The 91,528-nt window shown below is 44.7% G+C and carries 92 protein-coding genes, 1 tRNA gene and 15 pseudogenes (1 of these 108 running past the window's edge); 59 read left to right on the top strand and 49 right to left on the bottom strand.

All coding sequences use genetic code 11. From position 1 onward, the window contains the following. The 4 genes and pseudogenes from AC0IYG_RS29420 to AC0IYG_RS29405 all read left to right on the top strand — a co-directional run. On the top strand, positions 1–436 hold a 436-nt coding region (locus AC0IYG_RS29420), incomplete at its 5' end, for a type II toxin-antitoxin system VapC family toxin (protein WP_471714602.1). Further along, positions 436–918 carry an alpha/beta fold hydrolase gene (locus AC0IYG_RS29415; RefSeq protein WP_471714601.1) on the top strand — a complete coding sequence of 161 codons (483 nt, stop codon included), beginning with the start codon at positions 436–438 and terminating at the stop codon, positions 916–918. The genes AC0IYG_RS29420 and AC0IYG_RS29415, both read left to right, overlap by 1 nt. A gap of 11 nt (positions 919–929) precedes the next feature. Next, entirely contained in the window at positions 930–1,223 is a 294-nt protein-coding gene (locus AC0IYG_RS29410; protein WP_471714600.1) for a hypothetical protein, read from the top strand. 107 nt (positions 1,224–1,330) lie between these two features. Further along, positions 1,331–1,522: pseudogene (locus AC0IYG_RS29405) on the top strand (hypothetical protein); the annotation flags it as partial. Here AC0IYG_RS29405 and AC0IYG_RS29400 read toward each other — a convergent pair. After that, positions 1,465–1,611: a hypothetical protein gene (locus AC0IYG_RS29400; protein ID WP_471714614.1), complete on the bottom strand. Its 147-nt coding sequence runs from the start codon at positions 1,609–1,611 to the stop codon at positions 1,465–1,467. The pseudogene AC0IYG_RS29405 and the gene AC0IYG_RS29400 overlap by 58 nt on opposite strands. Positions 1,612–1,622: 11 nt before the next feature. Here AC0IYG_RS29400 and AC0IYG_RS29395 point away from each other — a divergent pair, with 11 nt between their 5' ends. From AC0IYG_RS29395 to AC0IYG_RS29385, 3 genes are all read left to right on the top strand, one after another. Then, entirely contained in the window at positions 1,623–1,793 is a 171-nt protein-coding gene (locus AC0IYG_RS29395) for a hypothetical protein (RefSeq protein WP_471714599.1), read from the top strand. Between the two features lie 255 nt (positions 1,794–2,048). Then, the gene (locus AC0IYG_RS29390) at positions 2,049–2,543 is read left to right on the top strand and encodes an MFS transporter (protein WP_471714598.1); all 495 of its coding nucleotides are present in this window, start codon (positions 2,049–2,051) and stop codon (positions 2,541–2,543) included. Positions 2,544–2,674: 131 nt separating this feature from the next. Next, entirely contained in the window at positions 2,675–3,052 is a 378-nt protein-coding gene (locus AC0IYG_RS29385; RefSeq protein WP_471714597.1) for a DoxX family protein, read from the top strand. Between the two features lie 108 nt (positions 3,053–3,160). On the opposite strand, the gene AC0IYG_RS29380 is transcribed toward AC0IYG_RS29385, so the two are convergent. The 7 genes and pseudogenes from AC0IYG_RS29380 to AC0IYG_RS29350 all read right to left on the bottom strand — a co-directional run bounded on the left by AC0IYG_RS29380 (position 3,161) and on the right by AC0IYG_RS29350 (position 7,847). Further along, the gene (locus tag AC0IYG_RS29380; RefSeq protein ID WP_471714596.1) at positions 3,161–3,535 is read right to left on the bottom strand and encodes a helix-turn-helix domain-containing protein; all 375 of its coding nucleotides are present in this window, start codon (positions 3,533–3,535) and stop codon (positions 3,161–3,163) included. Further along, positions 3,519–3,935, bottom strand: a complete 417-nt coding sequence (locus AC0IYG_RS29375) for an AraC family ligand binding domain-containing protein (protein ID WP_471714595.1) — start codon at positions 3,933–3,935, stop codon at positions 3,519–3,521. The genes AC0IYG_RS29380 and AC0IYG_RS29375 overlap by 17 nt, the downstream gene beginning before the upstream one ends. Positions 3,936–4,088: 153 nt before the next feature. Beyond that, entirely contained in the window at positions 4,089–4,418 is a 330-nt protein-coding gene (locus AC0IYG_RS29370) for a sigma-70 family RNA polymerase sigma factor (RefSeq protein WP_471714594.1), read from the bottom strand. Positions 4,419–4,448: 30 nt separating this feature from the next. After that, positions 4,449–5,144 carry a dihydrodipicolinate synthase family protein gene (locus tag AC0IYG_RS29365; RefSeq protein WP_471714611.1) on the bottom strand — a complete coding sequence of 232 codons (696 nt, stop codon included), beginning with the start codon at positions 5,142–5,144 and terminating at the stop codon, positions 4,449–4,451. Further along, positions 5,044–5,424 carry a dihydrodipicolinate synthase family protein gene (locus AC0IYG_RS29360; protein ID WP_471714593.1) on the bottom strand — a complete coding sequence of 127 codons (381 nt, stop codon included), beginning with the start codon at positions 5,422–5,424 and terminating at the stop codon, positions 5,044–5,046. Before AC0IYG_RS29360 ends, AC0IYG_RS29365 begins: the two co-directional genes overlap by 101 nt. A gap of 26 nt (positions 5,425–5,450) precedes the next feature. Then, positions 5,451–7,035: pseudogene (locus tag AC0IYG_RS29355) on the bottom strand (sodium:solute symporter family protein). Positions 7,036–7,163: 128 nt separating this feature from the next. Further along, on the bottom strand, positions 7,164–7,847 hold the full coding sequence (locus AC0IYG_RS29350) for a VTT domain-containing protein (RefSeq protein ID WP_471714592.1): 684 nt from the start codon (positions 7,845–7,847) through the stop codon (positions 7,164–7,166). Between the two features lie 166 nt (positions 7,848–8,013). On the opposite strand from AC0IYG_RS29350, the gene AC0IYG_RS29345 reads away from it, so the two are divergent. After that, positions 8,014–9,153 carry a cystathionine gamma-synthase gene (locus AC0IYG_RS29345; RefSeq protein ID WP_471714591.1) on the top strand — a complete coding sequence of 380 codons (1,140 nt, stop codon included), beginning with the start codon at positions 8,014–8,016 and terminating at the stop codon, positions 9,151–9,153. Between the two features lie 81 nt (positions 9,154–9,234). Beyond that, positions 9,235–9,588: a DUF3127 domain-containing protein gene (locus AC0IYG_RS29340; protein ID WP_471714590.1), complete on the top strand. Its 354-nt coding sequence runs from the start codon at positions 9,235–9,237 to the stop codon at positions 9,586–9,588. 78 nt (positions 9,589–9,666) lie between these two features. Here the strand turns inward: AC0IYG_RS29340 and AC0IYG_RS29335 are convergent, their stop codons facing one another. From AC0IYG_RS29335 to AC0IYG_RS29320, 4 genes are all read right to left on the bottom strand, one after another. Beyond that, positions 9,667–10,320: an AlbA family DNA-binding domain-containing protein gene (locus AC0IYG_RS29335; RefSeq protein WP_471714589.1), complete on the bottom strand. Its 654-nt coding sequence runs from the start codon at positions 10,318–10,320 to the stop codon at positions 9,667–9,669. A 178-nt stretch (positions 10,321–10,498) separates the two neighbouring features. Beyond that, positions 10,499–10,720 carry a DUF2795 domain-containing protein gene (locus tag AC0IYG_RS29330; RefSeq protein ID WP_013927448.1) on the bottom strand — a complete coding sequence of 74 codons (222 nt, stop codon included), beginning with the start codon at positions 10,718–10,720 and terminating at the stop codon, positions 10,499–10,501. Positions 10,721–10,879: 159 nt separating this feature from the next. Beyond that, positions 10,880–11,041 carry a helix-turn-helix domain-containing protein gene (locus AC0IYG_RS29325; protein WP_471714610.1) on the bottom strand — a complete coding sequence of 54 codons (162 nt, stop codon included), beginning with the start codon at positions 11,039–11,041 and terminating at the stop codon, positions 10,880–10,882. Positions 11,042–11,261: 220 nt separating this feature from the next. Next, entirely contained in the window at positions 11,262–11,558 is a 297-nt protein-coding gene (locus tag AC0IYG_RS29320; protein WP_471714609.1) for a type II toxin-antitoxin system HigB family toxin, read from the bottom strand. 136 nt (positions 11,559–11,694) lie between these two features. Between AC0IYG_RS29320 and AC0IYG_RS29315 the strand changes: the two genes are divergently transcribed. The 8 genes from AC0IYG_RS29315 to AC0IYG_RS29280 all read left to right on the top strand — a co-directional run bounded on the left by AC0IYG_RS29315 (position 11,695) and on the right by AC0IYG_RS29280 (position 17,807). Further along, positions 11,695–12,423, top strand: a complete 729-nt coding sequence (locus AC0IYG_RS29315) for a copper homeostasis protein CutC (protein ID WP_471714588.1) — start codon at positions 11,695–11,697, stop codon at positions 12,421–12,423. Between the two features lie 42 nt (positions 12,424–12,465). Next, positions 12,466–14,913 carry a penicillin acylase family protein gene (locus AC0IYG_RS29310; RefSeq protein WP_471714587.1) on the top strand — a complete coding sequence of 816 codons (2,448 nt, stop codon included), beginning with the start codon at positions 12,466–12,468 and terminating at the stop codon, positions 14,911–14,913. A gap of 12 nt (positions 14,914–14,925) precedes the next feature. Beyond that, positions 14,926–15,282 carry a hypothetical protein gene (locus tag AC0IYG_RS29305; protein ID WP_471714586.1) on the top strand — a complete coding sequence of 119 codons (357 nt, stop codon included), beginning with the start codon at positions 14,926–14,928 and terminating at the stop codon, positions 15,280–15,282. Positions 15,283–15,374: 92 nt separating this feature from the next. Further along, positions 15,375–15,932 carry an OmpH/Skp family outer membrane protein gene (locus AC0IYG_RS29300; protein WP_471714585.1) on the top strand — a complete coding sequence of 186 codons (558 nt, stop codon included), beginning with the start codon at positions 15,375–15,377 and terminating at the stop codon, positions 15,930–15,932. A 220-nt stretch (positions 15,933–16,152) separates the two neighbouring features. Beyond that, on the top strand, positions 16,153–16,386 hold the full coding sequence (locus tag AC0IYG_RS29295) for a hypothetical protein (RefSeq protein WP_471714584.1): 234 nt from the start codon (positions 16,153–16,155) through the stop codon (positions 16,384–16,386). Continuing rightward, positions 16,371–16,727 (top strand): hypothetical protein, encoded by a 357-nt coding sequence (locus tag AC0IYG_RS29290; protein WP_471714583.1) that lies wholly within the window; start codon positions 16,371–16,373, stop codon positions 16,725–16,727. The genes AC0IYG_RS29295 and AC0IYG_RS29290 overlap by 16 nt, the downstream gene beginning before the upstream one ends. A 110-nt stretch (positions 16,728–16,837) precedes the next feature. Then, positions 16,838–17,602, top strand: coding sequence for a hypothetical protein (locus AC0IYG_RS29285; protein ID WP_471714582.1), 765 nt, complete (start codon positions 16,838–16,840; stop codon positions 17,600–17,602). Next, positions 17,553–17,807 carry a hypothetical protein gene (locus AC0IYG_RS29280; protein ID WP_471714581.1) on the top strand — a complete coding sequence of 85 codons (255 nt, stop codon included), beginning with the start codon at positions 17,553–17,555 and terminating at the stop codon, positions 17,805–17,807. The genes AC0IYG_RS29285 and AC0IYG_RS29280 overlap by 50 nt, the downstream gene beginning before the upstream one ends. 2 nt (positions 17,808–17,809) lie before the next feature. Here the strand turns inward: AC0IYG_RS29280 and AC0IYG_RS29275 are convergent. The 3 genes and pseudogenes from AC0IYG_RS29275 to AC0IYG_RS29265 all read right to left on the bottom strand — a co-directional run bounded on the left by AC0IYG_RS29275 (position 17,810) and on the right by AC0IYG_RS29265 (position 21,331). Continuing rightward, positions 17,810–18,553 (bottom strand): annotated as a pseudogene (locus AC0IYG_RS29275) (succinate dehydrogenase/fumarate reductase iron-sulfur subunit). 54 nt (positions 18,554–18,607) lie between these two features. Then, positions 18,608–20,597 (bottom strand): annotated as a pseudogene (locus AC0IYG_RS29270) (fumarate reductase/succinate dehydrogenase flavoprotein subunit). Between the two features lie 62 nt (positions 20,598–20,659). Continuing rightward, positions 20,660–21,331, bottom strand: coding sequence for a succinate dehydrogenase cytochrome b subunit (locus tag AC0IYG_RS29265; RefSeq protein WP_471714580.1), 672 nt, complete (start codon positions 21,329–21,331; stop codon positions 20,660–20,662). 288 nt (positions 21,332–21,619) lie between these two features. On the opposite strand from AC0IYG_RS29265, the gene AC0IYG_RS29260 reads away from it, so the two are divergent. The 9 genes from AC0IYG_RS29260 (at position 21,620) to AC0IYG_RS29220 (ending at position 31,304) form a co-directional block, all read left to right on the top strand. Further along, a complete protein-coding gene (locus tag AC0IYG_RS29260; protein WP_471714579.1) occupies positions 21,620–23,356 on the top strand; it encodes a hypothetical protein in 1,737 nt (578 codons plus the stop codon). Positions 23,357–23,477: 121 nt separating this feature from the next. Then, positions 23,478–24,503 carry a T9SS type B sorting domain-containing protein gene (locus AC0IYG_RS29255; protein ID WP_471714608.1) on the top strand — a complete coding sequence of 342 codons (1,026 nt, stop codon included), beginning with the start codon at positions 23,478–23,480 and terminating at the stop codon, positions 24,501–24,503. A gap of 213 nt (positions 24,504–24,716) precedes the next feature. Next, the gene (locus AC0IYG_RS29250) at positions 24,717–25,400 is read left to right on the top strand and encodes a hypothetical protein (protein ID WP_471714578.1); all 684 of its coding nucleotides are present in this window, start codon (positions 24,717–24,719) and stop codon (positions 25,398–25,400) included. Continuing rightward, positions 25,397–26,032, top strand: coding sequence for a hypothetical protein (locus AC0IYG_RS29245; RefSeq protein ID WP_471714577.1), 636 nt, complete (start codon positions 25,397–25,399; stop codon positions 26,030–26,032). The genes AC0IYG_RS29250 and AC0IYG_RS29245 overlap by 4 nt, the downstream gene beginning before the upstream one ends. A gap of 97 nt (positions 26,033–26,129) precedes the next feature. Then, positions 26,130–27,608 carry a T9SS type B sorting domain-containing protein gene (locus tag AC0IYG_RS29240; RefSeq protein WP_471714576.1) on the top strand — a complete coding sequence of 493 codons (1,479 nt, stop codon included), beginning with the start codon at positions 26,130–26,132 and terminating at the stop codon, positions 27,606–27,608. A 90-nt stretch (positions 27,609–27,698) separates the two neighbouring features. After that, positions 27,699–28,577 (top strand): ACP S-malonyltransferase, encoded by an 879-nt coding sequence (gene fabD / locus AC0IYG_RS29235; protein ID WP_471714575.1) that lies wholly within the window; start codon positions 27,699–27,701, stop codon positions 28,575–28,577. Between the two features lie 66 nt (positions 28,578–28,643). Beyond that, positions 28,644–28,714, top strand: a tRNA-Gln gene (locus tag AC0IYG_RS29230). 236 nt (positions 28,715–28,950) lie between these two features. Beyond that, positions 28,951–29,556, top strand: a complete 606-nt coding sequence (locus tag AC0IYG_RS29225) for a TetR/AcrR family transcriptional regulator (protein ID WP_471714574.1) — start codon at positions 28,951–28,953, stop codon at positions 29,554–29,556. 128 nt (positions 29,557–29,684) lie between these two features. Continuing rightward, positions 29,685–31,304, top strand: a complete 1,620-nt coding sequence (locus AC0IYG_RS29220) for a lipopolysaccharide biosynthesis protein (protein WP_471714573.1) — start codon at positions 29,685–29,687, stop codon at positions 31,302–31,304. On the opposite strand, the gene AC0IYG_RS29215 is transcribed toward AC0IYG_RS29220, so the two are convergent. After that, entirely contained in the window at positions 31,193–31,939 is a 747-nt protein-coding gene (locus AC0IYG_RS29215) for an ABC transporter ATP-binding protein (protein ID WP_471714572.1), read from the bottom strand. The two genes, AC0IYG_RS29220 and AC0IYG_RS29215, sit on opposite strands and share 112 nt — an antisense overlap. A gap of 39 nt (positions 31,940–31,978) precedes the next feature. Then, positions 31,979–32,707, bottom strand: coding sequence for an MlaE family ABC transporter permease (locus AC0IYG_RS29210; protein WP_471714571.1), 729 nt, complete (start codon positions 32,705–32,707; stop codon positions 31,979–31,981). 62 nt (positions 32,708–32,769) lie between these two features. Between AC0IYG_RS29210 and AC0IYG_RS29205 the strand changes: the two genes are divergently transcribed. The 3 genes and pseudogenes from AC0IYG_RS29205 to AC0IYG_RS29195 all read left to right on the top strand — a co-directional run bounded on the left by AC0IYG_RS29205 (position 32,770) and on the right by AC0IYG_RS29195 (position 35,235). Next, positions 32,770–33,480, top strand: a complete 711-nt coding sequence (locus AC0IYG_RS29205; RefSeq protein ID WP_471714570.1) for an SDR family oxidoreductase — start codon at positions 32,770–32,772, stop codon at positions 33,478–33,480. A gap of 75 nt (positions 33,481–33,555) precedes the next feature. Then, positions 33,556–34,465 (top strand): annotated as a pseudogene (locus AC0IYG_RS29200) (ROK family protein). 40 nt (positions 34,466–34,505) lie between these two features. Continuing rightward, positions 34,506–35,235: pseudogene (locus AC0IYG_RS29195) on the top strand (glycosyltransferase family 2 protein). On the opposite strand, the gene AC0IYG_RS29190 reads toward AC0IYG_RS29195, so the two are convergent. The 8 genes from AC0IYG_RS29190 to AC0IYG_RS29155 form a co-directional block, all read right to left on the bottom strand. Then, positions 35,222–35,314: a T9SS type A sorting domain-containing protein gene (locus AC0IYG_RS29190; RefSeq protein ID WP_471714613.1), complete on the bottom strand. Its 93-nt coding sequence runs from the start codon at positions 35,312–35,314 to the stop codon at positions 35,222–35,224. The pseudogene AC0IYG_RS29195 and the gene AC0IYG_RS29190 overlap by 14 nt on opposite strands. After that, positions 35,301–35,552 carry a hypothetical protein gene (locus AC0IYG_RS29185; protein WP_471714569.1) on the bottom strand — a complete coding sequence of 84 codons (252 nt, stop codon included), beginning with the start codon at positions 35,550–35,552 and terminating at the stop codon, positions 35,301–35,303. The genes AC0IYG_RS29190 and AC0IYG_RS29185 overlap by 14 nt, the downstream gene beginning before the upstream one ends. Positions 35,553–35,687: 135 nt before the next feature. Further along, on the bottom strand, positions 35,688–35,816 hold the full coding sequence (locus tag AC0IYG_RS29180) for a hypothetical protein (protein WP_471714568.1): 129 nt from the start codon (positions 35,814–35,816) through the stop codon (positions 35,688–35,690). After that, a complete protein-coding gene (locus AC0IYG_RS29175; protein ID WP_471714567.1) occupies positions 35,809–37,266 on the bottom strand; it encodes a sialate O-acetylesterase in 1,458 nt (485 codons plus the stop codon). The genes AC0IYG_RS29180 and AC0IYG_RS29175 overlap by 8 nt, the downstream gene beginning before the upstream one ends. Positions 37,267–37,328: 62 nt before the next feature. Then, positions 37,329–38,279 carry a hypothetical protein gene (locus AC0IYG_RS29170; RefSeq protein ID WP_471714566.1) on the bottom strand — a complete coding sequence of 317 codons (951 nt, stop codon included), beginning with the start codon at positions 38,277–38,279 and terminating at the stop codon, positions 37,329–37,331. Continuing rightward, positions 38,254–38,562 (bottom strand): hypothetical protein, encoded by a 309-nt coding sequence (locus tag AC0IYG_RS29165; RefSeq protein WP_471714565.1) that lies wholly within the window; start codon positions 38,560–38,562, stop codon positions 38,254–38,256. The genes AC0IYG_RS29170 and AC0IYG_RS29165 overlap by 26 nt, the downstream gene beginning before the upstream one ends. Before the next feature lie 14 nt (positions 38,563–38,576). After that, complete coding sequence (locus tag AC0IYG_RS29160) at positions 38,577–39,026, bottom strand: hypothetical protein (RefSeq protein WP_471714564.1); 450 nt, start codon at positions 39,024–39,026, stop codon at positions 38,577–38,579. Between the two features lie 7 nt (positions 39,027–39,033). Then, the gene (locus AC0IYG_RS29155; RefSeq protein WP_471714563.1) at positions 39,034–39,594 is read right to left on the bottom strand and encodes an FAD-binding protein; all 561 of its coding nucleotides are present in this window, start codon (positions 39,592–39,594) and stop codon (positions 39,034–39,036) included. A gap of 55 nt (positions 39,595–39,649) precedes the next feature. Here AC0IYG_RS29155 and AC0IYG_RS29150 point away from each other — a divergent pair, with 55 nt between their 5' ends. Both AC0IYG_RS29150 and gmd read left to right on the top strand, forming a co-directional pair. Further along, positions 39,650–40,276 (top strand): SPOR domain-containing protein, encoded by a 627-nt coding sequence (locus AC0IYG_RS29150; protein WP_471714562.1) that lies wholly within the window; start codon positions 39,650–39,652, stop codon positions 40,274–40,276. 71 nt (positions 40,277–40,347) lie between these two features. Further along, entirely contained in the window at positions 40,348–41,460 is a 1,113-nt protein-coding gene (gmd, locus tag AC0IYG_RS29145; protein WP_471714561.1) for a GDP-mannose 4,6-dehydratase, read from the top strand. A gap of 73 nt (positions 41,461–41,533) precedes the next feature. Here gmd and AC0IYG_RS29140 read toward each other — a convergent pair whose 3' ends face one another. Continuing rightward, on the bottom strand, positions 41,534–42,004 hold the full coding sequence (locus tag AC0IYG_RS29140; protein WP_471714560.1) for a thioredoxin family protein: 471 nt from the start codon (positions 42,002–42,004) through the stop codon (positions 41,534–41,536). A 158-nt stretch (positions 42,005–42,162) separates the two neighbouring features. On the opposite strand from AC0IYG_RS29140, the pseudogene yihA reads away from it, so the two are divergent. The 6 genes and pseudogenes from yihA to AC0IYG_RS29110 all read left to right on the top strand — a co-directional run bounded on the left by yihA (position 42,163) and on the right by AC0IYG_RS29110 (position 46,370). Continuing rightward, positions 42,163–42,770: pseudogene (gene yihA / locus AC0IYG_RS29135) on the top strand (ribosome biogenesis GTP-binding protein YihA/YsxC). Between the two features lie 107 nt (positions 42,771–42,877). After that, on the top strand, positions 42,878–43,432 hold the full coding sequence (locus AC0IYG_RS29130) for a DUF5606 family protein (RefSeq protein ID WP_471714559.1): 555 nt from the start codon (positions 42,878–42,880) through the stop codon (positions 43,430–43,432). A gap of 79 nt (positions 43,433–43,511) precedes the next feature. Next, positions 43,512–44,063, top strand: coding sequence for a deoxyribose-phosphate aldolase (deoC, locus tag AC0IYG_RS29125; protein ID WP_471714558.1), 552 nt, complete (start codon positions 43,512–43,514; stop codon positions 44,061–44,063). Beyond that, entirely contained in the window at positions 44,030–44,170 is a 141-nt protein-coding gene (locus AC0IYG_RS29120) for a hypothetical protein (protein ID WP_471714557.1), read from the top strand. Before deoC ends, AC0IYG_RS29120 begins: the two co-directional genes overlap by 34 nt. Then, positions 44,167–45,279, top strand: a complete 1,113-nt coding sequence (locus AC0IYG_RS29115; protein ID WP_471714556.1) for a glycosyltransferase — start codon at positions 44,167–44,169, stop codon at positions 45,277–45,279. The genes AC0IYG_RS29120 and AC0IYG_RS29115 overlap by 4 nt, the downstream gene beginning before the upstream one ends. Positions 45,280–45,423: 144 nt before the next feature. Continuing rightward, positions 45,424–46,370 (top strand): annotated as a pseudogene (locus AC0IYG_RS29110) (3-oxoacyl-ACP synthase III family protein). A gap of 70 nt (positions 46,371–46,440) precedes the next feature. Here the strand turns inward: AC0IYG_RS29110 and AC0IYG_RS29105 are convergent. Next, positions 46,441–48,411: pseudogene (locus AC0IYG_RS29105) on the bottom strand (M1 family metallopeptidase). 174 nt (positions 48,412–48,585) lie between these two features. Here AC0IYG_RS29105 and meaB point away from each other — a divergent pair. Beyond that, positions 48,586–49,572: a methylmalonyl Co-A mutase-associated GTPase MeaB gene (gene meaB, locus AC0IYG_RS29100; RefSeq protein ID WP_471714555.1), complete on the top strand. Its 987-nt coding sequence runs from the start codon at positions 48,586–48,588 to the stop codon at positions 49,570–49,572. Between the two features lie 138 nt (positions 49,573–49,710). Then, a complete protein-coding gene (locus AC0IYG_RS29095; protein ID WP_471714554.1) occupies positions 49,711–50,190 on the top strand; it encodes a lipocalin-like domain-containing protein in 480 nt (159 codons plus the stop codon). 57 nt (positions 50,191–50,247) lie between these two features. Here the strand turns inward: AC0IYG_RS29095 and AC0IYG_RS29090 are convergent, their stop codons facing one another. Further along, positions 50,248–50,679 (bottom strand): YybH family protein, encoded by a 432-nt coding sequence (locus tag AC0IYG_RS29090; protein ID WP_471714553.1) that lies wholly within the window; start codon positions 50,677–50,679, stop codon positions 50,248–50,250. A 225-nt stretch (positions 50,680–50,904) separates the two neighbouring features. Here AC0IYG_RS29090 and AC0IYG_RS29085 point away from each other — a divergent pair, with 225 nt between their 5' ends. Together AC0IYG_RS29085 and AC0IYG_RS29080 are read left to right on the top strand one after the other, a co-directional pair. Continuing rightward, positions 50,905–51,783: a diacylglycerol/lipid kinase family protein gene (locus AC0IYG_RS29085; RefSeq protein ID WP_471714552.1), complete on the top strand. Its 879-nt coding sequence runs from the start codon at positions 50,905–50,907 to the stop codon at positions 51,781–51,783. Next, positions 51,783–52,118: a translation initiation factor gene (locus tag AC0IYG_RS29080; RefSeq protein ID WP_471714551.1), complete on the top strand. Its 336-nt coding sequence runs from the start codon at positions 51,783–51,785 to the stop codon at positions 52,116–52,118. The genes AC0IYG_RS29085 and AC0IYG_RS29080 overlap by 1 nt, the downstream gene beginning before the upstream one ends. Positions 52,119–52,130: 12 nt before the next feature. On the opposite strand, the gene AC0IYG_RS29075 is transcribed toward AC0IYG_RS29080, so the two are convergent. Both AC0IYG_RS29075 and AC0IYG_RS29070 read right to left on the bottom strand, forming a co-directional pair. Further along, positions 52,131–52,580: a hypothetical protein gene (locus AC0IYG_RS29075; RefSeq protein WP_471714550.1), complete on the bottom strand. Its 450-nt coding sequence runs from the start codon at positions 52,578–52,580 to the stop codon at positions 52,131–52,133. A gap of 66 nt (positions 52,581–52,646) precedes the next feature. Further along, positions 52,647–53,888, bottom strand: coding sequence for an ABC transporter permease (locus AC0IYG_RS29070; protein ID WP_471714549.1), 1,242 nt, complete (start codon positions 53,886–53,888; stop codon positions 52,647–52,649). Between the two features lie 145 nt (positions 53,889–54,033). Between AC0IYG_RS29070 and ggt the strand changes: the two genes are divergently transcribed. Together ggt and AC0IYG_RS29060 are read left to right on the top strand one after the other, a co-directional pair. Next, positions 54,034–55,800 carry a gamma-glutamyltransferase gene (ggt, locus tag AC0IYG_RS29065; protein ID WP_471714548.1) on the top strand — a complete coding sequence of 589 codons (1,767 nt, stop codon included), beginning with the start codon at positions 54,034–54,036 and terminating at the stop codon, positions 55,798–55,800. Positions 55,801–55,914: 114 nt separating this feature from the next. Further along, positions 55,915–57,255, top strand: coding sequence for a hypothetical protein (locus tag AC0IYG_RS29060; RefSeq protein ID WP_471714547.1), 1,341 nt, complete (start codon positions 55,915–55,917; stop codon positions 57,253–57,255). 8 nt (positions 57,256–57,263) lie between these two features. On the opposite strand, the gene AC0IYG_RS29055 is transcribed toward AC0IYG_RS29060, so the two are convergent. Continuing rightward, positions 57,264–57,779, bottom strand: a complete 516-nt coding sequence (locus AC0IYG_RS29055; protein WP_471714546.1) for a cupin domain-containing protein — start codon at positions 57,777–57,779, stop codon at positions 57,264–57,266. 113 nt (positions 57,780–57,892) lie between these two features. On the opposite strand from AC0IYG_RS29055, the gene nudK reads away from it, so the two are divergent. Beyond that, complete coding sequence (nudK, locus tag AC0IYG_RS29050) at positions 57,893–58,489, top strand: GDP-mannose pyrophosphatase NudK (RefSeq protein ID WP_471714545.1); 597 nt, start codon at positions 57,893–57,895, stop codon at positions 58,487–58,489. A gap of 40 nt (positions 58,490–58,529) precedes the next feature. Here the strand turns inward: nudK and AC0IYG_RS29045 are convergent, their stop codons facing one another. The 3 genes from AC0IYG_RS29045 to AC0IYG_RS29035 all read right to left on the bottom strand — a co-directional run bounded on the left by AC0IYG_RS29045 (position 58,530) and on the right by AC0IYG_RS29035 (position 60,334). Next, positions 58,530–58,859, bottom strand: a complete 330-nt coding sequence (locus AC0IYG_RS29045) for a YtxH domain-containing protein (protein WP_471714544.1) — start codon at positions 58,857–58,859, stop codon at positions 58,530–58,532. Positions 58,860–58,977: 118 nt separating this feature from the next. Continuing rightward, the gene (locus AC0IYG_RS29040) at positions 58,978–59,709 is read right to left on the bottom strand and encodes an SIMPL domain-containing protein (RefSeq protein ID WP_471714543.1); all 732 of its coding nucleotides are present in this window, start codon (positions 59,707–59,709) and stop codon (positions 58,978–58,980) included. Between the two features lie 190 nt (positions 59,710–59,899). Next, positions 59,900–60,334 (bottom strand): MarR family winged helix-turn-helix transcriptional regulator, encoded by a 435-nt coding sequence (locus AC0IYG_RS29035; protein WP_471714542.1) that lies wholly within the window; start codon positions 60,332–60,334, stop codon positions 59,900–59,902. 233 nt (positions 60,335–60,567) lie between these two features. Here AC0IYG_RS29035 and AC0IYG_RS29030 point away from each other — a divergent pair, with 233 nt between their 5' ends. Both AC0IYG_RS29030 and AC0IYG_RS29025 read left to right on the top strand, forming a co-directional pair. After that, positions 60,568–62,415 carry a M12 family metallo-peptidase gene (locus AC0IYG_RS29030; protein WP_471714541.1) on the top strand — a complete coding sequence of 616 codons (1,848 nt, stop codon included), beginning with the start codon at positions 60,568–60,570 and terminating at the stop codon, positions 62,413–62,415. Between the two features lie 7 nt (positions 62,416–62,422). Then, a complete protein-coding gene (locus tag AC0IYG_RS29025) occupies positions 62,423–62,782 on the top strand; it encodes a hypothetical protein (protein ID WP_471714540.1) in 360 nt (119 codons plus the stop codon). Positions 62,783–63,101: 319 nt separating this feature from the next. Here the strand turns inward: AC0IYG_RS29025 and AC0IYG_RS29020 are convergent. The 3 genes and pseudogenes from AC0IYG_RS29020 to rpsU all read right to left on the bottom strand — a co-directional run bounded on the left by AC0IYG_RS29020 (position 63,102) and on the right by rpsU (position 66,924). Continuing rightward, positions 63,102–65,686, bottom strand: a pseudogene (locus AC0IYG_RS29020) (phosphoenolpyruvate carboxylase). A 66-nt stretch (positions 65,687–65,752) separates the two neighbouring features. Continuing rightward, a pseudogene (locus AC0IYG_RS29015) lies at positions 65,753–66,627 on the bottom strand (tyrosine-type recombinase/integrase). Positions 66,628–66,729: 102 nt separating this feature from the next. Continuing rightward, the gene (gene rpsU / locus AC0IYG_RS29010) at positions 66,730–66,924 is read right to left on the bottom strand and encodes a 30S ribosomal protein S21 (RefSeq protein WP_026629542.1); all 195 of its coding nucleotides are present in this window, start codon (positions 66,922–66,924) and stop codon (positions 66,730–66,732) included. Between the two features lie 155 nt (positions 66,925–67,079). On the opposite strand from rpsU, the gene AC0IYG_RS29005 reads away from it, so the two are divergent. From AC0IYG_RS29005 to AC0IYG_RS28995, 3 genes are all read left to right on the top strand, one after another. Then, positions 67,080–68,015 carry a Ppx/GppA phosphatase family protein gene (locus AC0IYG_RS29005; RefSeq protein WP_471714539.1) on the top strand — a complete coding sequence of 312 codons (936 nt, stop codon included), beginning with the start codon at positions 67,080–67,082 and terminating at the stop codon, positions 68,013–68,015. A gap of 92 nt (positions 68,016–68,107) precedes the next feature. Then, positions 68,108–70,687 (top strand): zinc-dependent metalloprotease, encoded by a 2,580-nt coding sequence (locus tag AC0IYG_RS29000; RefSeq protein ID WP_471714538.1) that lies wholly within the window; start codon positions 68,108–68,110, stop codon positions 70,685–70,687. Positions 70,688–70,742: 55 nt separating this feature from the next. Further along, positions 70,743–71,423, top strand: a complete 681-nt coding sequence (locus AC0IYG_RS28995) for a peptidoglycan DD-metalloendopeptidase family protein (RefSeq protein ID WP_471714537.1) — start codon at positions 70,743–70,745, stop codon at positions 71,421–71,423. Positions 71,424–71,459: 36 nt separating this feature from the next. On the opposite strand, the gene AC0IYG_RS28990 is transcribed toward AC0IYG_RS28995, so the two are convergent. From AC0IYG_RS28990 to AC0IYG_RS28970, 5 genes are all read right to left on the bottom strand, one after another. Then, positions 71,460–72,689, bottom strand: coding sequence for an MFS transporter (locus tag AC0IYG_RS28990; RefSeq protein WP_471714536.1), 1,230 nt, complete (start codon positions 72,687–72,689; stop codon positions 71,460–71,462). 2 nt (positions 72,690–72,691) lie between these two features. Beyond that, positions 72,692–73,444 carry an SDR family NAD(P)-dependent oxidoreductase gene (locus tag AC0IYG_RS28985; RefSeq protein WP_471714535.1) on the bottom strand — a complete coding sequence of 251 codons (753 nt, stop codon included), beginning with the start codon at positions 73,442–73,444 and terminating at the stop codon, positions 72,692–72,694. A gap of 40 nt (positions 73,445–73,484) precedes the next feature. Then, positions 73,485–75,188, bottom strand: a complete 1,704-nt coding sequence (locus AC0IYG_RS28980) for a S41 family peptidase (protein WP_471714534.1) — start codon at positions 75,186–75,188, stop codon at positions 73,485–73,487. A 139-nt stretch (positions 75,189–75,327) separates the two neighbouring features. Continuing rightward, a complete protein-coding gene (locus tag AC0IYG_RS28975; protein WP_471714533.1) occupies positions 75,328–75,570 on the bottom strand; it encodes a hypothetical protein in 243 nt (80 codons plus the stop codon). Next, positions 75,542–77,275 (bottom strand): acetoacetate--CoA ligase, encoded by a 1,734-nt coding sequence (locus AC0IYG_RS28970; RefSeq protein WP_471714532.1) that lies wholly within the window; start codon positions 77,273–77,275, stop codon positions 75,542–75,544. The genes AC0IYG_RS28975 and AC0IYG_RS28970 overlap by 29 nt, the downstream gene beginning before the upstream one ends. 292 nt (positions 77,276–77,567) lie before the next feature. Here AC0IYG_RS28970 and AC0IYG_RS28965 point away from each other — a divergent pair, with 292 nt between their 5' ends. The 3 genes from AC0IYG_RS28965 to AC0IYG_RS28955 all read left to right on the top strand — a co-directional run bounded on the left by AC0IYG_RS28965 (position 77,568) and on the right by AC0IYG_RS28955 (position 79,245). Next, positions 77,568–78,278 (top strand): hypothetical protein, encoded by a 711-nt coding sequence (locus tag AC0IYG_RS28965; protein WP_471714531.1) that lies wholly within the window; start codon positions 77,568–77,570, stop codon positions 78,276–78,278. A gap of 339 nt (positions 78,279–78,617) precedes the next feature. Next, positions 78,618–78,845, top strand: coding sequence for a hypothetical protein (locus AC0IYG_RS28960; RefSeq protein ID WP_471714530.1), 228 nt, complete (start codon positions 78,618–78,620; stop codon positions 78,843–78,845). Next, complete coding sequence (locus AC0IYG_RS28955; RefSeq protein ID WP_471714529.1) at positions 78,838–79,245, top strand: pseudouridine synthase; 408 nt, start codon at positions 78,838–78,840, stop codon at positions 79,243–79,245. The genes AC0IYG_RS28960 and AC0IYG_RS28955 overlap by 8 nt, the downstream gene beginning before the upstream one ends. Before the next feature lie 79 nt (positions 79,246–79,324). On the opposite strand, the gene AC0IYG_RS28950 is transcribed toward AC0IYG_RS28955, so the two are convergent. The 5 genes and pseudogenes from AC0IYG_RS28950 to AC0IYG_RS28930 all read right to left on the bottom strand — a co-directional run bounded on the left by AC0IYG_RS28950 (position 79,325) and on the right by AC0IYG_RS28930 (position 84,034). Continuing rightward, positions 79,325–80,860 (bottom strand): Do family serine endopeptidase, encoded by a 1,536-nt coding sequence (locus tag AC0IYG_RS28950; protein WP_471714528.1) that lies wholly within the window; start codon positions 80,858–80,860, stop codon positions 79,325–79,327. 214 nt (positions 80,861–81,074) lie between these two features. After that, positions 81,075–81,653 (bottom strand): Hsp20/alpha crystallin family protein, encoded by a 579-nt coding sequence (locus tag AC0IYG_RS28945; protein ID WP_471714527.1) that lies wholly within the window; start codon positions 81,651–81,653, stop codon positions 81,075–81,077. An 84-nt stretch (positions 81,654–81,737) separates the two neighbouring features. After that, positions 81,738–82,484 (bottom strand): ribonuclease III, encoded by a 747-nt coding sequence (rnc, locus tag AC0IYG_RS28940; protein ID WP_235127304.1) that lies wholly within the window; start codon positions 82,482–82,484, stop codon positions 81,738–81,740. 14 nt (positions 82,485–82,498) lie between these two features. Beyond that, positions 82,499–83,753 (bottom strand): annotated as a pseudogene (gene fabF / locus AC0IYG_RS28935) (beta-ketoacyl-ACP synthase II). 43 nt (positions 83,754–83,796) lie between these two features. Continuing rightward, a pseudogene (locus tag AC0IYG_RS28930) lies at positions 83,797–84,034 on the bottom strand (acyl carrier protein). 231 nt (positions 84,035–84,265) lie between these two features. On the opposite strand from AC0IYG_RS28930, the gene kdsA reads away from it, so the two are divergent. From kdsA to AC0IYG_RS28910, 4 genes are all read left to right on the top strand, one after another. Then, positions 84,266–85,078 (top strand): 3-deoxy-8-phosphooctulonate synthase, encoded by an 813-nt coding sequence (kdsA, locus tag AC0IYG_RS28925; protein ID WP_471714526.1) that lies wholly within the window; start codon positions 84,266–84,268, stop codon positions 85,076–85,078. Then, a complete protein-coding gene (locus AC0IYG_RS28920) occupies positions 85,078–85,776 on the top strand; it encodes a phosphatase PAP2 family protein (RefSeq protein WP_471714525.1) in 699 nt (232 codons plus the stop codon). The genes kdsA and AC0IYG_RS28920 overlap by 1 nt, the downstream gene beginning before the upstream one ends. Positions 85,777–85,859: 83 nt before the next feature. Then, on the top strand, positions 85,860–86,321 hold the full coding sequence (locus AC0IYG_RS28915) for a GyrI-like domain-containing protein (RefSeq protein WP_235165606.1): 462 nt from the start codon (positions 85,860–85,862) through the stop codon (positions 86,319–86,321). A gap of 21 nt (positions 86,322–86,342) precedes the next feature. Continuing rightward, complete coding sequence (locus AC0IYG_RS28910) at positions 86,343–86,894, top strand: DNA-3-methyladenine glycosylase I (RefSeq protein ID WP_471714524.1); 552 nt, start codon at positions 86,343–86,345, stop codon at positions 86,892–86,894. Here the strand turns inward: AC0IYG_RS28910 and AC0IYG_RS28905 are convergent, their stop codons facing one another. Next, the gene (locus AC0IYG_RS28905; RefSeq protein ID WP_471714523.1) at positions 86,895–87,698 is read right to left on the bottom strand and encodes a glycerophosphodiester phosphodiesterase family protein; all 804 of its coding nucleotides are present in this window, start codon (positions 87,696–87,698) and stop codon (positions 86,895–86,897) included. A 73-nt stretch (positions 87,699–87,771) separates the two neighbouring features. Beyond that, complete coding sequence (locus tag AC0IYG_RS28900; RefSeq protein WP_471714522.1) at positions 87,772–88,689, bottom strand: PfkB family carbohydrate kinase; 918 nt, start codon at positions 88,687–88,689, stop codon at positions 87,772–87,774. 185 nt (positions 88,690–88,874) lie between these two features. Between AC0IYG_RS28900 and AC0IYG_RS28895 the strand changes: the two are divergent. The 3 genes and pseudogenes from AC0IYG_RS28895 to AC0IYG_RS28885 form a co-directional block, all read left to right on the top strand. Next, positions 88,875–89,260: pseudogene (locus AC0IYG_RS28895) on the top strand (DUF5618 family protein). Positions 89,261–89,292: 32 nt separating this feature from the next. After that, positions 89,293–90,794, top strand: a pseudogene (gene cysS / locus AC0IYG_RS28890) (cysteine--tRNA ligase). A 2-nt stretch (positions 90,795–90,796) separates the two neighbouring features. After that, on the top strand, positions 90,797–91,528 hold the 5' portion of the coding sequence (locus tag AC0IYG_RS28885; protein ID WP_471714521.1) for a M28 family peptidase. It continues 267 nt past the right edge of the window; only the first 732 of its 999 coding nucleotides appear in the window; its start codon is at positions 90,797–90,799; its stop codon lies off the right edge, out of view.

Raw genomic sequence — 91,528 nt, 5'->3', positions numbered from 1 at the left:
CATGGCATCTTCTCCTCCTCCTCCTCCTCCTCCCAAAAAGAATACATGCCTTGAATATAATTTTGACACACACGCACTTATCTGGTTCTTTGAAGGAGACGCTAATTTGTCTGAAAAAGCACTAGAAGCAATTGAAAATGGCGAAAACAAAAAGTTTGTCAGCATCGCTTCTTTGTGGGAAATTGCAATCAAAATCAACTTAGCTAAGTTAACTCTTCAAAAACCTCTGGACATATTTCTTTCAGATCTTATCAAATCTGAAATAGAAATTCTTCAAATCTCTACCGCTCACATATTGTTGGTCAGCCAGTTGGACTTCTTTCACAAAGATCCTTTTGATCGCATCATTATAGCTCAGGCAATAACAGAGCAATTCCGGGTTGTAACGAAAGACCCGAACTTTCCACTTTACCATCCAATTGACCTCCTTTGGTAATGCAGGCTTGTAACAACCTCCATTACCACAAACTCGGCCGCGTCTCCAAAACTTTGCTTGCTTTCCACGGCATTGGACAAGACGGGTTAAGCTGTTTTCAGCCGTTTGAAAAGCATTTGGGCGATGTTTATACCATTTATGCTTTCGACTTGTTTTTTCATGGAAAGAGTGTTTCTGCCAAAAGTGAACTAGTAACCAAGGAAGTTTGGAGAAGCATTATTCAGGAATTTCTTAAAAAAAACGACATTCAAAGATTCGACGTTGCTGGTTTTAGCATGGGCGGGCGGTTTGCTTTGGCTACATTGGAATTGTTTTCTGATCAGATCGAAAACGTATTCCTGATCGCTCCTGACGGGATTTCCGAACATCCGCTTTATGGAGTTGCAACTCGCTTTATGCCGGCCAGGCGGGTTTTTAAATGGTCGATGGAAAATCCTGCTGCGTTTTTTAATGTGATTAATGTTGCAAAAAAAGTGGGGTAATTCATTCCAGTTTGCACAAGTTTGTTCAGCAGGTGCTTAATACGCCCGAAAAAAGGCAAACCATTTACAATGCCTGGGTTAACTTCCGAGATTTGCGCTTCGACGTTCCTTCTCTTTACAACTTGGCGCTCGCTAACAACATTAAAATCTATTTGTTTACAGGTGAATTTGACAATTTGTTGAAACCAGGGCATGTCAGGAAATTGTCTGAATTACTCCCAGCCGATCAATTCATTACATTAAAAACCGGCCATACGAAGCTTGTGGAGCATGCGGCATCGCGGATTTCTGCTTTATTTCAGTAAATTGAGGAAACCAAATCTGTGCTATGCAGCAAAATCTACCAAAAAACGATACAAACTGGCGCCTTAAAGCCATCATGGTGGCTCCGCCGGGAATTTAGTTGAATGGTATGACTGGTATGCTTATTCTGCATTCTCTCTATATTTTGCGAGCACCTTCTTCCCAATATCAACACCTCACCGTTCAGCTTATCAACACCGCCGGAATCTTTGCAGTTGGCTTCCTAATGCGCCCCATAGGTGGTTATATTTTTGGAAAACTGGCTGACACGAAGGGCCGGAAAGAGGCGATGACATTGTCCGTTTTGCTCATGTCTTTCGGATCGTTGCTGATTGCATTTTTGCCCGGATACACCAGCATTGGCATCGCTGCGCCTATTCTGCTCCTCATAGCCCAGACTTTTGCAAGGCCTCAGTGTAGGCGGCGAATATGGAACGTCCGCCACGTATCTCAGCGAAGTGGCCACCAAAGAAAGACGCGAATTTTTATTCGAGTTTTCAATATGTAACATTGATTGGCGGGCAGCTTTTAGCATTGGGTTTGCAACTCATTCTGCAAAATATCTTCCTTAATGACAAGCAAATGCACGACTGGGGCTGGCGGATCCCGTTCGTTGAGGCAGACGTTATCATTGGTTGCACTTTATTTGAGAACGCATTTGAACGAAACCGAGGCTTTTATAGCAAAAGATGCCTGATGCGACGGTTAAAAAAGGAGGCTCAATGACGGCACTTTTAAAGCACCCCAAAGCCATTTTGGTCGTTGTCGGACTAACGCTCGGCGAACATTAGCCTTTTACACTTACACCACTTACATGACAGAAGTTCTTGGTAAACACCGTTGGGCTCACCAAATATCAATCCACAATTCTAACATTCTGCTCCTTACTCATCTTCGCCATCTTGCAGCCCGTATTCGGCGCATTAAGCGATAAAGTTGAGGCGTTGGCCACTGCTCATCTCGTTTGGCGTGCTCGGTACCATTTTCACTTATCCGTTGCTGAGCACATTAAGCCACACAACCAATATGTGGTCCGCATTTGGTTTGTTAATGGCCGCGCTGATCATTGTGAGCGGTTATACTTAATCAATGCAGTTGTAAAGGCGGAGCTTTTCCCGGTCGAGGTGCGGGCGTTGGGCGTGGGCCTTCCCTACTCGCTGACCGTTGCGATATTTGGCGGAACAGCTGAATATTTTGCGCTGTGGGCCAAAAATCTGGGTCACGAAAGTTACTATTACTGGTATGTAACGGGCTGTATTTTTATCTCGCTGATCATCTATTTCAACATGAGGGATACCAAGCATACATCCCTTATCCACTAGCTTGGAAAAGATAAAATTATCTCTTGACATAATCCATTCTATTTTATAACTTTCTGCAAACGTAACATTTCGATAGTTATGAATATGATCAATCGAATCGAGCATTGGGGCGATAGCATCATCCGGCTTGGATGGATACTGGTTCGTATTGCTTTGGGAATCTTCTTGTTGCAAAGGGTATCAGCTTTATCAGCGATACGACGCATCTGTCCAGACTCGTTACCGGTCTGGATTTTCATTTGTACACCGTCACCGCAGTTCATTATGTGGCTTTTGCGCACATTTTCGGCTTGCTCATCGCTATCGGATTGCTGACGCGCATCATGGCGATCGTTCAAATTCCGATTTTGCTTACGGCCGTTTTCATGGTCAACATCAGGCTGGGATTTTCGTATCTCAACTCCGAGCTGTGGCTGTCCATGATTACGCTGATTCTGGTTGTCATGTTTGCTATTGTGGGTTCCGGACGCTATTCCATGGATGAATGGATGAAAAATCACAACCGTTAATGTTCAGATAAGCTCGGGTGCGGTTTTGTATAAATATTTTCTTTTGTATTCCAAAGGCGTCATATCGGTCACTTTTTTGAAATGCCGGTAAAAATTGGAAGATCATCATTAAAATCCGCACTCAAAGCATATCACTTCCGTTGCCAACTTATCCTCAATCAAAAACCGGCAGGCCTGACTGATCCGGATTTCCACTAGAAAATCATTGTACGTTTTCTTGGTCATTAGCTTAAAATAGCGACAAAATGACGTTATGCCGAGATTGGCAATGGACGCAACGTCTTGCAGCGAAATGTCGTTTCGATAGTTAGAAAGCGTGTATGCGTAGATTTTGTTCAGCCGAAGCGTTTCCGAATCATTGGATTTGTAAAAGGCATGCGCAGAAGCAATTGTCTCCAAATCGCTGGCTTCCGCCAGGATCTTCAAAATAGACAGCAATGCAATAAGCCGGTCCAGATTTTGCGCATTAACGGCCGCCTGCATCAGTGGAATGATGCCTTCCCTGGCTTTTCCTTTGATCAAAAAAGTCCCCTTTTGGCCTTTTCGTAAAGTTTTGGGATCTGGTAAGCCTCGGGTAAAGCAGCAACTCGCTTCCAAGGCAATTGGGCAGAAAATGAATGATGATTACTTCAACGGAGGAGTTGCTCGTTCCTTCTTCTACGCGCCAGGTGTGCGGTAGATTTTCACCCAAAAGAATAAGCTCGCCGTCCGAAAAATTACTGATATTGTCGCCGATAAAGCGCACTCCGGTTCCCTTAATCAGGTAATGCAGTTCCAGTTCCGGGTGATAGTGCCAAACTGTGCCGAAGCCGGACCCCTTATCATGACGAATGCTAAAGGAAGTCCGGGACGCAATCGGGACTTTATGGAAATGCGGTTTCATTTTAAATATCTTACCTGGAAGCATCTCTTGCCGCCAACACACTATTTAAAAGAAAATTCCCGCGATTTCTATCTGCTTTTTTACTTAAAACTTTGAAATAGTTATACTGAAATCCGGTAATCTTATTAGTAGCCAGGAGTTACTATATAAATATTAATGCTGGCTTTCCTGGAACGATTGCATTTTGTGCAGATACTGATCCCGAAAAGCCGGGTCCTTACAGTTATTCATTTGCCCGAAAATCTGATTTTTCAAATTGAGAAAAAGATAATTCTGGAAATTTCGGTCTGCTTCAATGTCAACACGTTCGTTCCAGATTTTGGCAAAAACGCGTTCCGTAATGTTCTCTGCTTCTTTTTCGTCTTTCAAAATCACCGTGCAAAACTTTACGGCGGGAAAATCAAAATATGCGCACAGCGCTGAAAAAGCAGCCTCGTTCCCTTCCTTGATTTGATAAAGAGTTTGTTGATCTGGGAAATTCATAGCTTTAAGAATATAGGGTAAAATGGCTTTTTACTTTACCAGGCTCCGCTTAAACACACTCGTGATGCCCAATTCGGACTGGATCTGATCAATTTCTTCCAACAAATTGTCCATTTGCTGTTGCAATTCGGGTGTCAATGCTTCAACCGCTCTTCGCGTATGTAATGAGATTGGAAAACCTCTTTTTTGCAGACTGTATTTGGCAATGGTCGGATATGCTGCGTGAACGATTTCCATAGAATCCTCGAAGAATTGCTGCACTTTCAGAATGCCTGCCTGTTGCTCCGGATCATTATAATGTTCACAAATCCAGACAACCAGCTCAGGAAATATATTGCCCTGAATGCAGGACAACCCAGCTGCCCCAGCGCGCAACGACGAAACAGCATTGACCATATAAGCGTCATAAAGGCCAAACTTGTATCCATCTCCGACTGCAATGCGACGCTTCACTTCGTCCAGGTCCAGACAGGTGTCTTTGTGATAAATGATGCGCCCCGTTTTTACAAGCGTTTCCAGGATTTCACTGTTAATAAGCCGCTTATAAGGAACCGGACATTCATATAATCCCAATGGAATGTTATCCGTGAGTGCTATCAGTTCAAGCATTTTTTCAACAAAAACCTCATCCGATTCCGTTTCTTCGGCCATTAATCCCGTGATGACGATTACAGCCTGCACACCGGTGTGATATATACGTTTTACGAAATCTGCTTGCTGGTGAATTGTGCCTGGGAATGTGCCCGTGGCAACGATCGGCACGCGTCCTGCAAACCTGTTCTACAACTGCCTGCGTCACGTCCAGCCGCTCCTGCTCGCTCAAGTCATACATTTCGCTCGATAAGCAATTGGCAAAAAGACCTGTGGCACCAGCTTCCAGATATAATTCCGTCAGTGCACTCAGGCCGTCATAATCCACAGCGCCCGATTCCAGAAATGGTGTCAGCATAACCGGAATGAACCCTTGTGGCAATGTGTCAGAGGAGGATTTAGGTAAATTCATCATGTGTTTTGTCAGATTGCGTATCGTTATTACTCTTCGTTAATCAGCACTTTATGCTCCGGTTGCGCTTTCCCTTTAAGTTTGGTCAATAGCATTCCGCTCAGAAAAATTGACAAGCGTGCCCACAACCATGATCATATTTTGGTGCAGCGGGTTACGCAGATATGCGTATTCGGCTGGGAGCTGTGCAGAGAAAGTCATCCAGATGATTACTGCGATTCCAATCAGCGTAGCCGTTAATGCTTCCGCATTCTTTGTGGCTCTGGAAATAATCCCTAGCAAGAACAATCCGAGCATGCCGCCTGCAAAAATCCCTGAAAGCATCCACCACACGTCCAGCACACTTTTCACACCAATCATTGCAATGCCGGTAACCATTCCAAGTAAGCCGAAAACGGTTGTAGCAATGTATAAAAGCCGCATTGAGTCCGTCGGAGACAGATCAGGCTTGATGTATTTTTGATAAATATCCACTGAAAAAACCGTCGCAGAAGCATTCATCCCCGAGCTGATCGTGCTCATGGCAGCGGACATAATTGCTGCAATTATGAGCCCCAGCAAACCAACAGGCACTTTTGTAACCATAAAATGCGGCATTACTTTGTCGCCATAATCGGCGGGCGTTAATGTGGAAGCAAGTTGTGTAATTGCTGCTTGCGTGCCGTTCGGCAATCTTTCTGCGGCCACCTGCGTGCGGATAATGTTGAGCAGCTCGGGATCGCTTTGGTAATAAGCGTAAAGGCAAGAACCCAGCAGGAAGAAAATCAGTGAAACCGGCAGATACAAATAAACGCAAAGCCAGACCGAACTCGCAGCTTCCTTAATTGATGACGTCGTGTGATAGCGCTGCACATAATTTTGATCCATCCCGAAGTTGTTCAAATTCATGAAAAATCCGTACAACAACACGACCCAAAACGATGACTGCGTAAAATCAGGCGCAAAAGTGCCGAGGCTAAATTTATTGTCTGCCTCACCAATGTCCATTATTCTGGAAAAACCGCCCTCCATTCCCGAAACGACCAGATACAAAATGACCAGCGCCCCGATAGTTTTAATCACACCTTGCACAACTTCGGTCCATATAACAGCTTCCATGCCGCCCATAACCGTGTAAAGCACAATGCAAATCCCCACCACGATCATGATCGTTGACATAGGATAACCTGTAAGTGCTTGCAAACTCAGCGCGATCCCGAAAAATATAGAACCCATCCGGGCAAGCTGCGTAAGTAAGAAGCAAACGACCGCATAAGTCCGAGCCCAGGGCCCGAATCTTTCTTCTAAATGCGTGTAAGCAGAAACTGCGCCAGTATTTCTGTAAAAAGGAATGAAAAAACGAGTTGCTACCCAGGCGGCAAATGGCATTGATAAACTGAAAACAAACGAATTCCAGTTGCTTCCGTATGCTTTTCCGGGAACGCCGAGAAATGTGTTACTGCTTAAAAACGTGGCATAAATTGAAATTCCGATCGCCCAGCCCGGGATCGTTCCGGATGCTTTTGTAAACTGCTCGGCACTGGTGTTTTTTCTGGAAAAATATATTCCAACCCCAACCATCCCAACCAGATAGGCAATGACAATGACCAGATCGATGAAGGGTAAGGATTTCACTAAACTTTTTGGATAAGTATAACTTTACCACAAAGAAACAGGATCAAACTGCTGCATTTGTATGGTTTAATATCCTTTTATTGTACGATATTAGCAAAGGATACTCACAATGGAAAACCGGCGTGTGATTATTCTACTATCTTTTTGTCTTTGAAGAAATATCCGATCCCAATCGTTGAAACGACGATCAGCGCAATCAGAACAATTTTGGTTGCTAACCCTTCATTTGGGTGCTCGAGAAGATAGCGGATGTCTCTCGCTTCCCGCCCCGCCCAAACCGCCAGCAATGTCCTCGGGATCATGCCTAATGTGCCACCTGCAAGCACTTGCTTGAAGCGTGCGCCCGCCATTGCGAAGAAAAGATTGGTAATTGCGAAAGGCAAAACAGGTGAAAGTTTGGCAAAAAAGATCAGCCGTAATTCATTTTGATAAAAACGGCGGAGAAGACCATTTACCTGCGGGTAAATCTGAACAAGATAACCTCTGATGGAAGAAGCATGCAGAAAATTGGCAGATGCGTAAATGATTGCGATTGCGCCTAAATTAAGCCCAAATAGGAGCGGAACGGCAGTCCAGCCAAGAAAATAGCCGTAAACCAATGCCAGAAAAGTAGGCGGCGTAAGTGCAACAGACGAAGCCAGAGTAAGAATTAACGTCGCGACGATCCACCATTCAAAAGGCCAGCTGCGCAGCTGACTCTCGTGCCCTACTGCCCAGGCCGTTGCAATAGAAGTGGTAACAAGCGGAACAACAGTCAGTAAAATGCTTACGACAACGGGTAATGATAACTTTTTGGGGGAGGAAGTCTCCAATGCTTTTCCGTTTAAATGCTACTTCGTCACGCGTATAACGATAACCACTTGTTTGGTTAAAAGGTTTTTCCTAATCTTGACTTTATCCCTTTTAATTATGGGCAGGAATGCTCTAATGCTTTATTCGTGTGCATCCGTGCATTCGTGGCACCAAAATCCAACACCAATGAAATTCGCAACAATAGCCATACACGCCGGCGTAGAACCGGACCCGACAACCGGTGCCATTATGACGCCCATTTACCAGACTTCCACCTACGTGCAGGAAAGTCCGGGCAAACACAAGGGTTATGAATATTCGCGAACACATAATCCGACAAGAACAGCACTGCAAAATGCATTAGCGGCATTGGAAAACGGGAAACACGGCATTTGCTACGCATCCGGACTGGCTGCCACAGACGCCGTCTTAAAATTGTATCGCCCCGGCGACGAGATCATTGCAACCAACGACATTTACGGTGGCACTTATCGCATTATGAAACGGATTTATGAGCCATTCGGAATGGTTTTCAAGTTTGTCGACATGAGCGAGATCGCCAACATTGAAGCTGCAATGTCAGATAAAACCAAGATGATCTGGATTGAAACGCCTACAAATCCTTTGCTCAAAATCGTTGATATCAGCGCAATCACACGTATTTGCAGGGAAAAAGGAATTCACAGCATTGTAGACAACACATTTGCATCGCCATATCTGCAAAATCCATTGGATATGGAAGCGGATATCGTCATGCATTCGGTAACCAAATATCTTGGCGGACATTCAGACACGGTGATGGGCGCGCTTGTTACCAATGATGACGAACTCGCCAAACAACTGGCATTCATCCAGAATGCGAGCGGCGCAGTTCCAGGCCCCCAGGATTGCTTTTTGGTTTTGAGAGGAATAAAAACCTTGCATATCCGCATGCAAAGACATTGTGAAAACGCATTGAAAGTGGCGCATTGGCTTGAAGCACACCCGAAAGTTGCCAAAGTTTACTATCCCGGATTGCCTTCACATCCGTCCTACGAACTGGCCGGAAGACAAATGCGCGGCTATGGCGGCATGCTGTCATTTGAATTAAGCGGAGATGTTTACGAAGAAGCGGTGCATGTGATGGAAAGCCTGCAGGTTTTTTCTTTGGGCGAATCATTAGGCGGCGTTGAGTCGCTTTGCACACACCCGGCGAGTATGACGCATGCAAGCATCCCCAAAGAAGAAAGGCTCAAAACAGGCTTGAAAGACACATTAATCAGGCTAAGTGTAGGAATTGAAGACGTGGAAGATCTGATCGCTGATCTGGAACAGGCGATTGGATAGGTTTCTGTTTGCTTTGCAATCAAAGTTCAAAAACCTTACTTTTGAAACTACATTTTTCAGGCACTAAAAAATATAATCATAATGGAATTAACAGGAACGGTCATCTCTTTGCTCCCGGAAGTTACAGGACAGGGAAAAAACGGAGCTTGGCGCAAGCAGGAATTTATTCTTGAAATCCCTTCTCAATATCCTAAAAAAGTGTGCATTGCGCTTTGGGGCGATAAAATTGACCAGGCTAATCTGCAAATAAATGATCAGGTTACGGCTTCTATCGACGTGGAAAGCCGTGAATACAACTCGCGCTGGTACACCGAGGTGAAAGCCTGGAAAGTAGACAAAGCCGGAAGCGGCAATTCGGGCTCAAACTCAGGAGGCCAGCCATTGCCACCGGTTACAACATTCAGCGAAGACGAATCTGACGATCTTCCGTTTTAATTAAAAATACAAATTCCCGGCTTAGCACATTGTTCATGTAAACAGGCGCAGAGCCGGGAATTCTTGTTTTTAAAAAATCTAATTGGATTGGTAAGCCATTGACATTGTAAACTTGTCGAGCATTTCGTGCGGATGCACTTCCAAAATTCGCGCGAGCACCATTACAACCAGCGTATTAGAGGCAATTTTCCGGGGAATTCCAGCGAAAGCGGCGAACAGATCAACCGTCACAGATTCTTTCTCATCCAGAAGCTTCATCAGCTTTTCCTCCTTATCGCCATACTGAAACCGGATATCGCGTTCTCCGCGTCCGCGGCGCATAATTTCCTTCATTTCACGGCTAGCCTGTATCGACTTGTCATCCACACGAATGTATGCCTGGCGGCTGCCGGTGTCATCAACCACGTAATGCGGCTTGTCAACACTTCTGTAAATGGTCAGCACCAGCACATCCCGGTCTGAACTCACAGGAATCCGCTCTTTTTTGTAGCTTATTTTGGGATAAATGTATTTGTCGATCGCCTTTGTGAGCGTGTACTCATCCTCCTCAGCGTCTTTGAGGCCCTTGATCGTTTTGTCGTCTCCCACACCGACGAAGAGTTTCCCACCACCGGAGTTGGCAAAAGCGACAACTTCACGGACAATCTTTTCCGGGTGATTGGATTTTAGTTTAAACTCCACATGCTCACCCTCACCTTTCTTAACCAACTCTTTCAACAATCGAAGCTCCATCAGTTCCAATGGATAGATATCTGAATTATGACAAAATCACTTTCGGTAACTTCCTCGTCTTTCTACTTGATAACGCTAACAATTTACATTCCTTTTACCGGATTAAAAAAATATTAAGCCCCGGATTTCACATATTATAACAAAAAAAACGGCACTGGTTAGGTGCCGTCTCCTTTATCTAGTATTCATCTTCGTTGAAAAAGAAATCGTCTTTGGTAGGGTAATCAGGCCAAATCTCTTCAATGCTTTCATAAGGCTGGCCATCATCTTCGAGCTCCTGTAGGTTTTCAACTACTTCTAACGGAGCGCCTGTTCTGATTGCAAAGTCAATGAGCTCGTCTTTGGTAGCTGGCCAGGGAGCATCTTCAAGATATGACGCGAGTTCGAGAGTCCAGTACATAATATTTTCGCCTATTAATAGTTACTTACTTTTTTGCAAAAGTAAAAAATTTGACATCTTTTAAAAGCTTAAAGCGAAAAAAAACAAAAATAATTGCTAACTGAAAATTTTAATTTTGTTAGATTATTTAAGCCGCTAATTATCAGCAATTTATATTATTCAAGAAGCCAATAACGTAGCCGCTGATATCCCCAGACCTTTGTGGATTTTACGCATCATTTCAAGAGTAAGTGGTCTTTTCCGGTTTAGGACTTCGGATACGCGGCTTGGGCTTCCAAAATAATCAACCAAATCTTTTCGTTTGAGACCGTTCTCTTCCATCTTCAATTTGATCGCTTCAACAGGATCTGGCGGCTCAATAGCATAATGCACTGCCTCGTAATTTTCGACCAGGATCGAGATTAATTCCAGCAGCTCCTCCTCAGGACTGTTTTCTTTACAATCAACAAGCGAATCAATGATCTTCCAGATATTTTCTGTAATCGGAATCTGAATGAATCGGTTTTAGCTCGGACTTAATTTCCTGAACTGTTTTCATAAGTTAAATATTTCGGATGTCGTTGATCTGATCATATTCTTTGTGGGTGCCGAGAAACCTAATATACAGCCGCTGCAGGTTGTATCTGAAGACAACTATAAGCCTATATTTGTTACGACAGATGTTAAAAACAATGCGATTATTTCCGACCGTGTCACTCCTCGGATTATCGGCGATCACTTCATTTGGTGAGGCATAAGACGCATTCTTCATTTTATCGTGCCAATATTTAAGCTCTTGCTCAGCATCAGGATATTTCTCCCAAAAATCTTTTAATGTTCCTTTTGTAATAATCCGCACAAGCAAAAAGTAAATATTCCCAAATTGGTAAAAAGTATACAAATATGGTAATGTTTTTTAGTAATACAAATCCTGCAACCCTCTTCAATCCTAAAAACCTTTTTGTAATTTTCCTGATCATTATAAAACGATCGGTATGACCATTGAAGTTTGTGCGTATTCTCTTGAATCTTGTATTAATGCCCAGGCTGGCGGCGCAGGCCGAATTGAATTGTGCGGCGGATTAGGCGAAGGCGGAACTACACCCAGCGCGGGATTGATTGAAGTTGTCAGGCAACATATAAACATTGATATTTTCGTAATGATCCGGCCAAGAGGCGGGGACTTTGTGTATGATATTTTTGAAGAGGAAATCATGCGGAAGGACATTGATCTTGCCAAAAAGCTGGGTGCCAATGGCGTTGTACTCGGAATCCTGCTCGCAGATGGAACCGTGGACGTGGCCCGAACCAAATCACTTGTGGATTACGCCAAGCCAATGAAAGTAACGTTTCACCGCGCATTCGACCTTACTCCCGATCCTTTAAAAGCACTAAAAGCAGTAATCGAAACTGGTGCAGAACGCATTTTAACCTCCGGACAAAAAGCCGCTGCAATCGATGGAATTCACACATTGCAACTGCTTGCAAAAGAGGCCGGAAATTCCATTGAAATCATGGCTGGCGGAGGTGTTAACCACCATAATGCTGCACAATTAATGGCCGCTGGCGTTCATTCACTGCATTTAACCGCAAAAGCTTTCCGCCCGGGCCGACAAAAATATTTCCCCGCCGATGTGTCGATGGCAGGAGAAATTCCGGATGAGCGTTCTGTCATGTATAGCGACCTTGCGCTGGTGGAAGCCATTGTGCAAGTAGTTTCCTGACAAATGCCTGCTTTTAAATAAGCGTCATTCACCCCTTCCTTTATGAAGTATTTTTTCGCTTTTGTTTCACTCGCTGCAACATTAGGATCTGTTTATTTTCTGAGCAGGCCACTCGGTCCAGCACCCGCATTAGGCCCGTTTTTGAGTCCTTTTACGGGTTTTTCCCAAAATGGCGAAGGGCATGTGCCAAAGGGTGACGAGACACTTTTGAAACTGAACGGATTAAAGGATAAGGTGACAATCCGCTATGATGACGCCGGTGTTGCGCACATTTTTGCAAGCAATGATTTCGACCTTTTTTATGCGCAGGGTTTTATGACCGCCAAAGACCGGCTTTGGCAAATGGACGTGCAGATCAGGGCGGCTTCCGGGCGACTTTCCGAAGTGCTTGGCCAGGCCACATTGAAACTGGATCAGCAAAGTCGCAGGCTGGGAATGGGTTACGGCGCCGAAGAGAACCTGAAAATCGCGATGCAGGACCCGCATTCAAAAGAGGCTTTGACGGGTTACACGGCAGGCGTTAATGCATACATTGATCAGCTCACTCCCAAAGATTATCCGATCGAGTTTAAATTACTGGGTTACAGCCCGGAAGCCTGGAAGCCGATCAACACCATGTATATGCTCGAGCAGATGACGCTGACATTGGCCGGCCGTTCTAATGAGCTTAACATGAGCAATGTGTTGAAAAAATATGGAGAGGATGTCGTAAATGAGCTTTTCCCGGATTATCCCCTGTTTCAGGAAAGTCCGATCATTCCGGCGGGGACAAAGTGGGATTTCAAACCATTAAAAACGCCAACTAAAAACACGTCCGTTCTCATTATTGATAGCATTAAACCTACGACGCAAACATTCGCAGCACTTCCCAAAAGATTACCAAAAGAAGAAGGCATCGGCAGCAACAACTGGGCGGTGAGTGCAGAAAAGTCCATAACTGGCTATCCGATCCTGGCCAACGATCCCCATCTCGAACTTACGCTTCCCTCGATCTGGTATCAGGTCCAATTGCATTCGCCTTCGATGAATGTCTACGGGGTTTCGCTGCCGGGCATTCCCAGCGTGATCATTGGTTTCAATCAGCAGGTGGCCTGGGGTGTTACCAATACGGATGCAGATGTTTTTGATTTGTATAAAATAAAATTCAAAGACGATTCGCGAAGCCAATATTGGCACAATAACCAATGGAAACCGACCAGGAAAAGAACGGAAGAGATCATTGTAAAAGGGCAAAAAGAGCCTTTCCGGGAAGAAATCATTTACACGCATCACGGGCCTGTTACTGAAACGGACAGCAGCTCAGGCAAATATCCAGAACTGGCCATTAAATGGATCGGACACGAAGCGGGCAACAGCTTTCTGACATTCTACGAGCTTAACAAGGCCAAGAATTATGAAGATTACCGCAAAGCCCTCACCTATTATGTAGGGCCGGCGCAAAACTTTGTTTTTGCAGATAACAGCAAGAACATTGCCATCACCGTCAACGGGAAACTGCCTTTAAAATATAAGGAACAGGGCAAATTCCTCCTCGACGGCACCAATGCTGCCGATGACTGGCAGGGCTGGATTCCGGCTGAGCAAAATCCTTTTGTAAAAAATCCGAAAAGGGGCTTTGTGAGCAGTGCCAATCAGTCATCCACAGATCCTTCTTATCCATATTATATCAACTGGGTTTTTGCTCCCACAGAACGCGGCGTGCGCATTAATGAGCGCCTGAATGCCATGTCCAATGCCAATGCAGATAGTTTGAGAATGTTGCAGAACGACAATTTCAGTGTTTTGGCAAGAAACATTTTACCAAAACTACTTAGCACACTCAAATCAGCCGCATTGACACCCGCTCAGAAAGCAGCGGCCATCACCCTTGCCAATTGGCGTTATCAAAACACACCGGAATCCATCGCAGCCTCCATTTTCGAAGAGTGGTTCCCGATGCTCATGGATCAGATCTGGAATGATGAATTTGGCCAGGACATGGAATATCCAACGTGTGACAGAACATTATATATGATATTGAAGCAGCCCAATGACAAATGGTTCGATAACATTCATACGCCCGAAAAAGAGACATTGCAAAGTTTAGCCGAGCATAGTTTCAAAACAGCGCTCGACACGCTAACGGCAAGACACGGTAAAATGAGCAAGTCGTGGCAGTGGACAAAGGTAAAAAACACCGAAATAAGACATTTGAGCAGAAGCTTGAAACCATTTAATGCACCGGAAATACATGTGGGCGGAGGCCGGAGCATTGTTAATGCGATCACAAAACGCAATGGTCCGTCCTGGCGAATGGTTGTTGAACTGGGCCCGGTGCCGCGAGCTTACGGCATTTATCCAGGTGGCCAGTCTGGGAATCCGGGAAGTCCTTATTATCTCAATTTGTTAAAGAAATGGGAAAACGGCGAGCTTAATGAGCTGATTTACCTGCTCAACCCGGATCAGAAACACACACGCATGACGTCAACGACAATCCTTCAAAAGCCTTAAACATTGCTTCCAATGAATCTTATCATCATTATCGTTGCGTCAGCCCTTTTGCAGGTGTTCCTTCCCTGGTGGGTTGTTGCGGCTGTTCCTTTTCTCGTTTTTCTGATTCGCCCTGCAACGGCTTCGGGTGCATTTGGAACCGGCTTTTTGTCGATTAGCTTGCTTTGGCTCGCCTATGGATTTTATCTGCACCTCATGTCCGACGGCGCCATGTCTGACCGGATCGCAGGCATATTTTCACTGCCGAACGGACTGCTGTTACTGCTGGTGTCAGCGATTATTGGCGGGCTCACAGGCGGGTTAGCAGGACTTTCGGGCAGCCTTACCCGCAAGGTGTTCGCGGCGGAACCTTCGGCCGGTTTGTCCTAAAAACGTAATGTGGACACAGCCCTTGATATTCATTGTACTTAAACACAAATTATTATCTTTGCGGCTCGTTCAAAAAACAAAACTCAAAAAACGTGAACAACAATACTTCATTAATTTGGAACATCGTCCTTTCACTGGCTGTGGCGGTGTTATTCTTCTTACATTTTTCAAGTAAGCCTTCGGCGGATGCAGGTGTAGCAACAGATGGAGGTGTCGTAGCCGGTCGCCGTACAGTGTATGTTCAGGTTGATTCTCTTTTGAAAAACTACGAATTCTTTAAGGATACAAGAAAAGAGCTGGAAAATAAAAACTTCCAACTTGAAAATGAATTGACTACAAAAGGTCGCTCACTGCAAAATGAAGTTGCGTTTTTTCAACAAAGAGCACAAACAATGACGCCAGAGCAAGCACGCTCGACAGAAGCGCAATTGATGAAAAAACAGCAGGATTTGGTTGCTTACCGCGATCAGTCTGCACAAGCATTAGGACAGGAAGAGGCTAAGAAAAATGAAGAGCTTTACAAAAACATCCGCTCTTACATTGAGAAATACAACAAAGACAACAATTTCGAATACGTTTTGGGTTACTCACTTGGAGGCGGCATTTTGTTTGCTAATCCATCATTGGACGTAACGCAGAGAGATTCTTGACGGCCTTAACAAAGAATATAAAGGCAAAGGAACAGCAAAAGCTGACTCGACTAAGAAAGACTAAGCATACCGATATAAATGACAGCAGGCCGCTATTGATTAGCGGCCTGCTTTTTTATGCCCCGTAGAATAATCTGGGGCCACCCATTAATCAACGGATTTTGCCATGACAGCGCCGCTTTTATAAATAGCATTTCTTCCTCCGCTATTTATAAAAGATATGTCCTCAATTTTCACACATTTCCGCTTCATCTGGCTTTTGATCGCTGGTGGTTGTGCTGCAACATTATCCTTCTTCATTTTCGATGCTGCGCTTGATATTCCATTTATCGATGATTACAATGCGTTGCTCGATTTTATCATCCAATATTTACGATCCGACTCGATCGAGCCAGAAAGTTGCATTTCGTCTTTCGGCAACACAATGAACATCGGATCTTGTTCGCCAGGCTAATTGTTCTGCTGGATTATTATGTCTGGGGATGTATAAACCTTCGACACCTTATTTTCCTGGGAAGCGCGAGTCTGTTTCTCATTGCAGGCCTGTTTTGTTTTGATGCTTACAAGACCAGCAAGAACATCCTGGCCATAGTCCCGGTTATCCTTTTATCCCTTCATTTTCAGCATATCGGGAGTTTACTGTGGGCAACAAGCAATCTGCAAAATCTGGGTGTAATAGCGCTTGCCTGCATGGCTGTTTGGCTGCTCACCAGGTCCCGCATATTTTGGCAATGTCTGGGGGTTATTGCTGCATTTATTACAACATTTTCTAGCGGAACGGGACCTATCATTTGATAATTGTTCTGCTGATTGCCTGTAACAGCTGCAATGTTACAAAGCTGGTTTTAATGTTGTTGGCCGGATCAGCTTCGATTACACTTTATTTTCACTCCTATCATTTCACCATGCCGGAAAGCACTCATGTTGTCGATAAGCTCGTGGCTATGTTCGAAGTGTCATTTGGAATCATCGGCGGCACATTCGACATTCAGGAAAGAGGCACACAAATGACGTGTGTTGTAGCAGGTTTTCTGATCATTGTATTGTTTGCGTTATGCCTTTACAGGAGCGGCTTCACGGCGCTTAGGAAAGATCCTTCCGTTCAGTTTCTGGTTGGCGTGTTTCTCTTTGGACTGCTATCGGCTGTGGCAGTGAGCCTTGGCCGTGGCTCATATGTTGAAAACAGATACAAGATCATTTCCACATTGTGCGTGCTTGCAACATACAATATGCTGCTCCGGCAGTTTGCAGGCACACCATTGAATTTGTCGCTTCACATGATTAATATGGCTTGCATCTACCTTTGGTTGCTCTTTTTCTGGCGATATTATCCTGAAATGCTGGAATATAAGCAGGTGAGAAAAGCTGATTATTTGTCGCTCCTAAATAATCCGCAAAAAGCCAGCTCTCCTTTTCAGCTACGACTTAACGCTTTAACAAATCTGGGTATTAAATCACCAGACGACCCGTTGATGCAGATTGAATTTACCCAGCGCGCACATCAGGAAAGCATTAAGTTGCAATCGTTGAAAATCTTAAAAAAGGCAAATAAATACTCCGCGAAATGGCGCGACAGTGCAGGCTTGTTCACTGAATCTTATCTTGTACTGAGCTCCGCGGGTGGAAAGTTTCGTTTTCCCCGTCTGGAAGAAGAGAAACCCGCTTTCTGAATTTATCAGCTCCGGCGGACAGTTTTACACTGCCGAACGGGAAGCCAGCATTTTACACGACTGGATAAAAAAGGGAGATACAACGTTTCCGTGTATCTCCCTGATCGAACTTTCATTCATTCAAATCCAGGACAACATTATTGTAAACAAAAATGTGAAACCCTGGCTTTCCTCTCGCTGGTTCAACGATGCTTACGCTCCGTGAAATTAAACTGCCGTTGAAGAGAATTTCGCACCGATATATTCACGGTTCAGACGGGCAATGTTCACCATGCTGATCTCTTTCGGACATTCTGCCGAGCAAGCGCCGGTGTTCGTACAAGCTCCGAATCCCTCTGCGTCCATTTGTGCAACCATTTTCTCTGCACGAATGCTGCGCTCGGCCTGTCCTTGTGGCAATAACGCCAGCTGAGAAACTTTTGCGGAAACAAAAAGCATTGCAGAAGCATTTTTACAAGCCGCTACACAAGCTCCGCATCCGATGCAGGCTGCCGCAGAGAATGCATCGTCTGCTGCTTCTTTTGGAATAGGCAAGCTGTTTGCATCCTGGGCATTTCCTGTGTTAACAGAAATAAATCCACCCGCAGAAATTACACGGTCAAAAGCATCGCGGCTTACAACCAAATCTTTGATAACCGGAAATGCTTTTGCTCTCCACGGTTCTACCACAATGGTGTCGCCATCATTGAACGAGCGCATGTGCAACTGGCAAACTGTAACGCCTTTCGAAGGTCCGTGCGGACGGCCGTTGATATACATGGCGCACGAGCCACAAATCCCCAATCGTGGTCAAACGCGAGAGGCTCTGTCCCCTCCTCGATCAACTGCTGATTAAGCACGTCGAACATTTCCAGAAATGACATGTCTGGTGAAACGCCATTCAACTTATAATTCTCAAAATCTCCTGCTATCTTTATTGCTTTGTCTCCACACTTTTAGGGACAAACTCATATTTCCTTCCATAACTATGTCCTTTATATCAAGATTGTTAAATGTGCAAAGAGGTTATTTGTAACTTCTTTGTGCAATTTTTATGTTTTCGTACTCCAACACTTCTTTGTGCAACTCCCACTCCTCAGGCCCTTTGTGTTCCCAGCCGACACGTACATATAGTTTTCGTCGTCACGCATTGCTTCACCTTCTTCTGTTTGGTATTCCTCACGGAAGTGGCCTCCGCATGATTCATTGCGATCCAATGCATCCAGACACATTAGCTCGCCCAATTCGATAAAGTCAGCAACGCGGTTGGCTTTATCAAGTTCAGGGTTAAATTCATTGATCTTACCCATCACTTTCACATCACTCCAGAATTCCTTCCTTAATGCACGAATCTCCAAAATCGCTTCTTTCAATCCCTGCTCATTGCGCGCCATACCGCATTTATCCCACATAATTTTGCCAAGACGGCGGTGGAACACTTCAGGAGATGTTTTTCCCTGAATGGTGATCAGCTTGTCAATGCGTTCTTTTACTTCTTTCTCCGTGTTTACGAAAGCCTCATGATCCGTAGAAATTTTCCCTACCCGGATCTCATTAGCCAGATAAGCACCGATTGTATAAGGAATTACAAAATATCCATCAGCCAATCCCTGCATCAAAGCAGAAGCTCCCAAACGGTTCGCTCCGTGATCGGAGAAATTCGCTTCTCCCAATGCATATAGTCCTGGAACTGTCGTCATCAGGTTATAATCAACCCAAAGTCCGCCCATTGTGTAGTGAACAGCCGGGTAAATGCGCATTGGAACTTCGTAAGGATCTTCACCGGTGATCTGCTTGTACATGTCAAACAGGTTACCATATTTCTCTTTCACAACTGCCTTACCCCAAAGTGTAATGTCGGAATCGGACGGGTTGTGAACATTATTCTTATTTGCTTCTGCGCGGCCATAACGTTCAACGGCTGCGGCAAAATCAAGGAATACAGCTAGTTTGGATGAGCCTACGCCATAACCTGCATCGCATCGCTCCTTAGCAGCACGCGAAGCAATGTCACGCGGAACAAGGTTACCAAATGCAGGGTAACGACGTTCCAGGTAATAATCACGCTCTTCTTCGGGAATTTCGTTTCCGGGACGCGTATCGTTTTTCGCTTTCGGAACCCAGATACGACCATCATTACGAAGCGACTCTGACATCAGCGTCAACTTGGACTGATGCTCGCCCGAAACCGGAATACAGGTCGGGTGAATTTGTGTAAAGCAAGGGTTACCAAAGTATGCACCGCGTCTGTGGGCTTTCCAAGCAGCAGTAACATTGCTTCCCATTGCATTGGTCGACAGATAAAACACGTTTCCGTATCCGCCTGAGCAAAGCAACACAGCGTGTGCAGCATGTCTTTCGAGTTCACCTGTAACCAGATTTCTGGCGATGATCCCGCGACATTTGCCATCAATGTTAACAATGTCAAGCATTTCATGGCGGTTATACATTTTAACCGTTCCCATTCCAACCTGGCGTTGCAAACCCGAGTAAGCACCCAAAAGCAATTGTTGTCCCGTTTGTCCAGCCGCGTAGAATGTCCGCTGAACCTGCGTTCCACCAAAAGATCTGTTTGAAAGCAGACCGCCGTATTCACGTGCAAACGGCACACCGGCAGCCACACATTGATCTATAATGCTTCCGGAAACCTCGGCAAGGCGGTGAACATTCCCTTCTCTTGCGCGATAATCTCCTCCTTTAATTGTATCATAAAAAAGACGGTAAACCGAGTCTCCGTCATTCTGGTAATTTTTAGCAGCATTGATTCCTCCTTGTGCAGCAATGGAGTGCGCGCGACGCGGAGAATCCTGAAAACAAAACGCTTTTACTTTATAACCAAGCTCAGCAAGCGTAGCAGCAGCCGAAGCTCCCGCAAGGCCAGTGCCAATTACAATGATCTTGAAGTATTACGTTTGTTGGCAGGGTTTACAAGTGGAACAGATGAACGGTATTTACTCCATTTAGTTTCCAGTGGTCCTTGTGGTACTTTGGCATCCAGACGAGATGAAGTTGCCATATATTGAATGTTATTTAAATCAAAAAGTTAATTGAAAATAGCACTGCGCTCATTTGCAGCGATTAGTCAACCCATCCCAAATAGATGGAAATAGGCATTAATGCAAAAAGGATCGGCACAACGATAGAAAACGCTGTTCCAACAAAATTGATTGTGCCATTGTACTTCACGTGGTTCCAGCCTAATGTCTGGAAAGCACTTTTAAAACCATGCAGCAAATGCCAGAAAAGCGAAATGCAGCCCAACACATAAATCAGAACAACCCACGGGTTTTGGAAAATATCCAGCATCATTTGATACAGGTTAAGCTCTTCTCCTGTCGCAAACTGGTTAGAACGGTTAGGAATCCAGAAATGGGCAGTGTGAATAACCAAAAAGATCAGTAACAAAGTCCCAAGCAATCCCATGCTTCTTGAATACCAGGTGCTGTTGGCAGAAGGGTTACTCACCGCATAGCCGACCGGCCTCGCTTCGCTGTTGTTTTTCCAAAGAATTAACCCATCCGCAATGTGAAGCAAAAATCCTGCGATCAGTCCGATCTCGAGTGTCCGCACAATGGGATTTGTACCCATAAAATGCCCCCAATGCGTGAATGTTTCGCCACCGTCATTGTAAAAAATCATCGCATTAATGGTGGCATGAATCACCAGGAAGCTTATCAAAAATAATCCGGTAAGAGCCATCAGAAGTTTCTTACCAATGGAGCTCGTTAACGTTTGTGAAAACCACGACATATCAAAAACGAATCGTTATAGTGCAAAAAAATTAGGTATATTTAGAACCTTTCAAAGGTATATCACAAACCCATGCAAGGCAAAAAAACGTTTCCATTTTTGTAGTGGGGCTTATTATTTATAATCATTATGAAGAAATAGTTATTGCCAACTACATCAGGTTTCTACCAAGCCGGAGCACCTCGAAAAAATTCACGCCAAACACGTGGTTCTATGTCAAAATCATACACACTTTTGACAAAATTTTTCGTTGAAGTTTTTACACCGGCGATCCATTAATTTACTCGTATGCGTCCTTCTTTACGACTTCCTCTGATATTCTCGATCTTTCTCGTTCTTTTTTCAACCTTAACGTCGTATGCAACGCACTTTCGGGCAGGGGAAATTACAGCAAGAAGGATTTCTTCGCTTACTTATGAAATCCGTTTGTCGGCTTATTTCGATGTTGGCCCAAATGGAATTGACGCTGCCAATGCTGCAACTTCGATCAACTTCTTTTTTGGAAGCGAAGGACCGCGCAATGTTCCGAGAGTAACTTCCACAGTCCGCAACATTGGTAACAACACGACATTCAACGAGTATGTTACGACTTTCACATTCCCGTCAGCAGGAACCTACGAGATTTCGGCTGAAATGGATAACCGGAATGCGAATACATTGAACCTTAACAAAGGGGTTCAGACCAACCTGATTAACTTCTTCGTTCATACAACCCTTGAAATCAACCCAACGATCGGTTCAAACCAGACGCCGGTCCTGCTGAATGCGCCTATCGACCTTGCTGCCGTTGGCCAGCGTTACATTCACAATCCCAATGCATTTGATGCGGATGGCGACAGCCTTTCGTTCAAACTTTTTACCCCACAAAGAGGAGACGGAAAAGGCAATGGAATCAACATTCCCTATGAAGATCCCAACCTCATCGGCGCTCCGGGAAGAACAGAAGCGGGTGCAACGCCTGCCACATTCAGAATTGATGCCGTGACCGGAGACCTCATCTGGGATGCTCCCGCGGTGAAAGGACAGTATAATGTCGCATTTGTGGTCGAAGAATGGCGTGACGGTGTGCTTATTGGTCAAATTGTGCGTGACATGCAGATCCTCGTGGAAGATGCCCGCAATGCAAGACCAACTATTGACCCTTTGGAGCCGCTTTGCGTCGAGGCCGGAACGCGCATTAGCCAGCAGATCAAAGCCGTTGATAAAGACGGAAATCCATTGATTTTGACGAGCACAGGCGGTGTTTATCAGGGATCACTCATTAAACCGGCATTCGCAGCATTTACTGCTTCTCAAAGTCAGCAAGGACAGGCAACAGGACAATTTGTGTGGCAAACAGGCTGCGATCACATTCGTTTAGAGCCTTATGATGTGCTTTTCAAAGTTGAGGATTCGCCATCGCCCGGCACCAATCCGGCTCTTTTCCGAAAGCTGGTCGATATGACCACGCTTAGCATTAAAGTTTATGGGCCAAAACCGCTTGGGTTAAGGGCTGTGGCCGCAACAGACCCAGCCGGAACCGCTTATCGCCTCAACTGGACTTCGTACAAATGCCAGATTGCGGGTGCTCAAATCGTTATTTACAGACGCGAGGGTTGCGCTGATATTCCTGAGGATGTTTGTATAACAGGCATTCCTGCTGGTTCAGGTTATGAAGAAATTGGCCGCGTTGGTGTAAACCAAACCACTTATCTGGACAATGATAATGGTGCAGGGCTTCGTGCCGGCATTTCTTATAGTTACAGGATCGTTGTTGAATTCCCCCGTCCTGGAACCAATGTAAATGAGCCGGGAAGTTTGATCGGAGGTGGCGAAAGCGTTGCTTCTGATGAGTTTTGCTTGAATCTGCCCATGCTAGCGCCGGTTATTGACCAATGTTACCGTCGATTCAACCAGCGAAACAAGAGGCGTTATTACCGTAAAATGGACCAAACCTGCTGCTTCTTCCGGACTGCCTGCTCAATATCGCCTTTTCCGCGCCGTAGGACAGAATGGAACGGCTTTCACGCAGATTGCAAGCATTAATACAAACCTTAACCCTGACGTAGCAGATAATATTTTTGTAGACCGCGGCCTGAACACATTGGCCAATGCATACAATTACAAACTGGAATATTATGCAACCCAGGGCGGAACATTGGTCAAAATGGAGGACATCAAGACCGCCAGCTCAGTAAGGCTTGAACAAGGCGCTGCTGAACCCAACCGCATCCGTTTGAACTGGTCGGCGCTTGTGCCGTGGGACAATGGCAACCGCACGCACAGGATTTATCGTGAAGACAAAACAAGGCCAGGCACATTTAACCGCATTGCAGATGTAACCGTGCAAGGTCCGCAGACATTCAGTTATGTGGACGATGGCTCGGATAAATATGCAGCTGATGGCACCGTCAACACAACCATTATCAGCGATTCCACTTATTGCTACAAGGTAGAAACCGAAGGTTCTTACAATAACAGTCAGATCAAGCCTTCGCTGCTTTATAATTTCTCTCAGATCCTTTGTGTTTCATCCTCAGATACAACCAAGCCTTGTCCGCCTGTTTTGGCCATTGATGTGCTTAATTGTGATTCGTTGCAGGCGCATCCCGAAGCTTTTTGCAGTCCGAGCGGTCTTACCAATAATTTATCATGGACTTATCCGCAATCCGTGGATGGGAAAGACTGCGACCCGAATGTGTCGGCTTACCGCATTTACTATGCCCGTTATGAAGGTGAGACGCCTACATTGATAGCAACAGTAACCACACCGCCATCTCCGCTGGCCACCACATTTGCCCACGAAGGCCTTACTTCTTTTGCAGGATGTTATTATGTTACAGCTGTGAACCGGTTTGGGGCTGAAAGTGCGCCTAGCAACATTGTTTGCAAAGACAACTGCCCGATGTATGTGCTGCCAAACGTGTTTACGCCAAATGGTGATGCTAAAAACGACGTTTTCGAGCCTTATGAATGCCCAGCATTTGTACAGTCGCTTGAATTCAAAGCATTCAACAGATGGGGCGCGCAGGTTTATAAAACCAACGACGTTAACATCAACTGGAACGGTAAAACCAATGGCGGAAAAGACCTGGCAGCAGGACAATATTATTACGAAGTGACCATTTACTTCGAGTCTTCAAGAGAAAGCACGCCCACCACATTGAAAGGCTGGGTGCAGATCATCAGGTAACAAAAATCAAACTTCCTTGCTGCGTATTGCCATAAGTCTACTTTATGGCAATACTTTCATTAATTATAAACTTGTTTTGTAAGTTTACAAGAACACCTATTATATTCAGTAATAGGGCACACATTTTTGTGCAAATTTTCGTTGATTTATTTGTTTGACAGATTCTGTTTTTCTGCCTGAACCTCTATCTAAAAGCTCGACTCTTATATATTTATGCGATCTGCTTTACGACTATTATTATTTTCATTTTTCCTGACTTTGCTTGGCGCTGGCTTTGAGGCAATGGCAACGCACATTCGTGCGGGTGAGATTACAGCCAAGCGTGTTTCTGCAACATCACTGACCTACGAAATTAAGCTAACTGCCTATTTTGACATGCAAAATGGCGAGGGCGCTGCTAATGCGCAGAATTTCGTACAATTTTATGTGGGCAGCAACGGACCCATTGAAGCGCCCAGGATTTTGCCGATTATCAACATTGGTAACAACACAACGCAGAATATTTACATCGTCCGTTACACATTTCCGTCGGCAGGGAAATTCAGGATTTCTTTTGAGGAAGACAACCGGAACAACGGCATTCTGAACATTGGCCCTCCGCCGACCCAAAATCTGAATTTTTATGTAAGCACTACACTGGAAATCAACGCTAATTTTGGCTTGAACCAAACTCCCGTGCTCCTGAATGCTCCGATTGACCTTGCTGCTGTTGGCCAACGTTACATTCACAATCCCAATGCATTTGATGCCGACGGTGACAGCCTTGCTTATCGCCTGTACACGCCACAAAGAGGAACTTCGAATGGTGCCGGGGTGAACTTGGAATATGTTAACCCAAACCAGATCGGTGCGCCGGGACGGACCGAACGGGTGGTTCGCCTGCCACTTTTGGCATGAACAGGCTCACGGGTGATTTGACCTGGGATGCTCCGGTTACAAAAGGTTATTACAACGTCGCATTTGTGGTCGAAGAATATCGTGATGGCGTGCTTATTGGTGAAATTGTGCGTGATATGCAGATCATTGTGGAAGATGCGCGCAACGACCGGCCGCTCGCACAACCCCTTCCGGATATTTGCGTGGAGGCAGGAACGCTGATTAATCAGCCCGTTACGGCAACGGACAAAAATGGTGATAAGCTTGTATTGACTTCAACGGGAGGCGTTTACGAAAGCACATTGATATCGCCAGCTTTGGCGCGTTTTACGGTTCCTCAGCAGTCTGGCATTGGTACGATCACCGGACAATTTACATGGCAAACATCGTGTAACCATATCCGGTTAGAGCCTTACGACGTGCTGTTTAAAGTGGAAGACGCTCCCGCAGGAAACACCAATCCAAACCTGTTCCGTAAGCTGGTGGACATGACCACGCTTAGCATTAAAGTTTATGGGCCAAAACCGCTTGGATTAGTGGCCGTGGCCGCCACGGACCCGGCCGGAACGGCTTACCGCCTCAACTGGACTGCCTACAAATGTCAGGTTGCGGGGTGCGAGGATTGTCATTTACAGAAGAGAGGGCTGTTCTGATATGTCCTGTCGGTCAGTGCGTTACAGGAATCCCGGCTGGTTCGCGGTTATCAGGAAATCGGAAGTGTGCCTGTGAACCAAACCACTTATCTGGACAATGATAATGGTGCAGGGCTTGCGTGCCGGCATTTCTTATAGTTACAGGATTGTTGTTGAATTCCCCCGCCCCGGAACCAATGTTAACGAGCCGGGAAGTTTGATCGGTGGTGGTGAAAGTGTTGCATCTGATGAATTTTGCCTGAATCTGCCCATGCTCGCACCGGTTATTACCAATGTTACTGTTGATTCAACCAGCGAAACAAGAGGCGTTATCACCGTAAAATGGACAAAGCCTGCTGCTTCCTCCGGCACTGCCTGCTCAATATCGCCTTTTCCGCGCCGTGGGGACAGATATGGAACGGCTTTCACGCAGATTGCCAGCATTAATACTAACCTTACACCTAGTGCCCCGGATACGATCTTTGTAGACCGCGGCCTGAACACATTGGCCAATGCATACAATTACAAACTGGAATATTATGCAACCCAGGGCGGCACATTGGTCAAAATGGAAGACATTAAGACGGCCAGCTCGGTAAGGCTTGAACAAGGCGCTGCTGAACCAAACCGCATCCGCCTGAACTGGTCGGCGCTTGTGCCCTGGGATAATGGCAACCGCACGCACAGGATCTATCGTGAAGACAAAACAAGGCCGGGCACATTCAACCGGATTGCAGATGTAACCGTGCAAGGCCCTCAGACATTCAGTTATGTGGATGATGGCTCTGATAAATATGCAGCTGATGGCACCGTCAACACAACCATTATCAGCGATTCCACTTATTGCTATAAAGTAGAAACCGAAGGTTCTTACAATAACAGTCAGATCAAGCCCTCGCTGCTATATAACTTCTCTCAGATCCTTTGTGTTTCGTCCTCGGATACAACCAAGCCTTGTCCGCCTGTTTTGGCCATTGATGTGCTTAACTGTGATTCGTTGCAAGCGCACCCGGAGGCTTTTTGCAGTCCGAGCGGTCTTACCAATAATTTATCATGGACTTATCCGCAATCCGTGGATGGGAAAGACTGTGATCCTAATGTATCTGCTTACCGCATTTACTATGCCCGTTATGAAGGAGAAACGCCTACTTTGATAGCAACGGTTACCACGCCTCCATCGCCGCTGGCCACCACATTTGCACACGAAGGCCTTACTTCTTTTGCAGGTTGTTATTATGTAACGGCTGTGAACCGGTTTGGGGCCGAAAGTGCGCCTAGCAACATTGTTTGCAAAGACAATTGCCCGATGTATGTGCTGCCTAACGTGTTTACGCCAAATGGTGATGCTAAAAACGATGTTTTCGAACCCTATGAATGCCCAGCATTTGTGCAGTCGCTTGAATTCAAAGCATTCAACAGATGGGGCGCGCAGGTTTATAAAACCAATGACGTTAACATCAACTGGAACGGTAAAACCAATGGCGGAAAAGACCTGGCAGCAGGACAATATTATTACGAAGTGACCATTTACTTCGAGTCTTCAAAAAGAGAAAGCACGCCTACTACATTGAAAGGCTGGGTGCAGATCATCAGGTAACGTCGCCTTTTTTCTTTCACATTGAAGTATTTTCTTTGTAGCCCGATCAGCAGATCGGGCTTTTTTTATTCGCAAACGAAAACGATCATCATGAAAAGTGCATACATTTTTCCAGGACAGGGATCCCAGTTCAAAGGAATGGGACTCGACTTATATCAATCTTCCGACTCGGCTAAGGCACTGTTCGACCAGGCAAACAGTGTGCTTGGCTTTGATATAACCAAAATCATGTTCGAAGGCACGGACGAGGAATTGAAGCAAACGAATGTAACCCAGCCGGCGATTTTCATTCATTCGGTGATTCTGGCGAAGATCAGCACCGATTTCTGTCCTAATATGGTTGCAGGCCACTCACTGGGTGAATTTTCAGCATTGGTTGCAGCTGGCACCTTGTCATTTGAAGATGGCTTGAAACTGGTTGCAAAACGCGCAGATGCCATGCAAAAAGCGTGTGAGATCCGTCCTTCAACCATGGCTGCGATCCTTGGACTTGCGGATAACATCATTGAAGAGATTTGTGCGGGCATAACGGACGAAATCGTTGTTCCGGCGAATTATAACTGTCCCGGACAAGTGGTGATATCGGGCACCATTGAAGGAGTGGAGAAAGCTTGCGAGCTTTTGAAGGCCGCAGGCGCAAAAAGAGCATTGATATTGCCGGTTGGAGGCGCGTTTCACTCGCCTTTGATGGAGCCTGCACGGGAAGAATTGGCAACAGCCATACATGAAGCCCAGTTTGAGCCGCCTATCTGCGCGATTTATCAAAATGTAAATGCAAAACCGGCAACCGAAGTGAATGTCATTAAAGAGAACCTGATTTCACAGCTCACCGCACCCGTAAAATGGACGCAATCCATTGAGCAGATGGTCGCTGACGGTGCAGAAAGCTTCATTGAATGTGGCCCTGGAAAGGTGTTGCAGGGGTTGGTAAAGAAGATCGCAGGTAATGTGGAAATAAAAAGTATCTAATTTTTTTCTCAAAAAATTTGACATCTTGAAATAGCCGCATTACTTTTGCACCACTGTTTACGGTTTTGGCCGATGGTGTAATGGTAACACAGGACATTTTGGTTGTCTTATTCAGGGTTCGAGTCCTTGTCGGCCAACAGTAACTTAAAGAGCTCATCAAAAGTGAGCTTTTTTTTTATGCCTTCCTTTTTAAGAATCGATACAAATTAGTCGATGAATTGGCCGATTTTATCTCTTAATTGGCCATTTTTATCGATAAACACCCCCCAAAGCAACTTATTTTCGGAATTGGTGACATGAGGCATTTGTAGCCTGAAATATTTCCATTTGAAATACTAAATTTACTATGATTTAACCTAAAAATGGCACCCATATGAAAGTTGACAAGATTAAAAAGCGCGACCGAGAGCGGACAAAAAGTAAGATTTTGAAGGCTGTCGGTGAAGTAATCGAACAGCATGGAACAGAGAAAGTTGGAGTAAACCTGATTGCACGCACCGCTGGCGTTAACAAAGTCCTCATTTACCGCTATTTTGAAAGTGTCGACGGACTGATGGAACAATACGTGAGGTCGGGCGAATACACTTCCACAACCGGCAGCGACTACATTGACAACATTCCTGCACTTGCCCCGGACGAAAGAAGCAAAGCGCTTACCAGCCTCATGCACACATTTATGAACGATCTGCGCGAACGAAAAGCAACAAGGGACCTGTTACGGTGGGAAATCGGCACGGGAAAGTCCATGCTTTCTGATGCGCGAAATCAGGTTGCAACGCGCATTCTGGATAAGATCGGCGACCTTCCCAATTACAGTGACACGAGTGCATTGGTTTCGTTTCTCTCCGCAGGCATCTATTTCATGACCATTTCCACTGATTACCGCGAAAAAATGATTGATGTTGACCTTCATTCCGACGAAGGATGGCAACGTATCGAAAGAGTCATTGAACGCATCATTACGGACATCCGCAATTAACCCGCTAAAAAGTCATTGAGCATTTTGCTCTTCCAGGGAGTGTACTTTATATCGTTTGATATAGATTGTACACTCCTTGTTCTATATTTGCGGTCACCTGTAAATACATGCCGCAGGCTAGCTAATCAATGAGCGTTTTAAAAAAACTGGCCAGTGACACCGCAATTTATGGCATCAGCACGATGCTGGGGCGGTTTTTGAATTATCTGCTGGTTGCCCTACACACCAAACTTTTTGAACCTGAACAAATTGCCGCCCAAGGCCAGCTTTATGCTTATGCGGGACTTGCTATGGTGCTTTATACATTCGGGATGGAAACTGCGTTTTTCCGTTTTGCAAGACAAGAAACGGACCGAAAAGCTTATTATGACCTTATTCTGAGTGCGGTGATCCTGATCAGCGTATTTTTTTCAGGGCTGCTTTTCATTTTCGCCGGTCCTGCGGCTGAGTTTATCAAATATCCGGAAAGCGTAGCGCTTGTGCGCATGTTTGCCATTATCATGGCCATCGACGGCATTGTGTCCATTCCTTTTGCAAGACTGCGGCTCGAAGGCAAGGGCAAGAAGTTTGTGATCCTGCGGGTTGCTAACATTGGCATCAACATCTTCCTGAACCTGTTTTTCCTCATCGTATGCCGGGATATTTATGCCGGCAAATACTTGCAATTCCTGCAACCGGCCATCGACGCGATTTATGATCCCGGACGTGCTCCGGATTACATTGTAATGGCTAACCTTATTGCCAACCTGCTGTTTTTCTGGATGTTAAGGAAGGAATTTGCAGATTTCAGGTTCGTATTCAACAAAACACTTTTCCGGCCAGTCTGGATTTACGCTTATCCGATCATGATTATGAATGCGGGCGGCGTGCTTAATATGCTGTTTGACAGAGCATTTATTCAATTCTTATTACCGGAAAACTTTTATCCGGGACGCACTTCCAAGCAGGCGATTGGGATTTATGTGCAATGCTATAAGCTGTCGATTTTCATGAACCTGGCGATCCAGTCGTTCAAATATGCGGCTGAGCCGTTTTTCTTTTCAAGAGGGGAAGACAAGAATGCGCCCCCTGTTTTTGCCAAAGTGACAAAATACTTTATCATCATTTGCGTGCTGATGTGGGTGGGGATTTGCCTTAACCTGGATTTACTGGCGGAGCTGTTTTTGAAACAAAAGATCTATCACGAAGGGCTTCCCGTTGTGCCTTGGCTGCTGGCTGGATATCTGTTTCTGGGGGTTTATTACAACTTGGCAACATGGTTTAAGCTTACAGACAAGACAGAATATGGAACCTGGCTGACATTACTCGGTGCTGCAATCACGATCGGGACCAGCTTTATGCTCGTGCCGGTGATCGGTTATCTTGGCTTTGCGATCGCATTTGCGGCGTCCTCATTCATCATGGTCGCGCTGTGTTATTATTTCGGGCAAAAATATTATCCGGTGCCTTATGATGTGGTTTCTGCAATCGGCTACATTGGCGTGGGCGGACTTCTTGATCACGGCTTCCACATTCGTGAAAATCCCGAATCTTTACATTGCCGTTCCCGTGCACATGCTTGTGCTTGCGCTATTTGCTTTGGCCGTCTTCCTGATCGAACGGAAAAACCTGCCATTTTTCAAGAAGCGATAATAGATTACCGCTCCATTTCGCGGAGCAGCTTATTGGAAAAGAGAAATTCTTTAAGCTCAGGCACATCCGTTTTGATAATATCCGAATTAACCCCTTCCCAAAGTTTATTTCCCTGATAAAGGAACATAATGTTCTGTCCGATCTCCATCACGGAATTCATATCGTGCGTGATGATAATGGTCGTAATCTGATATTCTTCGGTGATCTCTTTGATCAGCTCATCAATTTTCACAGAAGTGAGCGGGTCCAAACCTGAGTTTGGTTCGTCGCAAAAAAGATACATCGGGTTCATAACAATCGCCCTGGCGATTCCAACGCGCTTCTTCATCCCGCCGCTGATTTCAGAAGGCATGCGTTTGGCAGCAGCTTCAAGCCCTACACGCTGCAAACAAAATGCAACACGATCGCGCTTTTCATCATGGCTTTGCTCAGTAAGCATATCCAGCGGAAAGCGAACATTCTCTTCGACTGTTTTAGAATCGAAAAGTGCACCACCCTGGAAAAGAACGCCCATTTCGCGGCGGATGGATTGCTGGGTTTCTTTGTCACAATTGTAAAAATCGCGACCATTATAAAGCACATGGCCCTGATCCGGCCTTACCAAGCCGATCATGCATTTGAGCAAAACGCTTTTTCCCGTCCCGCTGCCGCCGATAATAAGATTGGTTTCTCCTTTTTGAAATGTTGCAGTAATGCCTTTTAAAACCTCCTTACCATTAAATGCTTTGGCTATATTATTTACTTCAATCATTTGCTGATTTCGTTATGCGATCCATGGCTATAAAAGGCTTTACAATAAAAGCTGTGCAAGCAGATAATCTGCCACTAAAATGGAAATGCAGCTATTTGTCACCGCTTCTGTGCTCGACCTACCCACTTCCAACGCACCGCCTTCTGTAAAAAATCCCTTAAATGAAGATATTGTTGCGATCAAAAACCCAAAAACGAATGGTTTGATACACATGAAAAAAATGTTGTAAGGCACAAATGAATCCCGGATCCCGTACAAAAAATCCCGTTCGGTAATTACACCCGTTAACGTTCCGGCCAGATAACCGCCTAAAATCCCGAGAAATGCAGAAAAAATAACGAGCATTGGAAATGTCAGCATGGCAGCGATGACCTTTGGCAAAACCAGATAAGACGATGAATTGATGCCCATCACTTCCAGGGCGTCGATTTGCTCGGTAATGCGCATGGTGCCAAGTTCGCTGGCAATGTTGGAGCCTACTTTTCCGGCGAGAACAATGCACGTGATCGTGGGTGCGAGTTCGAGGATTTCCATATCCCGCACGATCAGTGCAACAGTTGAGATCGGGATGATCGGGCTGACGAGGTTATAGGCCGTTTGAATGCAGGAAACGGCGCCTATGAATGTAGAAACGATGGCAACAATAAATATTGAACTCACCCCGATCCCCACACATTCTTCCATTAAACGCCTCCAATAGACGGACAACTTTTCACCCTTTCCGAATAATGTTCCTAAAAAAATGAAGTATTTCCCGATTACAGACATAATATCTTAATTGTATTCAATATTTTCGGGAAAATTAGGCAAAAAAAGAAGTAATCAGAAAAATGAATCCATTAGTGGTTGTTACCGGCGGGACGAAAGGGATTGGGAAAGCGTGCATTGAGCGGTTCCTCGGTGAAGGTTTTGATGTAATCACTTGTGCCAGAAATACACAGGACCTCGAAGCGCTTGGAAATGAAATGAGTAACCGGTTTACGGAAACAGCATTGCATTACATGGCGGCCGACCTTTCTGAAAAAGAAGAGCTTGCAGCATTCATTGATTTTATTAATTCAAAAAAGCAGGTTGTAGCAGTCCTAATCAACAATACAGGCGTATTCATTCCGGGACAAATCCATAATGAAGCGGAAGGGACTTTGGAAAAAACGATTGAGACAAACCTTTACAGTGCTTATCACCTGACCCGCGCCATTGTGCCAGGCATGATGGAACAGAAAAAAGGCCATATTTTTACAATGTGCTCCACAGCCAGCATTATAGCTTATCCCAACGGCGGTTCTTATTGCATTTCGAAGTTTGCACTTTACGGGATGACGAAGGTTTTGCGGGAGGAATTGAAGCCGCATCAGGTAAAAGTAACCGCGGTGCTTCCCGGAGCAACGTTTACAGATAGCTGGAAGGGGACGGATTTGCCGGAAGACCGGTTCATGGATGCCAAAGACATTGCAGATACGATCTGGGCGGCATACGCGCTTTCACCGCGTGCCGTGATGGAGGAAATACTAATCCGCCCGCAATTGGGAGATTTAGATTGATTAGTGAACAATAGCGCAATTTTACTAAATTGCCGCATTTTTAAAATTATTTATTAAACCCATATTTCATTTTCAATGGAACAATACCTCGGTATAGACGTGGGCGGTACCAACGTAAAAATGGGGATCGTTGACGCTACGGATGGAAGAATTTCAAACTTTTATAGTCACGATACCGCCAGCTGGCGCAGTTCAGGACATTTTATAGACCGCTTGGGCGATGCAATTGCTTTGCAGCTGGTAGAATATCCCGAGGTTAAAAGAGTCGGAATTGGTGTTCCGGGCCTTACCACCCGCGACAGAACAACATTGATCGAGATTACTGCAATCCCTGAAATTGATGGAATAGCGATTGTTCCTGATCTGAAAAAGAGATTTCCCACCCATGATTTCTATCTTGAAAACGATGCGAATGCAGCTGCATTGGGTGAGTATTATTTTGGCGAAGACAAACTTCCGGAAGATTACATATTCGTGACTTTGGGCACCGGCATTGGCGGCGCGGCGATTATTGACAAGAAAGTCTTTAAAGGCGGCGGCGGAAATGCAATGGAGCCAGGCCATGTTCCTTCGAAAAACGGTAAAGTTTTGGAAAGAAATATTGGTAAAAAAGAATTGCTGGACCTTGCCATTTCAATGCGCGCAAATTACACGGGCCAGACTCAGCTTCCATCCGACGGGACAATTTCCACCACCGGACTTGTAGCTGCTGCTGCGGGCGGCGATGAGCTTGCAAAGCAGGTTTTCAATGAAATGGGCTATTTGCTTGGCGAAGGGCTTGTTTCCATGATCCGTATTCTTGACATTACGACTATCTTGATCGGCGGCGGCATTTCAGCTTCATTTGAATACATTTTGCCTGCGATTAACGAGCGCTTCGCGTATTGGTTGACACCATATTATTTAAAAACAATCACAATCAAAAGAGCGACATTAGCGAACGACGCGGGTACTGCTTGGCGCAGCTTCTCTGTGTTTTGATTGATCGTAATCCAATATAAACAGTCACGATTTTACCTTTTTGAATGAAATTATCAGTTATTGTCCCTGCCTACAACGAAGAGAAAACAATCTGGCGAGTACTGGAAAAACTTAAATCCGTCGAGCTGATTGGTAATTTTCAAAAAGAGATTGTGATAGTAAATGATTGCTCTGCTGATAATACAGAGGCAGTTGCAAAACGGTTTATTGAGGAAAATCCGACTATGGAAGTCAGCTATTTTCGCCATGAGTACAATCAGGGCAAAGGCGCTGCGCTTCATACGGGGATCCGGCGTGCAACAGGCGATTACATTATCGTCCAGGATGCCGATCTTGAATATGATCCTCAGGAATTTAATATATTGTTGAAGCCTGTTTTAGACGGGTATGCCGATGTGGTTTACGGTTCCAGATTTATGGGCGGGAAACCACATCGCATTCTTTTTTTCTGGCACAGCGTATCGGCAACAAGCTCCTTACTTTCCTGAGCAACATGTGCACCAATCTGAACCTTACAGATATGGAAACATGCTATAAATTGTTCAGAGCCGATTATCTGAAAGACATGAAGCTCGTTGAGAAACGTTTCGGCTTCGAGCCGAGGTTACTGCAAAAATCTCCAAAATCTCCAAAATACGGATCTACGAGGTAGGCGTTTCCTATTACGGCCGCACCTATGAAGAGGGCAAGAAAATCAACTGGAAAGACGGATTTCGCGCTCTTTATTGCATCGTTCGTTACTCGGACTCGGCAGTTAAATTTATCGCTTCATAAATTTCTGCGTGCTCACATGCCCGTTATGCTGCTCAATGTTGAGCAGATACAACCCCGACGGCCATTTAGAAATATCCATTTCCCAGTCTTTTACCGATTTGATAGGTGCCTGGATGAAATTCCGGCCATGCGCTATTGACCACCTTGACTTTTCCCGACGTCAAATCCTTGAACTCAACTTTCAGAACATTGTCGACAGGATTGGAATAAATGTTCCAAAGCAATTCCCTGTTATGAGGTTCAACAGCCAGAATCGGCGTCAGATCCACGCGGACTGTTGCATATCGCGATTCGGAAACATTGCTGAATGCCTGCATGCGATAAGTGTAAGTTGCATTCAGTTCAAAATCCTGATCTTCAAATATAAGAGCGTTTTAGAGTCAAATCGTTTTAGGATTTCATATGGCGCATTGTCTGCGGTTTTTCTTTCGAGGACATATTCAGTTACGCCTTCAATCGCTTTCCAGGATAAAATTACTGAATCTGAATGTGCGGTTAGCAGCCAGCTCAATGTCTGCAAGCGCATCGCCAATGGCCACATTATCGAATGAAAATGCTGCTAAGCCTCTTTTATTACGCAAAAACGGGCCGGTCAGAGATGCCAATATTGAAAGAATATGGCACAATCAGCGGAAGGTTTTCAGGATAAAATGAGGGCAGATAACGAAGCTTTGTCGCCGTCCCAGCCTCTTTCAAGGTTAATGTAACCCGATTTCCTTCTGCTTTCGCAGCCGAGAATGCAGCTTTACTTTCATCACCATTCAGATAGAAAAAATTCTTTAAACTAAGCACAAGCGGCTTGCCATCCTGCCCGGCCACTGTTGAATCAGCCGGCCATTTCAATGATTGTCCTTCGTCAAAAACCAATGTGATTTCCTTTTTTTCGGGAGAACTGTAAAACGCGCGCTTAATGTCCGGACTGCGCACATTATCCGAATCCTTCGAATTGTAAATCGTTGGTCTGAAAAAGCGGTAAATCCTTCTGCCAAATTCTTCGTAACCAAAGCGCTCATAATGCACGCCATCGTAGCCAGGCGTTCCTATTGCCGAAAAATGGTCTGTTTTTGGGTAAATGTATTTTGTTCTTCTGAGGAAATCCCGTATTCCACCGCTTACCCGATTCGGCTCGTCCCCACGAAGAATGATCACATTCGTCTGAACAACCAGGAATTGATCGACTTCGGGATAATCTTGCTTCCAGAAATTATATAACTGGTCGAATTGTGTCTCATAATTGCTGATATTCTCGAACACTTCCTGCTCGCCATGCATCCAGATAAATGCCCGGATACGCGATGGTCTGGCTGCTCGGACCCGTTTCAGGAGTGAGCCATACAATGTGAAACTGGTAGGATCGCCTGCGTCCCGGACCAGAAATTCGCTTATTTTCTTCCCTGGCAATGACCCGTTTATCACACACGTCGGAATGCTGTCGTTTTCAAGAATAGACTTTTGTAATTCCAGTCCCCACGCGCCCACGTAAGTCCACGACCACGCAGCCGGCGTCCATAATGTATCGCCCGGAAGCAAGGACGGGTCGCCGTCGGGTGTGCGTGCAATGGTGCGGCAATATTTGTTAGACCACGGCCCGAAAATCGTTGCAGCAGCATTGGATTGTCCGCTGATCACGTAAAAATCTCCCGCAACGACTTCATCACGTTTTACGATCAGCGTCGAATCCTTTTCATGGCAGGCATAGACTTCGAAAGAATAATCTGCCATTTCGGCCTTGATTGCAGACTTCATGCTAAAATTGGCTGCCGTTTTCCCTCCGTAATTTAAAGTAGATTTTTGGTAATCAGTCCGCACATTGTTTCGCAGCGTAACGAGTGACATATGGTCCCAACCAGCGAGCTCGATGACGCCGGAAACTGGAACTTCGGCCATATTGCTGTCGTTTCGGGCATACACTTGCATGTCCTTAGGCAACTTGTCAAAAACGACGGAGAAAAAGCGTTGGGCAAAAACACTGCTTACCGAGCAGCACAGCATGAATGTTAGCAGGAAAAATCTTTGGTGTGTAAAATTCATTTCATCTAATAAACAATCGTTTTCAAAATCAAATTTGGCTAAAAACTGAATATGAATATATCCTAATATTTTACATTCAGCGCGGTGGACTTGCTTTCTGAATGTGAAGCAGACAATCCCCAATGCGCATCGTACATCGCCAGGAACCACAAAGCCATGATCATCGGCAGCGAATATTTATCCCACGACAATTGCGCCTTGCCCAGCAGCAGAATGTTGAGCAGCAACACCCAGGCAGAAAGCGTGAAATTTGGCGTTACAAATCTTACCAATGTCACCAGCATGAGCAGTCCGAAAATAATCTGTTTGAGCAATCCGCTAATCCCGACTGTCATCAGCGCCTGATCAAGATAGCCCAAATATGGCCACGTAAAATAGGGGTTATAAGCTTGTTTGGCAGGAAAAACAGCGATAATGCCAACAACGATGACCAAAAATGCGATGAAAAGCTTCGGGTTCTTTTTGGGATAATCAATAAAATGACTGAACCTGCGGGTCACAATCAACTCCGGAAGAATGTAGTAAACAGCAACAACCGCTGAGGCATACATTAAATAGCCAAAATTATACTGAACCAGCTTATCTGAATCATAATGCTGCTGGGCCATAACGGGTGCCGGCGCCGGACCATGCCACAAAAGCACCCACGGAACAATCGACAACACGGCAAGTAAATAGTAAATCCAGGTTTTGTCAGCGAAAATAGATTTGAAAATTGAGCCGGGTTGTTTACTCCATTTTAAATGTTTGAAAACTTCAAATGTAGCAATAGCAGCGGGAAAAGCGAGCATATATTGCCTGCAAGCGACTGCGGCGACCAGTAATATTAAGCCCCAAATGTGCGCATTTCGCAGATAAGCAATGATGCCTGCCAGAACAAAAAACATGGCAAAAATGTCCGTATAGTAATAAACGCTGCACAAATAATAGTTGGGAAATATCAGCAGACCGCCCAGGCAGAGATAAAAACGCTTTGTCTTTTCCGGACTAAACCACACGAAAAGAATAAGCAACGAAAAAGCTCGTAAAGAAAGTCAGTAACCGCAAATGCTGAATGTCTTCTCCGAAAATGCGCAAAACCCAACCGCCCAGAATGAAAGGAATGGGTGTGTTAAGCTCATTATAGCTGGTCAGCAGATCGATTGAAGGGACTGGCTCAGTGCTGAAAAGCACGGCTGTGGGTAAATAATGGTGTTCATCCTGATACAAGCCCATGTGAAACCGGTCTTTGATCAGAAAAATGGCAATGAATAAAAGTGCAAGGAAAAGCGATGTGTATAATTTTCTGCCTGGCATAATAGGGTGTTTACTTATATAAAATTGACTTCTGCATGAAGATGAATTCCAAATTTAGCGGCGACTGAACTTTGTACTTTTTCTGATAAAAGCCTGATGTCCTCTCCCCTTCCACCGCCATAATTAACGAGCACCAAAGCCTGCTTTTCGTGCACACCAATGGCGCCTTCGCGATAACCTTTCCAGCCTGCCTGCTCAATCAGCCAGCCAGCCGGCACTTTCACCGTTTTGTCATTTACGGGATATCCGGGCAGGTTTGGAAAGTCACTTTTAAGCGATGCATATTGTTCAGCCGGAATTTCAGGGTTTTTGAAAAAACTGCCCGCATTACCGATCTGTGCAGGATCCGGCAGCTTGCTTCTTCGAATCTGAATAATCGCATCACTGACATCCTTAATGGTAGGAATTGCAACATTCATTTCAGCCAAAGTCTTCTGCACATCGCCATAACCGACATTCAGCACAGGTTTTTTACTTAATTTGAATGTTACTCCGGTGACAATGTATTTTGCCTTTCAATGCTTTTTTAAAAACACTTTCGCGGTAACCGAACTCACATTCAGCATTAGAAAAGACTTTCAACTCTGCATCCGCCATGCGCACGGCTTCCACAGATTCCACCACATCTTTTATTTCAACGCCATAAGCGCCAATATTCTGCATGGGCGCGGCTCCTATTGTGCCGGGAATGAGCGACAAGTTTTCCACGCCGCCGTATCCATTTGTTACACAATATATTACAAACTGGTGCCAATTTTCACCAGCGCCAACGTTTAACAAAACCTGCTTTTCGTCTTCTTGAATTATACTAATTCCTTTGAGCGCCGGATGAATGACAAGTGCGTCAATGTTCCTGGTAAAAAGCACGTTACTCCCGCCGCCAAGTATAAATTTAGGCGTCTGTTCCCACGTCGGATCGCGTAAAATTTCCGTTAATTCCGCAATGGATGTGACCTTGGCAAAAAATGAAGCGACTGAGTCGAGCCCGAAAGTATTGAGGTGGCGAAGAGAAAAATTGGTTTGGATTTGCATTGTGCCGATAAATAAATCCGGGTAAAGTTAGCTATAACATTCAAAATAGCGCGTTATGGTGATTCATCCATTTTTCATTAAGTTTGCAGGCTCAGGTTTAAAGGTTAAGGATATGATGCTGAAAAAGAATTTTTTATGGGCTTTGCATCTCTTCATAATCATCCTTTCAGGTTGTAGCAAAAAATCCGTTGTCAGCTCGTCAAGTGCTGAGTATAAAGAAGATTTGTCGTCCGTGCGCCCGCGTTTTGAATATGTTGAACCGGCTGCCGAGAAACGGAACGAGCCGACGAGCACCCCGAAAAGCACTCCGGCCCCCAAAACGAATGTAGACAAGCCTTTGTATGTCAATAAAAGACTCGAAACAGTGCTTGACACGCTTGCAAAGCACAATAAATCGATTCGCTACATTAATGGTTTCCGGATCCAAATTTATGTGGGCAATGTAAGACAGGAGGCTGACGATGCAAAAAGCTACATTTACCAGTCTTTCCCCGATCTCAATCCATACGTTTCATACACGCAACCGACTTACCGCGTCAAAGTAGGAGATTTTATGTATCGCAGCGATGCCGAGCAATATCTTGAACTGATCCGCGAACAATATTCATCCGCAGTGATCCTCGCTGACCGGGTTGACATTAAACGAAGTCTGATGGTAAGCCCTACGGCTGAAAGCAACTGACATTGAGCGCTTTATTTGTATTCACTTTTTAAAACGGATAGCATTATCCACGTATACATACTAATAACAGGATGAAAATAGCCTTAATTACCGGCATAACCGGACAGGACGGAGCATATTTGGCCGAACTTCTTCTGAGCAAAGGATACGAGGTTCACGGCATCAAGCGCCGCAGCTCGTTGTTCAACACGCAGCGCATTGACCATATTTATGAAGATCCGCACGAGAAAAATGTCCGGTTCAAGCTTCATTATGGTGACCTGAGCGATTCGACGAACATCATTCGCATCATTCAGGAAGTGCAGCCTGACGAAATATATAACCTGGGTGCCATGTCGCACGTGCAGGTGAGCTTTGAAGAGCCAGAATACACGGCTAATGTCGACGGAATAGGCACATTGCGTATCCTGGAAGCTGTTCGCCTTTTGGGTTTGACCAAAAAAACCAAAATTTATCAGGCTTCTACGTCTGAACTTTACGGCTTGGTTCAGCAGGTTCCGCAATCGGAAACGACTCCTTTTTATCCACGTTCGCCTTATGCGGTTGCCAAACTTTATGGCTACTGGATCACAGTCAATTACCGCGAAGCATATGATATGTTTGCTGTGAACGGGATCCTCTTCAACCACGAATCTCCATTAAGAGGTGAAACTTTCGTAACCCGCAAGATTACCCGTGCAGTTGCAAGGATTGCATTGGGATTGCAGGACAAAGTTTATCTTGGAAACCTAGACGCACAACGCGACTGGGGACATGCCAAGGATTTTGTAGAGGCGATGTGGCTGATCCTTCAGCAGGAAGTTGCAGAAGATTTCGTGATTGCAACCGGCATTACAACACGCATCCGTGATTTCGTGAAAATGGCTTTTGCAGAAGTGGGCATTGAAGTTGAATTCACAGGCGAAGGCGTTGATGAAATTGCCAAAGTTGTAAGATGTGACAATCCAGACTTCCAGGTTGAGATCGGAAGAGAAGTTGTCGCTGTTGATCCAAGATATTTCCGTCCGACGGAAGTGGAGTTGCTGATCGGAGACCCAACGAAATCAATGACAAAATTGGGCTGGAAACCTAAATACGACTTAAAAGCGCTCGTGAATGATATGGTTCAGGCTGACGTGTTGCTGTTCAAGAAAGACAGACTTCTGGAAAGCAGCGGACACCGTGTTCCAAATTACTACGAATAAGATCTGCATTGAGATATAAAGCAAAAGCCCCGAAGGAAATCCTCCGGGGCTTTTGCTTTCATTATAATGTTGCTCAGATCGCGCTTGGCGCTGGCTTTTTAACTGATTTTGCAAGTTCAAGCAGTTTTTCAGGTGTCTGATAACCGATTACTTGCTTTACGACTTTGCCTTTTTGATCAATAAAAAATAATGTTGGATATGCTTCCAATGGATATTTATTGGCCAGCGTCAAACCTTCGCCGCTTTCCATGTCATATTTCACATTGATAAAATTCTTGCTAAAAACTGCCGCCACGTCGTCGCGTGTGAAAACGTTCTTCTGCATCATTTTGCAGGGCCCGCACCAAGTGGTGTAAGCGTCGAAAAATATGATCTTGTTCTCAGCTTTCGCCTTTTTCAGGATTTCAGCCCATTTGGCTTCCGTAAACTGGATGCCTTTTTCTTTCGTTTTCGTTTCTTTTTTATCTCCCTTTTCTGCAAACGCAACCGCGAATGTCAAGGTGAGAATCGCAATAAGGAAAGACAGTTTTTTAAGACTTTTCATCTTTTTGATTTAGTTAAGATTTTAATGTTCCTTAAACGAAAATACCCTATTGTTTTATTTTATCCAATTGCATTGTCTAATGATTCCCGCAGACAGGCTTTTGAGGTTAGATCAAAAAAGAAGAAGTAACTTCGCAGTAATATTAACGTCAAAAACGCATGAAAGTTCAGGAAGCCAAATATGTAATGAGCAATTCGGATTATCAGAAATGTCCGGATCCGATTTTGCCGGAATATGCTTTCATTGGGCGCTCCAACGTGGGAAAGTCTTCGCTGATCAATATGTTGACTGAAAAGAAATCGCTCGCGAAAACTTCACAGCAACCGGGTAAAACACAGCTGATTAACCATTATTTTATTAATGAATCGTGGTATCTGGTCGATTTGCCGGGTTACGGTTATGCAAAGGTGAGCAAGGTGGAGCGGGAAAAATGGGAAAAATGATCGGTGATTATCTGCACAACCGCGAGAACCTCATATGCACATTTGTACTGATTGATGTGCGGCATAGCGCATTGGCCGTCGACCTCGAATTTATGGCCGGACTGGGAGAAGCAGGCATTCCGTTTCAGATTATTTTTACCAAAGCCGATAAACTAAAACCAAGTCAGGTGGCAAACCAGGTGGAGGCTTACAAGCAAAAACTGAGTGAATCGTGGGAAGAAGTGCCGGAAATGTATGTGACCTCCGCTGAAAAAAACGAAGGCCGCGAGGCGATCCTGAAAGCAATAGAAACTTATAATCAGTCGTTTGAAACTACAAAGTAAGCCGGAGGGTTGTTTAACGCTCAATCTTTCCGTTATTTTGCGCAAAATTTCGTTGGTCGTCGCATACAACATAATCATTATTAAGATATAACTAGTAGTAAGAAAGGATGAGTGAAAAAGTAGAGTCAACAGGAATGGATTTGTTGAAAGAAATAGCAAATGTTTCAGGAAAAGGCGGCTTGTTCCGCATTCTTAAGCCTAGCCGTGCAGGTGTCATCGTAGAAAGTCTGGATGAAAAGCGCGAAAAAACGTTGATCGGACCAACTGCACGTGTTTCAGTTTTGAAAGACGTTTCTATTTTTACGGACGGTGAAGAAGAATCAGCTCCTTTGGCGGACGTGTTCCTTAAAATTCGTGAAGAGCATGGCGAAGAAGTTACTTTGCAGCCTAAAAGCGCTTCTGACAAAGAGCTTATCGAGTTCCTGAACAAGATCCTTCCTGATTTTGACAGATCAAAAGTTTACGTTTCCGACATCAAGAAGATCATTACTTGGTATAACCTGTTGTCAAAATATACGCCTGAACTGTTTGAAGCATCAGCAGAAACAGCGGAAGAAACAACCGAAACAGCAGCTGCAACAGAAGCGGAAACAGTAACCGAAGAAACGGCAACTGAGCCTGCGGCAGAAGCGCCTGCAACCGAAGCCAAAAGCAAGAAATAATCAGAAATTATAGATGAATGTACTAAACCCTGTCGCCCAGACGGGGTTTTTACTTTTTTATATCCATTCGTAAAGCACTATGAGTGACATTTCCTCCTACATTGACCACACGCTGCTAACTCCAACAGCAAGTGAAACGGACATTCGAAAAATTTGTGAAGAAGCATGGATACACCAGTTCAAGGCCGTTTGCGTTGCTCCTTCCTATGTTCCCTATGTGGTTGAAATGATGGAGTTTTGTCCGATTAAGATTGAGATTGCAACGGTTATCGGATTTCCGTTTGGCTATTCCACAACTGCCACAAAACTTTTTGAAGCCAAGAATGCATTGCAGGATGGCGCTACGGAACTGGACGTGGTGATGAACATTTCCCGCTTTAAGTCGATGGCTTATCTCAGTGTGCGCGAGGAATTGAAGCAACTTGCCGACCTGGCGCACGAAAGCAGCGCAATCCTGAAAGTGATCATTGAAACGGCGTATATGGACTCATTTGACCTTTATACGGCTTGTGAAATATGTGCAGAATCCGGTGCGGATTTTGTCAGACATCAACAGGTTTTGCGTCAGCCGGTGCAGATCCCGAAATTGTCAGGAAAATGCGGTCTATTTTGCCTGTTAATGTTAAAATAAAGGCTTCTGGCGGGATTAATACGCGCGAACAAGCACTTGAAATGATCGAAGCGGGCGCTGCGCGAATAGGCACATCTTCGGGCGTCAACATTGTCGGCGCGGCATGAGGCGACACGTTTTGCTTGTCAGCACAGTTCATCCGGCAACCGATCCGAGGATCGGTTACAAAATCGCACCGTCGCTTGCCGGAGATTATGAGGTTTTTTGCGCCTTGCCAAATGCTGCTGCAAACGGTCAGGTGAACATGATCGCTCTCCCTGAATTTCAAACCCTGCTTTTCAGATTGCTCATTTCCCATCCCATACTTTTATGGAAATGCCTGCGTCTGAAGCCGGACCTGATCCACATTTTCGTTCCGGAGCTGATTCCGGTTGCATTTGTGTTTAAATGGCTCGGCGCAATCGTGATTTATGAAGTGCAGGAAAATCTTTACAAGAAGTTCAGCATCAAAAATTATAACAATGCGAGAGCCTATCAAGCTCTTTTCCGCTATTTTGATCATTGCGCCAGAATACAGTTCGCCTGTATTTTCACCGAAGATGCCTATTTGACAGCATATCAGCATTTGGCATTTCCCTCAGCCGTCGTGCACAATTATGCATCGCTTTCTTTTATAGACACTTATTATGCAAAAAGTGAAGTTGGCAATGCCAGTCCGGAGTTTATTTACAGCGGCGTCATTTCATTGGAACGATCTTTTGACACGCTTGTCCGTGCTTTGGTTAAACTGAAAAGCATTTATCCTGATTTTAAAATGCACTTGTTCGGTTCTGTCCGGATTGATGAGGATGAGTTGAAACGGTTAGCCAACTATGAAGCAATTGCTGAAAACCTCCATTTTTACGGTTATACAGATCAAAGAAAAATCTTGAAATATGCGTCTCGTTCAGTTGCAGGCATTGCGCTTTTGAAACCCGTCGCCGATTATCCGGATTCATACACGACCAAGCTGTTCGAATACATGGCCCTGCGCTTGCCTGTGATCACTTCTGATTTTCCTTTGTATCAAAAAGTCGTTGAACAATCGCAATGTGGTTTTTGTATATCACCATATGACGCCGATTCACTGTTTGAAAAAATGAAATGGCTGATTGAGAATCCTGCAAGCCGGGTAAAAATGGGTGATAACGGAAGAAATTCGGTTGAAAAAAGCTATAACTGGGCGAAGGAAGAGGTTATACTTTTGACGTTTTACCGAACTTTACAAAACAAATAATGAAATATAAGCAGAGAATGCTTTTTAATATAATTTTATAAACTTATTATTGAATTGTTCAAATATTAAGTACTACGATTTCTACGAAATATTTAACTTTCGGAATTAAAAAGAATCGTAGCTTGCGAAGTCAACTTCTCAATCATGTATATTAATACAGTTAGTCATTATTTACCAAGCGAAGTTATTGGTAATGAATATTTTACAAATATTAACAATCTGTCCCATGAGTGGATTGTAGAACGCACTGGAATTTCAGAAAGACGTAAGGCTTCTCCCGGAGAAAATACTTCAACAATGGCAATGAAAGCAGTTGAGGCCTTACTTGAAAACATCCCATATAGCAAAAATGAAATTGACCTGATTATCGGAGCAACTTATACGCCCTATGATACAATCGTTACATTAGCGCACGCAGTTCAGCACCAACTTCAAATTCCTGACATTCCGGATTGTCAGCATTTCGTCAGCTTGCTCATCATTATTGAATGCAATCGAAATCGTTGAAGGATATTTTGCATTGGGCAAAGCATCGGAAGGCTGTCGTGGTGGTTTCCGATCACAATACGGCCTATTATAATGAAATGGACACGGTTTCAGGACATTTGTGGGGTGATGGCGCTTCGGCATTATTGATTTCGAAAGAGCGCCAGACCGATTCGGACATGGAGATCAAGAAATTGATCACGGGCGGTGCGGCAACAAGCGGAAAAGCAATCGAAGCCGTTGTGTTGCGGCCAAATGACCGGGGCGTTGTTATGCCTTACGGCCGCGATGTATTCCAGAACGCGTGCCAATATATGCCAAAGGTCAGCCAGCAGGTTTTACAGGCTTGCGGATTAACCATCGACGATCTGGATTATTTGATTCCGCATCAAGCCAATCACAGGATTAGTTTGAATGTCATTAATACGCTGGGTATATCAGCCGACAAGCTCATTTCCAACATTCAGTATCTGGGAAATACAGGTTGCGCGGGTTGTGCCATTGCATTATCTGAAAATAAAGACAAGTTTAAGAAAGGCGACAACATTGTGATCACCGTTTTTGGTGGCGGTTACTCGTACGGCGCGATGCTTATCACAGTTTGATCTTCGGTTTTTTATCATAAAAAAGCCCCGCAGTTTACGCTGCGGGGCTTTTGCTTGTTATAATCGTTCCTTAATTAACTTCCGGTTCAGCAAACATTGCTGGTTTCCAAACGTTGTTTTCAGGGTTAATGTCCGGCAAACTGTGCTCAGGATCAATTGTCACCGAGCGGATCGGCTGCTGAGTAGCGGCTTTGAAAGTCCAGCTTCCGCCGCGCTGCCAGATTTCAACCGGCAATTCAACACGCGTTTTTTTGCCACTCACTTCTTCAATGTCAATTTTGGCTGGCATTGCCCACTGATCCAGATTTTCAATGGTGATAAATGAGCCTTTTTGCGGGTTTTGTTCAACGTAAGTTACGTCCTTAACGCCTTGATCCAGCTTGTAATTTTCAAAAAACCATCCTTTCCAGAACCAGCCCAAATCTTCACCCGATGCATCTTCCATCGTCCGGAAGAAATCATAAGGAGTCGGAATGTTTGAATGCCCAGCGCTGCACATATAAATGGAATGCATAATCAAAAAACGCTCTTTGCCCAAAACCTGCTCACGAAGCATTTTCAGACCAAGCGCGGGCTTATAATAAGCTTCCCAGCCCAGATTTACAGCTTGCACCACATCCGGAATCGTCATGATCGGATCTGCTTTTGGACAAGGAAAATAATTGGCGCCAGACGTTGCAAATCATTCATTTGTGCGCTTTTATACTCTCCATTGTTAAAGTTATCCGCAGAAAGGAAGTTGATAAATGTATTAAAACCTTCGTCCATCCAGGCATATTTACGCTCATTGCTTCCCACGATCATCGGGAACCAGTTGCTGACCAAATTCGTGGTCTGTAACGCCCCAAAGGTCATCTTTGCGGCTTTCGCTGCTGCAAAAAACGATGCCAGGATATTCCATTCCACCTACGATTCCGCCCACATTGGTTGCAACTGGGTAAGTGTATTCATGAATATAACCTGAATAAAAACTCGATGCAGCCCTTCACATACTCAGTCGAACGGCCCCAGCCGTCCAATCCGCCGTCTTCAGCCGGGTAAACCGACTGCGCCAATGCAGTTTTTCCTTTTGGCAGATTCATCCGCGCTGCATCCCAGACAAATGCCTTGGAAGGTTGCCCATGCGATATCACGCGCTTGCAAGCAGCGAAAACGCCATGTCAGCGTACCCGATTGTTTTGGTCTTGTGGACGGGTTAGTCACTTCTTCGGCGCTGCGAATCACAACCGTCTGATCACTTTTTGCTGCATCAGCCAGCCTTTTGCGTTGCTCAGCCGTAAGCACTTCATTTGGGTTAAGCAATTCACCAGATCCTACAACAATATGGTCCCACGGCACAGTAACATTGTATTCAAAGATCCTGCCATATTCCAGGTAAAACTCGCCTGCGCCAAGGTAAGGCAATAAATTCCAGCCTTCAATGTCGTCAAACACTGCCACGCGCGGATACCACTGCGCCATTTCGTATACAATGCCGTTTTTGGTTTCCAATGTTCCCATTCGGTCAGAGCCATATTCAGGCATTTTGAAAGAATAAGCGATCTTAATTTTGATCAGGTCGCCGTTTGCCTTCACCGGGTTCGCCAGTCGGATCTGCATGCGCGTATCTGTGATCTTGTAAGTTGATTCTACAAAACCACCTTTACCCTGCTGAACAGTCACTGTGCGGATGGAATCGCCGCCGTTGAAACCTGTATTTCCAAATCGGCCGCCGGTTACAGGCGTTGTTCTTCCTCCGCGGGAATGATCGCTAAAAGCATTCTGGTCAAGTTGAAGCCAGATAAATTCAAGATTTTCGGGGCTGTTGTTCTTGTAAGTGATCTCAACATCTCCGCTCACCGTTCCTTTTTCCTCTTCCAACGCGACATTGATCTTATAATCGGCTTTATTTTGCCAATATTTTCGGCCCGGGAGCACCTCCTCCGGTGCGATACTCGTTTCCAGGCTGGAAATTAAAAAGTGGGTGAAAAAGCACGTGTGAATCATACTTCACTTTGTCCTGCTCCTGTGCATGAACATTAAAAAATCCAATGCTTGCCATGAATAACAAGCTCAGACGAAATACTGAAATTTTCATTCTTATGATAATATATTGAAATTATGTGATTGTAAACGAGCAATATACAGCTTTTCGCCTTTTTTAAGATAAAAAGTTTAATTTTTGCCAACTGAAATCTGCTACAAACTATTACCGGTTTTACTACAAAAACAGACTATGCGTCAACGCCTTTCGATTGCAGATTACACGGCTGGCATCCTCGCCGGAGACCGCGTTATGCTCAGCCGCGCCATCACTGTAACGGAAAGCAAGCTGCCCGGAGACAAGGAAATTGCGGCGGCGATTCTTAAAAACATATTGCCAAAAACAGGAAATTCACTGCGGATCGGCATCACCGGTGTCCCGGGCGTTGGCAAAAGCACTTTTATCGAATCATTCGGAACACATTTGACTTCCATTGGCAAAAGCGTTGCCGTTCTCGCGGTTGATCCGAGCAGCCAGCGTTCCGGCGGAAGCATATTAGGCGATAAAACGCGCATGGAAAAGCTGGCCCACAATCCGCTGGCGTACATTCGGCCTTCTGCGACGGGTTTGTTTCTCGGTGGCATTGCGCGCAGCACGAGAGAAATCATGCTGCTTTGCGAAGCGGCGGGTTTTGAAATTATTTTGATAGAAACAGTCGGCGTAGGACAATCAGAAACGCTTGTCAAAAGCATTACAGACTTTTTCCTGTTGCTCATGCTGGCGGGAGCAGGCGATGAATTGCAGGGCATTAAGAAAGGAATCATGGAAATGGCCGACGCCCTCGCGATCAATAAAGCGGACGGAGACAATGTTGCGGCGGTTAATCACGCAATGTCTGCTTATCAGAATGCATTGCATTTGTTCCCAAAATCAGCGTCGGGCTTTCTTACGAAAGTGCTTCCTTGCTCGGCGTTGACGGATAATGGCATGGATTCAATCTGGGCACTCATTCAAGAATATGAGCAAGTGACGCGTGCCAATGGTTTTTTTGATCAAAACAGACAAAAACAAAACGTCAACTGGATGCACGATCAGATCAGGCAAGCGCTTGAAGATCAGTTTTATGGCGATGCAAAAGTGAAAAGTAAGTTGCAGGAGCTGGAAGATCTGGTTAAGCAAGGAAAAGAGCTTCCCGGGTCAGCAGCGGAGGATTTGCTGCGAGTTTTTTTGACCAAATGAACCGTTAAGGCTTGATTTTCAGCTTCAAGTGGTAATTCGTCACGTTAACACATAAAAATTTCCTGAAAAAACATTTTTCCAGTAAGTTTGGACGTTAGACTTAACGATATACGAAACTAAACAACGATTCGGTCAGCTATGAAAATTTCTGCAGCATTAAGCAAATTTACCCTCTTGACTTTCACGATCATGGCTGTCATCGTAACGGCTTGTAAGGATGATGACGAGAATCCGGCTCCACAAGTGGACGACAACCCGATCGTTGGAACCTGGCAACTGACTTCGGTTTCAGCTGAAACTCCCGGAACACTGCCACAACTAGTCCAATTACCAACATTAGCACCTTGTTATCTTGATCTGAAACTTACTTTCAAATCAGATAATACATTGACCACTGCCGACTGCCCTGTTGCTGTTCTTGCAATTAGTACGATTGCTCCAGTAGGAGATGGTTCAACATGGAAAGTGACAGGAGATGTGTTAAACCTTAAAAGCGGCACAACGGCGAAGGATTTCAAATTCACACAAACACCAACGGAGCTTACTGTGATTGCTAATACCGAATTGGATGCAACAAAACCTGCGGTAAACGCGCTGTTGAAGTTTAAGAGATTGTAAAAACGATTTTCGAAATAGATTTGCAGCCCTGGCTTTGAGCCCGGGCTGTTTTTTTTATCAGCTGGTGTGATCGCAAACAACAACCCATTTGCCATTGATCTTTTTCCAAAGCAATGTGTAATGTCCTTCCAGGTCCCCTTTTTCAGGTCGGGTAAGGTGAAATTCACCAACTAAAAACGCCACATCTTTGCCGGGAAATGTAAGGTTCAGATAAGTGAATTTCAATGTTCCCATTGTTGCCCGATCCGGATAACGTTTGAGATAACCTTCGTGCGTGGCCTTGTAACCATATGTTATGCCCGACTTGCCGACAAACATCAGCGAATCCGACTCCCAGTAACCATTCATGAAGGAATCAATATCGCCCCGGTTCCAGTCAGACATCTGGCGATCCATGGTCGCGATAATCGTTTCTTTATCTTTTGCAGATTGTGCTTTTGTACCAAGCGAAATCATGACCAGTATGATTGCAAAGAGCCGGTTTCTCATATTTTTTGTGGATTTTTGTAAATTGTTTTCCTGCTATTAAATATACTCCAAAGAAATTTGGGAACCTGTTTAAAGCATTATAATCCAAATCAGAAATGTAGAATGAGTAAGTTCGACGATTTGTTTAAGAAGCTGGACCGCCAGAAATATCCTTTTATCGACGGACTTTATTATTTATTCATCATTGTGTTTCTGCTCATTTTGTTCTTATTCTTTGCCTGACCAGTGGACAAGCCGGCTTATCTGTTTATTTTAAATCCAAATTCGGGAACCTCTATCGGAGGTAAGGCGGATGAGATAGTAAGCGCAATTGAATCAGCTGCTAAGAATCACGGCGCCCAGGCCACAATCCTCTTCACCGAACACCGCGGACATGCGACCGTGCTCGTGGAAGAAAACATTAAAAATACAGCCTGGAAAGCGATTGTCGCCGTTGGCGGAGACGGCACGGTGAACGAAATTGCCCGGCCTCTGATCCATACAAACCAAGCGGTGGGCATTATTCCACTCGGCTCCGGCAATGGCTTGGCACGTCACTTGGGTATTCCGCTGACATTGGAAGCATCATTAAACAGACTTTTTGAAGGAAAAACAATCACAATTGACAGCGCAAAAATTAACGAAACGCCTTTTTTCTGCACAGCAGGAATGGGTTTCGACGCATATGTCGGGCATTTGTTCAGCCAGCAGCAACAGCGCGGACTAGCAACCTATGTGAATGTTTCGTTTCAATCTTATTGGAGCTATAAGCCGCAGCGCTTTCGGTTGAATGGCGTGGATACGGAGGCATTTTCCTTATCATTTGCCAACGCCGGACAATTTGGGAATAATGCGTGGGTTGCGCCGCAGGCCAGCTTGCAGGACGGAATGCTGGATGTGTGCACCATTAAGCCTTTTCCAAAATGGTATGGAACAAATCTGGCCTATCAATTATTTACAAAGCAGATGAAGGCGTCGCGCTACATCGATTATCAGCATTTGCAGGAAGCTGTGGTGGAAACGGACGCGCCGCCGATGATCCATTACGATGGAGAACCTTTGCAGCTGGACACAAAAAGGATAGAAATTAAAATTAAACCGCAGAGCCTGCGCGTAATTGTGTAATGTCAAAAAAGAACCGCACGGGAGTTATTTATTCAACAAATCCCGATTTCGAGTATAACGATTCCGGAGCTGACGAGCCGGATACATTGCCGCCGGCGCAACAGGACCTGAGGATCTGGCTGGATCGCAAAGGGGGTGGAAAAGTGATTACGGTTGTCAAAGGTTTTATTGGGACCAATGCGGATATGGAGGCATTGGGCAAACAACTGAAAGCCCTTTGCGGCAGCGGCGGCACAGTGAAAGATCAGGAAGTGCAGATCCAGGGCGATCACCGCGATAAGGTTATCACCTGGCTTACCGGCAAGGGTTATAAAGCAAAAAAAGCGGGAGGTTAGTCCCGCTTTACATTAAAGTGCTTTTGTTGTATCAAGTTCCGTCGGTGCCGGCAAGTTGGATGGCGGCGGCTGAGGCAATTGATTTGACCTGACATTTTCCAGAACCTCCACATTGGTCACAAAATATTTTGTATCTCCATTCCATGGAAGCGTGAAGAATTTCTCCTCATAAGTGAGCGAAACGCGTTGTCCGTTCTTAATCGCCTCTTCCAGCTTCGAAATCGCATCCTTATTTTTTGCACTCACCGAAAACACCCATTCCGAAGAATTCATAGTGCCGTCTCCTTCATACAGGCCACCCATTCTGAGTTCGCCTTCGTAAGTTTTGAACAAATATCCTTTGTTACTCAGCTTGGTGATAAAACCTCCTCGTTTTCCTTCGCTGTAATAGCCAAAAGTCAGGTAATATAAAATTCCAAAAATGATGGCCAGAAAGATGGCAAATATGACCCATTTACGCATAGCAGTATTTTTCTGAGTTTATTGATTGAAGCGAACTTCGCAAAACAGTTTGATTATTCCTAGTTATTATTTCGCTCGGATCGCAATTACAGGGTCCATTTGCGCCGCCAGCATGGCAGGCACAATTCCCGACAGCACGCCGATCACACTCGAAACTCCCAAGCCTAACAGAATATTCCCTGGTGTTAACAGAATTTGAAGTGATCCCAATGGCATGAATGACAGCAGAAAAACAAGGAAAATCCCCACCAAACCACCAACCAAACTCAGCATAACTGCCTCAAACAGAAATTGGAACAAAATAGAATAGTTCTTCGCACCAAGCGATTTTTGGATGCCGATGAGATTCGTCCTTTCTTTAACAGAAACAAACATAATGTTGGCAATCCCAAAGCCTCCCACCAAAATGGAGAAGCTTCCGATCACCCAGCCTGCAATTGTTAAAACAGCAAAAAGACCCGCAATGGCATCCGCTGCGGCCTCGGGACGGTTGAGTGAAAAATTATTGCCTTCCCGCGGCTTAATGCCTCGTTTTGTTCGCATTAAGCCTGTTATTTCTGCTTCCACTTCCTTCATTCCCTCATCTTCCGGGAAACCCTTCACAACAATGTCCGCATTGCGCCTCCCGGATTGAAACAGTTTTGAAAATGATGCAAATGGAATGATGCAATTCTTATCCGGACTTCCCCCAAAATCGACGAGACTCTCTCCTTTTCTCACCTGCACGCCCACAATTGTAAATTTATTTCCTGCCAGTTTGAATGCTTTTCCCACCGGATCCTGTCCTGGGAAAAGCGCGTCGGCAATGTCCGCGCCTACGACGGCCACATTTCTGGCATTGTTGGTTTCCAGCGGGATGAAATAGCGGCCGATCTGGATCGGGATTTCAGAGATTTGATTGTATTCGTAAGAAACGCCCTGAATTTGTGCCACAATGCTGTTGGAACCATTTTTTAGTGTTGTACTGCCCCGAAAATCCATGACGGCGACTGCACTTGCACTTTCCAGGTTGTCGTAAAGAAATTTGTATTCGGCATAAGTGGGCTCCGGCCATTGAAAATATTTCCACCATTGATATTCACCACCAAAACCCCAAGGCCATTTCTGAACATAAATAACCTTATCGCCAATGAAGCTGAGGCTGTCCTTAATGCTGCGTTCCAGCGAATCAACAATGGTGAAAACGGCCACAATGGCGAAAATGCCGACCGTTACGCCAAGCAGCGACAGGATTGTGCGCGTAATGTTGGATTTGAGCGCTTGCCAGGCAAAACGGAAGCTTTCTAAGATCTGTCGTAAAAATTTCATAGCGCCATTTTGGAGATTAATATGCCGGGATCCATTCTATGCAAAAGTTAAGTGTAAAGTCCCAAGCTTCGAAATAAATTGGTATAAAAGGCAAGAAAAAGTGATTGATTTGATAAATTACAAAATGAATTTTAACACTCCTGTTATGACCTTACGCTATAAGATTGCATTAATAATTGGTATTTTACCTGGATTCGTGGCTGCGCAGAAGCCTGTTCAGGAATCTACGGGATTTTATCAATTCCTGTCTGACGACCCTAATCAGAAACCATTCTACAGTGATAGAAAAGGTGTGATCGCACAAAACGGCATGGTTGCGACGGCACATCCGGACGCATCGAAAGTCGGTGTGGAAATTCTGAAAGCGGGTGGAAATGCTGTGGATGCGGCAGTTGCTGTTCAATTTGCACTCGCGGTTGTGCATCCATCCGCAGGAAATATTGGTGGCGGCGGTTTCTTGGTTTTAAGAGATAAATCGGGTAAAAGTTACAGCATTGATTTTCGTGAAAAAGCTCCGGCAAAAGGACACGCGGACATGTATCTGGATAAAGATGGCAATGTCATCCCGGAATCAAGCATATTGGGCAGACTGGCTTCCGGCGTGCCGGGATCTGTGGCGGGAATGGCTGAGGCGCACGCAAAACATGGAAAATTACCGTGGAAACAGCTTTTACAACCTGCTATTGACCTCGCTGAAAAAGGTGTGATCCAGACAGCACGTGAAGCGCGGGGCCTTAATGCAATCAAAAGTGACCTTTTGGAACAAAATCCCGGCACCAAATATTTTATCAATCCCGCTGGAAGAGACTGGGCTGCCGGTGATCTGCTCGTTCAGAAAGATTTGAGCAAAGTGTTGAAGCGGATCCAGAAGAACGGCCACGATGGATTTTACAAGGGAAAAACCGCGCGGCGCCTGGTTAAGGACATTAATAAGCATAACGAAGGGATCATCACCAAAAAGGACCTTGCCGATTACAATGCACAGTGGCGGGAGACGATTTCTGAGCGATATAAAGACTATAATGTCATTACAATGGCGCCTCCTTCGAGCGGTGGCATCGCATTATTACAGCTTATGCGGCTTACAGAGCAGCATCCTTTGCGAAAATGGGGATGGCACAGCGATTCTACAATCCAGGTTATGATCGAGGCTGAACGCCGCGTGTATGCAGACCGGGCTAAGTTTTTGGGTGACCCTGATTTTGTCAAAGTGCCAACCGAGGCTTTGATCAGCAAAGATTATCTCAGCCAGCGCTGGGCGGATTTTGATTGGAATAAAGCAACGGACAGCAAGAACATTTCGGGTGGTGTTTTGCCGGGTTACGAAAGTCTGGAAACAACGCATTTTTCCATTGTTGACAAAGAAGGCAATGCAATTTCACTCACAACTACACTAAACGGCGGTTACGGAAGCCGGGTTGTGATCAAGGGCGGCGGGTTTTTTATGAATAATGAAATGGACGATTTCAGCGTAAAAGCCGGCGCGCCGAACATGTATGGCCTTATCGGAAACAAAGCAAATGCCATTGCACCGGGAAAAAGAATGTTATCGTCCATGACGCCGACCATTATTGAAAAAGATGGAAAGCTCCTTATGGTGGTGGGAACACCGGGCGGCTCGACGATCATAACGTCTGTGTATCAAACGATTCTGAATGTGCTGGAACACGGCATGACGATGCAGGAATCGGTTAATGCACTCAAATTTCACCACCAATGGTTGCCTGACAAAACCACTTTTGAAGCCAATGCATTTTCAGAAGGAACGGTTAAAAAGCTTCAAGAAAAAGGATATATTCTTGAACAACAGCGCAATACGATAGGTCGCATGGATTGTATCCTGGTGCTGCCCGACGGCAGTCTGGAAGGTGGGTCTGATCCGAGAGGTGATGACACGAGTATCGGTTACTAACATTTCGACGTTATATATAAGACGTCCATTTTTACGCCCATAAGTTGTATTTTATTTCTCTTGGGGCTTACTTCGCGACTCGAAGAATGTTATCAACCTGCTAGTTTTCTCGTAATGAAAAAATATATATTCCTTTTTTTACTCGCTTCTGCCGCAATGGCAAGCTGTAAGAAAGATTCAGACGACAAGTCGCCCAGCCCTGAGGTCCAGATTCCTAACGGCTCTATTTTATTGCTAAAAACGGTGAACGTAACCGACTCAAAGGAAGTGACTTATGATTCAACAAAGAAGCATGTCGTTGTCACTTTTCCTGAAAGTTATACTAGCGGCACCGCAGAAGTGAAGCTTGTTTTGCACGAGAATGTTGTGCTGGTGGACAGTTCGGGAAAACCGGCTACGAGCAATGTGCTTAACTACAATTTCCAGGGGCGCGATCCGCTAACGTTTACATTGCGGGACAAAGAAGACAAATATGCAGGTTATTTTACCGTGTTTTTCAACATCGCCGGAAGCCCTAAAATTGAGCTTGTAAATAAAGAAATCACCGTAAATACCAACGGGTTTGCGTTTCCATTCAAATATATTTCAGGCGTCGGAAGTTTTCCATCCCGGCCGGATGAGGCTGTGCCGGTCTTGAAAGCAATCAACCGCAAAACGGGCTTTGAAACCGAAACATCATTGTATTCCAATCAGAAAAACGTTCAGCTGCAAGAAATCGAAAAGCTGGTGAATGAAGATCAGGTTGCCTTGGAGGTGGTTTTTAAAGATCAGCCAGCAGTTGTTTTTGAAGGCGTTAAATTTACGAGAGGCGAGCCGTTTGTGAGCATTGCGCGTGACAATAAGTTTGTCTACACAACTAAGGATTCCCTTTTTGCAACTGGCGGCTTTTTTATTCCGTCAGCAAAATACAGCGTAAGGTTTGCCAGCGATTTCCTGGCTACGCCTATTTCAGTTCCTGCCAAGTTTACAAGCACCAATGAGCTCGTAGTGGATAAGCTCCCTGCCAACATTCCAGAAGGTTCGTATTCGCTGTCTTTTTTGGAAGGCGAGAAGGTTATTGGCAAAAGCGCATTGTATTTTTCTTCCAAGGAAGTTAAAACCATTGAATCAGTTTGGAAAGGCGATGTAATGCTGGCCTTAACCCGTAATGCTGAGCGACTTGCATTCAAGAAAGGCGAAACCATTTATGTAAAGCCTTCTCCGGTTGAATTTGGCACGGCCAGCACAAAATTTGATGTAAACAAACTGCCCATTTTACGCCTGAAAAGCGCCGCATCGACCATTGAGTTGAAACCAGAATTGGCTGTTGTCAATTGGGCGATAGCGGGCGTAAGTTATCCTGTCGGCAAATATTTGCTTCCAAAAAATCTGGCAGCCGGTCAGTATGAAGTGACAGCCGTGTTCCCGGATAAGACTGTTTCCAAGCCTTACTGGTCCAAAATGCAGGTTAACTAACCTGCATTTTACGTTCTCGTCAGCTCGCTTATTATTTGCTTCAATTCGGGATAAGCATTTTGTAGCGCGCCTCTTTCGGCCATTTCAAAATCGGCAAAATCAAAGCCGGGCGCTACGGTGCAGCCAACCAGCGCGTAACCTGAGCCTTTGGCTGGGCGCGATGCAAACCATGCACCTGCCGGAACCACAGCTTGAAAAGTTTCTCCATTTTCAGGATCATACCCTAACCGGATGATTTCTAGCTGGCCTGTTTCCTGAATAACAAAAATCTCCAATGCGTCGCCCGCATAAAAATGCCACATTTCATCCGCCTGAATCCGGTGGAATGCCGAAAAGTTATGCGATTCCAATAAGAAATAAATTCCCGTTGAAAATGACCGGTCACCAGTGAACCGGCTTGGCAGTGCGTTTTGCGCAATGCTTTCGGCAGACCTGTAAGTTTCCGAATAATAACCTCCCTCAGGATGCGGGCTCAGCTTATAATGCTCAATCCAGTAAGCAGCGGACTTCAAATTTTCCATCATGCGTTCAATATAAAAATGACCATTGAATAATCGATCTTCTGGAGGATTTTTTTTACGTGAATGTTTGCATACATTTGATCAGAATAAATCATAAATAATCAATATTGATCACTATGAAGAACGAACGCGTAAAGATTGTCGACGAACAGGTGCTGTCTGACAATTGGTATACATTAAAAAAATACACATTTGACTATCAGCGCGCTGACGGGGAATGGGAGCGTCAATCACGCGAGGCATATGACCGTGGAAATGGGGCGGTAATTTTGCTTTATAACAAAGAAAAGCAGACTGTGCTATTAACCAGACAATTCCGCTTGCCAACTTTCATAAATGGAAATGAATCAGGCATGTTAATCGAGGCTTGTGCAGGATTATTGGACAAAGACAATCCGGAAGATTGCATTAGGAGAGAAACAGAGGAAGAGACCGGATACAAGATTACGGCCGTTGAGAAAATATTCGAAGCCTACATGTCGCCAGGGTCTGTTACGGAAATTCTCTATTTTTTCGTAGCCGAATATGCGGATGATATGAAGGTGAATGAAGGCGGCGGCGCTGATAATGAGCAGGAGAACATTGAGGTTCTGGAAATCGACTTCCAGAAATCCCTGCAAATGATGCAATCTGGCGAGATTCCGGATGCAAAAACGATTATGCTTTTGCAGTATGCGCAAATCAATCAATTGCTAACAAAAAAGGCCGAATAAGACTTTTAAGTCATATCCGGCCTTTTGTATGCTTATTAAATCAGGAAATTGGATCGGGCGTAACGGGTGCCTGCTCAGGTGTTTCGGCAGTGCCCTTGTTGCCCACGAATTTATCGTAAAGCTCTTTAAAAAAGTTCTCGGCATCAGGAAAACTGCCTTTCAGCGAATCTGCCCCTTTTGCTTTTAGCTCTTCAAAATACTCCGGCGCTTTATCGATCGCACCTTCTGCATCAGCCTTTAAATTGTTGGCTTTTGTTTTCAGGTCTTCCAAAAGCTTTTCGCCCTCTTCGCTTTGAAGATATTTGTGCGCTGCGACCCCGGCAGCTGCACCAAGAATAAAGGTGGCAAGGTGTTTTGCGTTACTGCTCATGATTTCCAGTTACTTAGTTTAAGATAAATTTAAAGAAACTAATGTTTGTTACAAAAAGGCACGCTAAATGCGCAAACCGGAACTAAGAAAAAACTATGCCGACCCTGCCACACTAACCTTATTTTATTTCAAAAGCAGCCTGCATGCGGTAACTGATTTTGATTTTTTGATATTGAATGTCGCTTTCCGGCGCAACGTCCGCTGCCTCAGACTGAGCAAGCGTTCTCATGTTGGCCTTGGCGAACATCGGTTGCGGAAAATACAGGTTCTCATCAAGCTCTTTAATCTCAAGCACTTTTCCCAGCTTTTCATCCAGCGAAGCAACCAGATATTCGGCTTTCACTTTCGCAGCTTTCAAAGCATCAATTTTGACCTGCTTTTTAAACTCTTCTCTTTTAGAATGGTCCACACGCGACACATTCGCATACTGAACACCACGGCTTTCCACTTTTGACAAAATGCCGTCCAACTTGTCCGGGCCGCTCACTTTCAATTCATATTGCTTGCTTTCAAGAAAAGTTGCAGGCTTCTTTTTCTTATCAGTATATTCCTGATATCCGCCCAACCCGCTGACAGACAATGCTTCTTTGGGCAATCCTGCATCCGTAACAGCTTTGAGAAACTGCTTTTCAAGTGTGCTGATAGAAACTTTGTTCTTTTGATTTTTCTCGTCTTCAAAATATTCTCTGAGCGAAACATTGAAGTAAATCTCATCCGGAACAACTTCCATTTCTGCAAAACCTGCCACTTCTATTCTGGGAGAAGGGATTTGCTGCTCGTATTTTATTTGAGAAAATGCAGGGATAAAGCTGATAGCGGCAAGCAGGGAACCTAAAATAATTTTTTTCATGGCTTAATAAAAATGAATGTTAATGTAAGTAGAGATGCTGGCGACGGGCATAACGTTGTAAAGCGTCAAAACTAATTGCCAACGAAGTTTAGATGCAGGGATCGCATAAAGGTTTAAAACAAAAAAGGGAGAATAACGCAAGTTGCTGTTAGTCTCCCATTTACGATTGAAATATTTTTTGCTGAGGCGGTCAGGTGAAGTTTTGATAAATAGAGTCCATAATGCGGACAAAATGCTGATAATCGGAATCATTCAAGCTTCCCCAGCCCTTCCTGCGAATGTCCGCCACGATAGGAAATGCCTCGTTATAAGTCGCTTCACCGGACTTGGTGAGGAACAAATTGAACTTGCGGCGGTCACCGGCAGCGGGGCCGCGTTCTACCAATCCTTTTTTTTCGAGCAGGTCAATGATGCGGGTAACGGTTGGCGGATCTTTAAAAGTAAGCTCTGCAAGTTCGTTCTGACTAATTCCCTGTCTCCTGAAAATATGGTCTATCAGCACCCATTGGTCTACTGTAAGGTCAAAACCAGCCTCTGTTAGCTGCTTTTGTAAAGCGTTGCGGATTTTTTTGATAGTCGTGTCTATTTTAAAAAAATAGGCACGCTGATCAGAATGATGAGTCATGTTGAGTTTTAGTTGAAGGTTCGGTAACAGTTGAGTATTGATTACAATTATAAGCCGCTCCAACTATTCGTCTACTAATTATTGCATAGAAAAAGTTAAGGTAAATCGATTCACTCTGTTGACAGGCAACCGGGAAATAACCCGAAGATGCTCCCTGATAATTGGTTGATAGAATTACATCGAAAAAAGATAAGATTCGACGGATCAATTCTTAAACTTATTACTTCAATGATATGCAAAGAACATTTACGCTACTAGCGGCAAACCTCATACTGTCTACGCTGATTGCGATTTCCTTTTTGAATTCTGTTTTTGGTCAGACTGTCAAATTCATAGAGGTTCTTCCTGAGAACGCAATTCCAGACAATCCGGAAATGCACGCATACATTGCCCGGCTAAAAAAGAATCCGGACATTTCGACTTATCATTTCATTCATTTAAATCCAATCGCAACTTCTCAAAAAGAAGGCATTCTCACCTTAGAAATTCCAGGCAAAGACAAGCCTATCATTGCAGAGGCAAGCGAAGTAAAGTATCATTCTGCCTCTGATTACGAATGGATTGGTAAAACAGATGATAACCGCGGAACAGTCATAATTCTCTCAAAAGTAGGCCGTATCACTGCCCATTTATCCACCCCGGACGGTATTTATGAAATCTTTCCCGCACCTAGTGGTGTGTATTGTTTGCGAGTGATTGACATGACAAGGGCTGGTGATGTGGGCTGTGCTGACACAAGTGAGCATCCGGCAGGCGGGCGAATATCGCCGCAGGAAGCTGAGCAAACACCGCGCTTTTATGCAAACGCAAAGATGAACCCCTGCCAACCACTGATAAGCCCTCGAGTGCTTGTATTATACACGCCGAAGGCGCTGGCGCTTGCAGGCGATGTGGCTACGATTGTTGACCAGGCAAATCTATCTGTTGCACAGTATAATAGCACGATTTATAATAGTGGTATTACAAGCAATGCAGTATTAACATTGGCGGGTGTAGCACCCTTAAATTTTCTTGAAGTAAAATCTCAGTTGTCAGGTGATGTTACAAAATTGGCTAATAACGCCACTGCTCAAAGTTTGCGTAACCAATATCAAGCTGATCTTGTTGTCCTGTTTACAGATGGTGATTATGGTGCCAGAGGAGCAACAGCACTGCCGTTTTTCAACAATGCAACTGCATACTCTATTGTTCAAATTCTCAATGCAATTACTAATAAGACCTTCGCGCACGAGGTTGGACACATTTTTGGATGCAGGCATGATGGCGAAGCAGGCAATCCACAATTTGCTCAGGGATACAATATAAAGAATGGCTTGGGAAATGTGACCGACCGAACATTAATGAGCAATAATACCATCGATGGAAGCAATCGCCTTTTAAATTTTTCTAACCCCAACATCAGCGTCGGAGGCAAGTCAACCGGCACACTTTCAGATAATAATAATGCACAAAGGATTATAGATACACATACTTCTGTCGGAGGGTTTAGACCGAACCCACTACCCGAATTTGTAGCCTATGTAGACGGTCCAACATTTGTGACAACGCCCGGCGGGAAGAATTACGAATTGACTTACAGTTGTGGTTCTGCACCGTACTCAATAGTCTGGCATTACAGTTACGACGGCATTAACTATCTTCTTTCATCAACGACTACGGATATTTTCACCTGGTATTTTTATCAGACTCAGAAAATCTGGATCAAGGCCACGGTTACAGGAAATGGAAAATCTGTTTCAGCATTCATTGCAGTAACTTCGCAAGTGCCAAAGCCTTTCAAAATCAGCACCATTCCAGAGGATTCATTAAATATTGAACTGCAAGACTTTCAGGTAAAGCCAAATCCAGCAATCGAGTATGTCGATATAAGCTTCAACTTCGAAACAGGTTCTGACATTTCGTTAGATATTATGGACAATGCTGGTCGACTCGTTGCAGCTTTAACAAGCCAAACTACAACTGTAAAGCCAGGTCGGCAATTCCGAAAATGGAATGTCGAAAGTTTGCCAAGCGGCGCCTATTTCGTCAAGCTGACAAGAAATAAAGTAGTTGAGATTAAGAGGATACTAATCTTAAAATAAACCCGATATGAAGAACAACCAGTTTATCTGTCAACTATTTGCGTCGTTCTTTCTCGTTGGCTGCCAAAGCGATTTTGCGATGCCTGAAAACTCCTGGGGACATTTTACAGCGAAGGTCAACGGTCGGTCATGGGAAAAGACATTTTCCAACGCATTTCAGGCTGTTCGAGGATTTGATGAGCTCGATTCGTCAGAATACAAAAAAGTTTTTGTCTACTCGTTACTTTTTGATTCCGATGGGGTTCTCGAACAGGATCTTTATTTCACAGACATTCCAGCTAAAATAGGCCGTTATAAGGTTCTGCCGCAAAATGAGGAGGGCGTAGACTCTATGTCTGTATTCTTCTACCCTAACTACATTCTATAGATTTCGATATGTTCAGAGATCAGTATGAGGTCCTGCATTCAGAAGACAATTTTTTACAGATTGATGAATGCCAGGAAAATGGGAACAGGGAAATAAAAGGCCGGTTCAATGTAACGTATGTTTTAAGATCGAAAAGATCCTTTAACTCTTATGAGGATACATTAAGATTTACGAATGGACGATTTCACACTAAGATTCAGCAACGCATGAACCATCATCTTTAAAATATCCAGACGATCAGCAATAAAGCCTCTAAAACCAAAAATGCTCCTGAACAACTTCAATGTTCAGGAGCATTTAAAAATTTATAATCTAGCTTCTAAGCTGAGTTCCGCGCGGCATTGATAATACCAAACATGGCCCGCATGATCAGTTGATTGTATGTTTCAACGTCCACAGGGAGATTTTTTGGGTCTTCTGCGAGCATTTGCAATGCGTATTGCTGGATTGTAATCAATGGGAGAACGATCCTTTCGCGGGTTTTGATCGAGACTTTGGTGACATTATTGCTGTCCAGCAACTCCTTTTGTCCCGACACGTCGAGAAGCAGATCGCGCGTCAAAAGGAATTCATTGTACATTTTGTCCCAAAACTCTCTGTAATCATCCTCGTCGCGCAAATATTTTGTGGCTGGGAAAAATGCTTTCGAAAGTGACTGCATTGAGTTTTCGATCAGCGTCCGGAAAAACAGCGACTTTTTGTAAAGCTGCTTGATCTGATCCTTTCTGCCTTCCTTTTCTAGTTGCTGAATCGAAGATCCAAACCCATAAAAACCGGGCACATTCTGCTTCATTTGCGCCCACGATCCTACGAACGGAATCGCGCGCAAATCCTCAAATTTCAAACCTTCATCATCGTTGCCACGCTTTGTCGGTCGACTTCCAATGTTCGTTTGTCCATAAAAACGCAAAGGCGTCTTTTTGTCCAGATATTTCACAAACATTGGGTGGTTTTTTAAGTCAAGATAAGAGTTATAAGCCGATTCCGCCATTTCCTCGATCAAGATCTTATCTTCTCCACTTAGCTCGTCTTCAACGCGATTGTCACGGAAAAGGTGATTTTCCAGACCAGCCGTAAACAATCTTTCCAGATTGTACATTGCCGTCGTAACCGTTCCATAATTAGAACTAATCGTCTGACCCTGAACCGTTAATTGTATTTCTTTATCCTCAATCTCAGTTCCAAGTGACGAGTAAAAATTATGGTTATTGCCACCGCCACGTGCAGGAGGACCTCCACGACCATCGAAGAATGTCACCTTAATTCCAAATTCGCGGGAAACCTTGGTAAGTTTCTTTGGCTCTGTAAATCGACCAGTTTGCTCGTAAATAACCGCCATCTTTTGTCCCGTCGGAGAACCCAACCATGATCGTCTGGTGATTTTCACGGTTTTGCAAATGATTACGATAATATTCGTTTTCGTAAAGCGACCGCATAATTTCCGGCGCATTGGCCAAATCATCAACGGTTTCAAAAAGCGGCACAACGTCCACCGCAAGCTTACCCTGTTCGTCTGCAATCAGATTTTTGGCAAGTGCCACAACCTGCATCACATTCAATGCAGACGTGTTATTACTAATTACATAACGGTGAGCACCTTTTTCACCATTTCTTTCCTGAATCGTTTTGATAGCACGAATTGAGCCGAGAATGTCTTTCGTCAGTTCGTCCTCATAATCTTCATCCCGCAAAGGAATGTTCAGTGAGAGCAAAAGGTCGATTTTCTTGGCCTCGTCCCAGCTTTCGTAATCGCTATATTTTAGTAACGGAATCTTTTTCTCTAAGTCTTTTGAGAATGTCTTCCCAAGCTTTTGCGTGCTTACGGCTATCTTGTCGCACATCGAGACTGGCGAAGAAGAAACCAAAAATGTTCAGTTTGAGAATAAAATTGTCAAGCAACTCCACGAAAAGGCCCTGATGTTTTGTAACAAGAACTTCGCGAGATTTCAACAATTCGTCGATTAATTCCTGCGCATTGGCATAACCCTCTTCAAACGGCCCGAAGATCGTGCTATTCATCTTGCGCTCGGCCAATCCAATCGCCTCATCCACTCCTTTGAATGTCAGCCTGCGTTTCAATTGTCTTAAATCGCGGTAATAACCTCTCAAAAGTGTTTCACGCAATCTTGCCGCGACTTGCAGCGTGATTTCAGGATTCACAAACGGATTTCCATCACGGTCGCCGCCCGGCCAGAAGCCCAGTCGGTAAACATTCGGATAAGGCCAGTCGTGCACACTCATGCCGAGGCCGTTGATGAGCTTTTCCAGAATAGCCGGAATCGCATCATAATATACATTTTCAAGAAACCAGCAAAGGCTCACCGCTTCATCGAAAGGCGTTGGCTTTTCGTGATTGATGAATGCAGTTTTGCCCAATTGCAGCAGCAACTGATTTACTTCGGTAAAATCGTTTTTCTTGATCGCGTCTTCCAGGTCATTGATAATGCCCAGCACTTTCCCAGAATAAAACTGCGTCGGATGTGCAGTAAGGACGATTCTGACACTGAAATCTTCCAATTTCGTCAGCAGTTTTTTCCTGAGCTCATCATTATCCAGACGGTCGGTCAGATAATTAACAGAGCCCTTTCCGGTAAGGTCATGCGTTTGGTCAAAAGCGGCATCTTCAACGGAATCGAAAAGCACGACCTGCCTTTCAATATATTGGATAAATGCAAAAAGAAGATCTGCTCTTTCCTTAGGCGTAGCAGTTTCCAGCAATTCTGAGAAAAAGTGCTCTATGATCTCTCTCGGAGACTTTCCTTCTTGAAATCCGATTTCACTTTGCTGGGTTAGTATGGGTAATAATGAGCCCGTCTGAAAAATCCCGCGGTACGGTAAACTCAGAAAAAGACTATTAAAAATATTGTACTTCGTTACAACCGCGTCCTGGAAACTGTTATTCATACTGGAGTGACAAAATTATATTCTGGAAACTGCAATTGAGGCAAATATACTTCTAAAAAATCGGTTTCAGGCTTTTGGATGGGCTTGTTGATGCGTTTTTTTGAGCTTTTCGATGGAGTTATGCGTGTAGATCTGAGTCGCAGCCAGATTCGCATGGCCCAGAAGTTCCTTAATCGCATTCAGATCCGCACCGCGATTGAGCAAATGGGTCGCATACGTGTGACGCAGAACGTGCGGGCTTTTTTGGGAAAGTGTAGTCACAGCAGAAAGATATTTCGTGACTGTCCTTTGCACAAAAACAGGGTAAACGGCCTTTCCTGAGTCGGTGATTATAAGTGCTTTTGTGTCTTCCTCGGGTGCGCGAAGTGTCAGTATATTTGGTGAGCAGTTCCGCAAGTCCGGTGGATATGGGCACAATCCGTTCTTTCGATCTTTTACCAAAAACCCGGATTGTTCGTGCGGGCAAATTCAAATCGTCGATGCCTAAACTAACCAGTTCCGCAAGCCGGATTCCGCTTCCATAAAGCAACTCCATGATCGTGCGATCACGAACGCCTTCAAAATCTTCGATAAAAGTGTCTTCCTGGAACAGGGTTTCCATGGCTTTTTTCTTCCACAAAAGCCGGAAGCTTCTTTCTTGTTTTTAATGCTGAAAGGATTTTGGTTGGATCCTGGGAAATGATCTTTTTTCGTTTTAAAAAACCATAAAACGTGCGAAGTGAAGCAATTTTGCGGTTAATGGATGTCGGATTCAACCCCTCTTCCATCAGACTGACAACCCACGATCGAAGCATCGGGCCTTTCGCTTCTTCCGGTTTTTCCAGTTCGTATTGAAACAAAAGATATTTTTGAAACTGGTCCAGATCAGTCTGGTAAGATTTTACCGTATGGACACTTGCTCTTTTTTCGAATTTCAAGAAATCCAGGAATGACGTTATCATGGTTCTAACGTACAAAAAAGAGCTGCCTTAAACAAGACAGCTCTTTTTTATGATATGGATATAATAATCCTATCGGGCCTTTCAGAACACCATTCCTGAGAACTAGTCTTCTAGGTGACCGTAAGTTTTTTCTTTGTAAACTGCACGCAAAACTTCGAAACGACGTCTTACAGATGGTTTTTCGAAAGCAGTACGGGCACGAAGCTGGCGCATTGTTCCAGTTCTTTCAAATTTCTTCTTGTAACGCTTAAGAGCGCGGTCAATCGATTCGTTGTCTTTAATGTTTATAATAAGCATGCTTATAGAATATAATGTTCTTGAATTGGTTTCTGAAATCGGACTGCAAAGAAAAGATATATCAAACAGAAAATCAAGAAATAAGTAATTATTATTAGGTTAATTTTGTGATCATTACATTGAAGAAAAAGCTTTTAACAGATTAAATGCCCGATATGAGCTCGCGACTGGGAATAATTGATTTAGGAACCAACACTTTTCACCTGCTCATAGTAGAAAAAAACGGCGATGCTGTCACAAATGTTTTTCACGAAAGCAGGCCGGCGCGCATTGGCCTGGGTGGCATTAATCAAAAAATCATCACGCCAGAAGCATTGCAACGCGCACTCAACGTGCTGTATTATTTTCGCGAGCAGCTCAACGCACACGGCGTTACGGATCAGAACACCTTTGCATTTGGCACAAGCGCAATCCGCAATGCGGATAACAAGGCCGATTTTTGCGCTGCAATTTTAGACAAAACAGGAATCAACATTACCGTTATTGACGGCAATCGCGAAGCGGAATACATTTATAAGGGCGTCCGTGCCGGTGCCAATATCGGCCTTGCGCCTGCTCTGATCATGGATATCGGCGGCGGCAGCGTCGAGTTTATCATTGGAAACAGCGAACAGATTTTTTGGAAACAAAGCTTTGAAATTGGTGGTCAGCGGCTGATGGAAAAGTTCATGCGCAACGATCCGCTTTCGCAAGCTGACAGAAAAAAGCTGTACAACTATTTCCAGGAAAATCTTATCCCACTTCACAACGCAGTGCACCAATATTCTCCTGAAAAAATCGTTGGATCTTCGGGAACGTTTGATACATTGGTTGACATTGATTTTCACTTCCGGCAGAACGACTGGCCGCCCAAAAGCCAGACTGATTTCCAATTGCCTCTCGAAGAATTTTACCGGATATATGCCCTCATTTTGTCCGGAAATCACGAAGAAAGATTGCGAATTCCAGGCATGATCGAACTCCGGGTCGACATGATCGTAGTTGCAATGTGCCTGATTGATTATGTCCTTAAAAGCTACGGAATCAGTCAGATGCAAATTTCAAGCTATGCATTGAAAGAAGGTGTTGTCGCCGAATTGCTATCCAGATAGTCCCCCCTGAAACTTTATTAACGTGATCGAATTAATTTAGTAGTCCTACGGGACAATCTTCTATTTTTGTAAGTAAAAAATAAACCAACTCTATGAGATTTTTTCGTTATGTCCTGCTTTCGGGACTCACATGCCTATGTCTAAACCAGGCCCTTGCTCAAAAGAAAAAAAAGGAAGAAAAGAAAGAAGAAGTAAAAATTGAAAAAGCCGTTGACGCGATGGCAACGGCTGTAAAAGAGAAGCTGAAAGACGACAAGAAAAAAGGTCCCAAGGCTTTTAAAGATTTGATCGATACGAGTGCTGTGAGTCAGAAAGGGATGATTTCGGTGCATAAGATGGATGAAAAGTGGTATTTCGAAATCCCCGATTCATTGCTCAATAAGGACATTATGGCCGTTACGCGTTATGCAAAAACAGCTGCGGGCGGAGGCATTTTTGGTGGCGAAGAAGTTAACCGGCAAATGATCCGTTGGGAAAAAGGAATGGATGATAATCTGCTGCTGCGTTCGGTGACCGTCGTTGTGGCCAGCCCGGACAGCACTAAGCCGATATTTCAAGCGGTTAAAAATTCTAATTCCGACCCTATTATTGGTGTTTTTGATATAAAAGCTGAGAAGAAAGATCCAAAAGGAAAATCGTCCGTTATTGACATTACCGACTTCTTTAATGCTGATAATCAGGTGTTTTCATTGAGCTCAGTCAGCAAGCAATTACTCAAATTAACTGCTTTCAAGAAAGAAGCTTCCTATATTGAAAAGATTCGCTCGTTTCCGATAAACACCGAAATCAGGACGGTTAAGACGTTTTCTGTGACGCCGCAATTGCTCACGACCTCCCCTATCCCATCAATTGGACAATATTTGCCTTCGGGATTGGACGCAGGAGTGGTTACAATGGAAATGAACACGTCATTGATTTTGCTTCCTGAAACACCTATGCGGAAACGCATTTTTGACAGCCGCGTGGGCTATTTCGCCAATCAATACGCGATTTTTGGAGAGGAATCACAAAGATCTGACACGGAAGTTTTTGCGGTAAGATGGCGCTTAGAACCCAAAAATGCAGAGGATGCGGCGCGTCAGAAGAACGGTGAATTGATTGAGCCCAAAAAACCGATCGTTTATTACATTGATCCCGCAACGCCCGAAAAATGGCGTAAATATTTGAAAGCGGGCGTGGACGACTGGCAGGTTGCGTTTGAAGAGGCTGGCTGGAAAAATGCGATCAAAGGCGAATACTGGCCCGAAAGCGATACAACAATGAGCCTTGAAGACGCGCGTTATTCGGTGATCCGCTACTTTGCCGCGGACATTCAGAACGCTTACGGGCCTAATGTGCATGACCCGCGGAGTGGCGAAATCCTGGAAAGCCACATTGGCTGGTATCACAATGTAATGCGTTTGCTGCGCAACTGGTACATTATACAGGCCGGCGCCGTGGACCCAAAAGCGCGCACAAAGAAGTTTGACGATGAGTTGATGGGCCAGCTCGTGCGCTTCGTTTCTTCCCACGAAATCGGCCATACATTGGGATTAAGGCACAATATGGGCGCAAGTTCAGCGACGCCTGTCGAGAAATTGCGCGATAAAGCGTGGATTGATGAGCACGGTCACACAGCTTCGATTATGGATTATGCACGTTTCAATTATGTCGCGCAGCCGGAAGACAGCATTACCAATCTTTTTCCAAGAATCGGCGATTACGACAAGTGGGCGATCAAATGGGGTTACAGCAATTTTACAGATTGCAAAGATGTAAAGTCTGAAAAGGCGCTGTTGAATGCCATGACCAAAGAGGCTTATAAGGATGCACGACTGCATTTTGGAACGGAAATTAGTCCTTATGATCCGCGTTATCAAACGGAAGATTTGAGCGATAATGCGATGAAAGCTTCCGAATACGGCATTAAAAACCTGAAAAGGATCCTTCCTAACCTAATTGAATGGAGCCGCGAAGATGGCGAAAGTTATAAAGAGCTCGACGAAATTTATGCCAATGTGGTTTCACAATATCGCCGTTATCTGGGCCATGTGATGAAGAATGTTGGGGGCATTTATGACAATCCGACCACTTATGACATGGAAGGCTCAACATTTGAAACTGTTCCAAAATCAACTCAGAAAGAGGCAGTTGCATTTTTAAATAATCAGTTATTCAAAACGCCTACATGGCTTTTGGATCAAAATATTTTGAGTAAAATCAAGCCGGAAACGGGTGTTGAAGCGGTTAAGGCATTGCAGGAATACGCATTAACAACGCTTTTCGCAGGAGATCGCGCGGTGAGATTAATGGAGACAGGTGTTTCAAGCAAAAATTACACGCTTGATGACCTTTTCTCAGATCTCGAAAGCGGGATTTGGTTGGAAGTGAAAACTGGCAAGAGCATTGATCTGCACCGCCGGAATTTGCAGAAGGTGTATACAGAAAAGTTGATTGATCTGCTGAAACCGGCAAAAGCGAATGTGCTTTCGGTTCCCGTGGGCATTACTTATGGCTATTCGACAAGAGTTGTTGAGCTTGAAAAAACAGACTTGCCGTCTGTTGCGCGTGCACATTTGGAAAGTCTGAAACCATCTTTGCAGGCTGCCATTGCAAAATCTACGGACAAAATTACCAGATATCATTTGCAGGACGTTTTGCAAAGAATTAAAATGGCTTTGGACCCGAAATAATGGTTAAAAAAGTGGCTAAGCGTTAAATCTTAGCCACTTTAAACTACATAAAGATATGTCGTTACTAGCAGAAACGCTTCGAAATCATCCCGCATTTGCAAGCATCATCCAGAGCACCAAGCCTTACAAACGACTGGATTTCTCGGAGCATAACAAAGCGCTTCTTAACAGAGATCTGTCAGAAACGTCCGTTTTTTCTGCGTTTGTATTTGATGAAATGTTGGACCATAATGCATTCATTGGCATTGGCGGTTACAACGAAGACCGGATTATTTACCGCCATCGGAAGCATTTTGCGCAAGATGAAGCGAATCCAAGAAGCATTCACCTCGGCACCGATATCTGGGCTGCGACAGGTGAAACGATTTATGCACCATTAGACGGAACAGTGCACAGCTTCGCATTCAACAATCATTACGGCGATTACGGCCCAACCATTATCCTAAGCCACGAGCTGAATGGAATCACGTTCTTTACACTTTACGGGCATCTTTCACTTGCATCGCTGGACGGATTATTTGTTGGAAAAACAATTGAAGCAAACGCGCCATTTGCCACAATCGGCCCATATCCGGAAAACGGAGACTGGCCGCCACATCTGCATTTTCAAATCATCAGCAATATGGGAAACTTCCAAGGCGACTTCCCCGGCGTCAGCAGTATTCAGGATCGGGAACAATATCTAAACATTTGCCCGGATGCGAATTTGATTTTGAGGGTTGCGGTGAATGGTTAGTAACGGTGCTTATTTGAATAAGTGCAGCATTTCCCCTCAACTCTTCGCCCGCTCTAAATTTGGCAAAAACCCTGTCAGCAAGCCGATAAGCGGTAAAAAGGAGCAGATCCAGAAAACGTATTCAATGCTGGTTTTGTCGGCAAGGCTTCCTAAGATGGCGGATCCGATGCCGGCAATTCCGAAAGCGAAACCAAAGAACAAACCAGCGATCATGCCGACTTTTCCGGGGATCAGTTCCTGCGCATAAACGAGGATTGCTGAAAATGCAGATGAGAGAATTAACCCGATTATGCAGCTCAAAACGCCCGTCCAGAAAAGGTTGACATACGGAAGCATTAATGCAAATGGCGCTGCGCCTAAAATCGAGATCCAGATTACATACTTCCGGCCAATCCTGTCTCCAACCGGCCCGCCAATGAATGTTCCAGCTGCCACTGCGAATAAGAATGCGAACAGGTAAATCTGCGAATTTTGAATGGAAACGCCGAATTTATGAATGAGGTAAAAAGTGAAATAACTCGAAATGCTGGCCATGTAAATGTATTTGGAGAAAATGAGCATCAGCAAAATCCCTATCGCAAACACGATCTTCCCTTTTGACAAATGTGATTCCTGATGCGCTTTTTCCACTTTTTTAGCAGCCACATGGCTCAGACTTTGCTTATACCAGCCGCCAACCCAGGAAAGAATCACAATGGCCAGCAAAGCAACCAGCGAAAACCAGATCACCTGAAAACGGCCATAGGGAAGCAAAATCAATGCTGCCAGTAATGGTCCCAGCGAACTTCCTGCATTGCCGCCAACCTGGAAAAGCGACTGCGCCATGCCGTGCTTCCCACCGGAGGCCATGCGGGCAACGCGCGAAGCCTCAGGATGAAAAACCGCAGAACCAACGCCAATCAATCCAACTGAAAGCAGAACGAGGTTGAAGCTGTCGGCAAGGGAAAGTGAAATTAATCCAAGCAATGTAAAACACATGCCCACCGCCAATGCAAACGGCTGCGGCCTTTTGTCTGTAAATGCGCCTACAACCGGCTGTAAGACAGAAGCACTTACCTGAAATGTGAATGTTATAAATCCAATCTGCGTGAAACTCAGTTGAAATGATTCCTTAACCATCGGATAAATTGACGGGATCAGGGATTGCATGGTGTCATTGAGCAGGTGGCAAAAACTCAATGCAAGTAATATCGGGAAAACGGTCTGTGAAGCACTGGTTACAACGCCAGAGTCGGCGGCAACGGCATTTTGTTCAATGGATTTCATACTTACTTCCTATGGATCGTGGTTGCGGCAGATTGCGCACCAGCGAGAATGGTAATGTCTGCGATTGTAACACGGCCAGGCGCGTTCACGGCGTAAAGAATTGCATCTGCGATATCGCCGGCCTGCAAAGGATCAAAACCCTGATACACTTTTTCTGCACGGGCTTCGTCACCTTTGAAGCGAACGAGTGAAAATTCCGTCTCTACGGCTCCGGGAGCAACATTTGTCACCTTAATGCCATGCTGCGTCAGTTCCAGACGCATGCCTTCACTCAAAACCTCAACGGCAGCCTTCGAAGCGCAATAAACTGCTCCGTTAACATAAGTTTGTTTTCCGGCGATGGAGCTGATGTTCACAATGTGGCCCGAACCATTTTCCAGCATTAACGGGATTATGGCTTTGGAAACATAAAGTAAGCCTTTCACATTTCCATCGATCATTGCATCCCAGTCATCCGTGTCGCCTTCGTCCAACGAACCCATTCCATGCGCATTTCCCGCATTATTGACCAGAATATCGATGTTTTTCCAATCATCCGGCAGCGAACCGATCATTGCGATCACCGCGCCTTTATCGCGGACATCGAAAACGAGCGTGGTAACTTTCACCTTATCCGAAAGCTCAGCGGCAACTTCGTTTAATTTTTCCTGGCGACGCCCGCAAAGGATGAGGTCAATGCCGGCTCCGGCGAATAATTCTGCTGTGGCCTTTCCAATGCCGGATGTGGCTCCGGTAATCAATGCAATTCGAGACATTATAAATTCAATTCGTCAATAAATAGGAGCTTGAAGTCGCTCACTTTTTGTTTTTAGGAATGTTCATGCTGCTGAACTTCCCTTTTTCCAATTGCGCGGCCTGGCTGAAAAGCTGGACAGCCTGCTGGTAAACATTATCGGTCGGGTTCAACACCTGGAAAATCTCATTATTAAGGCCATTCTTCTGCTTTCTTCCCCAAACATAGCGCCCAATAATCGCTTTTGTCTGCGAAGTTATAAGCGGCTTTGATAAATTCAACTCCTTTTCATTCGGTTTGATTCCCGCCTTAGACGCATCCTTAACCATTTCGGCAAGCATTGCGTCAGAAATGTTAAAGGAAGTCAGGAAGTCATTGAATGATTGTTTTTCCAATTTCTTCGCATTCTCATTCGCATAGCGAAGCGCGTATTCGCGAATGATGTTTTTGGAATATAATTCGAATAAATACTTGCTGTTCAGCAATGTATCTTTTGGAACAAAAATATCCGGTGTAATGCCGCCGCCGCCATATACAATGCGTCCACCGTCTGTTTTGTATATTTTGGTTTTATCAAACTTAATGCTGTCGACATTGAACAACTCGCCGCTTTCATAACGATGCGAAAGATCCTGGCTGTAATCCTCGCCTTTTCCAAGCTCGTAAGGTTTCTGAATGCTGCGGCCGCTTGGCGTGTAATAGCGGGAAATTGTAAGGCGAAGTTCCGATGCATCCGAAAGTTTGATTGGCATTTGCACCAAACCTTTACCATAAGATCTTCTGCCCACAACCAATGCACGGTCATGATCTTGCAATGCTCCGGCAAGAATTTCCGAAGCAGAAGCGCTTCCTTCGTCAACCAGCACAATCAGCGGGCCTTGTTCAAAAAGACCGTCAATATGAGACCGCGTTTTTCTGTCAAAACGACTGTCTTTGCCTTCGGTGTAAACCAATAATTTGTCGCCAGCTATAAATTCGTCCGCCATGCTCGTCGCGCGCTCCATATAACCGCCCGGATTGCCGCGTAAGTCAAGGATCAGGTTTTTCAATCCATTGGCTTTCAATGTCTTTAATGCTGACTTAAACTCGTCATATGTTGTTTCTGAGAAACGGCTCACTTTAATGTAACCAACTTCCGGATTAACCATATAAGACGCATCCACCGAATAAGTCGGAATTCGGTCGCGGACAACTGCAAAATTCATTTTTTCATCTAAGCCAACCCTTTCAATCGCGAGATCAACCTTTGTGCCGCGCTTTCCACGCAAAAGCTTGTAAACCTGCGCATTAGTAACGCCCGGGCCAGACAGATTTTCCTTATTAACAGAAATGATCCGGTCGCCGCTCTGAATGCCTGCCGCCTCGGAAGGACCGCCGCTTAATGGCGTCACCACGTAAACCGTGTCATTATAAATATTGAATTCAACCCCAATCCCGTCAAAACCTGACTCCAATTGAGAGCGTGCAGCAGTGGCTTCTTCTGTGTTAAAATAGGCAGTATGCGGATCGAGTTTTTCCAGCATTTTGGAAATAGAATAATCTACAAGTTCCTCTGTATTAACGGAATCCACGTAATTATTTTCAACCAGCATCAGCACTTCGCGATACTTGGCGTAACCTTTGGCAACGTCTGAAAGCTTGCGGCCTCCGCTAAAAAAAGTGCTTCCAAGAAGCACTCCGGCGGCCAGTGTGATAGCAATAATAATGGGAAGGCGAACCACAGATCGGGAATTATGAATCGGAGTGGGAGATTTTTGTTGATCCATGCCAATAAAATATTTGAAAGCGTTGTAACGAATGCCCGTTGCAACAGGCACATTTCTCTAACGTGAAGTAAGCGATTTTGGTTGCCTAATGCAAGCGCATTCGGGGTGATTTATAAGATATTAGTGCAACTTTTTAGCACTAAACAAAGGCTTTCAGCGATTCAGGATTGCGCATTGTCTCCACATTGATACACTTTGCAGGATCTTGTCCCATCAAAATCCGCTTCATAGGCGCTTCCATTTTTTTCCCGTTGATCGTATAGGGGATGTCGCTAACCTGCTCAATCGTGTCCGGGACGTGGCGCGGACTATATTCGTTGCGCAAGACGTCTTTGATCTGCGCTTTCAGTGAGTCAGTAAGCGACTTGTCCTTGGCCAGCACAACGAATAAAGAAATCGTCCCCTCGCCATTTTCCTTTTAGATACACGGCCAGACTGTCCTTCACGTCCGGAATGCTTTCAACAGCCCGATAAATTTCTGCAGTTCCGATCCGCACGCCGCCGCGGTTCAATGTCGCATCCGAGCGCCCGTAAATGATAACCGAGTTGCGATGTGTAATTTTTATCCAGTCGCCATGCCGCCATACATTCGGAAACATGTCATAATAACTGCCAAGATAGCGCTCGTGATCCTGATCATTCCAAAAATAAATCGGCATCGACGGCATGGGTTGCGTTATGACCATTTCACCCAATTCATCAATTAACCGCTTTCCGCCCTCACTATAAGCCTCAATGCGGCAGCCGAGCATTCTGCATTGAATTTCTCCCGGATAAACGGGCAAGATCGGGCAACCACCCACAAATGCGCTGCAAACGTCTGTTCCGCCGCTTAATGAGATCAACCACACATCTTTTTTTACATGTTTGTAAATCCATTCGTATGCTTCCGGCGGCAATGGTGAGCCGGTTGAGCCAATGGTTTCCAGCGATCCCAGGTTTCCGGAAGTAATGCTCACGCCCGCTTTCATCGAGGCAATAAAAAACGCAGCTCCGCTTCCGAAATGCGTAATTTTTGCTTTTTCAACCAGACTCCACAGCGTTTGGGAAGATGGAAAAGCAGGCGCGCCGTCGTACAAAACGAGCGTTGCGCCGCATAACATGGAGCCTAATGCATAATTCCACATCATCCAGCCTGTTGTCGAATACCAAAAATAGCGGTCGCCGGGTTTTACATTTTGATGAAGCATTAATGCCTTATAATGTTCGATCAGGCATCCGCCGACGCTGTGCGTAATGGCTTTTGGCTGCGCGGTTGTGCCCGAAGAATAAAGGATCCAGATCGGATGATCGAAGGGAACGGGCTCAAAATCAAGTCCGAAATTTTGGAGATGCAGGATATCTTCCCAGGAAGTAAGGCGCTCAGGACGGTTTTCAGAATTGATATTACTGATTAAAACTGTGTCCTTAACAGATGGCAAAGCAACGAAAAGCTCCTGCGCAAATGAAGTAATGTCGTAAGTTTTGCCGTTATAAGTGTAACCGTCTGCAATGAAAAGAACTTTGGGTTCAATTTGCACAAACCGGTCTGTAATGGCTGTTTTTCCGAAATCAGGAGAGCAAGAAGACCACACCGCTCCTACTGCATTGGTTGCGAGGAAAGCAACGACCGCTTGTGGAATGTTTGGCAAAATCGCCGCCACGCGATCACCCGGCCGCACGCCCCTTTGTTTCAACCACGCCGCCACGGCTGCAACTTCCACTTCAAGGGTGTCCCAGGAAACTTCTTTTAGTTCGGATTGCTCAGATTGATAGACAATTGCAGGCCTGTCCTTATTTTTATTTCTGAAAATATGCTCAGCGTAATTGAGTTTGGATCTTGTAAACCATTTGGTGCCAATCATTCCGCTTTGCGGCCGTTGCAGCACTTCCAGATAAAGATCGTGTGATTTAATGTTGAAGTAAAGCCACAAACTCTCCCAAAAATCTTCCAGATCCGTCACCGACCAATCCCAGAGATCGTGATAGGACCTGAAATAGAGCCCTTTTTTTACAAAAAGCCAATCCATGTATTTTTTAAGATTGGACTGTTCCAAAAGTGCCCGTCCGGGTTTCCATAAAGGCTGAGTCTGCACGTCAGTAGACATATTCAAATCATTATAGTGAAGGTTAGGTGTTGAAAAAAGGCCAAAAGCGTGCATTTTTCCAATAGTACTAATAAACGTACGGTTACGAAAATTGGCATAAATACAAGGGAAAATATTTAGTTGAAAAATTACCGTATCTTTGCGGCCTAAATAATAACACTTAGTACTCTGATCATCAGATACGTTGATCGGTTGGTTTTAGTGGCAATTTTTAAGAACGGCCTTTAAACCGCCATCAAGACACGGCAAATAGTAAGAGGAACAAAAATCCAGTAGTGATACTGCATTCCTAATGAGAAAAAGAACATCAACACCCTCGAAGGCGCCAAAAGCTTCGCAGCCTTCGACCAGCGGACAGAAAACCTTCCGCAGATCCACTGACGGCGCAGGCCATCCATTCAAAAAGGCTCGCCCTGAGGCAGAAAGCCGATTCAGCAAACCAAGCATTAAAAAGTCAAGTTTTAGAATTGCCAGCGGCAATGCTGACAATGCAGGACAAAAAGGACGCCCAAGCTTTGACCATGAAAAAGGCAACAGCGAAAGAGGAAGCTTTGATAAGCCGAGCTTCGGTAAGCCTGGTTTTGAAAAGCCTCGGTTCGATAAGCCGCGTTTTGATAAGCCGCGCTTCGATAAGCCTTCATTCAAACCTGGCTTTGATAAATCCGGTGACGACAGGCCGAGATTCCCTAAAAAAGATGATGGTTTCCGCAGTCCGGCTGATAAAAAGACTTTGGACAAAGAGAAAGGCCAACCGGCGACAGAGAATTCAAACCTCGTTTTGACAGACCTGCACGCGAAGGCGATAAACCAAGGTTTGACAGACCTGCGCGCGAAGGCGACAGACCGCGCTTTGACAGAAGCTCGGATCGCCCTGCTTCAACCGGAGATTCCCGCCCATTCCGCGCAAGAGAAGAATCAGGAAGGAGCGAAAGACCAGCTGGCAACAGAGAATTCAAGCCTCGCGCGGACAGACCTGCACGTGAAGGCGAGCGTCGTGACGTAAGACCTTCGGGCGAGCGCTCATTTGACCGCGGAAGCCGTGATAGCAGACCTGATTTTAAAAAAAAAGATGAGACGGAACGCTTAGACAGCGAGAATTTCCAAAAACCATCCCGTGAAGAAAATCAGGAGCAAACCGAAGATCGCAGCGGATTAGACAGAAGAGTGGGCCGATTTGAAAGCGCTCCACGCTACAATCTTTCCAGCTATGAAAAGAAGAATGCACCGAAACGGAAGGAAAAAGAAGAATCTGCGCTGATTCGTTTGAACCGATATATTTCTAACGCAGGCATTTGCTCGCGTCGCGAAGCGGATGATCTGATCGCTTACGGGCCAGATTTCTGTGAACGGAAAAACGGTTACAGAAATGGGTTACAAAGTAATGCCAACTGAACGTCTGGCGAAATACGGCAAGAAAGCATTGAACCCGGAGAAAATGGTTTATATCTTAATCAATAAGCCAAAAGATTACATTACGACAACTGACGATCCGCAAGAACGCAAAACCGTGCTCGACCTGATTCAAGGCGCATGTGCTGAGCGTGTTTACCCGGGTGGGTCGCTTGGATAGGAATACAACCGGTTTATTGCTTTTGACCAATGATGGCGAACTGGCTGTGAAGCTCACGCACCCCCATCCGGCGGAATTAAGAAGAAAATATGCTCGGGCAGAGTCGGATAAGCCGATTACGACCGAAGATTTCGAAAAGTTGCAGCATGGCCTTGAACTCGAAGACGGTTTCATCCGTCCCGACGAAGTGGGCATTGTAACACCGGACGCAATGGTTGTCGGACTTGAAATTCACAGCGGCCGCAACCGCATCGTTCGCCGGATGTTTGAACATTTGGGTTATGAAGTTCAAAAGCTCGACCGGACGGTTTTTGCAGGATTAAATAAAAAAGATCTTCCAAGAGGAAAATGGAGATTTTTGAGTGAAAAAGAGGTTGTCAAACTGAAATTTATGCTCTAAAATTTTTGGTATAATAAAACAAAACCGGCTGCTATGATAAACATAACAGCCGGTTTTTTATTTGAACCTTACTTCCTTATTAAAGTCTGAAGCCGAAAGAGTAAACATCATATGGAGCGTCTGGGTAAAGACCTTCAAACTGCACCATTGATTCTTCTTTGCCAGTAATTGCGGCTTGGAATTCTTTCACGGAACGAACTGGCTTGCCATTCACTTTGGTAATGATAAAGCCTTCTTCCACTTGCGAACGGGCAAATTTACCGCCGTCTATCGAAACCACTTTCACACCGCCATCCAGTTTGTAACGAGATAAACGTTGTTTTTCCTGGTCGCTCAGGTTGCCGAATTGTGCACCCAAAGCATTCATAATTGCAGCAGATTCGTCACGTTTTAGAATGTCAGAACCACCTGTGCGGTTACGCAATGTGATGTTTAATTCCTTTTCTGAGCCATTGCGATTAACTGTCAAAGCAACTTTATCGCCAGGCTTGTGCAAGCCGATTGATTGTTGCAATTCAGGGATCGAGTGAATGTTCACACCGTCTACTTTTACAATTACGTCACCTTTCACTACGCCGCCTGCTTTCGCTGCACTGTTTTCTGTGAACTCACGAACATACACACCGTCGTTCACTTTCACGCCATATTCTTCGGCTTTTCTGCTATCCAGATCATCCAGGGCAATTCCCAGATAACCGCGCTGTACATTACCGAATTTGATCAAATCACTTGAAACCTTCTTAACAATGCTGGAAGGAACTGCAAATGCGTAACCTGCAAAGCTTCCCGTTGGGCTGGCAATTGCAGTGTTAATGCCGATCAATTCACCTTTCAAGTTCACCAATGCACCACCACTGTTTCCAGGGTTAACCACGGCGTCTGTTTGAATAAATGATTCAAGAGGCGAATCCACGGAAGATGCAGAAGCTGGTGTTACACCGCCGCCACGTCTTGACTGGCCAATGATGCCCAACCCACGTCCTTTTGCACTTATAATACCAGCTGTAACAGTTGATTCCAAATTAAAAGGGTTACCAACCGCCACAACCCACTCTCCTACTTTCACAGCATCAGAATTACCCAATGTTACAGCAGGAAGATCTTTCGCTTCCACTTTAATCACCGCAATGTCTGTAGAAGGGTCAGTTCCAATCACTTTTGCTCTGAACTTGCTTTTGTTATGCAGCGTAACTTCCAGTTCCTGAGCACCTTCCACGACGTGGTTATTTGTTACAATGTAACCATCAGGAGAAATAATCACACCTGAACCGGATGCTTCCTGAGACTGTGGACCGCGTGATCCACCTTCGAACTCATCACCGAAAAAATCTCTGAAAATATCAGGAATCTGCTGACCGCCTCCGCGGGATGCCTGACGTGTCATTGTTGATTTTATATGGACAACCGTCGGGGTTGTTGCTTCGGCAGCGTAAACGAAATCCCCAGGTGCGCCCACTGGCGTTCCAGTCGACGTGAAGCGCGTAATTGATTCGGCCGGAGCCTCCTTGAAAATTACATCTTTCCCATCTTTATCACCTAATAGTTTAAATCCGGCAAGAGTTGATGCGCTTGAAATCAACCCAACCAACACTAAACCTTTCCAATTTGTTTTCATATACATTTGTTGGGGTTATATTTTTATGAATGAATAACGCAAAGCATTTACTAAACTATTCCCACACACGCCTCATTTAACATAATTTAACACGGACATTCTACTTGTCATCTACTAAAATATCCTGCCAATCCAAGTAACAAATTATGCGAATGTTTGTTCACAAAAAAGGCGCTATTATAAAATAATAACGCCTTGCAATTTAGTGTGCAGATTAAGCAATTTCAATCGCACGAGCTGGTTTTTCTTTTGCTTCTTCGCGTTTTGGCAAGGCAATGCTCAGGATGCCGTCCGCATAAGTTGCTTCGATTTTTTCTCCGTCAATGGAGTTAGGCAATGTGAAGGTGCGTTGGAAAGAAGCGTATTTGAACTCACGACGAGTGTATTTTTCTTCTTTGTTCTCTTCTTTCTGCTCTTTCTGTGCAGAGATTGTCAACTGATTTTTTTCAAGATTCAATTTGAAATCTGATTTCTGCAAGCCAGGAGCTGCAACTTCGATTTTGAAACCTTCTTTGCTCTCAACAACATTTACAGCTGGAACGCTTCCGGCAAATGCTGGATTTGCAAATTCGTTAAAAAGGTCTTTGCCAAAAAATCCATTTAAATAAGATGGATTTGCGAAATGGGTTTTTACTAAAGTGCTCATTGTTCTATGATGTTTTATTTGTCTGTTTCTATTTTTACCGTTGCGGTATGCATGAGTAATATCAATTCTCATTCCGACCGTTAAAAACTGGAAAATACACGACATAATGTCTGCTATTTTGCTAGAAGAACATAAAAAGAGCGACATAATGTCCGATTTAAACCTGAAACAATAAGACAAAGTGATACGATAACCTGAATACAGGCTAAGTCAAACAGAAAGTAAGTTAGTCTATTTTAGATCAAGCAATGCGCAGGCCTGCTCAGAAGCAGACTGTTCAGCTTTTTTCTTGGTGAAACCGTTGCCCTGCGCAAAAGGCTCGTCGTTTACCAAAATTTGAGAGATGAATTCGCGGTGATGGCGTGTGCCGCGTTCTTCCAGAATTTCGAAGCGGATTTCCTTTCCTTCGCGTTGTGCCCATTCAATGATGAGGCTTTTGAAGTTGGCATTGTTCTGAATAATGCTATCCAGATCGTAATGCGTGATCAGCTTGCTGATGATAAATGTCCGCGTGAAACGGAAGCCTTTATCAAGATAAATGGCTCCTACGAACGCTTCGAGCGCATCGCCATACATGGATGAGCGGGGCGACATGCCGCGACGGTTGCCATCGTATTCGATCAGGCGATCGAGGCCAAGCTTTTTTGAGATTTGATTGAGAGATTCCCGGTTAACAATGCGGGAGCGGATTTCGGTAAGAAAACCTTCGTCTTTGTAAGGATATTTGGTAAAAAGAAATTCTGCAACCACCATTCCTAAAACGGCGTCACCCAGATATTCCAATCGTTCGTTGGATTCACGAAATCCTTTGATAGCGGTTTCCCGTGATGCAGATGTATGGCGAAAAGCCAGTTGATAAACGCCCAGATTCGAAGGCCGGTCGCCAATTACGTGCGCAATCGATTCCTTAAATTTTTTATCCTCAGCACTTCCGGTTCTGAAAAGAGAGAGTATCGGTATAAGAATTCGCTTTGCCAAGTGTAATTAGTTAATCAGTCTTCATACTTTTTGAAAACGACTGATGCATTGTGTCCGCCAAAGCCAAATGTATTGCTGAGCGCAATGTTGATCTCGCGTTTTTGAGCGTGGTTAAATGTCAGGTTCAATTTTGGATTAATGTCCGGATCGGCAGTGAAATGGTTGATGGTAGGCGGAACAACCTGATCGCGGATAGCCAAAATACAAGCCGCGGCTTCGATAGCACCAGCGCCACCCAGCAAATGTCCGGTCATGGATTTGGTTGAACTGATATTCAGCTCATAAGCGTGTTCGCCAAAGAATTTTTCAATTGCCTTAATTTCCTGCGGATCACCGATCGGCGTCGAAGTGCCGTGGGTATTGATGTAATCCACATCTTCCGGTTTGATCCCTGCGTTCTCAATTGCATTTTTCATAACAATGTGAGCACCAAGGCCATCCGGGTGGGGCGCTGTAATGTGGTAGGCATCGGAAGACATTCCGGCACCGATCATTTCAGCATAAATTTTTGCTCCTCTTGCTTTCGCATGTTCCAGCTCTTCAAGAATAAGCGCTGCGCCGCCTTCTCCCAAAACAAAACCATCACGGTCTTTGTCATAAGGACGGGAAGCTGTTTCAGGCGAGTCGTTTCTTTCGGATAATGCTTTAAGTGCATTAAAACCTCCAACGCCCGCGATTGTAACGGCTGCTTCCGAACCTCCGGAAATGCAGACATTCATCATGCCCAGTTTGATGTAATTAAATGCATCAATCAAAGCATTGGTTGCCGAAGCGCAAGCTGAAACGGTGATGAAATTGGGACCGCGGAAACCGTAGCGGATCGAGAGGACTCCCGAAGCACTGTCTACGATCATTTTGGGGATAAAGAATGGATTGAACCGGGGCGTTTTGCCATTTTCGGCGAAGTTCATCACTTCTTCCTCAAATGTTTTCAGACCACCGATTCCCGTACCCCAAATTACACCGGCTTTGTCGAGATCAAGCGTATCTGCGTCAAAGCCGGCGTCCTTCATTGCCTCGTCTGCTGCAATGACGGCGTATTGTGTAAACGGGTCCATTTTACGTGCTTCCTGTCGAGGAATGTAACTAGTAACGTCCAGGCCTTTAATTTCACAGGCAAACTTCGGTGCGAAACTTTTCAGCATCGAAACGGGTAATCGGAGCTGCTCCGCTTACACCTGCAACCAAATTTTTCCAAAAGGTAGAAACATCATTTCCAACGGGCGTTAATGCGCCCATTCCGGTAATTACAACTCTCTTCAAACTCATAAAATGGGGACAGAAATAAAATGATACTGGTTAAAAAACCGAATTACTTCACGTTTTCTTCCAGGTATGCAACAGCCTGACCAACTGTACCAATGTTCTCTGCCTGATCGTCAGGGATAGATAGATTGAATTCTTTTTCAAATTCCATGATCAATTCAACGGTATCTAGAAGAGTCTGCTCCCAAGTCGTTCTGGAAGTTTGCTTCCGATGTTACTTCCGACTCTTCTACGCCGAGTTTTTCGACGATAATTTGCTTAACTCTTTCTGCAATTGCTGACATTTTATATTCACTTTTTGGTTAAAATCGCAACAAAGAAAGAAATTTCGATTCACTTTGACAAAATTTTTTTAGTCCTTTCATTTTATTGCTTTTAATGTTGTTGAAATAAAAAAACCAGAAAATCAAATGTTTACCACGGATCTGTCCCACTAAATCCTTCGATTATATAAACACTAGAGCGGATAGCCGTACATTTGCAAAACTTTTCTTGACCACCACACGAATTATAGTATGATATCAATACCAAATATAAAAAACGCCGAATCTCCCCTGTTTTTCCTGATGGCAGGGCCTTGTGCAATTGAAGGCAGGGACATGGCTTTACGCATCGCCGAACACATTACCGGCCTCACCGACCGCCTCAAAATCCCTTATATTTTCAAAGGTTCTTACCGCAAAGCCAACCGCACGAAGATCGATTCCTTCACCGGAATCGGTGACGAAAAAGCATTAAAGATTCTGGAAGAAGTACGAAATACTTTTGGTGTGCCTGTGGTCACTGACATTCACGAATCGCATGAAGCAGCATTTGCGGCCGAGTATGTGGACGTGCTGCAAATCCCGGCTTTCTTATGCCGTCAAACTGAATTGCTGGCAGCCGCGGCGAGAACGGGAAAGGCGGTCAATGTTAAAAAAGGACAGTTCCTTTCGGGTGCTTCCATGAAATTCGCAGTTGAAAAAATCAACGAGGTCAACCCTGAATGTCCGGTGATCCTGACCGATCGTGGCAACAGTTTTGGTTATGGTGACCTGATTGTCGATTATCGTAACCTCCCTGAAATGAGCTCGTTCGGTGTCCCGGTTGTGATGGATTGCACGCATTCATTGCAACAGCCCAACCAGGCCTCCGGCGTAACGGGCGGCAAGCCAAAGCTTATCGAGACCATTGCGAAAGCTGCCATTGCTGTGGGTGCGGATGGACTATTTATTGAAACGCATTTCAATCCTTCCGAAGCTAAGTCGGATGGCGCTAATATGCTGCCGCTGGATCAGCTGGAAGGACTTTTAGAAAGATTAGTGCGGGTTCGTGAAGCGATAATGTAATGGTGGCACGCATCCTGAGAACGCAGCTCTTTTGCGTCATTTTCTGTTTTCAAATTGTTTCTCCGGAAGTCATTGCGCAGGGCAGTTTTGAGGAGAAAAATAAAACTGAAAAGGACTCAACGCTTTGGGTAATTAAAGCCGGCGATGTGATTCCGCCGGTTACGCTTGCTTTGGCAGGGTTGGTGGCGCAGGGCAGGATCAGCAGGCATTTTCAGCGGGAGGTGCATTCAAAATATCCGAATTTTCATTCCAAAGCCGATGAATTTCTTCCTTATGCGCCGGGTGTGATCAGTTTGGGACTTGCCTCGGCGGGTGTTAAAGGAAAGCATAAGCTAGGTGATCAGGTTATTCTTGCATTGCTTTCCAACATTATAGCGCAAGGCGTAACACAAAGTTTGAAACGGGTCATTAAATATCCCCGACCGGACCAATCCGATTATTATTCTTTCCCATCCGGCCACACGACAACCGCATTCGCCAATGCCACCATTTTGCACGAAGAATATGGCCAGCGCAGCGTTTTGTACAGCATAGGCGGTTATGGAACGGCCACGGCGGTTGGCGGGCTCCGGATTTTGAACAACAAACATTGGCTCGCGGATGTGCTTATGGGCGCTGGGGTTGGCATAGGCGCTACGAAAGCCCTGTACATTAGTTATCCCTGGCTGCAACAGAACGTTCGCCGGATGAAACATTAAATTCGAAATTCGGAAAACCAGCTGACATAGGGTTGTCATAAGCGGTGATTTCATTTGCATAAAAACATTCAAACATTGTCATCATGCAAACGAAAACAATTCCGCCTATCCACGTGCTTTATTTCGAAACCGAAACTTCTTTGAATGAACTCATGGGTTATGTGCGCCTGGTTGCGCATCGCCTGTATAGGGAGGCAATTCGCAAGGAAATGGAGATTACCGGCCCTATTTACTGGATTTATAACGGCGCCGACGGCAATCCCGAAACCCGGTTTAATCTGACCATCGCATTGCCTGTCAGTGTTTACGACGCGCCATTGACGGATTCTGAATTCAATTTGAAATATCTTGAACCCTTCAATTGTTTGGCTGGGCATCTTTATGGAAGTTGGGAAGGGTTGGGAAAAATATATAGCGAGTTGATTTCCGATGTTTTGGCAAAAAATCTAATCATGTCGGGCGAAAACCGGGAAATGTATTTAAATATGGATTTTCAAAATCCTGAAAACAACATTACCGAAGTGCAGATCGGCATTACAAAATAAGTTTCTTTAAAAACCTGACCAATGTCTTATTGCAGCTTCATCAACAACAACATTTCCGAAACGGCTGATTACTTGCTCCATAAGCATTATCACGACAATCAATATGGTTTTGAAATCGCGGATGACGACGAGCTTTTTGGCCGGTTGATTTTGGAAATAAATCAGGCTGGGCTGAGCTGGACATTGATGTTGCGAAAGCAGGCTGGTTTCAGAAAGGCTTATGACAATTTTTCAATCGAGAAGATTGCTCAATATGATGAGTCGGACCGTGAGCGGCTTTTACTTGACGCTGGAATTGTGCGTAACAGACTGAAAGTGAATGCAGCGATTGTGAATGCTCAGAAAATATTGAAACTGAAAAAAGATTTCGGATCATTCAAAGGCTGGATCGAAGCGCATCACCCGCTGACCAAAGAAGAGTGGATCAAGCTTTTCAAGAAAACATTCAAATTCACCGGCGGCGAAATCGTTAATGAATTCCTCATGAGCACGGGTTATCTGCCCGGCGCACACGACGCAGATTGTCCGATTTATAAAAAGGTCAAATTAATTGAAGCGACTCAGAAGGCCTGATTAATGTAGCCCGGCTTCTTTGAGATATTTTACCAAAGCAGCTGGCTGGTCTGTTTGGAATCCCTGAACCTGCTTGGCAACAGCTTCTTTCCAGGAAACCGGCCCTTCGGTTGGACTTTGCACATCCAGCCAAACTTGCACGCCAAGCTCATTTGCATTTTTCAAAAGCGATTCATGCGGCAGGTTATCAACGATTTTCAGATGCATTTTGTCCAGGTAACCTGCCAGTTTTTCCTTGTTATCGATCGTTTTCGGCAAGCTCGACATTAAGGGCACATTCGGAGCAATTTTCGTCCATTCGTGGTAATCACTTTCCTTATTTAAATAAACAACAACCTGCTTCTCCATGCCCGCTTCCCTGATTTGCTTCCAGGTTTCAGCCACATTCGCATCTTTGAAGTCGAGATAAATGTTAATGTTGCCTTTACAAACGGCCAGCACTTCTCTGAACTCCGGAATTCTATGGGTTTTCTTGTTTCTATTGAAAACCTGCAAATTTTTGACCTCATTCAAAGTCATTGTGCTGATCTTCCCGGCGCCATTTGTGGTCCTGTCCACAGTGGCATCGTGCAGCACAACCAAATGCCCGTCCTTAGTCGTCCTCAAATCCACTTCCACATAATCAGCGCCGGCTTTAATGGCTTCCCGGGCAGCGGCAATCGTGTTTTCAGGAACGGCAACATGGTTTCCGCGGTGCGCAATGACAACGGTTTTATGTTTGGTCTCTGGCAAAACCTGCTGCGCAACGACGGTAAGCGAGGCAAGAAATGACGAAAAAAGAAGGATTGTGGCTTTTTTGAACATGACGGTCTTTATAAAAAAGTCTACAAGTAAGATGTATTCTTAACTCATAGACTTATAAACTCTCAACTCAATATTATTGTATTTCGAAACTTGACAAATTCACAAAATCCTGCACGCGGTCATTGATTTCTGCTTGTGTAAGATTTACAAGTCGCTCTGTTCCAAACTTTTCCACACAGAATGAAGCCATTGCAGATCCGTAAATGACCGCGCGTTTCATGTTTTCAAATGAAATGTCATCTGTGCTTGCCAGATAACCGATAAATCCACCTGCAAACACATCTCCTGCGCCAGTTGGGTCAAAAACCTCTTCCAATGGCAATGCTGGTGCGAAGAAAATCCTGTCGCCCTGGAACAACAATGCGCCGTGCTCGCCTTTTTTGATGATCAATGTTTTCGGACCCATTTCCATGATTTTCTTCGCCGCTTTACGCAAAGAATATTCACCGGAGAGTTGGCGTGCTTCTTCATCATTAATGGTGATAAGGTCAACCATTTTCAGCACTTCCTTCAGATCGTCCATCGCAATGTTCATCCAAAGGTTCATCGTATCGAGCATAATCAGCTTAGGACGCGATTTCATGCGTTCAATGATTACTTTTTGAGTCGCCGGAACTGTATTTCCCAACATTAAGAACGTCGTTCCCTGGTAAGACTCCGGAATAATGGGATCGAAATGTTCCATCACATTCAGTTCCGTAACAAGTGTGTCACGGGTATTCATATCCTCATGATATTTCCCCGACCAGAAGAAGGTTTTTCCTTCTTTTACAATTTCAAGTCCTTCTGTATTAACGCCGTGGTCTTGCAAAAGGGAGATCATTTCATCAGGGAAATCGCCGCCAACAACGGCAACCAGGTTATTTTCTTTGGTGAAATAAGATGCTGCTAGTGTGATGTAAGTGGCCGCACCGCCAATAATTTTATCTGTTTTTCCAAAAGGTGTTTCAAGCGCATCAAATGCAACAGATCCAACGGTTAATAAACTCATAAATAAGTATTGTATTGATTTTAAGATAGTTTCAAACTAAGCCTCTATTTCGAAAGCGCTGCGAAGATAATCAAAACGCCCGAATAGCATCCGGCCCGCATTGTATTATGCCAAACTGTTTAACTCAATCATCGGTTATTTGCTATTTTTGTAAAATTCACCACTTTCACCACTAACACATTACTATGGAAGCGATCAGCGAAGCCAGAAGGCACATTGACAATGCTAAGGATTTTTTGAGCAACAATGCTAAGAAGCATGAGGGACTTTATCAAGACAAGAAATATGTCAAGATAGCGGACATACAGCTTACACCGGCATCTTATTGGCATTGAACGAGTTTTTAGGCGAAAAAAATAAAAAAACGCCGAAAAGCGTGGAGTGGTATCAAATGGAGCTTAGCAAGGTTGACAAAAGCTTGCTATCCAAATTTGTAACTGCATATGAAATTCTTCATATTAATATGGGTTACCAAGGAAGCAGAAGTGCTAAAATAGCTTCCGTAGGACTGGAAGAAGCAGAAAAAATCATCAGTTGGGTGGAAACCCGGCTTGAAAAGACACAACATTAGTACAATCAGTTTTTAAGAAAGTAAAAACATAGATGACCGCGCAAACTTTCCAGCCGCTTAGAATATTCAATACACTTACCCGTAAGAAGGATGTATTTGTTCCCATTGCCCCTCCCTATGTCGGCATGTATGTCTGCGGTCCAACGGTTTATAATAATGTACACTTAGGAAATATCCGGACATTCCTCTCTTTCGACATTCTTTACAGATATCTGACGCACATTGGATACAAAGTCCGCTACGTACGCAACATTACGGATGTTGGACATTTAGTAGGCGATGGCGACGAAGGTGAGGATAAGATCGGAAAGATGGCGAAGCTGCAAAAGCTTGAACCCATGGAGATTGTGCAGCGCTATACCAACGATTTTCACGATGTTTCGGCAACATTTAATTTAATCCCGCCAAGCATTGAGCCCACTGCAACGGGTCACCTGATTGAGCAGATCGAAGCAGTGAAAGCATTGATAGACAAAGGCGCAGCTTATGAGTCCAATGGCTCCGTTTATTTTGATATCAATAAATATCAGGCGGATGGAAATGAATACGGAAAACTTTCGGGCCGCATTATTGAAGATCTTCTGAACGAAACGCGCGAGCTGGACGGACAGGCTGAAAAGCGGAATCCGCTTGATTTTGCTCTTTGGAAAAAAGCCAGCCCGGAACACATTATGCAGTGGGATTCTCCCTGGGGAATGGGTTTTCCGGGATGGCATTTGGAATGTACGTGCATGAGTGCCAAATATTTAGGAAAACAATTTGACATTCACGGCGGCGGAATGGATTTGAAATTCCCGCATCACGAATGCGAGATCGCGCAAGGAAAATCGCTGACGAACGAAGAGCCGGTTCGTTACTGGATGCATACAAATATGCTGACGGTGAACGGACAAAAGATGTCAAAATCGCTCAATAACTCGTTTTTGCCTTCCGAACTTTTTTCAGGGAATCATGCATTGCTCGAACAGGCTTACAGCCCGATGACGGTTCGCTTTTTTATGCTGCAAAGTCAATATCGCAGCACGCTAGATTTTTCCAATGAAGCATTAAAAGCGGCGCATAAGGGTTACAAAAAGCTCGCTAACGGGCTCAGAAACGGAAATTGCTGACTTACATTGCCGAAGAAGGCGTAAGTGCTGACGAGATCAAGAAGATTGAAATTGAAAAGGCAATTGAGGGATTTTATGGAGCCATGAACGATGACCTTAACACGTCGGTTGCGTTTGCCAATCTCTTTAACATGCTGAAATACATCAATATGCTCAACATGGGCCAGCTGAAATCGGCTGCGCTGGGCGAAGAAACATTTAATGCGTTAAAGGACAACTTTGTCACTTTCTTCGAGGATGTTTTGGGCTTGAAAGAGGAATACAGCGAAGGTTATGCCATTCTGGACGGCATGCTGAAACTTTATAAGGAATATAAGTTATCAATGAACTACGAAAAAGTAGACGAAATCCGTTCTTACTTCAAAAATCAGGGACTGGTGATCCGCGACTCAAAAACGCGCATCGATTGGGCTTACGAAGAATAAATATGAAAAAGTTATCATTATTGCTGTTTGTCTTCGTGCTGGCCTACGGCTGCAAAACCAAGGACGGAGCCGAACAAACTGCTGAACAAGCGCCCGCTCTTGTTAAAAGCCCCGATTTCAATGCAGATTCTGCTTATAAGTTTGTGCAAAAGCAGGTGGACTTTGGCCCCAGGGTGCCAAATACGAAACAGCACGATGCCTGCGCTGCATATCTGGCAGCGACATTAAAAGGTTACGGTCTGGACGTGATTGAACAAAAATTCAAGGCTACAACTTATGACAACAAGACGCTTAATTCGACAAATATCATCGGCAGCTTTAATCCAAAAGCTTCAAAACGAATCCTTCTGGCGGCTCATTGGGATTCGAGGCCGTTTTCTGATCAGGATTCCTTAGTGAAAGATAAGCCGGTTCTTGCAGCCAATGATGGTGCTAGCGGTGTGGGAATATTACTGGAAGTTGCGCGTGTTCTTTCTGCCCAAAAACCAAGTCCTGAAATTGGCGTCGACATTATCTTTTTTGATGCTGAGGACTGGGGAAATTCAGAGCAATCAGACGACGAATATGGCGGTTACTGCCTTGGATCACAATATTGGGCTGCCAATAAACACATTCCTAATTACACAGCATATTTCGGAATTCTGCTCGATATGGCTGGTGCAAAAGGTGCGACATTCTTTAAAGAAGGTTATTCTGTGCAGATGGCCGAAAGCGTTGTGAATTCCATTTGGAAC

The organism is Dyadobacter sp. AC419 (assembly GCF_979253085.1).
The sequence above is the reverse complement of the archived record's forward strand: the minus strand, read 5'-3'. Positions and strand labels throughout refer to the sequence as shown.

What these genes read in the sequence shown, in the direction of transcription:
- AC0IYG_RS29315 (WP_471714588.1), top strand. Translation starts at nt 11,695, where the DNA reads ATGACCATTGAAGTTTGTGCGTATTCTCTTGAATCTTGTATTAATGCC.
- fabD (WP_471714575.1), top strand. Translation starts at nt 27,699, where the DNA reads ATGAAAAGTGCATACATTTTTCCAGGACAGGGATCCCAGTTCAAAGGA.
- AC0IYG_RS29335 (WP_471714589.1), bottom strand. Translation starts at nt 10,320, where the DNA reads ATGGAGCTTCGATTGTTGAAAGAGTTGGTTAAGAAAGGTGAGGGTGAG.
- AC0IYG_RS29220 (WP_471714573.1), top strand. Translation starts at nt 29,685, where the DNA reads ATGAGCGTTTTAAAAAAACTGGCCAGTGACACCGCAATTTATGGCATC.
- AC0IYG_RS29305 (WP_471714586.1), top strand. Translation starts at nt 14,926, where the DNA reads ATGAATCTTATCATCATTATCGTTGCGTCAGCCCTTTTGCAGGTGTTC.
- AC0IYG_RS29415 (WP_471714601.1), top strand. Translation starts at nt 436, where the DNA reads ATGCAGGCTTGTAACAACCTCCATTACCACAAACTCGGCCGCGTCTCC.
- AC0IYG_RS29175 (WP_471714567.1), bottom strand. Translation starts at nt 37,266, where the DNA reads ATGAATTTTACACACCAAAGATTTTTCCTGCTAACATTCATGCTGTGC.
- AC0IYG_RS29310 (WP_471714587.1), top strand. Translation starts at nt 12,466, where the DNA reads ATGAAGTATTTTTTCGCTTTTGTTTCACTCGCTGCAACATTAGGATCT.
- AC0IYG_RS28920 (WP_471714525.1), top strand. Translation starts at nt 85,078, where the DNA reads ATGGTGGCACGCATCCTGAGAACGCAGCTCTTTTGCGTCATTTTCTGT.
- AC0IYG_RS29255 (WP_471714608.1), top strand. Translation starts at nt 23,478, where the DNA reads ATGGAGGACATCAAGACCGCCAGCTCAGTAAGGCTTGAACAAGGCGCT.
- AC0IYG_RS28995 (WP_471714537.1), top strand. Translation starts at nt 70,743, where the DNA reads ATGTCGTTACTAGCAGAAACGCTTCGAAATCATCCCGCATTTGCAAGC.
- AC0IYG_RS29265 (WP_471714580.1), bottom strand. Translation starts at nt 21,331, where the DNA reads ATGTCGTGGTTTTCACAAACGTTAACGAGCTCCATTGGTAAGAAACTT.
- deoC (WP_471714558.1), top strand. Translation starts at nt 43,512, where the DNA reads ATGAGTGACATTTCCTCCTACATTGACCACACGCTGCTAACTCCAACA.
- AC0IYG_RS28910 (WP_471714524.1), top strand. Translation starts at nt 86,343, where the DNA reads ATGTCTTATTGCAGCTTCATCAACAACAACATTTCCGAAACGGCTGAT.
- AC0IYG_RS28985 (WP_471714535.1), bottom strand. Translation starts at nt 73,444, where the DNA reads ATGTCTCGAATTGCATTGATTACCGGAGCCACATCCGGCATTGGAAAG.
- AC0IYG_RS29005 (WP_471714539.1), top strand. Translation starts at nt 67,080, where the DNA reads ATGAGCTCGCGACTGGGAATAATTGATTTAGGAACCAACACTTTTCAC.
- rpsU (WP_026629542.1), bottom strand. Translation starts at nt 66,924, where the DNA reads ATGCTTATTATAAACATTAAAGACAACGAATCGATTGACCGCGCTCTT.
- AC0IYG_RS29340 (WP_471714590.1), top strand. Translation starts at nt 9,235, where the DNA reads ATGGAATTAACAGGAACGGTCATCTCTTTGCTCCCGGAAGTTACAGGA.
- AC0IYG_RS29115 (WP_471714556.1), top strand. Translation starts at nt 44,167, where the DNA reads ATGAGGCGACACGTTTTGCTTGTCAGCACAGTTCATCCGGCAACCGAT.
- AC0IYG_RS29215 (WP_471714572.1), bottom strand. Translation starts at nt 31,939, where the DNA reads ATGATTGAAGTAAATAATATAGCCAAAGCATTTAATGGTAAGGAGGTT.
- AC0IYG_RS28970 (WP_471714532.1), bottom strand. Translation starts at nt 77,275, where the DNA reads ATGTCTACTGACGTGCAGACTCAGCCTTTATGGAAACCCGGACGGGCA.
- kdsA (WP_471714526.1), top strand. Translation starts at nt 84,266, where the DNA reads ATGATATCAATACCAAATATAAAAAACGCCGAATCTCCCCTGTTTTTC.
- AC0IYG_RS29380 (WP_471714596.1), bottom strand. Translation starts at nt 3,535, where the DNA reads ATGCAGGCGGCCGTTAATGCGCAAAATCTGGACCGGCTTATTGCATTG.
- AC0IYG_RS29250 (WP_471714578.1), top strand. Translation starts at nt 24,717, where the DNA reads ATGCGATCTGCTTTACGACTATTATTATTTTCATTTTTCCTGACTTTG.
- ggt (WP_471714548.1), top strand. Translation starts at nt 54,034, where the DNA reads ATGACCTTACGCTATAAGATTGCATTAATAATTGGTATTTTACCTGGA.
- AC0IYG_RS29080 (WP_471714551.1), top strand. Translation starts at nt 51,783, where the DNA reads ATGTCAAAAAAGAACCGCACGGGAGTTATTTATTCAACAAATCCCGAT.
- AC0IYG_RS29040 (WP_471714543.1), bottom strand. Translation starts at nt 59,709, where the DNA reads ATGAAAAAAATTATTTTAGGTTCCCTGCTTGCCGCTATCAGCTTTATC.
- AC0IYG_RS29000 (WP_471714538.1), top strand. Translation starts at nt 68,108, where the DNA reads ATGAGATTTTTTCGTTATGTCCTGCTTTCGGGACTCACATGCCTATGT.
- AC0IYG_RS29090 (WP_471714553.1), bottom strand. Translation starts at nt 50,679, where the DNA reads ATGAGAAACCGGCTCTTTGCAATCATACTGGTCATGATTTCGCTTGGT.
- AC0IYG_RS29075 (WP_471714550.1), bottom strand. Translation starts at nt 52,580, where the DNA reads ATGCGTAAATGGGTCATATTTGCCATCTTTCTGGCCATCATTTTTGGA.
- meaB (WP_471714555.1), top strand. Translation starts at nt 48,586, where the DNA reads ATGCGTCAACGCCTTTCGATTGCAGATTACACGGCTGGCATCCTCGCC.
- AC0IYG_RS29295 (WP_471714584.1), top strand. Translation starts at nt 16,153, where the DNA reads ATGTCCTCAATTTTCACACATTTCCGCTTCATCTGGCTTTTGATCGCT.
- AC0IYG_RS29205 (WP_471714570.1), top strand. Translation starts at nt 32,770, where the DNA reads ATGAATCCATTAGTGGTTGTTACCGGCGGGACGAAAGGGATTGGGAAA.
- AC0IYG_RS29140 (WP_471714560.1), bottom strand. Translation starts at nt 42,004, where the DNA reads ATGAAAAGTCTTAAAAAACTGTCTTTCCTTATTGCGATTCTCACCTTG.
- AC0IYG_RS29095 (WP_471714554.1), top strand. Translation starts at nt 49,711, where the DNA reads ATGAAAATTTCTGCAGCATTAAGCAAATTTACCCTCTTGACTTTCACG.
- AC0IYG_RS29030 (WP_471714541.1), top strand. Translation starts at nt 60,568, where the DNA reads ATGCAAAGAACATTTACGCTACTAGCGGCAAACCTCATACTGTCTACG.
- AC0IYG_RS29155 (WP_471714563.1), bottom strand. Translation starts at nt 39,594, where the DNA reads ATGCAAATCCAAACCAATTTTTCTCTTCGCCACCTCAATACTTTCGGG.
- AC0IYG_RS28990 (WP_471714536.1), bottom strand. Translation starts at nt 72,689, where the DNA reads ATGAAATCCATTGAACAAAATGCCGTTGCCGCCGACTCTGGCGTTGTA.
- AC0IYG_RS29325 (WP_471714610.1), bottom strand. Translation starts at nt 11,041, where the DNA reads ATGGAAGAGAACGGTCTCAAACGAAAAGATTTGGTTGATTATTTTGGA.
- AC0IYG_RS29330 (WP_013927448.1), bottom strand. Translation starts at nt 10,720, where the DNA reads ATGTACTGGACTCTCGAACTCGCGTCATATCTTGAAGATGCTCCCTGG.
- AC0IYG_RS29370 (WP_471714594.1), bottom strand. Translation starts at nt 4,418, where the DNA reads ATGAATTTCCCAGATCAACAAACTCTTTATCAAATCAAGGAAGGGAAC.
- AC0IYG_RS29260 (WP_471714579.1), top strand. Translation starts at nt 21,620, where the DNA reads ATGCGTCCTTCTTTACGACTTCCTCTGATATTCTCGATCTTTCTCGTT.
- AC0IYG_RS28965 (WP_471714531.1), top strand. Translation starts at nt 77,568, where the DNA reads ATGAGAAAAAGAACATCAACACCCTCGAAGGCGCCAAAAGCTTCGCAG.
- AC0IYG_RS29210 (WP_471714571.1), bottom strand. Translation starts at nt 32,707, where the DNA reads ATGTCTGTAATCGGGAAATACTTCATTTTTTTAGGAACATTATTCGGA.
- AC0IYG_RS29150 (WP_471714562.1), top strand. Translation starts at nt 39,650, where the DNA reads ATGGTGATTCATCCATTTTTCATTAAGTTTGCAGGCTCAGGTTTAAAG.
- AC0IYG_RS29360 (WP_471714593.1), bottom strand. Translation starts at nt 5,424, where the DNA reads ATGATGAATTTACCTAAATCCTCCTCTGACACATTGCCACAAGGGTTC.
- AC0IYG_RS29060 (WP_471714547.1), top strand. Translation starts at nt 55,915, where the DNA reads ATGAAAAAATATATATTCCTTTTTTTACTCGCTTCTGCCGCAATGGCA.
- AC0IYG_RS29130 (WP_471714559.1), top strand. Translation starts at nt 42,878, where the DNA reads ATGAGTGAAAAAGTAGAGTCAACAGGAATGGATTTGTTGAAAGAAATA.
- AC0IYG_RS28950 (WP_471714528.1), bottom strand. Translation starts at nt 80,860, where the DNA reads ATGAAAACAAATTGGAAAGGTTTAGTGTTGGTTGGGTTGATTTCAAGC.
- AC0IYG_RS28905 (WP_471714523.1), bottom strand. Translation starts at nt 87,698, where the DNA reads ATGTTCAAAAAAGCCACAATCCTTCTTTTTTCGTCATTTCTTGCCTCG.
- AC0IYG_RS29185 (WP_471714569.1), bottom strand. Translation starts at nt 35,552, where the DNA reads ATGCAGGCATTCAGCAATGTTTCCGAATCGCGATATGCAACAGTCCGC.
- AC0IYG_RS29035 (WP_471714542.1), bottom strand. Translation starts at nt 60,334, where the DNA reads ATGACTCATCATTCTGATCAGCGTGCCTATTTTTTTAAAATAGACACG.
- AC0IYG_RS29190 (WP_471714613.1), bottom strand. Translation starts at nt 35,314, where the DNA reads ATGGATATTTCTAAATGGCCGTCGGGGTTGTATCTGCTCAACATTGAG.
- AC0IYG_RS29120 (WP_471714557.1), top strand. Translation starts at nt 44,030, where the DNA reads ATGCGGTCTATTTTGCCTGTTAATGTTAAAATAAAGGCTTCTGGCGGG.
- AC0IYG_RS29045 (WP_471714544.1), bottom strand. Translation starts at nt 58,859, where the DNA reads ATGAGCAGTAACGCAAAACACCTTGCCACCTTTATTCTTGGTGCAGCT.
- AC0IYG_RS29025 (WP_471714540.1), top strand. Translation starts at nt 62,423, where the DNA reads ATGAAGAACAACCAGTTTATCTGTCAACTATTTGCGTCGTTCTTTCTC.
- AC0IYG_RS29055 (WP_471714546.1), bottom strand. Translation starts at nt 57,779, where the DNA reads ATGATGGAAAATTTGAAGTCCGCTGCTTACTGGATTGAGCATTATAAG.
- AC0IYG_RS28900 (WP_471714522.1), bottom strand. Translation starts at nt 88,689, where the DNA reads ATGAGTTTATTAACCGTTGGATCTGTTGCATTTGATGCGCTTGAAACA.
- AC0IYG_RS29400 (WP_471714614.1), bottom strand. Translation starts at nt 1,611, where the DNA reads ATGAGGAGCAGAATAGGCGCAGCGATGCCAATGCTGGTGTATCCGGGC.
- AC0IYG_RS29385 (WP_471714597.1), top strand. Translation starts at nt 2,675, where the DNA reads ATGGATACTGGTTCGTATTGCTTTGGGAATCTTCTTGTTGCAAAGGGT.
- AC0IYG_RS29345 (WP_471714591.1), top strand. Translation starts at nt 8,014, where the DNA reads ATGAAATTCGCAACAATAGCCATACACGCCGGCGTAGAACCGGACCCG.
- AC0IYG_RS29375 (WP_471714595.1), bottom strand. Translation starts at nt 3,935, where the DNA reads ATGAAACCGCATTTCCATAAAGTCCCGATTGCGTCCCGGACTTCCTTT.
- AC0IYG_RS29225 (WP_471714574.1), top strand. Translation starts at nt 28,951, where the DNA reads ATGAAAGTTGACAAGATTAAAAAGCGCGACCGAGAGCGGACAAAAAGT.
- gmd (WP_471714561.1), top strand. Translation starts at nt 40,348, where the DNA reads ATGAAAATAGCCTTAATTACCGGCATAACCGGACAGGACGGAGCATAT.
- AC0IYG_RS28980 (WP_471714534.1), bottom strand. Translation starts at nt 75,188, where the DNA reads ATGGATCAACAAAAATCTCCCACTCCGATTCATAATTCCCGATCTGTG.
- AC0IYG_RS29240 (WP_471714576.1), top strand. Translation starts at nt 26,130, where the DNA reads ATGATAATGGTGCAGGGCTTGCGTGCCGGCATTTCTTATAGTTACAGG.
- nudK (WP_471714545.1), top strand. Translation starts at nt 57,893, where the DNA reads ATGAAGAACGAACGCGTAAAGATTGTCGACGAACAGGTGCTGTCTGAC.
- AC0IYG_RS28945 (WP_471714527.1), bottom strand. Translation starts at nt 81,653, where the DNA reads ATGTCGCTCTTTTTATGTTCTTCTAGCAAAATAGCAGACATTATGTCG.
- AC0IYG_RS29285 (WP_471714582.1), top strand. Translation starts at nt 16,838, where the DNA reads ATGCCGGAAAGCACTCATGTTGTCGATAAGCTCGTGGCTATGTTCGAA.
- AC0IYG_RS29245 (WP_471714577.1), top strand. Translation starts at nt 25,397, where the DNA reads ATGAACAGGCTCACGGGTGATTTGACCTGGGATGCTCCGGTTACAAAA.
- AC0IYG_RS29070 (WP_471714549.1), bottom strand. Translation starts at nt 53,888, where the DNA reads ATGAAATTTTTACGACAGATCTTAGAAAGCTTCCGTTTTGCCTGGCAA.
- AC0IYG_RS28915 (WP_235165606.1), top strand. Translation starts at nt 85,860, where the DNA reads ATGCAAACGAAAACAATTCCGCCTATCCACGTGCTTTATTTCGAAACC.
- AC0IYG_RS29165 (WP_471714565.1), bottom strand. Translation starts at nt 38,562, where the DNA reads ATGCCAGGCAGAAAATTATACACATCGCTTTTCCTTGCACTTTTATTC.